The sequence below is a fragment of the Marinomonas piezotolerans genome (assembly GCF_003362755.1).
Lineage (GTDB): Bacteria > Pseudomonadota > Gammaproteobacteria > Pseudomonadales > Marinomonadaceae > Marinomonas > Marinomonas piezotolerans.
Genome location: NZ_QKRA01000002.1, coordinates 461372 through 576035 on the forward strand (window position 1 = coordinate 461372; position 114664 = coordinate 576035).

Annotated in this window: 111 protein-coding genes and 1 riboswitch (2 of these 112 cut by a window edge); of the genes, 66 read left to right on the forward strand and 45 right to left on the reverse strand. The window is 47.4% G+C overall.

What is annotated here, in order from left to right; translation table 11 throughout:
* Positions 1 to 49: the start of a LysE/ArgO family amino acid transporter gene (locus tag DN730_RS06150; RefSeq protein ID WP_115467223.1), read on the reverse strand. 563 nt of this gene lie to the left of the window's left edge; the window shows 49 of its 612 coding nt (coding positions 1-49); the start codon lies at positions 47 to 49; its stop codon lies off the left edge, out of view.
* 109 nt (positions 50 to 158) lie between these two features.
* Here DN730_RS06150 and DN730_RS06155 point away from each other — a divergent pair, with 109 nt between their 5' ends.
* Positions 159 to 1049 carry a LysR family transcriptional regulator ArgP gene (locus tag DN730_RS06155; RefSeq protein ID WP_115467224.1) on the forward strand — a complete coding sequence of 297 codons (891 nt, stop codon included), beginning with the start codon at positions 159 to 161 and terminating at the stop codon, positions 1047 to 1049.
* A 9-nt stretch (positions 1050 to 1058) separates the two neighbouring features.
* Here the strand turns inward: DN730_RS06155 and DN730_RS06160 are convergent, their stop codons facing one another.
* Both DN730_RS06160 and DN730_RS06165 read right to left on the reverse strand, forming a co-directional pair.
* Complete coding sequence (locus DN730_RS06160) at positions 1059 to 1574, reverse strand: DNA-deoxyinosine glycosylase (protein ID WP_115467225.1); 516 nt, start codon at positions 1572 to 1574, stop codon at positions 1059 to 1061.
* A gap of 5 nt (positions 1575 to 1579) precedes the next feature.
* The gene (locus DN730_RS06165; protein WP_115467226.1) at positions 1580 to 2068 is read right to left on the reverse strand and encodes a hypothetical protein; all 489 of its coding nucleotides are present in this window, start codon (positions 2066 to 2068) and stop codon (positions 1580 to 1582) included.
* A 332-nt stretch (positions 2069 to 2400) separates the two neighbouring features.
* Between DN730_RS06165 and DN730_RS06170 the strand changes: the two genes are divergently transcribed.
* From DN730_RS06170 to DN730_RS06220, 11 genes are all read left to right on the forward strand, one after another.
* Entirely contained in the window at positions 2401 to 2820 is a 420-nt protein-coding gene (locus DN730_RS06170; protein ID WP_115467227.1) for a GNAT family acetyltransferase, read from the forward strand.
* Between the two features lie 227 nt (positions 2821 to 3047).
* Positions 3048 to 3470 (forward strand): MarR family winged helix-turn-helix transcriptional regulator, encoded by a 423-nt coding sequence (locus DN730_RS06175; protein ID WP_115467228.1) that lies wholly within the window; start codon positions 3048 to 3050, stop codon positions 3468 to 3470.
* A 37-nt stretch (positions 3471 to 3507) separates the two neighbouring features.
* A complete protein-coding gene (locus DN730_RS06180; RefSeq protein ID WP_115467229.1) occupies positions 3508 to 4572 on the forward strand; it encodes an HlyD family secretion protein in 1065 nt (354 codons plus the stop codon).
* 9 nt (positions 4573 to 4581) lie between these two features.
* The gene (locus DN730_RS06185) at positions 4582 to 6117 is read left to right on the forward strand and encodes a DHA2 family efflux MFS transporter permease subunit (RefSeq protein WP_211313835.1); all 1536 of its coding nucleotides are present in this window, start codon (positions 4582 to 4584) and stop codon (positions 6115 to 6117) included.
* 103 nt (positions 6118 to 6220) lie between these two features.
* Positions 6221 to 6619: a hypothetical protein gene (locus DN730_RS06190; RefSeq protein WP_115467230.1), complete on the forward strand. Its 399-nt coding sequence runs from the start codon at positions 6221 to 6223 to the stop codon at positions 6617 to 6619.
* A 56-nt stretch (positions 6620 to 6675) separates the two neighbouring features.
* Positions 6676 to 7215 carry a copper chaperone PCu(A)C gene (locus tag DN730_RS06195; protein ID WP_115467231.1) on the forward strand — a complete coding sequence of 180 codons (540 nt, stop codon included), beginning with the start codon at positions 6676 to 6678 and terminating at the stop codon, positions 7213 to 7215.
* Positions 7216 to 7293: 78 nt separating this feature from the next.
* On the forward strand, positions 7294 to 7833 hold the full coding sequence (locus DN730_RS06200) for a DUF2867 domain-containing protein (RefSeq protein ID WP_115467232.1): 540 nt from the start codon (positions 7294 to 7296) through the stop codon (positions 7831 to 7833).
* A 112-nt stretch (positions 7834 to 7945) separates the two neighbouring features.
* Complete coding sequence (locus tag DN730_RS06205; protein ID WP_115467233.1) at positions 7946 to 8545, forward strand: gamma-glutamylcyclotransferase family protein; 600 nt, start codon at positions 7946 to 7948, stop codon at positions 8543 to 8545.
* Positions 8535 to 9593: a class I SAM-dependent methyltransferase gene (locus DN730_RS06210; RefSeq protein ID WP_115467234.1), complete on the forward strand. Its 1059-nt coding sequence runs from the start codon at positions 8535 to 8537 to the stop codon at positions 9591 to 9593. The genes DN730_RS06205 and DN730_RS06210 overlap by 11 nt, the downstream gene beginning before the upstream one ends.
* A 164-nt stretch (positions 9594 to 9757) precedes the next feature.
* Positions 9758 to 11272, forward strand: coding sequence for an FMN-binding glutamate synthase family protein (locus DN730_RS06215; RefSeq protein WP_115467235.1), 1515 nt, complete (start codon positions 9758 to 9760; stop codon positions 11270 to 11272).
* 91 nt (positions 11273 to 11363) lie between these two features.
* Positions 11364 to 11509, forward strand: a riboswitch (FMN riboswitch).
* Positions 11510 to 11655: 146 nt separating this feature from the next.
* Complete coding sequence (locus DN730_RS06220; RefSeq protein ID WP_115467236.1) at positions 11656 to 12594, forward strand: DMT family transporter; 939 nt, start codon at positions 11656 to 11658, stop codon at positions 12592 to 12594.
* A 73-nt stretch (positions 12595 to 12667) separates the two neighbouring features.
* On the opposite strand, the gene DN730_RS06225 is transcribed toward DN730_RS06220, so the two are convergent.
* Positions 12668 to 14374, reverse strand: a complete 1707-nt coding sequence (locus DN730_RS06225) for a thiamine pyrophosphate-binding protein (protein WP_115467500.1) — start codon at positions 14372 to 14374, stop codon at positions 12668 to 12670.
* A 212-nt stretch (positions 14375 to 14586) separates the two neighbouring features.
* Here DN730_RS06225 and DN730_RS06230 point away from each other — a divergent pair, with 212 nt between their 5' ends.
* The 4 genes from DN730_RS06230 to DN730_RS06245 all read left to right on the forward strand — a co-directional run bounded on the left by DN730_RS06230 (position 14587) and on the right by DN730_RS06245 (position 18154).
* Positions 14587 to 15084: an Lrp/AsnC family transcriptional regulator gene (locus tag DN730_RS06230; protein WP_115467237.1), complete on the forward strand. Its 498-nt coding sequence runs from the start codon at positions 14587 to 14589 to the stop codon at positions 15082 to 15084.
* A gap of 211 nt (positions 15085 to 15295) precedes the next feature.
* The gene (locus tag DN730_RS06235) at positions 15296 to 16282 is read left to right on the forward strand and encodes a TRAP transporter substrate-binding protein (RefSeq protein WP_115467238.1); all 987 of its coding nucleotides are present in this window, start codon (positions 15296 to 15298) and stop codon (positions 16280 to 16282) included.
* A gap of 58 nt (positions 16283 to 16340) precedes the next feature.
* Entirely contained in the window at positions 16341 to 16862 is a 522-nt protein-coding gene (locus tag DN730_RS06240) for a TRAP transporter small permease (RefSeq protein WP_115467239.1), read from the forward strand.
* Entirely contained in the window at positions 16859 to 18154 is a 1296-nt protein-coding gene (locus tag DN730_RS06245; RefSeq protein WP_115467240.1) for a TRAP transporter large permease, read from the forward strand. Before DN730_RS06240 ends, DN730_RS06245 begins: the two co-directional genes overlap by 4 nt.
* Positions 18155 to 18258: 104 nt before the next feature.
* Here the strand turns inward: DN730_RS06245 and DN730_RS06250 are convergent, their stop codons facing one another.
* Complete coding sequence (locus tag DN730_RS06250) at positions 18259 to 18951, reverse strand: aspartate/glutamate racemase family protein (protein WP_115467241.1); 693 nt, start codon at positions 18949 to 18951, stop codon at positions 18259 to 18261.
* A 40-nt stretch (positions 18952 to 18991) separates the two neighbouring features.
* Between DN730_RS06250 and DN730_RS06255 the strand changes: the two genes are divergently transcribed.
* Both DN730_RS06255 and DN730_RS06260 read left to right on the forward strand, forming a co-directional pair.
* The gene (locus DN730_RS06255; RefSeq protein ID WP_115467242.1) at positions 18992 to 20230 is read left to right on the forward strand and encodes an NAD(P)/FAD-dependent oxidoreductase; all 1239 of its coding nucleotides are present in this window, start codon (positions 18992 to 18994) and stop codon (positions 20228 to 20230) included.
* A gap of 8 nt (positions 20231 to 20238) precedes the next feature.
* A complete protein-coding gene (locus DN730_RS06260; protein WP_115467243.1) occupies positions 20239 to 21561 on the forward strand; it encodes a hypothetical protein in 1323 nt (440 codons plus the stop codon).
* Positions 21562 to 21586: 25 nt separating this feature from the next.
* Here DN730_RS06260 and DN730_RS06265 read toward each other — a convergent pair whose 3' ends face one another.
* Positions 21587 to 23734, reverse strand: a complete 2148-nt coding sequence (locus DN730_RS06265; RefSeq protein WP_115467244.1) for an FAD-dependent oxidoreductase — start codon at positions 23732 to 23734, stop codon at positions 21587 to 21589.
* A gap of 285 nt (positions 23735 to 24019) precedes the next feature.
* On the opposite strand from DN730_RS06265, the gene DN730_RS06270 reads away from it, so the two are divergent.
* Both DN730_RS06270 and DN730_RS06275 read left to right on the forward strand, forming a co-directional pair.
* The gene (locus DN730_RS06270) at positions 24020 to 26356 is read left to right on the forward strand and encodes a glucose/quinate/shikimate family membrane-bound PQQ-dependent dehydrogenase (RefSeq protein ID WP_115467245.1); all 2337 of its coding nucleotides are present in this window, start codon (positions 24020 to 24022) and stop codon (positions 26354 to 26356) included.
* Between the two features lie 234 nt (positions 26357 to 26590).
* Complete coding sequence (locus DN730_RS06275; protein ID WP_115467246.1) at positions 26591 to 27904, forward strand: Na+/H+ antiporter NhaC family protein; 1314 nt, start codon at positions 26591 to 26593, stop codon at positions 27902 to 27904.
* Positions 27905 to 28016: 112 nt separating this feature from the next.
* Here DN730_RS06275 and nhaC read toward each other — a convergent pair whose 3' ends face one another.
* Complete coding sequence (nhaC, locus tag DN730_RS06280) at positions 28017 to 29534, reverse strand: Na+/H+ antiporter NhaC (protein WP_115467247.1); 1518 nt, start codon at positions 29532 to 29534, stop codon at positions 28017 to 28019.
* A 715-nt stretch (positions 29535 to 30249) separates the two neighbouring features.
* Here nhaC and DN730_RS06285 point away from each other — a divergent pair.
* The 4 genes from DN730_RS06285 to rarD all read left to right on the forward strand — a co-directional run bounded on the left by DN730_RS06285 (position 30250) and on the right by rarD (position 35146).
* Positions 30250 to 30990, forward strand: a complete 741-nt coding sequence (locus DN730_RS06285; RefSeq protein WP_115467248.1) for a response regulator — start codon at positions 30250 to 30252, stop codon at positions 30988 to 30990.
* Entirely contained in the window at positions 30983 to 31801 is an 819-nt protein-coding gene (locus tag DN730_RS06290; RefSeq protein ID WP_158541181.1) for a substrate-binding periplasmic protein, read from the forward strand. The genes DN730_RS06285 and DN730_RS06290 overlap by 8 nt, the downstream gene beginning before the upstream one ends.
* Positions 31802 to 31805: 4 nt before the next feature.
* On the forward strand, positions 31806 to 34148 hold the full coding sequence (locus DN730_RS06295) for an ATP-binding protein (RefSeq protein ID WP_115467250.1): 2343 nt from the start codon (positions 31806 to 31808) through the stop codon (positions 34146 to 34148).
* A 98-nt stretch (positions 34149 to 34246) separates the two neighbouring features.
* Positions 34247 to 35146: an EamA family transporter RarD gene (gene rarD / locus DN730_RS06300; protein WP_115467251.1), complete on the forward strand. Its 900-nt coding sequence runs from the start codon at positions 34247 to 34249 to the stop codon at positions 35144 to 35146.
* Positions 35147 to 35171: 25 nt separating this feature from the next.
* On the opposite strand, the gene DN730_RS06305 is transcribed toward rarD, so the two are convergent.
* Positions 35172 to 35897 (reverse strand): sulfite exporter TauE/SafE family protein, encoded by a 726-nt coding sequence (locus tag DN730_RS06305; RefSeq protein WP_115467252.1) that lies wholly within the window; start codon positions 35895 to 35897, stop codon positions 35172 to 35174.
* A gap of 99 nt (positions 35898 to 35996) precedes the next feature.
* On the opposite strand from DN730_RS06305, the gene DN730_RS06310 reads away from it, so the two are divergent.
* Entirely contained in the window at positions 35997 to 36896 is a 900-nt protein-coding gene (locus DN730_RS06310) for a LysR family transcriptional regulator (RefSeq protein ID WP_115467253.1), read from the forward strand.
* Here DN730_RS06310 and DN730_RS06315 read toward each other — a convergent pair.
* A complete protein-coding gene (locus DN730_RS06315; protein WP_115467254.1) occupies positions 36893 to 37738 on the reverse strand; it encodes a LysR family transcriptional regulator in 846 nt (281 codons plus the stop codon). The genes DN730_RS06310 and DN730_RS06315 overlap by 4 nt on opposite strands.
* A 123-nt stretch (positions 37739 to 37861) precedes the next feature.
* Here DN730_RS06315 and DN730_RS06320 point away from each other — a divergent pair, with 123 nt between their 5' ends.
* Entirely contained in the window at positions 37862 to 38533 is a 672-nt protein-coding gene (locus tag DN730_RS06320) for a glutathione S-transferase family protein (protein WP_115467255.1), read from the forward strand.
* 24 nt (positions 38534 to 38557) lie between these two features.
* Here the strand turns inward: DN730_RS06320 and DN730_RS06325 are convergent, their stop codons facing one another.
* Positions 38558 to 39643: a PA0069 family radical SAM protein gene (locus DN730_RS06325; RefSeq protein ID WP_115467256.1), complete on the reverse strand. Its 1086-nt coding sequence runs from the start codon at positions 39641 to 39643 to the stop codon at positions 38558 to 38560.
* Between the two features lie 257 nt (positions 39644 to 39900).
* Here DN730_RS06325 and DN730_RS06330 point away from each other — a divergent pair, with 257 nt between their 5' ends.
* On the forward strand, positions 39901 to 40338 hold the full coding sequence (locus tag DN730_RS06330) for a hypothetical protein (RefSeq protein ID WP_115467257.1): 438 nt from the start codon (positions 39901 to 39903) through the stop codon (positions 40336 to 40338).
* Positions 40339 to 40349: 11 nt separating this feature from the next.
* Here DN730_RS06330 and DN730_RS06335 read toward each other — a convergent pair whose 3' ends face one another.
* A complete protein-coding gene (locus tag DN730_RS06335) occupies positions 40350 to 41648 on the reverse strand; it encodes an NAD(P)/FAD-dependent oxidoreductase (RefSeq protein ID WP_115467258.1) in 1299 nt (432 codons plus the stop codon).
* Between the two features lie 26 nt (positions 41649 to 41674).
* Positions 41675 to 42637: a bifunctional Delta(1)-pyrroline-2-carboxylate/Delta(1)-piperideine-2-carboxylate reductase gene (gene lhpI, locus DN730_RS06340; protein WP_115467259.1), complete on the reverse strand. Its 963-nt coding sequence runs from the start codon at positions 42635 to 42637 to the stop codon at positions 41675 to 41677.
* A gap of 162 nt (positions 42638 to 42799) precedes the next feature.
* On the opposite strand from lhpI, the gene DN730_RS06345 reads away from it, so the two are divergent.
* Positions 42800 to 43606, forward strand: coding sequence for a helix-turn-helix domain-containing protein (locus DN730_RS06345; RefSeq protein WP_115467260.1), 807 nt, complete (start codon positions 42800 to 42802; stop codon positions 43604 to 43606).
* On the opposite strand, the gene DN730_RS06350 is transcribed toward DN730_RS06345, so the two are convergent.
* The 3 genes from DN730_RS06350 to DN730_RS06360 form a co-directional block, all read right to left on the reverse strand.
* Positions 43603 to 44538: a DMT family transporter gene (locus tag DN730_RS06350; protein ID WP_115467261.1), complete on the reverse strand. Its 936-nt coding sequence runs from the start codon at positions 44536 to 44538 to the stop codon at positions 43603 to 43605. The genes DN730_RS06345 and DN730_RS06350 overlap by 4 nt on opposite strands.
* Before the next feature lie 95 nt (positions 44539 to 44633).
* Positions 44634 to 45347: a helix-turn-helix domain-containing protein gene (locus DN730_RS06355; protein WP_115467262.1), complete on the reverse strand. Its 714-nt coding sequence runs from the start codon at positions 45345 to 45347 to the stop codon at positions 44634 to 44636.
* A 29-nt stretch (positions 45348 to 45376) separates the two neighbouring features.
* Complete coding sequence (locus DN730_RS06360) at positions 45377 to 46330, reverse strand: sensor domain-containing diguanylate cyclase (protein WP_115467263.1); 954 nt, start codon at positions 46328 to 46330, stop codon at positions 45377 to 45379.
* Positions 46331 to 46553: 223 nt separating this feature from the next.
* Between DN730_RS06360 and DN730_RS06365 the strand changes: the two genes are divergently transcribed.
* The 3 genes from DN730_RS06365 to DN730_RS06375 all read left to right on the forward strand — a co-directional run bounded on the left by DN730_RS06365 (position 46554) and on the right by DN730_RS06375 (position 50296).
* Positions 46554 to 48545 (forward strand): methyl-accepting chemotaxis protein, encoded by a 1992-nt coding sequence (locus tag DN730_RS06365; protein ID WP_115467264.1) that lies wholly within the window; start codon positions 46554 to 46556, stop codon positions 48543 to 48545.
* Between the two features lie 133 nt (positions 48546 to 48678).
* Positions 48679 to 49302: an SGNH/GDSL hydrolase family protein gene (locus tag DN730_RS06370; protein ID WP_115467265.1), complete on the forward strand. Its 624-nt coding sequence runs from the start codon at positions 48679 to 48681 to the stop codon at positions 49300 to 49302.
* 70 nt (positions 49303 to 49372) lie between these two features.
* Positions 49373 to 50296 carry an NAD(P)-dependent oxidoreductase gene (locus DN730_RS06375; RefSeq protein WP_115467266.1) on the forward strand — a complete coding sequence of 308 codons (924 nt, stop codon included), beginning with the start codon at positions 49373 to 49375 and terminating at the stop codon, positions 50294 to 50296.
* 69 nt (positions 50297 to 50365) lie between these two features.
* Here DN730_RS06375 and DN730_RS06380 read toward each other — a convergent pair whose 3' ends face one another.
* Positions 50366 to 51112: a DUF481 domain-containing protein gene (locus DN730_RS06380; protein WP_115467267.1), complete on the reverse strand. Its 747-nt coding sequence runs from the start codon at positions 51110 to 51112 to the stop codon at positions 50366 to 50368.
* Positions 51113 to 51307: 195 nt separating this feature from the next.
* Between DN730_RS06380 and DN730_RS19050 the strand changes: the two genes are divergently transcribed.
* Complete coding sequence (locus DN730_RS19050; RefSeq protein WP_158541182.1) at positions 51308 to 51478, forward strand: hypothetical protein; 171 nt, start codon at positions 51308 to 51310, stop codon at positions 51476 to 51478.
* 713 nt (positions 51479 to 52191) lie between these two features.
* Here the strand turns inward: DN730_RS19050 and DN730_RS06385 are convergent.
* Positions 52192 to 52839 carry an Abi family protein gene (locus DN730_RS06385; RefSeq protein WP_115467268.1) on the reverse strand — a complete coding sequence of 216 codons (648 nt, stop codon included), beginning with the start codon at positions 52837 to 52839 and terminating at the stop codon, positions 52192 to 52194.
* 339 nt (positions 52840 to 53178) lie between these two features.
* Between DN730_RS06385 and DN730_RS06390 the strand changes: the two genes are divergently transcribed.
* Positions 53179 to 53688, forward strand: a complete 510-nt coding sequence (locus DN730_RS06390; protein WP_115467269.1) for a YgjP-like metallopeptidase domain-containing protein — start codon at positions 53179 to 53181, stop codon at positions 53686 to 53688.
* 47 nt (positions 53689 to 53735) lie between these two features.
* On the opposite strand, the gene yghU is transcribed toward DN730_RS06390, so the two are convergent.
* Entirely contained in the window at positions 53736 to 54581 is an 846-nt protein-coding gene (yghU, locus tag DN730_RS06395; RefSeq protein ID WP_115467270.1) for a glutathione-dependent disulfide-bond oxidoreductase, read from the reverse strand.
* A 200-nt stretch (positions 54582 to 54781) separates the two neighbouring features.
* Positions 54782 to 55447, reverse strand: coding sequence for a 7-cyano-7-deazaguanine/7-aminomethyl-7-deazaguanine transporter (locus DN730_RS06400; protein WP_115467271.1), 666 nt, complete (start codon positions 55445 to 55447; stop codon positions 54782 to 54784).
* Between the two features lie 194 nt (positions 55448 to 55641).
* Between DN730_RS06400 and DN730_RS06405 the strand changes: the two genes are divergently transcribed.
* Positions 55642 to 56241 carry a DUF2057 family protein gene (locus DN730_RS06405; RefSeq protein WP_115467272.1) on the forward strand — a complete coding sequence of 200 codons (600 nt, stop codon included), beginning with the start codon at positions 55642 to 55644 and terminating at the stop codon, positions 56239 to 56241.
* Between the two features lie 87 nt (positions 56242 to 56328).
* On the opposite strand, the gene DN730_RS06410 is transcribed toward DN730_RS06405, so the two are convergent.
* Together DN730_RS06410 and DN730_RS06415 are read right to left on the reverse strand one after the other, a co-directional pair.
* On the reverse strand, positions 56329 to 56979 hold the full coding sequence (locus DN730_RS06410) for a 2OG-Fe dioxygenase family protein (RefSeq protein ID WP_115467273.1): 651 nt from the start codon (positions 56977 to 56979) through the stop codon (positions 56329 to 56331).
* A gap of 167 nt (positions 56980 to 57146) precedes the next feature.
* Positions 57147 to 57587: a DUF7282 domain-containing protein gene (locus tag DN730_RS06415; RefSeq protein WP_115467274.1), complete on the reverse strand. Its 441-nt coding sequence runs from the start codon at positions 57585 to 57587 to the stop codon at positions 57147 to 57149.
* Positions 57588 to 57821: 234 nt separating this feature from the next.
* On the opposite strand from DN730_RS06415, the gene DN730_RS06420 reads away from it, so the two are divergent.
* The 4 genes from DN730_RS06420 to DN730_RS06435 all read left to right on the forward strand — a co-directional run bounded on the left by DN730_RS06420 (position 57822) and on the right by DN730_RS06435 (position 60265).
* Complete coding sequence (locus DN730_RS06420) at positions 57822 to 59054, forward strand: NAD(P)/FAD-dependent oxidoreductase (protein WP_115467275.1); 1233 nt, start codon at positions 57822 to 57824, stop codon at positions 59052 to 59054.
* 162 nt (positions 59055 to 59216) lie between these two features.
* Positions 59217 to 59519, forward strand: a complete 303-nt coding sequence (locus DN730_RS06425) for a DUF883 family protein (RefSeq protein ID WP_115467276.1) — start codon at positions 59217 to 59219, stop codon at positions 59517 to 59519.
* Positions 59520 to 59549: 30 nt separating this feature from the next.
* Complete coding sequence (locus tag DN730_RS06430; protein ID WP_115467277.1) at positions 59550 to 59957, forward strand: hypothetical protein; 408 nt, start codon at positions 59550 to 59552, stop codon at positions 59955 to 59957.
* A 2-nt stretch (positions 59958 to 59959) separates the two neighbouring features.
* A complete protein-coding gene (locus tag DN730_RS06435) occupies positions 59960 to 60265 on the forward strand; it encodes a hypothetical protein (RefSeq protein ID WP_115467278.1) in 306 nt (101 codons plus the stop codon).
* A gap of 45 nt (positions 60266 to 60310) precedes the next feature.
* Here the strand turns inward: DN730_RS06435 and DN730_RS06440 are convergent, their stop codons facing one another.
* The 9 genes from DN730_RS06440 to DN730_RS06480 form a co-directional block, all read right to left on the reverse strand.
* Positions 60311 to 60856: a YaeQ family protein gene (locus DN730_RS06440; protein WP_115467279.1), complete on the reverse strand. Its 546-nt coding sequence runs from the start codon at positions 60854 to 60856 to the stop codon at positions 60311 to 60313.
* A gap of 116 nt (positions 60857 to 60972) precedes the next feature.
* A complete protein-coding gene (locus DN730_RS06445; protein ID WP_115467280.1) occupies positions 60973 to 61851 on the reverse strand; it encodes a carbon-nitrogen hydrolase family protein in 879 nt (292 codons plus the stop codon).
* A complete protein-coding gene (locus DN730_RS06450; RefSeq protein WP_115467281.1) occupies positions 61848 to 62438 on the reverse strand; it encodes a GNAT family N-acetyltransferase in 591 nt (196 codons plus the stop codon). Before DN730_RS06450 ends, DN730_RS06445 begins: the two co-directional genes overlap by 4 nt.
* An 18-nt stretch (positions 62439 to 62456) precedes the next feature.
* Positions 62457 to 62864, reverse strand: a complete 408-nt coding sequence (locus tag DN730_RS06455; RefSeq protein WP_115467282.1) for a ketosteroid isomerase-related protein — start codon at positions 62862 to 62864, stop codon at positions 62457 to 62459.
* 105 nt (positions 62865 to 62969) lie between these two features.
* The gene (locus tag DN730_RS06460; protein ID WP_115467283.1) at positions 62970 to 64064 is read right to left on the reverse strand and encodes an MBL fold metallo-hydrolase; all 1095 of its coding nucleotides are present in this window, start codon (positions 64062 to 64064) and stop codon (positions 62970 to 62972) included.
* Between the two features lie 115 nt (positions 64065 to 64179).
* A complete protein-coding gene (locus DN730_RS06465) occupies positions 64180 to 65187 on the reverse strand; it encodes an LLM class flavin-dependent oxidoreductase (protein WP_115467284.1) in 1008 nt (335 codons plus the stop codon).
* A gap of 110 nt (positions 65188 to 65297) precedes the next feature.
* Positions 65298 to 66194, reverse strand: coding sequence for an aldo/keto reductase (locus tag DN730_RS06470; protein ID WP_115467285.1), 897 nt, complete (start codon positions 66192 to 66194; stop codon positions 65298 to 65300).
* Positions 66195 to 66289: 95 nt separating this feature from the next.
* Positions 66290 to 66625, reverse strand: a complete 336-nt coding sequence (locus tag DN730_RS06475) for a DUF4870 family protein (protein ID WP_115467286.1) — start codon at positions 66623 to 66625, stop codon at positions 66290 to 66292.
* Positions 66626 to 66631: 6 nt separating this feature from the next.
* Complete coding sequence (locus DN730_RS06480; RefSeq protein ID WP_115467287.1) at positions 66632 to 67285, reverse strand: TIGR02466 family protein; 654 nt, start codon at positions 67283 to 67285, stop codon at positions 66632 to 66634.
* A 216-nt stretch (positions 67286 to 67501) separates the two neighbouring features.
* Here DN730_RS06480 and DN730_RS06485 point away from each other — a divergent pair, with 216 nt between their 5' ends.
* A complete protein-coding gene (locus tag DN730_RS06485; RefSeq protein WP_115467288.1) occupies positions 67502 to 69424 on the forward strand; it encodes a RecQ family ATP-dependent DNA helicase in 1923 nt (640 codons plus the stop codon).
* 54 nt (positions 69425 to 69478) lie between these two features.
* Here the strand turns inward: DN730_RS06485 and DN730_RS06490 are convergent, their stop codons facing one another.
* Positions 69479 to 70216, reverse strand: coding sequence for a substrate-binding periplasmic protein (locus DN730_RS06490; RefSeq protein ID WP_115467289.1), 738 nt, complete (start codon positions 70214 to 70216; stop codon positions 69479 to 69481).
* Positions 70217 to 70402: 186 nt separating this feature from the next.
* Here DN730_RS06490 and DN730_RS06495 point away from each other — a divergent pair, with 186 nt between their 5' ends.
* From DN730_RS06495 to DN730_RS06505, 3 genes are all read left to right on the forward strand, one after another.
* Complete coding sequence (locus DN730_RS06495) at positions 70403 to 71647, forward strand: DEAD/DEAH box helicase (protein ID WP_115467290.1); 1245 nt, start codon at positions 70403 to 70405, stop codon at positions 71645 to 71647.
* A gap of 75 nt (positions 71648 to 71722) precedes the next feature.
* A complete protein-coding gene (locus DN730_RS06500; RefSeq protein WP_115467291.1) occupies positions 71723 to 71974 on the forward strand; it encodes a hypothetical protein in 252 nt (83 codons plus the stop codon).
* A 217-nt stretch (positions 71975 to 72191) separates the two neighbouring features.
* Positions 72192 to 72704 carry a P-loop NTPase family protein gene (locus DN730_RS06505; protein WP_115467292.1) on the forward strand — a complete coding sequence of 171 codons (513 nt, stop codon included), beginning with the start codon at positions 72192 to 72194 and terminating at the stop codon, positions 72702 to 72704.
* A gap of 57 nt (positions 72705 to 72761) precedes the next feature.
* Here the strand turns inward: DN730_RS06505 and fucP are convergent, their stop codons facing one another.
* Complete coding sequence (gene fucP, locus DN730_RS06510) at positions 72762 to 74048, reverse strand: L-fucose:H+ symporter permease (RefSeq protein WP_115467293.1); 1287 nt, start codon at positions 74046 to 74048, stop codon at positions 72762 to 72764.
* A 270-nt stretch (positions 74049 to 74318) separates the two neighbouring features.
* On the opposite strand from fucP, the gene DN730_RS06515 reads away from it, so the two are divergent.
* The gene (locus DN730_RS06515) at positions 74319 to 74636 is read left to right on the forward strand and encodes a hypothetical protein (protein ID WP_115467294.1); all 318 of its coding nucleotides are present in this window, start codon (positions 74319 to 74321) and stop codon (positions 74634 to 74636) included.
* A gap of 203 nt (positions 74637 to 74839) precedes the next feature.
* A complete protein-coding gene (locus tag DN730_RS06520) occupies positions 74840 to 76795 on the forward strand; it encodes a methyl-accepting chemotaxis protein (protein WP_115467295.1) in 1956 nt (651 codons plus the stop codon).
* 85 nt (positions 76796 to 76880) lie between these two features.
* Here the strand turns inward: DN730_RS06520 and DN730_RS06525 are convergent, their stop codons facing one another.
* The 3 genes from DN730_RS06525 to DN730_RS06535 all read right to left on the reverse strand — a co-directional run bounded on the left by DN730_RS06525 (position 76881) and on the right by DN730_RS06535 (position 80922).
* Positions 76881 to 77879, reverse strand: a complete 999-nt coding sequence (locus DN730_RS06525) for a branched-chain amino acid aminotransferase (RefSeq protein WP_115467296.1) — start codon at positions 77877 to 77879, stop codon at positions 76881 to 76883.
* Positions 77880 to 78166: 287 nt separating this feature from the next.
* A complete protein-coding gene (locus tag DN730_RS06530) occupies positions 78167 to 79912 on the reverse strand; it encodes a choice-of-anchor I family protein (RefSeq protein ID WP_115467501.1) in 1746 nt (581 codons plus the stop codon).
* Between the two features lie 92 nt (positions 79913 to 80004).
* A complete protein-coding gene (locus DN730_RS06535) occupies positions 80005 to 80922 on the reverse strand; it encodes a LysR family transcriptional regulator (protein ID WP_115467297.1) in 918 nt (305 codons plus the stop codon).
* A 96-nt stretch (positions 80923 to 81018) separates the two neighbouring features.
* On the opposite strand from DN730_RS06535, the gene DN730_RS06540 reads away from it, so the two are divergent.
* Positions 81019 to 81714, forward strand: coding sequence for an NAD(P)H-binding protein (locus DN730_RS06540; protein ID WP_115467298.1), 696 nt, complete (start codon positions 81019 to 81021; stop codon positions 81712 to 81714).
* An 8-nt stretch (positions 81715 to 81722) separates the two neighbouring features.
* On the opposite strand, the gene DN730_RS06545 is transcribed toward DN730_RS06540, so the two are convergent.
* Together DN730_RS06545 and zigA are read right to left on the reverse strand one after the other, a co-directional pair.
* Positions 81723 to 82382 carry a DUF1826 domain-containing protein gene (locus DN730_RS06545; protein WP_115467299.1) on the reverse strand — a complete coding sequence of 220 codons (660 nt, stop codon included), beginning with the start codon at positions 82380 to 82382 and terminating at the stop codon, positions 81723 to 81725.
* On the reverse strand, positions 82379 to 83590 hold the full coding sequence (gene zigA / locus DN730_RS06550; protein WP_115467300.1) for a zinc metallochaperone GTPase ZigA: 1212 nt from the start codon (positions 83588 to 83590) through the stop codon (positions 82379 to 82381). The genes DN730_RS06545 and zigA overlap by 4 nt, the downstream gene beginning before the upstream one ends.
* A gap of 229 nt (positions 83591 to 83819) precedes the next feature.
* On the opposite strand from zigA, the gene DN730_RS06555 reads away from it, so the two are divergent.
* The gene (locus DN730_RS06555) at positions 83820 to 84272 is read left to right on the forward strand and encodes a PA2169 family four-helix-bundle protein (protein WP_115467301.1); all 453 of its coding nucleotides are present in this window, start codon (positions 83820 to 83822) and stop codon (positions 84270 to 84272) included.
* Between the two features lie 75 nt (positions 84273 to 84347).
* Here DN730_RS06555 and DN730_RS06560 read toward each other — a convergent pair whose 3' ends face one another.
* Together DN730_RS06560 and DN730_RS06565 are read right to left on the reverse strand one after the other, a co-directional pair.
* Positions 84348 to 84557 (reverse strand): cold-shock protein, encoded by a 210-nt coding sequence (locus tag DN730_RS06560; RefSeq protein ID WP_067035774.1) that lies wholly within the window; start codon positions 84555 to 84557, stop codon positions 84348 to 84350.
* Positions 84558 to 84754: 197 nt separating this feature from the next.
* Entirely contained in the window at positions 84755 to 85027 is a 273-nt protein-coding gene (locus DN730_RS06565; protein ID WP_211313836.1) for a DUF1294 domain-containing protein, read from the reverse strand.
* Between the two features lie 264 nt (positions 85028 to 85291).
* Between DN730_RS06565 and DN730_RS06570 the strand changes: the two genes are divergently transcribed.
* Both DN730_RS06570 and DN730_RS06575 read left to right on the forward strand, forming a co-directional pair.
* Complete coding sequence (locus DN730_RS06570; protein WP_115467303.1) at positions 85292 to 86086, forward strand: AraC family transcriptional regulator; 795 nt, start codon at positions 85292 to 85294, stop codon at positions 86084 to 86086.
* A gap of 67 nt (positions 86087 to 86153) precedes the next feature.
* A complete protein-coding gene (locus DN730_RS06575; protein ID WP_115467304.1) occupies positions 86154 to 86819 on the forward strand; it encodes a LysE family translocator in 666 nt (221 codons plus the stop codon).
* On the opposite strand, the gene DN730_RS06580 is transcribed toward DN730_RS06575, so the two are convergent.
* From DN730_RS06580 to DN730_RS06590, 3 genes are all read right to left on the reverse strand, one after another.
* A complete protein-coding gene (locus tag DN730_RS06580; RefSeq protein ID WP_115467305.1) occupies positions 86793 to 87584 on the reverse strand; it encodes an IclR family transcriptional regulator in 792 nt (263 codons plus the stop codon). The genes DN730_RS06575 and DN730_RS06580 overlap by 27 nt on opposite strands.
* A gap of 16 nt (positions 87585 to 87600) precedes the next feature.
* Positions 87601 to 88503: an MBL fold metallo-hydrolase gene (locus tag DN730_RS06585; RefSeq protein WP_115467306.1), complete on the reverse strand. Its 903-nt coding sequence runs from the start codon at positions 88501 to 88503 to the stop codon at positions 87601 to 87603.
* A gap of 164 nt (positions 88504 to 88667) precedes the next feature.
* Positions 88668 to 90596, reverse strand: coding sequence for a B12-binding domain-containing radical SAM protein (locus DN730_RS06590; RefSeq protein ID WP_115467307.1), 1929 nt, complete (start codon positions 90594 to 90596; stop codon positions 88668 to 88670).
* 230 nt (positions 90597 to 90826) lie between these two features.
* Between DN730_RS06590 and DN730_RS06595 the strand changes: the two genes are divergently transcribed.
* Positions 90827 to 92440 (forward strand): methyl-accepting chemotaxis protein, encoded by a 1614-nt coding sequence (locus tag DN730_RS06595; RefSeq protein WP_115467308.1) that lies wholly within the window; start codon positions 90827 to 90829, stop codon positions 92438 to 92440.
* A 50-nt stretch (positions 92441 to 92490) separates the two neighbouring features.
* On the opposite strand, the gene DN730_RS06600 is transcribed toward DN730_RS06595, so the two are convergent.
* Entirely contained in the window at positions 92491 to 93546 is a 1056-nt protein-coding gene (locus DN730_RS06600) for an acyltransferase family protein (protein ID WP_115467309.1), read from the reverse strand.
* 121 nt (positions 93547 to 93667) lie between these two features.
* Between DN730_RS06600 and DN730_RS06605 the strand changes: the two genes are divergently transcribed.
* Positions 93668 to 94051: a VOC family protein gene (locus tag DN730_RS06605; RefSeq protein ID WP_115467310.1), complete on the forward strand. Its 384-nt coding sequence runs from the start codon at positions 93668 to 93670 to the stop codon at positions 94049 to 94051.
* Positions 94052 to 94053: 2 nt separating this feature from the next.
* On the opposite strand, the gene mtgA is transcribed toward DN730_RS06605, so the two are convergent.
* Positions 94054 to 94722 (reverse strand): monofunctional biosynthetic peptidoglycan transglycosylase, encoded by a 669-nt coding sequence (mtgA, locus tag DN730_RS06610; protein WP_115467311.1) that lies wholly within the window; start codon positions 94720 to 94722, stop codon positions 94054 to 94056.
* Positions 94723 to 94903: 181 nt separating this feature from the next.
* Between mtgA and DN730_RS06615 the strand changes: the two genes are divergently transcribed.
* From DN730_RS06615 to DN730_RS06630, 4 genes are all read left to right on the forward strand, one after another.
* A complete protein-coding gene (locus tag DN730_RS06615) occupies positions 94904 to 96316 on the forward strand; it encodes an SLC13 family permease (RefSeq protein ID WP_115467312.1) in 1413 nt (470 codons plus the stop codon).
* A gap of 132 nt (positions 96317 to 96448) precedes the next feature.
* Positions 96449 to 97720, forward strand: coding sequence for an O-acetylhomoserine aminocarboxypropyltransferase/cysteine synthase family protein (locus tag DN730_RS06620; RefSeq protein WP_115467502.1), 1272 nt, complete (start codon positions 96449 to 96451; stop codon positions 97718 to 97720).
* Between the two features lie 220 nt (positions 97721 to 97940).
* Positions 97941 to 98249, forward strand: a complete 309-nt coding sequence (locus DN730_RS06625) for a 4a-hydroxytetrahydrobiopterin dehydratase (RefSeq protein WP_115467313.1) — start codon at positions 97941 to 97943, stop codon at positions 98247 to 98249.
* Positions 98250 to 98568: 319 nt separating this feature from the next.
* Positions 98569 to 99672 (forward strand): NAD(P)-dependent alcohol dehydrogenase, encoded by a 1104-nt coding sequence (locus DN730_RS06630; protein ID WP_115467314.1) that lies wholly within the window; start codon positions 98569 to 98571, stop codon positions 99670 to 99672.
* Between the two features lie 39 nt (positions 99673 to 99711).
* On the opposite strand, the gene DN730_RS06635 is transcribed toward DN730_RS06630, so the two are convergent.
* Positions 99712 to 101484, reverse strand: coding sequence for a sigma-54-dependent Fis family transcriptional regulator (locus DN730_RS06635; RefSeq protein WP_115467315.1), 1773 nt, complete (start codon positions 101482 to 101484; stop codon positions 99712 to 99714).
* Between the two features lie 266 nt (positions 101485 to 101750).
* On the opposite strand from DN730_RS06635, the gene DN730_RS06640 reads away from it, so the two are divergent.
* From DN730_RS06640 to DN730_RS06695, 12 genes are all read left to right on the forward strand, one after another.
* The gene (locus tag DN730_RS06640) at positions 101751 to 103214 is read left to right on the forward strand and encodes a benzaldehyde dehydrogenase (RefSeq protein ID WP_115467316.1); all 1464 of its coding nucleotides are present in this window, start codon (positions 101751 to 101753) and stop codon (positions 103212 to 103214) included.
* A 186-nt stretch (positions 103215 to 103400) separates the two neighbouring features.
* Positions 103401 to 104231: an AraC family transcriptional regulator gene (locus DN730_RS06645; RefSeq protein WP_115467317.1), complete on the forward strand. Its 831-nt coding sequence runs from the start codon at positions 103401 to 103403 to the stop codon at positions 104229 to 104231.
* 85 nt (positions 104232 to 104316) lie between these two features.
* Positions 104317 to 104889: a LysE family translocator gene (locus DN730_RS06650; RefSeq protein ID WP_281270503.1), complete on the forward strand. Its 573-nt coding sequence runs from the start codon at positions 104317 to 104319 to the stop codon at positions 104887 to 104889.
* Between the two features lie 118 nt (positions 104890 to 105007).
* Positions 105008 to 106015, forward strand: a complete 1008-nt coding sequence (locus DN730_RS06655; RefSeq protein WP_147290562.1) for a BamA/TamA family outer membrane protein — start codon at positions 105008 to 105010, stop codon at positions 106013 to 106015.
* A gap of 27 nt (positions 106016 to 106042) precedes the next feature.
* The gene (locus tag DN730_RS06660; protein ID WP_115467320.1) at positions 106043 to 107068 is read left to right on the forward strand and encodes a sensor histidine kinase; all 1026 of its coding nucleotides are present in this window, start codon (positions 106043 to 106045) and stop codon (positions 107066 to 107068) included.
* Positions 107065 to 107844, forward strand: coding sequence for a LytR/AlgR family response regulator transcription factor (locus tag DN730_RS06665; RefSeq protein ID WP_115467321.1), 780 nt, complete (start codon positions 107065 to 107067; stop codon positions 107842 to 107844). The genes DN730_RS06660 and DN730_RS06665 overlap by 4 nt, the downstream gene beginning before the upstream one ends.
* A 97-nt stretch (positions 107845 to 107941) precedes the next feature.
* Positions 107942 to 108427 (forward strand): DUF2306 domain-containing protein, encoded by a 486-nt coding sequence (locus DN730_RS06670; RefSeq protein WP_245957906.1) that lies wholly within the window; start codon positions 107942 to 107944, stop codon positions 108425 to 108427.
* 89 nt (positions 108428 to 108516) lie between these two features.
* Positions 108517 to 109443: a CDF family Co(II)/Ni(II) efflux transporter DmeF gene (gene dmeF, locus DN730_RS06675; RefSeq protein ID WP_115467322.1), complete on the forward strand. Its 927-nt coding sequence runs from the start codon at positions 108517 to 108519 to the stop codon at positions 109441 to 109443.
* A gap of 8 nt (positions 109444 to 109451) precedes the next feature.
* Positions 109452 to 109868, forward strand: coding sequence for a MarR family winged helix-turn-helix transcriptional regulator (locus DN730_RS06680; RefSeq protein WP_115467323.1), 417 nt, complete (start codon positions 109452 to 109454; stop codon positions 109866 to 109868).
* Positions 109869 to 110087: 219 nt separating this feature from the next.
* Entirely contained in the window at positions 110088 to 111977 is a 1890-nt protein-coding gene (locus DN730_RS06685; RefSeq protein ID WP_115467324.1) for a methyl-accepting chemotaxis protein, read from the forward strand.
* A 308-nt stretch (positions 111978 to 112285) separates the two neighbouring features.
* Positions 112286 to 114298 carry a methyl-accepting chemotaxis protein gene (locus DN730_RS06690; RefSeq protein ID WP_115467325.1) on the forward strand — a complete coding sequence of 671 codons (2013 nt, stop codon included), beginning with the start codon at positions 112286 to 112288 and terminating at the stop codon, positions 114296 to 114298.
* Positions 114299 to 114523: 225 nt separating this feature from the next.
* Positions 114524 to 114664, forward strand: partial view of a helix-turn-helix transcriptional regulator gene (locus tag DN730_RS06695; RefSeq protein WP_245957907.1) — the start only. Its footprint extends 567 nt past the window's final position; the window shows 141 of its 708 coding nt (coding positions 1-141); it begins with the start codon at positions 114524 to 114526; its stop codon lies off the right edge, out of view.

The window sequence follows — 114664 nt, forward strand, 5'->3', positions numbered from 1 at the left end:
TTAACCCCGCACCTGCCGTAAATCCGGCTATTAAGGCTGTTAGTAACATGAAATAGGTCCTGCAACGTGATTAGAGATGTCAATCTTGATGCGATAAATCGGATTAGTAAAATTAATAATTGTTGATATAGTTAAGAAAAACTAATGAAAAAGAAAATATGAGCTTACTTCACCCCCAGTTAGCCGCCTTCGCGGCAGTGATTGAAGAAACCAGTTTTGATGGTGCCGCTCAGCGTTTAGCGGTGACACCTTCCGCAATTTCTCAACGGATAAAAGCGTTAGAAGATCGCCTTGGGCAAGTGTTGATCGTGCGTCAGCCCCCTTGCCGACCAACGGAGGCGGGGCAGGTTCTATTGCGTAAAGTGCAACCCATGCTGGCGCTAGAAGCCGAAGCGTTTGTTGACTTTCAACTAGATCAACCTGTTGCAGCACAGCGTCTTAAAATTGCTGTGAACGATGACTCCCTTGAAACGTGGGTGTTACCGGCACTCGCGCAGTTGAATCAAGAGTTCGGCTATTTATTTGAAGTGATCGTTGATGATCAAGATCATTCGTTGAGTTTACTGCGAGATGGCTCGGCGGTGGGGGCTGTCACGTCAGAGGCGAAGGCAATACAAGGTTGTGATATTCATCAGCTTGGCACCATGCGCTATCACGCTATTGCGTCGCCAACGTTTCAAGCACGCTATTTCGCTAATGGGTTGAACTCAGAGACCTTTCAGCAGGCACCAATGTTGGTGTTCAACCGCAAAGATACCTTACAAAGTCGCTTTATGGCGCAGTTTAGTGAGCAATCACTCTCACCCCCGACGCACTATTTGCCAACGTCTAAAGGGTTTGTCGAAGCGGCAGCGCTTAGTTTGGGGTGGTGTATGGTCCCAGAATGTATGATTCAAAAGGAGTTGTCTCAGCAGCGTATTATGATGTTGGATGAGACGGTCACGATAGATGTGCCCTTATATTGGCAGCACACCTCAGTACGATCGTCGACGCTGAGCAATTTAACGCGGGCCTTCACAACGCACGCTAAGCGTATGTTCGAAGGTTAGAGATAAGGGTTATCGTATGGTCGACCAGACGTGTTGTTGCCAAACCGAGAATTTATCTTGTTTAGGTATTGAGGCATTAGCAGGGCTGGTGGAAGGTAAAACGGTTAGCGTGTAGCGTTCAAAGAAGCTTGGATTGGGTTTGAGCAAATGGCGTTTGAACGCTTGATAGGCTTTCTGCCCATTGAAGCAGAGCTTAGTAATATTGGAATAGTCAGACAATAAGCCGATGATATCGTTGGCTTGTTCACTGGACGTTACGATCTTTGAATCGAGGCTGCCTTGGCGCTCACAGTATTGCAAAACATCCCATAAACCGACGCCAAACAGCTCCAACATCGTTAAACGTGCCGCATAGTCATCAGGTGCGGTTTGACCGAGCTGTGCTGCAGGGATTTTCCAAAACAGGTTTTGTGGGTGCGCATAATATTGCTGCTCATCCAGTGACGCCTGGCCAGGCATGGATCCGAGTACCAAGGTATGAGTGTCAGCATTGACGACTGGTGCAAAGCTTTGTTTTAGCAGCATGACTTTTAAATCGCTTCGTTTGGATTCTCAATATTAAATAGATATGCCCATTCTTGCTGACGACCCATTGCGTCAACCATTTCGACTTTTAATGTCCACTGCATGCGCTCATCGGTACACAGTGGAACCACTACTTGGTTACGCCATGTATTGTCTTCCGTCTTACGCAGCGGATATTCATAAACGCCCAAGTACATTTCTCGCCCTTCGAGCACTAGGTTTACAGACTGAGCATTTTGGACCGCTTTAGGCAGTGTGAGTACGGTATCGATGCGGCGATTGAGCCGAATTCCATCAGCAAATTGTATTGTCGCCTCGCTAAAGCGCGCTTTGGATTCGACTAGAGTGCAAAGGCCAGTATCAAGATCACAAGGGCCAAGATCGTCTGGTAACGGATCCTCAGAATGAACGGCTTTTACAATCGCTGCAATGCCAAAAATAGAGACAAAAGCGCAGGCGTAAAAGATCAATTCTGCTTTGTTGAAAATTTTCATAGGCGTTAAATCTGTCTAGCTGAATGTCTGGATGCGTATTCTACCGATTAACAGACCGCAAAGGCAGATATGAGTTCGGCAGTTATAGCAAAATCCTTGTTTTTTAAAGATACGAAGTAGGCGAGTTATTGGACTGATTATGGCAAGCATCGTTTACTGGATGACGAAAACCGTACACAGTTTTGGGGGGATCAATGAGAGTTGATGACGCTTAATGGATAATCCTGCTAATCAATTGAGGCTGATAGTAACTATTTTGGGGCATGATGGGCATTGAGGTCGCTTTTTGTATATATTAGGGGTAACAAGGTGTGCTCAAAGGAGACGACAATATGACAATAAGACGAGTACAGCCAATTGACTTAGTGCCACTGGTTGAACTTTGGGAGATGGTGTTCCCTGATGACCCTTCGCACAATGCCCCGCGGGCCATGTTACCGACTAAGCTCGATGTGGATGACTTGATACTTGTAGCGTGGGAAGAAGGCGTGCTCATTGGTGCGTGTATGCTGGGTTACGATGGACATAGAGGTTGGTTGTATGCTGTAGCGGTGCATCCTGATCATCGTCGTAAAGGCGTGGGTACCAACTTAATTAACGCGTCGTTTGAAACGCTTAAATCACTCGGCTGCATCAAAGTGAACTTACAGGTGCGTGAAGTGAATAACCCTGAAGTGGTGGCATTTTACGAGTCTTTGGGGTTCAAAGTTGAGCAGCGCATCAGTATGGGGAAATTGCTTGAAGACGAGTAATCGTCTATTGAACTGATGCTTCAATCCTTTTGAAAAGGCGACCTAATTTAGGTCGCCTTTTTCGTTATGCCGGCCACTAATGTCTTCATAGTTAATTCATTCATCTAGCAAGGAAACAGCACTGTTTGGTCCTGTTTTAGGAATAAACGTGAAGGTCTTTTTGGGTACATTGAATATAGTAAGCTATGTATATAATAATCTTAATATATCAAAAAGGTTGTTTCATCATGAGTGCAATTAGAGAAATAGGGTTCCTGATAACCGACGTGAAGCGCATGATGCGTCGCCAGTACCTGAAACAAGACATGTCTGTGACACCAATGCAGGCGCGAGCGTTGGTGTATGTGTCGCGCAATGAAGGTTTGCGTCAAGTAGCGCTGGCTGAAATATTGGAAATTCAGCCAATCACGACGGCGCGACTGATTGATCAATTGAGCGAAGACGGCCTAGTAGAGCGTCGACCTGATCCAAAAGATCGGCGCGCACACTGTTTGTATTTGGCGGAGGGGGCACGTTCCCGTCTGGATGAGATTGACCTGTTTGTAGAAAACGTCAACCAAAAAGCCGTAGAAGGAATGTCGCTTGAAGAAATAGAGCAATTAACCCGCCTGTTAAAAATCATGCACACGAATTTATTAGATAAAGAATAACGCGCCGTCGATAGGCTGAAGTGAGAGGACGAGAAACATGAGTGAGCAAACATCTGTAGAGGATGAGCCAAAACGCGTTACGCAGCGCGCCAAACGTAACATTTTACTTTTTGGAGTACCCATTGTTGCGGTGTTGATATCAGCGTATGTCTATTTGAGTGGCGGTCGTTATGTATCAACAGACAACGCGTTTATAAAAAACCATAAAACAACGATAACAGCCGAAGTGTCAGGCATGATCGATACATTATCGGTTGCAGAAAACCAAGTGGTGCATAAAGGGGATCTTCTATTTTCCGTTGATCCGGTGCCGTTTCAGGTCGCTGTTGCCAAAGCCGAAGCGCAGCGCGAGCAAGTTCGGATTGATTTGTTGTCTCAAAAAGCCGCCTACGAAGAGAAGCAAGCCGAGATAAAATTGGCAGAAAATACATTGGCTTACAATCAGCGTGATGAGGAACGTCAAGCTGACCTATTAAAACAGCATTATATTTCTGATTCCCAATTTGATGCGTCCAGTCAAACCACACAAACGAGCCAACTAAAAATCAATACGCTGCGCCAAGACCTGCGTCGGCTCCGTGAAGCACTCGGTGGCGATGTGAATCGTCCGATCGAAGATCACCCCAGCTATAAGGCTGCTGAAGCAGCGTTAGAGCAAGCTCGCATTGATCTTAAGCATGTGCACATAACAGCGCCTGCTAATGGTGTTGTGACCCACGTACCCACTGCCGGTGAATACATTACTAAGGGGGGAAGTGCGATGGTGCTAATAGCGAATACAGCGCCTTGGATCGATGCAAACTTTACCGAAAAAGACCTCACACACATGCATCCTGGGCAACATGTGGAGATCGAGGTGGATGCGTATCCAGGTATTACTTGGCAAGGCAAGATTGCGAGCATCAGTCCTGCGACAGGATCTGAGTTTTCAGTCATTCCCGCGCAAAATGCATCAGGTAACTGGGTAAAAGTGGCGCAGCGTGTTCCCGTACGGATACAGATTCAACAGATAGAAAATGGTCCGATGCTGCGCAGCGGGTTAAGTACTGAAATCCGCGTCGATACAGAGTTCCAGCGCAGTATCCTCGGCGTAAAGCTGTAGGGAGTTCGTATGACCTTAACACAAGCACGGTCGGAGAACGGCGCGAACTTTAATCGTATCATGGTCACAGTGTCAGTGATGCTGGCGACCATCATGCAAGCGCTTGATACCACTATCGCTAATGTTGCATTGCCGAATATGCAAGGGGCGATGGGAGCCACCCAAGATCAAATTTCATGGGTGCTTACCTCTTATATTGTGGCCGCCGCGATTTGTATGCCGCTGACCGGATTCATTGCGGGTAAATTTGGCCGAAAGCGCTTGTTTCTCTGGTCGGTGGTTGGTTTTACCGTGGCGTCTGTTTTATGTGGTATGGCGCAATCGCTTAATCAGATTATTCTCTTCCGTTTATTACAAGGCGTGTTTGGTGCCAGCTTGGTGCCTTTGTCTCAGGCCATTTTGCTAGATAGTTACCCCCGTGAAAAACATGGCGCGGCGATGGCGATGTGGGGCGTTGGCGTGATGGTCGGACCTATTTTAGGGCCGTTCTTGGGTGGTTTGCTGACCGAATATTACAGCTGGCGCTGGGTGTTTTATATCAATGTGCCATTTGGTATTTTGGCGTGGCTAGGTATCACAGGGTTTGTTAAAGAGACAACCCTGCAAGCAGAGCGAAAATTCGATTTTTTCGGATTCTTTTTGTTAGCCATCGGCATTGGCGCATTGCAAATGATGCTGGATCGAGGGGAAACACTAGACTGGTTTAATAGCCTTGAAGTGGTTATTGAGTGTGGCTTAGCGGTGCTTGGGTTGTACATGTTTATCGTGCACATCAATACCCATCATTCACCCTTTATCGATACGCGTCTGTTCCGTGATCGTAACTTTGCAGTAGGGCTCGTCTTTATCTTTGTTGTGGGTGTGATTTTGCTTGCCACCATGGCGCTATTGCCACCTTTTATGCAGAATCTAATGGGGTATCCTGTGGTTGATGTGGGTACCGTTTTGGCGCCAAGAGGGTTTGGCACGATGGCGATGATGCTTGTTGTTGGGCGTCTATCTGGCAAAGTGGATCCGCGAATCTTTATCTTCGTTGGTTTATCACTGGTTGCTTTTTCGATGTGGGAAATGACGCACTTTACGCTTGACTCCACATCGGCTGACATCATTCGCACAGGTATGGTTCAAGGCGCAGGGCTTGGTTTGACGTTTGTTCCTCTGTCGACCGTAGCGTTTGCGACGTTGGATCCTTCGTTACGCACGGAAGCCTCATCACTGTTCAGTCTGCTGCGAAATATTGGCAGTAGTATCGGCATATCCATCGTATCGACTTATCTCATCCAGCAGACGCAGGTGAATCACGCGATTTTTTCGGAGTCGATCAATCCTTTTAACTTAGGTTTATCGCTAGCGGAACAAGCCAGTGTCTATTCGACGCAGAGTACCGCGGGCTTAGTGGCACTGAATTCGATGGTGACTGGGCAAGCTGCAACGATGGCTTATCTACAAGATTTTCGCATGATGATGTGGGTCACGATTGCTGCGCTACCACTGGTATTATTACTGGGCGGAACGGCGAAGCCAACGTCAACGAAGATGGCTTAACGCTCATCGAATCATTTGATCCAGCGCGCCATTAGTGCGGTGAATACTAGGTTTTGCTGTTTTTTTCACCTACAATGGCGTCGCTTTTTAATCAGGGGTGATCATGTCGGGGACACTGGCATCACATTTGCGTCGATACGGACACTGGGTGTTATTCGCTTGGGTGCTGTCCCTTATGGGGCCGCTGGTTGTTCCGACGCAACCTGTTGTTAAAGATAACTTTGTTGTACTGCGCGTTTGTACATTGTTGAACGGTGTGCAGTTTGTCAAAGTTCCCCTATCCGACTATTCAGATAACAAAGTTAAAGATCATATCGGTCAATTACACGCCAGTTGTAAATGTGGTGTGAACGTCGATCATGCTCCTTTTGTCATGGCAGACATGGCCCTGCCAGAATCGAATTTTGCGCCAGTCCGCTGGACAATCCCTTATAATGAGCGCGTTATTGCGACTTTCGTGCCTCATTATCTGTCTCGTGCCCCCCCTTATACGGCTTCATGATTTAGCAATATTTTAGTTATTCAAAATTATTTAATGAACCTTGATGAGGGTTTGGTATGTCTGTTCGTCTTTTGACACGTATTGCAATGGCTGCCGCTGCAGTGTCGTCTTCTGTTGTGCTAGCGTCATCTCTTGAATTGGTTAATCCAGCGGTGCGCGCGATGCCACCGACTGCGTCCGCAACAGGGGCTTATGTCATGCTGCATAACAATAGTGAAACGCCACGAGCGCTGGTGGCAGTAGAAAGTGATGCAGCCAAGATGGCTGAGATCCATATTAGTGAGATGAAAGGGAACACCATGAGCATGCATCAGGTGGATGAAATTCCTGTACCTGCAAATGGGCATGCGGTACTAAAGCCTGGTGGCTATCACATTATGTTAATGGGACTTAAGAAGCCGCTAAAAGCAGGCGACGAGGTCGATTTTACCTTGGTGATGAAAAACGGTGAGCGTATTTCGATGACGGCTCCGGTTAAGTCACCTGAAGACATGGCCGCTTATGCTAAGGACAGCGCATCAATGGGCCATATGAATCACGGCGAGATGAAGCATAATGAGATGGAGATGCATGGGGATAAGCATCACGATCATTAATGTGAAGTAGGCTGGACCAGATTGGCAAGGTATACTGATCTGGTCCATACTAAAGAAAATCACGAGAAGGAGTGTGTGATGGACCTACCCGAAGGATCGTATATAGCGCGTTACCTCCCTAATGCTTTTTTCTCTGACCGTTGGACAATTACTGTACCGACTAAGCGAAATGTCACCGCAATGTCCCTGTACATAGAAAGTTTGCGACGTTTGCCTAGTTGGGCGAATGCTTTTATGCGCGTGCGCAATGTGTTGTGTCGGATGGTCGGATTAAAAGACATCGGTGTTTTCCATGAGGTGTTACGTATCAAACATCCTAATGACTATTTAGTCGGTGATCGCGTGGGGATTTTCTCGGTAGTCAGCAACGAACCTAATGAGGTGGTGCTGGAAGACTGTGATCGTCACCTTAATGTCCGTGTCTCGATGCAAATTATTCCATCCAATCAAGACAGCACATCGCAGGTATCGATTACCACGGTGGTGCATGCGCATAACTGGTTTGGTAAGGTGTATATGATTATCGTATACCCAGTTCATAAATTGATTCTGTGGCGCTCGACACGGCAAATAAAGTCTCTATTTCAATCGAATCGTTTTTTGATACTTCCTGATTAAATCTATCGCGCACGGAACGTTTGTATTTATTCTCTGGTCTACCCGTATTGAGCAAGCTATTATTCCAGCCAAATTTCAACGCGTGGCTCACGCAGCGTCAGAGGAGAAGCGTATGGAACGTCACTACATTCTCGGCTATGGCAGCCTCATTAGTTCAGAAAGTCGAGCAAAGACAGGTGAAACAGGCCAAGTATGGCCGGTGAAACTACACGGATTTGAGCGCCACTGGGCGATCATGTCACCCGCTTACGGTATGAGCTCGGTGGCGATCGTTAAAGCTGACGACAAAGCCTGCAATGGTGTGCTGATAGAAGTCCCTGAAGATCAGTTTCCGCTATTCGATGAGCGAGAAAAGGGCTATCAGCGTTCTGAAATTCAGTCCGCGCAATTGACCCCTTACTTAGATGAGTCGCTTCCAGAAGGCACTTTTTGGGTGTATCACACTGATGATGTGGTAGAGCCACATGATGAATGCCCGATCGCGTTGAGTTATGTTGATGTTATCTTGTCTGGGTGCTTAGAGCACGGTGATTCATTTGCAACGGACTTTTTGGCGTTGACCAAAGGCTGGCGAGCACCACTTAAGAACGACCGGACAGAGCCTTTATATCCGCGTGCACAACCTCACTTGTCTACCGAGCGACTCAATCGATTATTGGCGCCGGTAACGACCTTATCTATAAAAGAGTTAGCGATTACTTATGAGCCATAACCCTCCCAGCTTATTGCTGGAGCGCAATCAAGAAGCATTTACTGGCAAAGTACTGTTTGCCAACCCAGAAGACAGCTACCCTCAAACCTTATTATCTCAGGCAGAGGTGTTTGGTTGGTGTCAGTCACGTGCGGTATACGAAGAGTTGTGCCGTGTTGGAATGCCTGACACACAACTGCATTTTGGCGCACAGTGGGATAACTCGGTAGCGTCCGAATTTGACGACATCGTTATTTATCAGCCCAAAGCCAAAGAGCTGTTAGACTACTTGTTGGCAGCTACCCTGCCACACCTTAAAACAGGCGGTCAGGTGTGGCTAGTTGGGGACAATAAAAGTGGCGTTAAGTCGTCCATGAAACGGTTGGAGACCTACCTCGATGAAGTAGGAAAACACGACAGCGCTAAACATTGTTTGCTGTTCAGCGGTCGTAAGCAAGCTGAATGTGCGCCGTTTGACTTTGCCAAGTGGGTCACGACGTGGGAACAAGACATCGCGGGGCAACGCCTGACGCTATGCAGCATTCCAGGAGTGTTTGGTCACGGCAAACTAGATCGAGGAACGGCGATCCTGCTAGAGCAGTTGGCTGAGCACCGTTTCATGGCGGATGTGAAAAATGCACGCTTGCTTGATTTTGGTTGTGGTGATGGAATCATCAGTTTGTGGCTGCATCAACAGACAGGAGCGAACATCAGTGCATTGGATGATTCAGCATTAGCTCTGAAAGCGACAGAACTGACGTTTGCCGCCAATGATGCAAGCGATGCGCTGACATTGATCGCCTCTAATGGACTGAAGGACGTAAAGGGGCGCTTTAACTACGTTGTGACCAATCCGCCATTTCATACCGGAATGAATACCGACTACAGCATCGCCGAACGTTTCTTTATCGGTGTGAAACAGCACCTCACTTTAAATGGTGAACTGTTTGTGGTCGCAAATGACTTTTTGCGCTATGGGCCTTATATGGATGCTGCGTTGAGTAAGCATTCGCAACTGGTTCGTAAAAACGGCTTTGCTGTATATCATGCTCGGCAAAAACGTAGCTAACTGTTTGAGCGCAAGGCGTTGCAATGCGTCTTGCGCTTTTGGTTCGTTTTGGCCTCAGATTGCAAATAACCTGAGTAAATTAATCGAATACTGACACTCTCCATTGCTCAATTTCTATCGCACTGTATCTTAGTATTTATTAGTACTCATTAAAGGTATTGTGCATGGATGTTTTATTGACCATCTCCCAGTTAGTTATTCACTGGAGCGCGTTGATTGTGGTGCTGCTGTTATTGATCGGCATTCTCTATTTGGCGGTGCTCTATTGGATCGATGTTAAGCAGACTAAACATACTATTCGCCGAAACTATCCTGTCGTAGGGCGTATGCGTTATGTGCTGGAACATTTGGGTGAATTTTTCCGACAGTATTTTTTTGCATTAGATCGTGATGAGCGTCCTTTTAACCGAGCTGAGCGCTCTTGGGCATATCGTGCTGCTAAGCATGAAGACACCACGGTCGCATTTGGTTCGACCCGCTCCCTCGAGATCCCTGGCGATATCTTCTTTGTTAACAGTGTTTTCCCCAAACTCTCGGAAGAGGCACAACCACCTAAGGAAGTGTGCGTTGGAGAATTTACGGCGCGTAAGCCATATCGTACTAATTCGCTAGTCAATATTTCTGGGATGAGTTTTGGCGCACTGTCCAAGCCTGCTGTGCAAGCGCTATCGCGAGGCGCGAAAGCATCCGGAATTTGGATGAACACGGGGGAAGGCGGTTTATCTCCCTATCACCTCGAAGGCGGTTGCGACATCGTGTTTCAGATTGGAACCGCAAAATATGGCGTTCAAGACGATAAGGGGCATTTAGATCTTGAGCGACTAAAGAGCGTTACGGGTCATGATCAAGTCAAAATGGTTGAAATCAAACTGAGCCAAGGTGCGAAGCCTGGCAAAGGCGGAATGCTGCCCGGCGCAAAAGTGACGGCGGAGATAGCGGCAGTGCGCGCTATTAAAGAAGGTGAAGACTCGATCAGCCCTAACCGCCATGTGGATATTGAAACCACGGATGATTTACTGGATATGATTCATACGGTGCGTGATGTGAGTGGTAAACCGACAGGGATCAAAATGGTAGTTGGCGATCTCGCATTCTTTGATGAACTGTTTCAACGTGTTCACGAGCGTGGTTTGGATTATGCGCCTGATTTCATTACGCTGGACAGTGCCGATGGCGGAACGGGAGCCGCTCCTCAATCGTTGATGGACTTCGTAGGTATGACAGTACGTGAAAGCTTACCTGCTGTGGTAAATAAAGTGACTTCCTATGGTCTAAGAAAACGTATCAAAATCATAGCGACAGGCAAGCTTATTACGCCGGGTAAAGCCGCTTGGGCCTTTGCAATGGGGGCGGATTTTGTTGTCAGTGCACGTGGATTTTTGTTTTCGTTAGGCTGTATTCAAGCGTTGCGTTGCAACAAAAATACCTGCCCAACAGGTATCACGACCCACAATAAGTCGTTGCAGAAAGGACTCGTGCCGCAAGAAAAATCCGTGCGAGTGGCGAATTATGCGAATGAAATGGCGTACAGCATTAGTTTGATTGCTCATTCCTGCGGCGTCAGCGAAGCGAGACAGTTAGCTCGTAAACACGTGCGTTTAATTGAAGATCAGAGCCGTTCCAGCAATTATGCGGACTTGAATCCGTTGCCAAAGGAAGGGGCGAGCTTAGAAAAGTAATGCACTCATCAAGTGCCGATTAGATTCGTCGCGATAAATGGATATTGCTTCCAATCGGGGCTAGCGGTAAAGTTCAGACTCAAATTTATTAATCGAACTTCGGGGCGGGGTGAAATTCCCCACCGGCGGTGATTTTGCATAGCAAACAGCCCGCGAGCGCCTTCTTTTTTGAGAAGGGTCAGCAGATCAGGTGTGACTCCTGAGCCGACGGTATAGTCCGGATGAAAGAAGATCGACCAAGTCTCTCACGAATGTGACGGAGCGCCATGTGCGTCTTATCACTGTGGTGGGACAGTGGCGCTTTAGCATCTTTTGCTAACGGCGCTTTGTTTCTTGGCAGCTTAATCATCACCCCTGTGACTCTTATTATTGGAGAATGAGAGATGGCAGGTACTTTCTTTATCATGCTTGCGTGTTTTACGTGGGCGCTTGATACCCTTATCCGTTACCCCTTGCTGACCTCAGGTTACAGCACTTTGCAAGTGGTATTGCTTGAGCATTTTGTATTGGTATTGATTACGGCACCGCTGTTATGGCGTTATCGTCATCACTATCGCCAGCTCAGTAAAGCCTCTTGGGCGAGCGTATTTTTCATCGGTGGTGTCGGTTCTGCGTTAGGTACGCTGGCCTTTACCGAAGCCTTTCATTATTTGAACCCGACCGTCGTGATTTTACTGCAAAAGTTACAACCTGTAATTGCGGTCTTGCTCGCGTTTGGTTTGCTTAAAGAGCAGATACGCGGGCACTTTGTACGTTGGTCGGTGGTGATTTTGAGTGGCAGCTTGTTAATGATTGCGCCAGATATTTTGTCCCTCGGGGATGCGCGCTGGCATTATTCGGATGCAGAGATAGACATTCTGAAAGGATATGGTTTCACTTTACTTGCGGTGCTGGCTTGGGGCGCTGCTACCGTTTGCGGAAAGTATTTGTCGTATCAGAGTGTACCTGCCAATGCGATTATGTCAGGGCGTTTTCTGTCAGGGTTATTGGTGTTAGCAGTACTGTCGCTGGGCAACCGCGATAGTCTGACTACTATGGCGTTGGACGATATGAGTGCGCTGGTGGTCATGGCGCTCCTCAGCGGGTTGTTGGGGATGTGGTTGTATTATCAAGGACTGCGTACTGTTAGTGCCCAATTGGCGACGATGGTGGAGCTTACTTTTCCGGTATTTGCAGCGCTCATTAACTGGGTGTTTTTGGATATGTCATTGACCGTCTATCAAGTTGGCGGAGCATTGCTTTTGGTGGCAGGGAACATTGGTCTTCGGTTAAAAGATTTGCGTCACGCATCGCGTCATGAACTTACTGAGGTGCCAGCCTAAGGAAGACTGTCTTCTTAGTAGATAGCCATGATGGGCAACTAAGTTGCCCATCATGGCTATCTGATTAAGTTGATTATCCTAAGAAAGCGGTCACAGGTACTTCACTGTCTTCAAGACGACGTGTGTATACGTCCACTAACGTGGGGCCATCCGTCTCAAATGCTTCTTTTAGTGTTGCGGCTAGCTCGTTTGGATCCTCTACTTTCCATGATTTTAGTCCGTAAGCTTCGGCTACTTTGGCGTGGTCAGTGGTTGAGAATTCTGTAGAGAAATAGCGTTTACCAAAAGAGCGATCTTGCCCAGCACGTATCCAGCCGAAGCTTGAGTTGTTGAGCACAATTAGCGTCACAGGTAAGTTGTAGCGAACAATCGTTTCCAATTCACCGGATGAGAAACCAAAGCTGCCATCACCCATAACCCCCACAACTTTGCGTCCCGTATTAGCAAAATGAGCACCTACAACACCAGGTAAAGCAAAACCTAGACCTCCGTGAAAACGGTGGAATATGAATGAACGACCAGAGGATTGCGTTTCGAAAAATGCGCATAGAAATGGTGTAGGTGTGCCAGGGTCTGATACGACAATCGCGTCGTCAGGTAATGATTTTTGCAATTCCGTTACAAAGCGCTCACCGTAGATTGGTTGTTCATTCGATTGAGAGTAACGATCAAAACGTTCCTTTTTCTGTACTTTTGAGGCTGCAACCGCTTTTGGTCCCCACTCCGTCAATCTGCTCTTAGATTCTGTGGTGGCTAAGAGCGGAAGAAGCTGTGCTAAAGTCGCTTTCGCATCGCCCACTAAAGAAACATCCGTTAGGTAGTTGGCGCCGATCGATTTAGGATCGATATCGATATGCAGTATTTTTTTCTCGCCATTATGGGGATTAGTCCGTTTTTCACTTGTGACTGACCCAACACGACAGCCGACATATACGAGTGTGTCGGCTTCCCGTAAAACATCGCGTGCGCCGGCGGTTGAACCATTGGTGCCAATCGTTCCCATCGCTAGCGGATGGGTTTCGGTGATGGTTCCTTTCGCTGAAATTGTCGTGCCAATTGCTGCGCCTAATGTTTCAGCAACGGCTTGTAGTTCTTCTACCGCATTGGAATGCATGACTCCACCGCCGCAAATGATCGCAATTTTCTCTGACTCTAGTAGTAACTTAGCTGCTGCTTGCAGGTCCTCAGATGCTGGCAGGGTGCGGCGGCAAGGGAAATGACCAAACGACCCATCGCCCCAAACTTCCTCTGGGTCGAGCTCACCTTTTAACACATCGTATGGGAGGCCTAGATGTGCTGCGCCTGGTACGCCAGATGTCATAGCGTTAAAAGCGGCCCGTACCGCAGTCGGAACAACTTCAGGGGTCTCTGTTACGCGTGTGTATTTAGTGAAGGTTTTAAAAAGCGCTTCTTGATCACACTCAGTTAAAACAAAGCGATCTCGGCCTGCAACGGGTATATCAGAGGTAATAGCTAAGACGGGAATGGTAGTGCCATTGGCTTCGGCAATCCCTGGCACCATGTAGGTTGCCCCTGCGCCACTTGGTCCTTCTACGACACCGACACGATTTGTTAAGCGAGCATAGACATCCGCCATGTACGCAGCAGAGCGTTCATCGCGAGTTAGAATATGAGTTATGCCGTGCTCCAGTTTGGTAAGGCTGTCGTAAAATGGCAGGCTGGTATCACCACAGACCCCAAAAATATGTTTGACGCCCATTTTATCCAGCATCATGACTAAAGCATCTGCACCGGTAATTTTTTGCTTAACGTTTGACATAGAATCCTCTGTTTTAATTTGTTCGAGCAACCAAAAACGATTAGCCTGATGAAAGCGCGATGGACCCAAAACATTCGCTTTCCACCTGTTACCTGAGCTTGGTTGGCATAGTAGTTGATTAGTGTGAATTCAGTGTCCTATGCAATGCAGCCGGATATAACTATACAAATTATCGGATTTATGGGTGTTTCCGTCATTTTATTGGAGTGAATATGTCAAAGTGGTTTAAAAATGAATTAGATCGTAAGTTGGTAGCGCTACTTCAAGTCAATGCTAGAGAATCAACCAGCAGCTTGGCGAAGAAACTGGGAGTTGCTCGATCTACCGTTCATGAGCGGATAACAAGACTCGAAAAAACAGGTGTGATTACCGGATATTCGGCTGTTTTGAGTCGTAACCCATCGGAAGGTAATGTCCAAGCGATGGTGATGTTGTCCGTGGAGCAGCGCCGAGGTAAACAGGTGGTTGCGCGATTGAACAGCTTCCCTTCGGTGAAGGTGTGTCTTGCCGTGAATGGCAGCTATGACTACTTTCTCAGTATTGAAGAGCCTACATTGGAAGAGCTTGATGAGTTGCTAGATGAGATTGGAGATATTCCAGGAGTTGAGCGTTCAACGTCTTGGATTGTGCTCAGTCGAAAGTTTGACCGACGTTATAAAGAGGTATTGGAAATGGTCAAAACTCAAATGAGTGAAGTGGAAGAGTATTAGTTGTGAACAGAGAGGCTCGTAGAGGGGATTTACACGAACTTTGAAATGATCATTTTCAGAAATAAAAGTGTCATTTCCGTACCATTGCGCGTTTTAGGCGTCATAATGATGGGTTTTTGAAAAAAGTCGTCATTTTGTATAGTGCAATACTCAAAAGTAGGTGGTTATATAATTAAGCCGTCAAAAAATATCATGAATAAGGAATAACGAAATGCATAAAAAAACAATTTTAAACAGCACTAAAGCCGTCTTAGGTGGCATCACCTTAGCGTTATCTAGTGTGTCATTCGCAGCTGATACATGGGATATGCCTTTGGCGTACTCAGCATCAAACTATCATTCTGTGATAGCAAAAGAGTTTGCTGAGCAAGTTACCGGCGCTCAAGATGAAATTGAAGTTATCACACACCCTTCAGGTTCATTATTCAAAGGTGGTGAGATTTACAGCTCTGTGCGTCGAGGGTTAGCGCCTATTGGTGAGCGTTTGATCTCTGCGCTAAGTAATGAAGATCCAATTTATTCTATCGATGCCGTTCCGTTCCTTGCTACGGACTTTGATTCCTCTTGGAGGCTTTATCAAGCGTCTAAGCCTGCGATGGAAGAAGTTCTTAAAAAGCATCGCTTGAAATTGCTTTATTCAATTCCTTGGCCTCCACAAGGTTTATATGCCAGCAAGGAAATTAATTCTGTGGCGGATATGAAAGGCTTAACGTTCCGTGCGTACAACCCAGCGACGTCTAAGATTGCCGAAATGATGGGAGCTATCCCAACGAAAGTTGAAGCTGCGGAAGTATCGCAAGCCTTTGCTACAGGTGTCGCGGAAAGCATGTTGTCGTCTGGTTCTACAGGTTACGATCAGAAACTGTGGGAACATGTAGATTACTGGTACGACGTGAAAGCGTGGTTACCTAAAAACATGGTTTTTGTGAACGTTCGTGCATGGAACCAGCTATCTCCAGAGACACAAGACGTTATTCTTAAAGCATCTGCCGATGCAGAGAAAAAAGGTTGGGCAAAAGCTCGCGAATTGGCTGATTGGTACAAAAAAGAATTGGCTGCAAATGGTATGACAGTGCAGGAAGCGTCTCCGAAACTGAAGTCTGATTTGCAAGCTATCGGTGTCACTATGACAAACGACTGGCTTAAAGAGGCTGGTGAAAAAGGTCAGTCTGTAATAGAAGCTTATAAGGCCATGTAACTTCTAAGAGGGGGCGGTTCCGCCCTCTCTTCTGTCTCGATATCTGCAGGATTTTTATATGAATTTATGTCTGTGCGGTAAAGCTCTGGATTGGCTATATAGGGTATCTGGTGCTTTGGCTGCGTTATGTTTAATAGGAATGACGCTGTGCGTTATATCAAGCATCGTTAGTCGGTTGCTTGGGTTGTATGTGCCAGGAACGACAGAAATTGCTGGATATCTTATGGCTGCGGCAAACTGTCTCGCCCTTGCGTATACATTTAGGGGTAAGGCCCACATTCAAGTAACACTTTTTATTGAGAAAATGGCAGTTAAAAATCAGCGCTTCTTTGCTTTTTTTTCATTGTTTATCACTGCAATTGTGACGATCTACTTAGCTTACTACATGTCTAGGCTCGCATATTTTTCTTGGGATTTTCATGAGGTTAGCGATGGATCGATAGCGTTTCCTCTTTGGATTCCTCAAAGTATTGTGGCACTAGGAACCATTTTTTTTGCAATCAGTGTCGTCCACTCCTTGTTTGATTTAAACCAGTTTAGTAAAGAAGCCGATGCGTCAGCGTCAGGAGACGTGCTATGAATGAGATCTTGTTAGCACTGTCTTTATTAGTTGTGCTGTTTTTTCTATTGGGGTCTGGCGTATGGGTTGGTGCTAGCCTTATTGGGTGCGCTATTGTCGGAATGGAGTTGTTTACTAACCGCCCGACGGGTGACGCGATGGCGATTACGATTTGGGGGTCAATATCAACCTGGACCTTGACGTCGCTTCCTTTGTTTATTTGGATGGGAGAAATTCTATTCAGAACGAAATTATCTGAAACGCTATTTCGAGGTCTAACGCCTTGGATGTATCGTCTTCCAGGTGGGTTATTGCATGTGAACATCACGGGTTCCGCCGTATTTGCCGCCATATCTGGGTCGTCTGCTGCGACCGTTGCTACCGTCGGTAAAATGTCGATCCCTGAGCTTAAAAAACGTCAATATTCTGACCGAATGATAGTCGGAACGCTGGCTGGAGCTGGGACATTAGGCCTATTGATACCGCCTTCAGTCTCTCTGATTATTTATGCGGTAACGGTTAATGAGTCGATCGCTAAACTGTTCATGGCAGGCGTTTTGCCAGGGCTTATGTTGGCGGGTTTGTTTATGGGCTATGTGATGGTGATATCATTTATTCGCAAGTCTGGAGACACGGATGACCTGTCATTTACATTCGCCGATAAACTTAAAGCTCTAATGAGTTTAAGCCCCATTATCGCTCTGATTATTGGTGTTATTGGGTCGATTTATACCGGTGTTGCGACCGCAACAGAAGCGGCTGTGCTTGGGGTTGTCGGGTCATTGCTCATCGCTATTTATCATAAAAGCCTAACTTGGATCAGTTTTAGGGATTCTTTAATGGGAGCCGTGAAGACTTCCAGTATGATCGCATTCATTTTGATGGGGGCACACTTCCTATCGCTTGCAATGGGGTTTACTGGTTTGCCTCGTCATTTAGCTGAATTTATTGGTGGACTAGATTTATCACCGCTTATGTTGATCGTATGCTTAACCATCTTCTACATCATATTAGGGTGTTTTTTAGATGGGTTGTCTTCTATTGTGTTGACCATGGCCGTGATAGAGCCTTTGGTTCGCCAAGCTGGCTTCGACATGATTTGGTTTGGTATCTACCTAATGATTGTTGTAGAGATGGCGCAGATTACTCCACCAGTTGGATTTAATTTGTTTGTATTGCAATCAATGACGGGTCATAACATGGCATTTATTGCTCGAGCAGCATTTCCTATGTTTTTGTTAATGATCTTAGCCGTCTTTATATTGGTTTGGTTTCCTGAAATCGCGACATATTTACCACAAGCCATGAGATAGAAAAAAACCAGTAATCAACAGGGTTATAGAGGTTATATCTATAACCCTGCCTATTAATTTAATAGGCTCGATTTTATAATAAGAGATTTAATTTTAAATTAATATTATTGATGTGAGTTTTTGAACCAGTTTATAGCTTGAATAACATCAAATACTGGTAGGTTTGTAGCCTTTTTAATAGCATCAATGTAGGGTGAAAGATTTGTACACTCTAATACTATAATTTTTATGTCTTTATTGTTTTTTATTAGATTCAAAGAAGATTCTACAACTTCATTTTTTGCAGTATCAACGTCGAAATCAAGGTGATCATTTTTTATGGCTTTATAAAGCACACTGTCTTTTGAGATGTCGCTTATTATAATGTCATCTGAATAATGGCCGCCAAAATGTCTGTTGTTTAATTGTTTTGCGTCAAAAGTGAGAACCCCAATTTTGTCCTCTTTTTTATTAAGAAATGTACGAGCAAAAGGGATGGTAAGTAGTGAGCTGGTTAAAATAGGTACGTGCGTTAGGGATTTAAGTTCATCTTGCATTTCACCAAGAAATCCACAGCTGGTGGTTATCAAGTCAACTTTTTGATTTTCAAGGTTTTTGATTGATTTCAAAATGTCGTTCTTAACACTTTCTGAGACGCCATCTCGGGTGATGATTGCACTGACTGCTGCGGACTCTACTCGCTCATAATGAACAGGAAAGGGAAATGTTTTTGCGTTACCGATATCACCCAAAATTCTAGGGAAATTTGTATTAAGCATAATAACGCCAACGGAAAATTCTTTTTCTTCGGTGGACATGTTTTATCCTTTTTTAGTGAAAATTTTTGTGAGGTTTTAAGTGCAAGAGGTTTATGTTTTAGGCTCCGGTATTGTTGGAGTTAGCTGTGGCTTAAGCTTAATAGAAAAAGGTTTTGATGTCACCTTGGTTGATAAGTCAGACAAGGTAAAAGAAACGTCTTATGGTAATGCGGGTGTTATTGCTAGAAGCTCGGCATATGTAATTAATAACAAAAATTTAATTCCTAATTTAAAGGGGTATATATTTAATAAGAGCCCAAGTGTCAGGATTGGATATCATTACCTCGCTAAAAATATTGGTTGGGCAACACAATTTTTATGGCAATCCTTTGAAAAGCGCTCAGAGATTAATATGACGCACCTAGATGGTCTAATATCAGTAGCGTTAAATGAACATAAAAAGTGGCTCATGAAGGCAGGTGAAATGTCTCGGCTAAGGGAAACTGGTTGGCTGAAATTGTTTCGCAGTCAAAACGCCGATATTGCAACTCAATATGAGCAATCAATTTATCGTCGCTTTGGCATCGATTATGAGTGCCTTGATCGAGACGCCATTATGGCGCTGGAGCCAGGTTTGAAGCCAATTTATAACAGCGGTCTTTATATTAAAGATACAGCATCGGTTGACCACCCTGGGGAGGTCACGCAAGCTTACATTGACCTTTTCATATCTCTTGGAGGCAAGGTTATTAGGGATTCGATTTCACGGTTGTCCCATAGTCCAGATGGTGGTTATATCTTGCATGGACAAACCGATTACTCTGCGCCACAACTCGTGCTAGCAGCGGGCCCTTGGTCCAATGATTTACTCGGAACAATAGCAAAGCCTTTGCCTATGTGCTTTGAACGTGGATACCATGAGCGTTACGAAATCCCCGAGGGAAAGCAAGTTACTCGTCCTATTTATGATGTGGAGCGGGGTTTTGTCGTAACTCCCACAACAAAAGGCTATCGTTTAAGCTCGGGTTCTGAGTTAAAAGATAAGAATGCTCCTTGGTCACCTGATCAATTGCGAAGCATCTCCAAGCCCGCTCATGAAGCGGTTAACTTTGGGCCGGTTATCAAGGATTCTTTATGGGCAGGTTGCCGCCCAACATTGCCGGACTCACTCCCAGCTATCGGTGCTTACCCTGGAAAATTAGGGTTATGGTTGGCTTTTGGTCATCAACATGTTGGCTTCAGTACCGGACCAGCAACAGGGCGTTTGATTGCAGAGATGATCGCCAGCGAAACGACTTTCATTGACGCTCAGCCTTTCCAACCATCTCGTTTTTTTTGAGGTAAGCAATGCAACGTGCACTGGGTTTAACATGGGATTACTTTAAATCGAATACCGGCTATGGAGTGGCGTTAGGTTGTGTGCTTTATCTGTTGGCGTTGGTCCCGTATATGAGTGGCTTGCTGGTGCTCGCCAGTGTTGTGTACTGGGCGGTTTTCATTTCTTCATGGAGGCGGTTAAATCGTCGTAACAAGCGCCAGATTATCGGTCTCTTAGCGATAGGCATGGCTGCGCTGATGCTTGCGATGCTAAATTCTGTTGCGATTCCTGTGTTGTCGCTATTGCAAGGCAATCTTCCGATCGTAGCGATGTTAACAGGCGTGTCTTTGCTCGGCTTGCTGCCAGATACAACAAAACCTAAGTCACCTATCCTTGGGGTGAAAGGGGTTATTAGCACTTGGTACAGTATTCAATTGTTGAGCTCAGTGATCAATATGTCGGCGCTGTTTGTCGTCGGCGATAAGCTACAACGTCAATCGAGTGAGCTCAGTCTACCGCAATATTCTGTTATGATCCGTGCGCTGTCGAGTACGGCGCTGCTGTCCCCATTTTTTGCTTCCATGGCGGTCGCACTGTCTGTTGCGCCAGAAGCTGAATTCCACCAATTGGCGACGATTGGCTTGCCTGTTGCTCTGCTAGCCTGTGGCGTGTCAATCTGGGAGTTTAAACGAAAACAGATACTGACAAGTTTTTCCGGCTTTCCATTAGCGCTTAGCTCGTTAATATTTCCCGTTTTTTTGGCGCTACTGGTATTGGTTTTTCACTATATTCTAATGCCTGATTTAGCGATTTTGGCGATTGTTACCTTACTCAGCCCATTAGCCGTGGTGGTCGTGCTCTTTATCACGGGTGGACCTCGTCATACGAAGCAGCGTTTACGCGACCATGCTCAGATACGACTGTCTAACATGGGAAATGAGGTGTCACTGTTCTTGGCAGCAGGGTTCTTAACGACGACAGTGAGTTTGGCACTTAAAGGTGTGTTAGGTGAGGGCTGGTCGTTGTTTGATCAGTTTGGGTTTGTGGAGGCGTATGTTTGCTACTTGGCAATATGCGCGACAGCCATAGTCGGGTTACACCCCATCATTGGTATTTCCATGATGAGCTCAATGGTCCCCGCTCACGCTGCAGACAATACTTTACTGGCATTTGTCTGCTTGTGTGCTTGGGCAGTGGGGACCGCAGTGGGACCATTGTCGGGCATCAATCTTTCCGTCTCGGGGAAATACGGTGTAGACAATATCTTAATTGCCCGATTCAATTGGTTTTATGGTGCCATCATGTCTCTCTTCGTTGGCGTCGCGATGTTTGTTTTTTCTTGGATGCTGTAGCACTGGGCAGCCGCCTAGAGGCGCGCTAGGAGCGACGCCATGTGTGATATTTTTCCAATATGCGCAGTGCGAACTCTGGAGCATGTGCCTTTTTCCACTCACCCGCCGCGTATTTGTTGGCTTCGGCCCAAGTTGGGTAGGCGTGAATGGTGCCAAGCACCTTATTCAGACCTAAGTTGTGCTTCATTGCCAACACGAATTCAGGCAGCATTTCGCCCGCATTTTCTGACACGATGGTCACACCTAATATGCGATCTTTCTTCGGTGTCGTCAGAATCTTGACGACACCATCGGCACTGCTTTCTGCAATGGCTCGATCGAGGTCAGATATGTCGTATTCGACCACTTCATATTCTATATTTTGCGCTGTCGCTTCTCGCTCATTTAGACCGACACGTGCGACCTGTGGTTCTACAAATGTGACCGCAGGAATGACGCGATAGTCGGCTTTAAAGCGTTTGAGGTGCCCAAAGAGTGCGTTAACGCTCGCGTACCAAGCCTGATGCGCTGCAACGTGAGTCAGTTGGTAAGGCCCAGCCACATCGCCTGCGGCGAAGATGTTCGGTAACAGCGTTTCTAAGTAGTCGTTTGTTTCTATGGTCCGGTTGGTTTCGATACCAAGCTCTTCTAAGCCAAAGCCTTTTAGCCTAGCCGCACGACCCAGAGCAACGATGACATAGTCAAACTCCAGCGAATGCGTCTCGTCGTGCTGTGTAACGCGAGCCGTTGGTTGGTTGCCATCGTTGGCGAAGGCAACGACTTCGCTGTGTAACCTTACATCAATGCCTTCGCTGGTAAGCCGTTTCGTGACGCGATCACCGATATCTCGATCCTCACGACCGAGTAGCTGCTCACCACGTTCTACTAATGTGACCTGACTACCGAGACGGTTAAACGCCTGAGCCAGCTCACAGCCGATCGGGCCGCCGCCCATCACCAAAAGGTTTTTCGGTGGCGTGTCTAACTCCGCAAAGGTATGCCAGAGGGTGTCGCTGGTGACATGAGGTACGTCTTGGATACCCTCAATCTCAGGCACAAATGGGCTGGCCCCGGTCGCAATGATGATGCTGCGTGTTGTGAGGCGCTCCGTGTCGCCATTGTCTTGCGTCAACTCTACCGTCCAAGGGTCAATCATTTTGGCATGTCCTTGACGTACATCGACACCGAAGCCGCTATAACGCTCGACACTGTCATGCGGTTCAATGTCCGCAATCACCTTTTGAATTCGAGCCATGACTTTCTTGAACGAGAAAGTGGCTGTTTGTGCATCAAGTCCGTACTTTTCGGCATCCTTCATTTGCGCGGCAACGTGGGCGCTTTTTATCAAGGCTTTACTTGGAACACAGCCGTAGTTAAGGCAATCGCCCCCCATTTTATGTTGCTCGATGAGCGTTACTTTTGCTTTAACGGTTGCCGCTATGTAAGCGCTTACTAATCCTGCTGCCCCTGCTCCAATAACAATCAGATTGCGATCATAGTGCTTAGGTCGAGTGTATTGCTGATATACACGGCGAGCTTTGATGACGTTAAGAATAGTTTTAGCAACCCAAGGGAAAATCCCTAATAATACGAACGACAGTAACAAGCTCGGTGACAGGATTCCTTGAAGGCTGTCCAATTGTGCTAGTTGTGTCCCTGCGTTAACGTACACCGCCGTACCAATGAACATGCCCACTTGGCTAACCCAGTAGAACGTCCATGTTTTGATGGGCGTTAGTCCCATCAATAAGTTGATTAAGAAAAACGGAAAAACTGGCACCAATCTAAGCGTAAAGAGATAGAAGCCGCCATCGCGTTTCACACCTTCGTTAATGGTTTCGAGGCGCTGACTGAACCGTGTTTGAACCCAATCTTGAAATAGAAAGCGAGAGAATAAAAAGGCGAGTGTTGCGCCCAGCGTGCTGGCAAATGAAATAAGCACGAGCCCCCAAGCCAAGCCAAACAGTGCGCCGCCAGCAAGCGTAAGAACCGCCGCGCCCGGTAAAGAGAGGGCGGTCACTAGGACATAGATGGTAAAGAACGCCAAGGACACTAATAACGGTGATGCATCACGCCATTGTTGGAATTGGTCTAAGTTCGCTTTGATCGATTCTAACGTTAGCAGATGATGAAATTGGGTCAGCGCGACGGCTCCGAGTGCAATTATGATCAGTGCTACAAGAGCCTTTTTCATTGTGTATCCTCTGTGGCAGATTGAAGGTTTAAATGGAAATACGTTATCGAGTTAGCATTAGACGTCTAATAAAGGATGTTCTTACACTATATCTGTTGTAGCGATTTAAATCGTTATAGATCGACGATCCCTACCAATCAGCGAACGATAGGGACCATTCTATGCACGTTTCGTTCTAATTATAAACAATAAGGAAGTTGCGACGTTTTTCTTTACCGTCGTATTAAATACTTTCTACTCTAAACATATTGATTACGTATCGTCTTTACAGGGAATCCCTTCACTATGTTTATTCTTTCGATTCTGTTTTTTCTTATCGGTATCGTGCTAACCGCAGGTGGTATTTGGCTGCTAGCGTTGGACGGCAGTCCTTACTATGTCATCTCGGGGGTATTGCTCCTAGCGGTTAGCTTCACACTGCGACGTCATAGAGTGATCGCCAATGCTTTGTATGCGGTGTTACTGCTTGGAACCATGATTTGGTCGTTGTGGGAATCAGGCTTCGATTGGTGGCCACTGGCTAGCCGCATGGGCACCCTGCTGGTGCTCGCATTGCCATTACTTATTTTTGTTGGCCGTAAAGGGCGTGTGTCCCAGCGTCTTTTGTTACCTGTTTGGGGGATATGTGCGGTTGCAACACTTAGCCCTTTAGCCATGGACGATCCAACCGCGATTAAAGGGACAATGGCAGACAGAGTGGTGAACCCTTCGGCTGCGACAGGGCTGATGGGCGATTCAGAATGGCACGCCTATGGACGTAGCAATTTAGGACAACGTTATTCACCTGTAAATCAAATCACGCCAGACAATGTCAGTGATCTCGAGTTGGCTTGGCAATATCAAACAGGGGATGTAAAAGGGCCGAAAGATGTTGGCGAGACGACATACGAAGCCACCCCATTGAAAATAGGCAATGCCTTATATCTTTGTACACCCCATAACTGGCTGGTGGCGTTGAACGCGGATACGGGCGAAGAAATGTGGGTATACGATGCAAAAGTTCCCCCTGAAAGTCAGCGTCAACATCAGACTTGTCGCGGCGTTTCTTACCTCCCAACAGAAGATGAAAGCAAACAGAATATTGCTAAAAAACAAACTCAACCCGCGCAACAATTAGCAAGTATGCAGTGTGATGCTCAGCTTTTTTTGCCGACGTCTGATGCGCGCTTGTTGGCGGTAGACCCTGAAACGGGTGCGCGTTGCGCTAATTTCGCCGATGATGGCGTGCTTGATCTCATGCACAATATGCCTTTCAAACAGTCTGGGTACTACTACTCCACATCGCCACCGTTGGTAGCTGGCGGAAAAGTGATTGTCGCCGGGGCGGTGAATGATAACTACGACATTAATTCTCCTTCGGGCGTCATTCGAGCTTACGATGCTAAAACCGGTCAATTGCAATGGAATTGGGATGCAGGGCATCCCGAGGATACATCTCCGATTGGTCCTGATGAAACGTATGCGGTGAGTTCACCAAACAGCTGGTCAGTCGCGAGTGCGGATGAAGAGCTGGGCTTAGCGTATTTTCCGATGGGGAACCGTACTCCAGATCAACTGGGTATGTACCGCTCTCCGGCGGATGAAAAATATTCCTCCTCTGTTGTAGCGTTAAGTTTAGAAACGGGACAACCCGAATGGGTTCAGCAATTTGTGCACCATGATTTGTGGGATATGGACACGCCAGCGCAACCCGTTTTATTGGATCTAAATACCGACAAAGGCGTTGAGCCTGCGTTGGTCGTGCCAACGAAACAAGGGGATGTGTACGTACTCCACCGAGGGACTGGGGAAGCCATTTTCCCGATTACCGAAGAGCCAGCGCCACAAGGAGCGGTGCCTGGAGACTTTACTGCAAAAACGCAGCCGACGTCTGCCATCTCGTTCAAGCCTGATCCCTTGACTGAAGCCGATATGTGGGGAGCGACGCCAATCGACCAAATGTTGTGTCGTATCGAATTCAATAGTTTGGATTATAAAGGGCGCTACACACCGCCTTCCGAGAATGGGGCCATTGTTTTCCCTGGTAATTTCGGTGTCTTTAATTGGGGCAGTGTCGCAGTCGATCCTAAGCGGCAAGTGATGTTCGGCATGCCGCTTTATTTAGCCTTTACCTCAACGTTGGTGCCTAAAGATCAAGAATTAGGTGAAACTAACCAAGGAGAGCAGGGTTTAAACGAAAACGCAGGGGCTCAGTATGCGGTAGAAATGGCCCCTTTTCTGTCTCCACTTGGCGTTCCTTGCCAACAACCCCCTTGGGGATATGTAGCGGGTGTGGACTTGCGCACGGGGAAAACCGCCTGGAAACATAAAAACGGTACGGTCGAAGACCTAACGCCATTAGCATTACCCATCAAAATGGGCGTACCGGGTATTGGTGGACCCATCATTACCGATGGTGGTGTGGTCTTTATGGCTGCGTCGGTAGATGACTATATACGCGCCTATGACTTGAATACTGGTGCACAAATTTGGCAACACCGTTTGCCTGCAGGAGGCCAAGCGACGCCGATGACGTATCTCAACAGCCAAGGCGAGCAGATGGTGGTACAAGTCGCCGGAGGGCATGGCTCAATTGGCACCACTATTGGGGATTATGTTGTTGCGTACAAGTTAGCCAAATAGTTTGCATTGCTAGTCATTCGCAGTATGCGTCATAAAAGCTCGATTTCGGTCGGGCTTTTTTATTCCTAATTGTTTTTAAATATATAGAAATCCTATTTTTTAGTTATAACAAAACCATACGTAGAAAGACTAATTTAATATTGGAGAGAGCACGTTGGTTCTCTTATCATGCCCCGCTATCATCGCGGCCATAAGCCGCCTATTAAGTAAACATAAGCTGGAAACATCAGTAACATGACAAAACCTACTCCATTGGCCTTGTTGCCTTTACTTCTTTTTTTGACGCTCTTTGTTGGCAGTGGCTTGTGGTATCAAAGCCAAGATGTTGATTTTGCGTTTTACCAAATCCAAGCCCCCGTCGCGATTCTGCCAGCCTTGGTATTAGCGATTTTGCTAAGCCGTGGAGCCTTAAATGAGCGTATCGATACCTTCATGAAAGGCGTTGGCGATCAGACCATTATTACAATGGTGTTGATTTACTTGCTAGCCGGCGCGTTCGCCAGTGTTGCCAAAGCTGTTGGTGGCGTGGATGCGACGGTGAACTTTGGCTTAAGTGTGATCCCGCCGAGCTTTATTCTCCCTGGCATTTTTATCATCACGGCCTTTGTCGCGACTTCGATGGGGACCTCGATGGGCACGATTGCAGCCATAGCGCCGATTGCTATTGGCGTTGCAGAGGTAACAGATTTACCGCTCCTTACAACGGTCGGTGCCGTAGTTGGCGGTGCTATGTTTGGTGATAACCTGTCGATCATTTCAGACACGACTATTGCCGCGACACGTACCCAAGGGTGTGAAATGCGCGATAAATTTCGTATGAACTTTAAGATCGCATTGCCCGCTGCATTGTTGGTGTTGATATGGCTGTTTTTGCAAGGCTCTGAAGCACGCCTCGATCAAGTTCAAGACTACAATATTTGGTTAGTCTTACCTTATTTGGCGGTACTTGTGCTCGCTGTATTAGGCGTAAACGTATTGTTGGTGTTGTTTACAGGTATTGTGCTGGCAGGGGTATTGGGCTTAGTCACGATGCCTGAGTACGCCGTGTCAGATTGGTCCAAAGATATTTACGCGGGCTACACTGGCATGCAAGAGATTATGATTTTGTCATTGCTGATCGGTGGTTTAGGGGCGCTAATGAAATCCCAAGGCGGCTTAGATTGGGTTGTTCGTAGTATTGAAAACGTCAGTCGTACCTTGGGTGCAAAAGAAGGATCGCGCAGAGTAGGAGAGTTGAGCATCAGTGCGTCCGTCGCGTTGACGAATCTGTGTACGGCGAATAATACCGTTTCGATTTTAATTAACGGTTCGGTAGCGAAAGATGTGGCTCAGCGGTACAACGTTGACCCTCGACGCAGTGCAAGCTTGCTGGATATCTTTTCATGTGTGGTCCAAGGGTTAATCCCCTATGGCGCTCAAATACTGTTGGCGTCTTCCTTGGCAAAGGTATCGCCATTAGATGTGGTGACACATGTTCAGTACAGCTGGATACTCGCGCTGGTCGCTTTTGTAACCATTATAATGTGCTGGCCTAAAGTAAAGTCCTAGGCCCCTGCTTTGGAAGCATAAAAAACCGCTTGCAGGATGCCTGCAAGCGGTTTTTTACGTCGTTAAGATGACACCCAAATTAGGGAGAAGGACGTCACCTTAATACGGACAATTATCTTGAATAAGCACCAGATGCTTTGTTTTCAGATAAAGAACCTTCTGCGTAGTCAGCAATAGCTTCGCCTTGTTTTTCCCAAAGCGCTTGCTCTTCAGCCGTTGCTTTTGGCGAGAACACACCGATTTGAGCGTAGATCAGACCCAGTACTGGAGAGATCCAACACGCAAAGGCTAGAGGGATGTAAAGTAGGTTTTCGAAGTTACCATCTCCAATACCCAACCCTAATGCACCAATCACAAACGCGCCGCCTGCGTTCCAAGGAACAAGAGGCGAAACCAGCGTACCACCTTCTTCGATTGCACGAGATAGGTTCAAAGTAGAGTATTTCATGCCGCGGTAAACAGGCGCGTACATACGACCAGGAAGGGCGATAGATAGGTACGGGTCGCCAGCGACAAGGTTGGTCGCAACGGATGTCAGTGTAGCGGAGGTTTGGATGCCGCGGAACGAGTCCACTTTTGACATGATGGCTGCGATAATGGCTTCAAGACAGCGAGTTTTTTCCAGGGCGCCACCGAAACCGAGTGCAATCAGAATCAATGAGATGGTCCACATCATTGATTGGATACCACCGCGGTTAAGCAGGCTGTTGATGGCATCGGAAGAGGTTTGGATTGAGTAGCCGCTGTTAGCGTAAGTAAGTACGTCATGTACGCCAGCACCTTGAGTAATCATGGCTACAACAGCACCCGTTAGTACACCTGCAAATAGAGAAGGGATCGGAGGCATACGTTTCACAGCTAACACGATAACGACTAAAGCAGGCGCAAGTAACCAAGCAGAGATTTCAAAGTTATTTTGCAACGACGTAGTGATCGATGTGATGCGCTCAAAAGACGCGTTGTCATTGTCAATCAGGGTAAAGCCCGCTACCAAGTAGATCACGAGTGCGATCAACATGGATGGAACCGTAGTAGGCATCATGTTTTTAATGTGAGAAAACACGTCTGTGCCCGTAACGGCTGGCGCTAAGTTTGTCGTATCAGACAAAGGTGACACTTTATCACCGAAGAATGCGCCGGATACCACTGCACCTGCGGTCCAGTACATTGGGATTTCAAACCCGGCACCAATCCCCATAAGCGCTAAACCAACCGTACCCACGGTTCCCCAAGACGTACCTAGGGACAAAGACACCACAGAACAAAGAATCATAGCGGCCGCTAGGAAAATCTGAGGTGATAACAATGTCAGACCATAGTAGATCAACGTGGGAACGGTACCTGATGCGATCCACACACCGACGATCATGCCGACTAAGATCAGCACGGATACGGAAGGCATGGAGACGTGGATAACGTGAAAGATACCTTCTTCAATATCTTTCCAACGTAACCCCTGCTTAATCCCCACCAACGCGGTAATCGCCAAACCAATGGCCAGTGGAATATGAGGAGTGAAGTCACCAAAGTAGAAGATTTGAACGCCGAGCAATGCCAGCGTCAGGATTACGGGGACAAGTGCTAGCTTTAAGCTAGGCATTTGAGCCGTATTTTTTTCCGAATAAGCCATAATCTGTTCCTGTTTTCTTTTGTTGTCGTGCGGTGTGAACAAGGCATCAAAAATGCTGTACACGTTCCGATACCTAACGTTTTAGCAGGATGCATGAATAAATTCGCAAACAAGTCGTAATACTTTGTATGAACAATGTGAAACAGCTTATTGTTCAAAAAGGCGATTTTTAAGCACATTTACCTCTATTTGAGGGTGTTTGTCTGACTTTTTAGCGCAAGATCATGCAAAAAAATTGTGAATGAATAACCAAATTGAAAACGATCTTCCTATTTCGCGGGTGCGCAGAGCACCGGATAGAGACGCTTTTCTAAAATCCCTAAACGCCTGACTATTACTATAGCAGCACTGACAGTATTTGCCTTGGTTGGCATCAGCTAACGTGTGAAAGCCGCCTGATTCAACGCGGCAGTATGGCGATTACGGTGCCATGGCAGTAAAAAAATGTGTTTGAGGTCAAGTTTTTGATGGCTTCGTGCAGCGGTTTTGAATAGTTATAGCAAACTGTCTACAGCGAGAGTGACAATGTAAATCAAGGTTTATGTTTTCTGTTTTTGTTTATATTCTGTTTATATTTATGGCATTCAATGACTACTTATTTTTTTTAGAGTGAGTTGCTATAGTGACACCAACTAGGTGACAAAAACGTTACGCTCTTTTCTGTGTAATGATAATACTAACCTCAATCCTACATATCATTTGCAGTACATACCCTATGTTAATGTCAGACATAAAAATTCTTGTGGTGGATGATTCACAAGTAACCCGTGAAACGTTGGAGAGTTACTTTGCCGAGGAAGGCTATCATGTCACAGGCGCTGAAACAGCCGAGGACGCTGAGCGCATTTTGAGCCAACAAGAGTTTGACTTGATCTTGTTGGATATTCGTTTGCCAGGGAAGGATGGTTTAACGTTAACAAGGGAATTACGAACACAGTCAGAAGTGGGCATTATCTTGGTCACAGGCAAGCAAGATGAGATCGATCGAATCATCGGCCTAGAATGTGGCGCAGATGAATACGTCAGTAAGCCCTTCCACCCGAGAGAAATTTTGGCGCGTGCTAAAAATCTGATTCGGCGAGTGCGCAAGTTACAGCAAGCCTCATTGAAACCGGCTGAGGAGCCTGTATTGCGCCCCGTCGGTACTTGGCGCTTAGACACTTCTCGTCGTGTGCTCATTGCGTCAGATAATTCCGTGGGGCATTTGACTGAAGGTGAATTTCAATTACTGACTGCATTGCTGGAAAACGAAGGTGTGCCGCTCAGCCGTGATCAACTCATGGACCGTATCAAGAACCGCACTTGGAATGCGACCGATCGTACCATTGATGTGTTGATCGGCCGTATACGTCGTAAACTCGCCGAAGACCCAAACTGTCCGCAAGTGATTATTACCGTGCATGGTGTGGGTTATCTCCTCAGTTCACCGGCGCAAGCAGACTTACCGCATGACTAGGATGTACGGTATCCGAGGCCTAGTAGGCTTCGTCTGCTGTTGTAGTCTTTCGGTGACGACTTACGCCAACGACTTATCTGATTTAAAAGGAATGAGCGTCAGGTTATGTGGCACACCGGCTTATCCTCCTGTCTCATGGGTGACGCCAGATGGTCACGTAGAAGGCGTGAACGCCGATATTATTCGAGCCTTATTTGAACCGCTGGGTGTTATTGTTGATGATCTGCAAAACAGTAATTGGCATCGCTGTTTAAAAGAGGTCGAGCTCGGCAATGTGGATGTGGTGTCTGGGTTTCGTAACGAAGCCAGAAAGCAGTTTGTCACCTATCTAGATACGCCGCTGATTAGTGAATCGATTCATATGTATTATCCGATTGATTCTCCTATAACGTTTGAAAGTTGGTCTGACATGGCGGACTGGCGCATCGGCGTATTGATGGGGGATAGCTTTGGAGATGGACCGGATGAGGCGCTTAAAGGCTTTTCCCATTTGGAATGGGTTTCCACTCAAGATCAAAATCTTTTAAAACTTGCCGATGGCCGCTTAGATGCCGTGCCGATGGGTAAACTGTCTGGGCAACTGCAAATCGCCACATTGGGGTTAGAAGGGTTGCTAGGGGACACGCCCACCAATGTAAACGATTTTTGGTATATTGCTGTATCTAAAAAATCACCCTTAATGCCTTGGTTCGATGAGATCAACGCTCGCCTGAAGCAGTTGGTGGAGCAGCCTGATTTCATTGCTGGCCTGTTAGACCAGCAGCAAGCTTTGTACTTGCAAACCATGCAGCAAAAGCAAGGAGAGCACTAGCATTATGGCGTGGTTTCCAGGTCGTTCTCTGCGATACAAACAAAATCATCCGCTGGCGTATCGAATTTTTATTAAGCTCCTGTCGTTGAGCTTACTGCTTGCACTTATTTCAACCAGTATCCAAGTTTACAATGAATACCGTCGTGAGCGAGCATCCATGCAGCAGCAAACGGATTTTATTACCTCATCGCACATTGAGGGTATCCGTAAAGGTCTTTGGGACCTTGATAGTGAGCAATTAGTGCTGCAGCTCAAAGGCATCATGAACTTTTCCAACGTGAACGCGGTAACGCTGAAATCAGAAGACTGGCAAGAGGGTAATATTGTTGTCGGTACACCGCCTGCACATATCTCACCTGGCTATGGTACGACGTTCGATATTTATTACATTGACCGCAATGGCCGACAGACTGACCGCCTTTTAGGGGAGCTCACCGTTTACCATGATATTGCGGCAGTGCAATCTCGCTTGTTCCGCTCTGCGATTGAAATTGCCTTATTTCAAAGCGTGTTGGTGCTGATCAATGGCTTGTTATTGCTACTGATCGTGCATTTCATGGTGACGCGTCATCTTGAATATATGGCCAACTACACTCGCGCGATTGGCGCAGGCAATCTGAACCGTAAGTTGATACTGCCGTACAAGCGACGCTTAGAGCAGGATGATGAAATCGATGCGGTGACCGATGCGATGAATGATATGCGAGAGGCGATTCTGGCAGACATCAAGCAAAAAGATCAGATTGAAGAAGAATTGCGCTTCCATCGCGATCAGCTACAAGAGCAAGTGCGCCGTCGTACACAAAGATTGCAAGGGGCAAAAGAGGCTGCGGAAGAAGCGAATTTGGCGAAAAGTCAGTTTTTAGCGACGATGAGCCATGAAATTAAGACGCCACTGAACGGTATTCTAGGAATGGTTGAGCTATTGCAGCGTGGGCCACAGCCTGAAGACAGCCGAGAGAAGCTTGCTGCGATCTACCAGTCGGGTGAAGCCTTGCTTGAAATCCTCAACGGTTTACTGGATTACGCCCGACTTGAAGAGGGTGTTTACAGCCCTGAAATCATATCGTTTTCCATTCATGAATTGGTTAATTCCACGAGCTTACTGTTTTCGGCGCAAGCACAAGAGCGGCGCACTCAAATTAATGTTCATATCAGCCCTGATTTAAAAGAGAACTACCAAGGTGCTGCGGGGGCATTGCGTCAGATTTTGTCGAATCTAGTTTCTAATGCAATCAAATTTACCGAAGACGGCCTCGTCACGATCACGGTCATGCCAGCAACTGATGACTTGGAAGACGACAGCGCCATCGATGGTGTGGTGTTTGAGGTTGAAGATACGGGCATCGGTATCTCGGAAAGTTATCAGGCGCAGATTTTCGAGCGCTTCAGCCAGGCAGATGAGAGCATAACGCGTCGCTTTGGCGGCACAGGTTTAGGGCTTGCGATTACGGCCCAGCTCGTCAAGCTTCTGGGGGGCGAAATCGGCGTAGAAAGTGAAGATGGTCAAGGTAGTATATTTTGGTTCTATGTGCCTCTGAAAGCCATTGAAGCGCATTCGGTACAAACTCCCGACGTGACATCGGTATCTGAAAGTAGATTAGACCCGATGACGATCCTGTTGGTCGAAGATACGCCCATCAATCAGGCGGTCACTATGGAGTTACTGCAAAATGACCAACACCGTGTCACGCTGGCGAAAGACGGGCCAGAAGCACTAGAGCGTGCTAATCAAGCGCCCTTCGAGTTGATTCTGATGGACATTCATTTACCTGGAATGAGTGGGCTAGAAGTGGCGGAGCAGATACGCTCTGGGACATCGATCAATGCCAACACCCCGATCGTAGCGTTAACGGCCAATGTGCAACCGAGTAACGTTAAAAAGTGTCATGATGCGGGCATTTGGGCCGTCATCCCGAAACCGTTTAGTCGGGAGTTGCTGCATCGTGTGATGCGCGCACAGACCAATAATGATGAGCTGGTTTATCAAGCTAGTCTTAGCCAAGGTGTGTTGGATATGACACTTATTCGTTCTCATCTTACTGCGTTGGGTAAGCAGCGACTTGTGAAATTAGTGGATGTGTTTGCAACCGCCATGCAACGCGGTATTGATGACTTAACTGATATGAGCGCGCAAAAAGATGATTATGAGCTGGCTGACATTGCCCATAGATTAGCGGGTGACGCGGATGCGGTTGGCGCACGCGAGATAGCGGAACGGTTACGTGCGATAGAGCAACGCTCTAGTGAAGGCAGTAATTACGATTATGACGCCGATATTGAAATGCTCAAGCAAGTTTATAGTGAGACCTTGGCTGCCTTTGATGCTGTACTAAAAGCGGATTAGCCTCTCGAGTGTGTACTATTTCTAACCAATAGGGCAAGATTAGCGTCCTGCCCTATTCGGCACGATCACCTTAATTAAAAAAGTAAAGTATAAGAATCATGGATCAGACGACCAAGACCGGCCTTATGTATGGCATTACCGCCTATGTATGGTGGGCGATTGCCCCCATTTATTTTAAAGCGATATCAGACATCGGTGCGCTCGACATCCTTGCTCACCGCGTGATTTGGTCTTTTGTTATAGTGGTGTTACTGATTGCTGCGATGGGCAAAGTATCCGTGTTGGTGGGCGTACTCCGCTCGCCTAAGTCTTTGCTGGCATTGACTGCATCGACGATACTGATCGGAGCAAACTGGGGAACTTTTATTTGGGCGATAAACAGCAACCAAATGCTCAGTGCCAGTCTTGGTTACTACATTAATCCATTAGTTAGCATCATTCTCGGTATGGTCTTTTTTCAAGACCGATTGGATCGTCCACGTAAAATAGCGGCTGCATTGTGTGTCGCGGCCGTCGTATTTGAAGTTATTCAATTTGGGCGTTTGCCCTGGATCGCATTGGTTTTAGCGTTTAGTTTTGGTCTTTATGGTTTAGTACGCAAAAAGCTTGCTGTAGACAGCTTCACAGGCATGGCGCTAGAGACAGGACTAATGCTGCCTTTGGCGGTTGTTCAGCTCAGTTGGTTTAGCCAGCCGCAAAGCAATATGTTCACCAATGATGTTTGGTCAAACCTGATGCTTATAGCCGCAGGTCCAATGACCATGATTCCTTTGATGTTATTCGCTGCGGCGGCCAATAGAGTGAGCTTAGTTACGTTAGGCTTTTTTCAGTATATCGGTCCGAGCGGTATTTTCTTATTGGCCGTATTTGTTTATGGCGAGACGTTTACACCCGCTAAATTCGTTACGTTCGGTTTGATCTGGGCTGCCTTGGCGGTATTGTTGGTCAGCTCGATACGCCAAATGCGTAAACCGACTCAGTTAACGGACCAACAATAAAATCCTTATAGCTACCCTGATCGGTTTACGAAAACAGAATCAATTTAATGGCTGCCAGAGTCGACATGATACGAATGAGCCATTTAAAGTGCTTTTGTTTGACGCGCTTTAAAAAGTGATAGCCGAAGAAAGAGCCAACCAATAGTCCTGGAAGGGCGTATGAGCTCATTGTTAAGCTTTGCTGGCTGAGTAATCCAAGGCTGATATATAACGGAAACTTGATGATATTTATGATAAAAAAGCCCCATGCTCGAGTACTGATGTAGCTTTCTTTGTTGAGTTTTTGCTCCAGTAGGAAAAGGCTATAAAGTGGTCCTGCAGCATTTGAGATCATGCTGATTAATCCGCTTAAAAAACCCATCGAATAGGCTGCCCAAGGCTTTTGCATAAAGCTAACTGGGCGAGTATCTAGATAAAACCCTAATGCAATCATTGCAACAATGATGATGCCCAATAGCGTAACAAATTGCTCTTCATCGATGCTAGAAAGCAATTGCGCGCCAACAATCACGCCCAAAAAGCCGAGTGGTATAAAGCGTGCCAAGACTGCCCAAGAGATGTTTTTCCGGTAACTGTACGCGGCCATGATATCGGTGATGGCGTAGAGTGGTAGCAAAACCCCCAAGGCTTCTGGACCAGGAAACGCGATCATCACGATCGGCAGAACGAGTAAGCCCATTCCGCCGACGGAAAACTTTGAAAACCCCGTAATCAAACCAGCGATAAACATCACCACCAGAGTTGTGGTCAAAGGTGCCTCCTTAAATTAGTCACTTGAATGATCATAGAATAGCGCTAATAATGAATTAAAAATAATTTCATTTTCTAATCATAATGAAAGGTTTATGTTATGAAGTTGGATCAACTCAGGGCATTTGTTGCCGTGGTAGAAACAGGCAGCTTTCGTGCTGCCGCTGAGGCCATTCATAAAACTCAGCCGAGTGTCAGCGCAGCGGTTAAAGCGTTGGAGGCGCAATACGATTTTGCGTTGTTTGATCGTGATAGCTACCGACCAACCCTAACGGCAGACGGAAGGGCTTTTTTCAAACAAAGTAAGAAGCTACTTTATCAAGCAAATCAGTTGGAAAATTTCGGTCATAACCTCGCTAAAAGTGCTGAGCAGCCATTACGCCTGTGTGTTTCACAAATGGCGTTGACCGACCAAGTAGTGGGCTTGTTGAAGCAGTTTCAGCAACAGCATGAGCAAGTGTCACTAGAGCTTACAACTGACCATCTTCATGGTGTACAGGATCATCTGATAAAAGAAAAATCTGATATTGCGATAGGGCCGAGTTACGGTCTCGATGATCGTCATGTGTTTATTGAAATTGGGGCGCTGGATCTGGTGTGCGTTGTACACCCGAAACTGTTACCGACCTTGCAACAAGGCCATCAAAAGGTGAAGCCTCAGGCGTTGTATTCTTTGCCGCATATCTTGGTGAGCCAGGATGCGGACAACCAAGGGCATCGTTTTTTGTTGCCGGCGGGAAAGAGATGGTACGTCAATGATTTTCAGGTTAAAAAGACGCTTATCCAAGCTGGCCTAGGGTGGGCGAGAATGCCCTATTACATGGTTCGGGATGCGCTCGAGGAAGGACGTCTGGTGCGTATGGATGTGGAAAATTTCATATCCCACAATCAAACGCCACTTTATATGATTCGCCTACGACAGCAAGCTCTAAATCATGAGGCAAACCTGTTCTGGCGCTTTATGAAACAGGCCCTTAAACGGCCGATCATTGAGCCTTAAGCTTGCTGTTGAAATCGGTGGCTGATCTTAGCCGCCAAATGCACACCAAAAGCAGGGTGGGGAACTGGGGCAACCGACAGAACAATATCGACCGCAGGCAAGGCAGGCCAATGTGGCTCTTGCACAATGTTAAATCCTTCTGGCACGCTCGATACGGCCATGGCGCTGACTCCGATACCGCGACGCAGTAAACTTTTGATCGCGGTGGCGCTCGATGAACTGGCAACGAGTGTATAAGGCCGCTCTAATTTTTCTAAGCCATCAATGGCCGAACTATGAAACTTACAATCTGGTTCGTAGAGTATCAGCGGCAAAGGGATTTGATGAATCACATCAATCGCTTCGCCGCAAACCCATACGCCTCGATCATGTTTCAGCAGATAGCCCTCTTCCGCATCGGGCGCACGGGTTAAAATAGCCAGATCAATTTTGCCTTGATCGAGCATGAGCCGCAGTTGTGTACTGCAATCACAGACGATTTTGAAGGCCTGATTAGGCAGCTGCTCTCGGATCAGAGTGGTGACCTCTGGCAGTATGGATTCCGCGTAATCATCTGGGCAACCCAAAACCAAAGGTCGATGATGAGCTGTGTGCTTAAAGTGGCTGAGCGCTTCATCGTGAAGCGATAAAATGCGCCGAGCGTAGCTGACCAATTCTTGTCCGCGCTCGGTTAACGCAACATTGCGCCCCTCCTTAGTAAACAGGGGTTGCCCAGTGTCGTCTTCTAGCTTCTTCATCTGCATGCTGATCGCGCTTTGCGAACGAAATGTTTGCTTTGCCGCTCGCGTGAAGCTGCCAGTGTCAACATACGCAATAAAGCTGCGTAGCGCATCGATATCCATGTACGGCTCCAGTGATTGATCCATTCGTAAATCGAAAGTGATGTATCAAAACTATTCGTTAGTCAAATGAATAGCAAGAGGGCAAACTGATTCTATTGTTTATTCACTCACAAGGAATGGCTCATGAAACTTATTATCGGCAACAAAAACTACTCGTCTTGGTCATTGCGCGGCTGGCTTGCATTGGAAGCCTTTGGCGTACCGTTTGAAGAAGTGAAGTTAACGCTGTTTACGGATGATTTTTACGAACAGTTAGCTAAGTACACACCGGTAAAAAAGGTGCCCGTACTGGTCGATGGTGATATTAATGTTTGGGATTCTTTATCGATTGCGGAATACATTAATGAGACCTATCTAGATGGTAAAGCGTGGCCTGAAGATCCAGCGCTAAAAGCGCTAGCACGCTCAACGGTTGCAGAAATGCACAGTGGGTACAGCGCCTTGCGTAATGAAATGCCAATGAACTGTCGTGCACAGCGCCAAGTTGATCTCAGTGAGGCGGCACGCAAAGACATCGCCAATATTGATACCATCTGGGGTGAGCAACGCTTGCACTATGCCGATCAAGGGGACTATCTATTTGGCGAATTCAGCTTGGCTGATGTGTTCTTCGCACCCGTAGTGTTTCGGTTTATGACGTATGGCATTGAGCTATCTGAGGCTGCGAAAGCCTACCAACAAACCATGTTGGATCACCCTGCGATGAAACGTTGGTTAGCCGATGCTTTGACGGAAACCGATATCGTTGAAGAAGACGAAGCGGGCGTACCTATTAAATTTCATCCGCAACCTTAAACGTTCAATCATCGCTTGCGGTGATTAGAACAAGCCCAATTGGTCGCCAGTTTTCGGAGGGACTCGAAACTGGCTGCAGTCTAACGGGGTTAAGCGTTCGTTGCACAGCCCAGCCTTTTTCAGGGCGACGTGAAAGCGCTGGCGAATTAAATCAGCAAAAATCCCTTGTCCTGTCATACGGCGGCCAAACTGTGCATCATTGAGTGCGCCGCCACGCATATCTCTAATTCTATTCAAAACATGGTCAGCGCGATCGGGTACGTGGGTGCGCAGCCAGCCTTCAAACAGTTCGGTGAGCTCATGGGGAAGGCGTAACAGCATGTAGTGAGCAGACTGAGCGCCTGCATCCGCGGCGGCGTGGATTATTTGTTCTAATTCCGAATCGTTCACAAACGGGATCATTGGGGAAGCCAACACCGTGACGGGCACGCCAGCATCCGTCATTGCTTTAACTACGTTAAGCCGTGTTTGCCCAGAGGCTGTGCGCGGCTCTAACCTCCGTTTTAGATCGTTATCCAAAGTCGTAACACTGACGGCAGCGTGAAAGAGTCGCTGAGCGGCCAGTTCGCGAATGATATCGAGGTCTCTCAAGATTAAGTTGCTTTTGGTGATGATCGATACCGGTTGCTTATAAAGTAGTGCTATTTCAAGCAATTGGCGGGTAATGCGCAAGTCCTTCTCTATCGGTTGGTAGGCATCGGTATTGATGCCAATCGCGATGGGCTGACATTGGTAACTTGCTTTTGATAGCTGTTGTTCAAATAGCGCTGGCGCATTCACTTTGGCACTGAGCTTGGTTTCAAAGTCGAGTCCTGGCGATAGATCCAAATACGCATGGCTGGGTCGAGCAAAGCAGTAGATGCAACCGTGTTCACATCCTCGATAAGGGTTGACGGATAAGTTGAATGGCACATCCGGTGATTGATTGCGGGTGATGATGCTTTTCGCGTATTCGTAGCGCACTTCTGTCTGTGGTGCGACCACAGGTTCATCCGATTCATCCAGCTCAACCGCCGTGATGGCAAAGCGACCTTGGGTGTTGTTGGCGGTGCCTCTTCCTTTGATAGCCGGTGCTGTTCGCTTTACTGGGTGAAAATCATCGCTACTCATGGACGTCACTTTTAAGCTGTATGTATATACAGCTTAATTTAACTTAGATTTACGTATAGATAAAGCTTAGGTTGCGTGGGAAGTGTGTAGCCCATTGTTCTTCGTTTGCGCAGTCGTCATTGCTTTGTAAAGAAAGCCAAATCAGATTTATTTGTAAGGAAGGATTCAGGTAATCAAAGGTGAGCGCTAGGGGAAACGAGAAGAGTTTCGGTATGGTGAAGGACATCAAGGATTTAACCATAACGGAGAGAACCCCTATGAGTGGTCGTATTCAAAAGTTGTTTGCAAAAGCGCTGTCTTGCTTATTTTTCTTATTGGCGGCGATGGTTGGGATAACCAGTATCACATCGGCAGTTTCCAGTTATATGGACGGCGAGGCGCTGACACAGGTACTGATTCAAGTTATCAACTCCAACATTATAGCGATTGCCGTGTTTGAACTGGCAATGGTGATTAATAAGGAATATGGCAATGAAGATGAGCATGATGTCATTGTCATGTTGCGTCGTACACTACCTCGATTCATCAGCACCGTGTGTGTCGCCTTGTCTCTTGAAGGCTTGATTATGGTCATCAAATACAGCCAGATGGATATGGCGGGTAACTTGTATTATCCCGTTGCAATTGTCATCAGTGCCGCGTTGTTATTGTGTGCATTAGGCGTATTTTTGCGCTTTGTACCACGTGAAACTTAACGCAATACAACTTAAAAGCGGTCAACACGCAAAGGATTAAGAGACACCGTGGTAGGTTCGCCCTGTAGTTTTTGTAGCAACAATTCTGCCGTTAAGGCGGCATGAGTAATGCCCAAATGTTGATGGCCAAATGCAAAACTGAGTCGAGCAAACTTAGGGTGCTGATCTATGACAGGAAGCGAATCTGGCAGAGTTGGCCGATGTCCCATCCACTCCGTAGGAGCTTCTTTGCCAGGGCTATAAGCCTTCGGTAACAGCGCTTTGGTGTGCTTATTAAGCACGGCGTAGCGTTTTTTGATCGGAGGTAATGACGTGCCACCAATCTCACTCATGCCCACGACCCGCAACCCTGAATCAAGTGGAGACATTACAAAACGGCGGTCCGCTGACAGAACCATGTGGCGTAGATGTTGTTGCTGCTTTTCTGGAAAAGTAAGGTGGTAACCGCGCTCCGCTTCCAATGGCACGTTAAGCCCTACTTGCTTTAATAATTCTTTACTCCATGCGCCAGCACAAATGGTTGCTTGATCGAAGGGATGCGCCTTTTGTGCTTCTAAATAGATTTGAATACTGTCTTTGCTGGCTTCGATGCCCATTACTTTTTGCTGGATATATTGGCCGCCTCGCAGAGTAAACTCGTTGAAAAGGCGTTGGCACACTGCAAAGGGGTCGGTCAAACGATACGCCTCGGGAAAGTATACGGCGTGACTAAGCTGTTGAGACAATTCCGGCTCAAGTTCTGCGAGGCGTTGTCCTTCTACAAATTCGCAGGACAGCCCATGTCGTGCCATTTTTTCAATCAGTGCGTGAGCATCGTTCTTCTTTTTAGGGTCTTCCCACACAACCATGTTGCCAACGTTGACCAACAATTGCTGGGCGTTCAGGTCTTCTAATAGGCGTCGCCAAGCCGAGACAGAGTGACGGTTTAATGCGCTGATTACGCGCGTGCCGTGTTCAGAGCGGGCGTCACTCGCTGTGGCGAGAAACTTGCTGTACCACGGAACGGCTTTAGGCAAATGCTTCCATGGAATGCAAACGGGGCCATTTGGATTCAGCCATAGCTTCGGAGCATCGCGCATAGTGGAGGGGGTCGCGAGGGGTTCCACGAGCTCAGTAGCAAGATAGCCAGCGTTGCCAAAGGACGCAGCGGTCCCCGGTTCATTACTGTCCATTAAGGTCACCGCATAGCCTTTTCGTTGGGCTTCCAGTGCGACACAGAGCCCGATAACCCCAGCACCCACGACCGCAAAGCTGGGTAGATCGGAAGCGTTTGAATTGATAGAAGGGAAGTCGGAAAGCATCTGTGTCATGAGAGAAACTCCTGTATTTAGGTCTGCTAATTTGGTTGCGTCGATGCGGTGTACGCTAGTATCGCCGCTGCTAGGTCTTCACGAGAATCGCCGACTGACTTGAATAAGGTGATCGCACTGTCTGGGTCGGCTAATTGCTGGCGCCCTTGGTGGCTGCCACCGCAAAGCTCGGTTAGCTCCGCAATAATGTCTTGCTCATTGAACGCTCCCTCTTGGATTGGCTGGATTAAATCACCTGTTTCAGCCAACGCGCCTGCACGAGTATCAACAAATACATGGGATCGCTGCATGGCAAGATTGTCGGCTTCACGCATTGTTGGGGTGAAGCTACCAACAAGGTCGACATGCGTTCCGGGGCGTAACCAATCTCCCGAAATGACGGGCTCATTTGCCATCGTGGCGCAACTGATCAGATCGACAGTGGCAGCAATGTCTGGCAGCTCATCACGTTGACACGCTCGGGCCACGAGCCCTTGCGTTTGCAACGTTTGAGCAAAACGTTCGGCCTGCGCTTCATCGCGATCCCAAATAAATACCGTGTCGATCGGGCGAACACTCATATGGGCTGGCACTAGGTAGTGTCCCATTCGTCCTGCTCCTACCATTAGCATAGTCCGACTTTTTGCGCGAGATAAAAACGATGAGGCCAGTGCTGAAGCAGCAGCCGTGCGGCGGGCAGTTAGAATGTTGCCGTCCATTTGCGCAAGGGTTTCTCCAGTCAAACCACTGCTTAAGGTGTATAAACTGGTCAATCCTGGAAGGCCTTTGGCATTATTGCCAGGAAACACGCTGACTTGTTTGACACCGAGGTATTGCCCTTCGACCCATGCTGGCATGAGCAATAATGTTGCTTGAGGGGCGTTAGGGACATCCATAAAATGATGGTGGCGCACGGGGGCGTGAACGGTTGTCGTAAATATCTTCTGGAGTGCTTCAATTAGAGCTGGCCACGTAAGGTGATGTTCTAGGGCGTCGGCATTTAGCAGCATGGTGAATCCTTGTTTTATTTCAGGTATAAGCGGAATACTCTTTATCCTAAGTGGTCTGCATCCAGAAAGTTGACCAAAACTCTGGTGTTGTTGTGCAAAGCTATGCAGCGTGCGCGGGAGTTGTTATAAACGCTGAGTACAGCATGAATCGGGTTGGGCCTTATGGAAGTGCACAAACAAAGCGCCATGCGTCGTAATAGAATTGCGACGCAACAAGGTGAGCATCTACATGATTATTCTCAGATCCTCATTGGATGGCAGGGTAGGATGTCGTGTGAGTTGTCTTCTGCATCAGGTGAGTTGCAGCGTGGCCGGTTTGTGTTAGCGCCGGAAGCGATGCCACATCAATTCCAAGGGCAGTCGCCAGATTGTGAGCTTCTGGTCATGGATTTATTACCTAATGATCCAGTGATGCGTTACATCGAAGAGAGTGCAGGCGTCACCGTGGCGGATGTCTTTCAACACGGAACGCATTTTTGCTCCTTGCCATCGGCGTCGCTTCCGCTTGTTGAGTTCGCCGCGAAGAGCTTGCTAGGAGCTTCTCGTGTTGTGCAACAACGTATCAGCGCGCAGATGTTGCCAATGCTGCTGCTTCAGATCGCGGATGCAGTCACCGAACAGTCCTTGTTGTGGCGCAATGTTCGACACTCTCGTTTAGATATCGCTGCGCTGCAACATCTGATCGACCAATATCCCGAGCGTCATTTTAGTAATGCTTGGCTCGCGCAGTATTTTAATATGAGTGAAAGCCATTTCTATACCGTGTGCCAAGCACTACTCGGGATGAGTCCACAAAAGTATGTGCTACAACGCAAACTCAATGAAGCGCAGCGAATGCTGCAAACGACACGTGTACCGATTGCACTGTTAGCTGATCGTTTTGGTTTTTCAAGCCCGTCAGCGTTCTCACGTGCTTACCGTAAAACAAAGGGCTGTGCACCCGCTCACGAGCGTTCCCGCCGTCATTAGTTTGGTGTTGGTTGTAACGCCGATTGGGACGACTGGCGGGTTTGCAGGACTAAGCACAAGCCAATGAGCGCCATCCCTAACCACCCCCAAGCGCTGATGTGCTCCCCAACGATCAGGACGGCAAATATCGCGGCAACAACAGGCTCAAACAGTGTCAGTATGGTCGCAGTACTGGCATGAGTGGTCTTTAACCCAAAGCTGAATAACACATAGCCACAAAACATCGGAATGATCGCCATATACAGTACGACGGTGGCATTGTTCGCCGTGTCGAAAAGATGATCGCCTGTGAGGTAAAGCGAGGGTAAGAGCAATAAGGCACTCACGCCAAACATGCTGCTAATGGACGCTTTCGAGTGGACGCCAGATTCGATCATGTGTTTACCGATCCATGCATAGACGGCGTATGAGGCACCCGCCACCAAGCCAAGGAGCACTCCCCATAAGGTCGCGTCATTGGCTTGATGAGTAGGTGGTGTTGTATCGCTAAAAGTAAGCAAGCCAATTCCCGTTAACCCCAGCCCTAAGCTAATCAGCCAAATACGATTGAATGGGCTTTTTTTGCTAATCAGCCACTCCAATATGGCTGTCGCAAAGGGGGCGCTACCAATCGTGACGACAGTGCCAATCGCGACTCCCGCGAGATCCATCGAGGTATAGAATGCTAGAGGGTAGGTGGCAATTCCAAGTGCACCCAATAATACATAGCGCCGAAGCTGCCAGAGCTTGTGTCCATCACCCATAAGCTGATGAAAGGCAATGAGTGCCTGCAATAACCCGCCTACACCCATCGCAAAAGCGCCAATGGCTAACGGGCTGACATCCGGTGCAAAGCTTGCGACAGTTCCTGTCGTCCCCCATAAAAAAGAGGCCAATAAAATGGCGCTAGCACCTGCATGGTGATGTGAAGCATAGCTTTGCGTCGTAGACATAGTTAAAACCTAATCAGTCGTAGGCCTATAGAATACGTGTTTGAAGGTATACATAGTATGCTAAAAGGACGCATTAATGGGCCAAACAGTTGGTTTTAACGATGGGTAGTAAACTCACGTGGGGATAAACCAACATACTGTCGAAAGCGCCGACTGAATGCCGAGCAGTCGGTATAGCCGACTTGCTCAGCGACCAGCCCGATTGGACTGTCTGAGTGCGTGAGCAAGGCTTTGGCTTTTTCCATACGCTGTATCATGACAAAGTCGAGAGGGCTTTTATGTGTCTGCTCTTTGAAGAGTTTTTTAAACTGAGTGGGGCTAAGGTGTGCTTTTTCGGCGAGATTTGAAATGGTGAGTGGCGCGTCTAAATGTTCAAATATGTAGCTTTGTACCCGACGAATTCGTGGGTCTATGTGCGTATTCAGTGATTGCTGGGTGAGTAACTGTTCGAATAAGTGAAACAGAGACTGCTCAACGGCGGCGTTGACTTGATAGGTGAGCTGTAAGTCGACAAACAACAAATAACTTTGCAGCGGAGCGTTGGTTGCAAAGACGGCTTCAGAGCATTCGTTAATATTGCTAGGTAGGGTCGTCATATCCGCGACCACGAAGCGTGCCGCCTCATCTGCTTTGAAACAATGCTGTTCTCCTGAGCGTATCACTACGCATTCCCCGACAGAGACAGACCCCGCATAAGTAGGAATTTCTATGGAGATCGAGCCTTGTATTGGCAGTACGAGCTGATGATAAGTGTGTCGGTGTGTCTTGGTTTGTTTGGTGTAGGAGCGGATGCTAAGAGAGTTGTTCATAGAGGTGTCAAACGCGTGCGTAAGCGTTGTTAAGCGCCAAGGATCGTTTTGATGCAATTACGGCCGCTGCGCTTGGCACTGTACATCGCATCATCCGCGCGCTTAAACATACTGTTGAGATCGTCATTTGGACACCAAGTGGTCACGCCAATGCTCACAGTGACATAGATAATGTCGCATACCAATTGTTGCGCAATGCCAGCTCGTAGTTGCTCAGCAAAAGCCGTTGCGGCAGAGGTGTCCGTCGCAGGCATCAATATTGTGAATTCTTCGCCCCCCCAACGAGATAACAAACTTGTGCCTGGGACGAGTTGATCCATTTTATTGGAGAGATCAATTAATACCTGATCACCAAATAAGTGACCATGTTGGTCGTTGATACCTTTGAAGTTGTCGACATCGAGCAGCAATAGAGAAAAAGGCGGTTTACCCTGTCTGACACTGTGCAGTGAGTCGTTTAAGCGGTACGTAAACTCTCGACGATTGGCTAAATTGGTGAGGGCATCGGTCGAGATCAGTTTTTGCATCGTTTCGTCATGCAGTTTTTTCTTTGTTGCATCACGGCAAATGCACAACAGCATGCGTTCATCTTGGAAGAATGTCGCATTGCTGGCGATTTCCACGTGCACGGTGGTGTTGTCTTTGAGTCGATGACGCGACTCAAAGACAACACCCGCTTGGTCAACGCTAGGCAACAACTTCAGTAATTCATCCTCGGGAAGATCGGCTTCCCAGTCCCACAAATGTAAGTCGTACAGCTCTTCGCGAGAGTATTTAAGGTGGCGGGCAAACGCATCATTGGCATCAACAACCTCTCCCTTCATGTTCAGCAGAACAATGGCGTCATGGGAGTTTTCAAAGAGGAAGTGCCAAATTGAAGTCTCTTCTCTAATTTGCTGTTTGATGCAATCAGACGAGGCAGGGATCATCGATACCGAACGCCCTTGTGAGGAGTGGCGTTGTTGATTTGGCGGTTTCGACATAAGCACTCCTCTTCTTTGATGTGATTTAACGAATTCTAAACAGTTATTTTTTAGACTAACAGTATGTGTGTCAATTGATTGTTTACATTTGGGTGATTAATTGGGCATTACGACACCTAATTGCCAATATTCGATACCGAGTTTGGGTGGTATGTGCTAATACTTTAGGTATTGCTGAACACATTTTTTGCTCATTAAGAGTTACTTGGGAGTATTTCGTAAGATGAAGCCTGCATTAATGATACGACATAAGATTGGTCTTGGCCTGGCGGCGATGTTCGTGCTGGCTTTGGCTGTGATTTACGTGGTGGTGGAAGGCAAGGTGAAACCTGACCTGACACAGGAACGACAAACCCAAATACAAGCGAGCCAAGATGCGCTGCTTTCCTTGATGGAAGCGAAGCTTGACCAAGTGCAGCTACTGACGAGCTCATTGGCGTTGGCTGCTTCCACATTACCCAAGGATGTTGACCTGTATAAGCAGGTGTTTCCTTCGATTATTGATAATCATGGTGATCCTGCGATAGCCGGTGGTGGTATTTGGCCTGAGCCGAATGCATTTACAGCAGGGGTCGATCGTCGTAGCTTTTTCTGGGCGCGCTCAGGTAATGGAATAGAATTACTCGAAGATTACAACGACCCGCAAGGGTCTGGGTATCACCAAGAGTCTTGGTACACAGTGGGACGTAATGCGCCCATTGATCGTTGTAGCTGGTCTCCTGCCTATACGGATCCCGTCACTAAGATTCCAATGGTCACGTGTACCATACCGTATAAGTTGAATGGAAAGTTCGCAGGGGTTGCAACGGTCGATATGATGCTTGGTGGTATCAGTAATATTTTGACCACCTATGGTGAAGAGCAAGAGGGTTATGTGTTTGCATTGGATGCCCAAGGGCAGATGCTTAGCTTCCCACAAAAGACAGCCGCTATCGTTAACCCTGACGACTCAATGGTGACGACGGATGCGTTAGCTAAAAAACTACCTTGGATGTCTGCGGTCCTTAGCCAAGCGAGATCTGTTTCTGGCCCTATGATGATGGAGCTAGAAAACGATGGCATCGTCGGCGGTGACGCCTTTGTGGATTTTGTCAAAGAGCCGAAAACGGGGTGGGTTATTGGTTTAGTGGTACCAAAAAGCGTAATCACTCAAACGGCGCAAAGTATGGGGATTTTTATCATGCTGGCGGTGGGGGCTCTGCTTATTATTGTCAGTATTGCAGCGTTTTTGTTTTTCCGCAGTTTATTGGCAAAACTGGAGCAAACGACAGCCCAGATCAATGTACTTGTATCGGGTGATACGGCCCAAGAACTGGACGTAGGTGTATTAAATGAAATTGGCGATTTACGCCAAGCCGTCAATGCTTACGGCGATAAGCTTAAATCCCTGTTGTTAAGCATTAATGCTGAGTCTGGGCGTTTGGTTAGCGATGCTGGCAAATTAAAAGCCTTTAGTAATGAGTTCTTAAATAAAGCCAACAGTTTGAGTGATGAAAACCATACCCTAGCGGCCGCGACCGAAGAGTTCGGTTCAACCTCAGCCGATGTAGCAAATTACTCAAATCAAACGAAAGAAACGGTTGAACGTATCCACCAAGATGTACGCACGAGCGGCAAGGAAATGGAAGGCGTCATTCAGATAATGCGCGCGCTGTCGGGCACAATGAACAAAGCACAGCAGAATATCCTGCAATTGGATGAGGACAGTCGTAAAGCACACGGGATGCTGGGAGTCATTCGTGATATCGCTGAGCAAACAAACCTATTGGCGTTGAACGCAGCGATCGAAGCCGCTCGTGCGGGTGAAACAGGCCGAGGCTTTGCGGTTGTTGCAGACGAGGTGCGCAATCTAGCGGCGAAAAGTGAAAGTTCTGCGGTTGAAATAGAACAGGTACTCAACCGTTTGCAAGTCGCATCAAAAGAGTCAGTTGACTCTATGACTACAGGCCAATCAGAAACAGAATCTGCTGTTAGTAATGCGGAGTCAACGGCTGCTCATTTGCAAGATGTCGTGAATGCCTTTAGTCAAATTACGGATCAGGCAACACAAATTTCGGTCGCGGCAGAAGAGCAACAGAAAGTGTCTAATGACTTGAGCCAATTTGTCGCACGCCTACAGGATTTAACGTCAAGCAATGCGGATGATTCGAATTTGCTAAGTCGTATGAGTGAAGAAATTGATGCGATTGCCCAACGGTTGAATTCATTGAAATAAATTTTGGGTTGATTGCCTTCAAAAAGCCTATGTTTTGAACGAACATGGGCTTTTTAATGTCGTTGTAATTGACTCATAGGCGTTTTTTTTTTCTACACTTATAGATAACAATGAATGTTCCGTGGAGGACGATATGGCAACAGTATTGTGTTATGGAGATTCGTTAACGTGGGGAAGTGTGCCCAATGGCGGTCGCTTTCCACCGCATCTGCGTTGGCCACAAATGCTGCAATCCTTGTTGGATGACAAACATCAAGTGATCAACTACGGGCTTCCTGGGCGCACCACGATCTGGGATGATCCCTTTCGCGAAGGTCGAAATGGACTCACTTACATCCAAGCGGCGTTAGAAACGTTCGGCCCTGTGAAAGTTCTGATTATCATGCTGGGTACAAACGACCTGAAACGTTACTTTAATGTTGGAGCGTACGAAGCGGCAAAAGGTGTAGAAAAAATAATTCAACGATCTCGATTGCCCCTAGAAGCAGGCTTTCCCTATCCAGAAATCATTGTGGTTGCACCGCCCAATATCAGCGCACCTAAAGGGGAAATGCGCGACAGCTTTACTGGAGCGGAGGAAAAGTCTCAGTACTTCCACCAGTTTTATCAGAATGTCGCCGTTGCTAATAAATGTGAATTTTTAAATGCAGCGGGGATCGTCGAAGCATCCACCGTCGATGGTGTGCACCTTGACTCTGAAGCCAACCAAGCACTAGCCGAAGCGCTGAGCGAGAAGGTGTCTGTATTGCTCAAGTAGCCATACAGAAGGGAAAATGCTTACTTAAAAGCCATCTGTATCATACAGATGGCTTTTTGTTGTCTATCGTATGTGGCTGTTAATTTCGTTAACCTATAAAAAAACAGACAGGAGTATGGCAATGAAAGTGAGCTTTTTGGGATTGGGCACCATGGGTTATCCAATGGCGGGCCATCTGAGCCGCGCTGGGCACGAAGTAGTTGTTTATAACCGAACAACTCGTAAAGCCGAACAATGGCGTGCAGAACATCAAGGCAGCATTGCAATGACACCTGCAGAAGCGGCTGCGCAATCTGAGGTTGTGCTTACCTGTGTGGGAAACGATGATGATCTCAGAGCATTGTATCTAGGGAATGCTGGAGCTTTAACGCAAGCGAAGCCAGGCACCTTGTTTATCGACCATACCACAGCCTCTGCTGAGGTCGCGCAAGAACTGTCTGCTGCCGCTAAGGAAGCACAGTGTTCGTTTCTTGATGCGCCCGTGTCTGGTGGTCAAGCGGGTGCAGAAAATGGTGTGTTAACAGTGATGATTGGCGGCGACCAAGCATTAATAGATGACGCTCAACCGATATTCGAATGTTACGCAAAAGCTGCCACGCGCATGGGAGATGTGGGCGCTGGGCAGATGGCTAAAATGGTAAACCAGATTTTAATCGGTGGTGTACTGACTGGATTGTCTGAGGGAATTCGCTTTGCCCAAAAAGCTGGGCTGGACATCTCGACATTAGTGGAGACGCTAAAACACGGTGCCGCGGGATCTTGGCAGTTGGAGAACCGTGGCGAAACGATGGCGAAAGATGAGTTTGAGTTTGGTTTTGCCATCGAGTGGATGCACAAGGACTTAGGTATTGCCTTGGCACAAGCACAGTCTATGGGGTTGACGATTCCGCATACTCAAAGGGTGAATGATGCCTATCAAGCCCTCATGTCTGAGGGGCGCAGTCGGCAAGACACGTCGGTATTAATTAAGTCGCTCGATCAACAACAGGAATAACGGTGTAGTAACGCTCAGACAGCACGCTGTCTGAGCGGCGAGAGGCGTTCTTAGAGCATCGAAAGTGATTTAGAAAGAATAGAGCACCGAGGCGGTGGTTTCAGTGTCGGTGTTTTCGGTATTTTCCGGCACATCGGATGTGTATTTCACTCGATAAGCCAGTTTCATGGCTAGGTTTTGCAAGACGTTGGCTTGTATTGCACTGACCGACTCGTTGACGGTGCTGCCGCCACTTGTACTGATTTCACTGGTTAAGTCTTGTCGGAACAGAGAGTTTGTGGTTAAGGCATTTTCATAGGTCGCGGCGACGCGAACAAAGCTGCCGCGATCAGATGTTCCTTGTGGATTAATGTCTCTGTCGACGCCGTAGTCTCGGTAGCCTACTCCGACGGAAGCTTCTAAGTAAGTACCATCATTATGCTGCCAAAAGCGATTACCATAGCCTGTAGAAGTCGAGCCCTGATGGCGATAGCCAGAGAATCGATCTCGTTCGTAGGCGCCACGCACAAACCAAAATTCTTCTGTGTTAAATTTGTAGTCGCTCTGTATGATGCCTGCGTATTTCTCTGCGGTGGTGTCGCTGTCGGCGCTGCTGTAAAGGGAGCTAAAGCTATAGTTGGTTCGCCATTGCGAGGATTCTTGAGTCACTCCCACGCGCCCGTTTAAGTTATTGGTGTCCGAGTTGCCCGAGGTCGCGATGTAGCCCAGTTCTGCTGAACCTGATATCGGCTTAGGGGAGTTAGACGCCTCATCTGCAGCATAGAGTGCTGGCGCTGCCAAGCAGGATAGTATCGATAGGGATAGTATTCGCTTCATAGATTTACTCGCCTTTGTTTGTTAAAGGGTGATCAAAAACATAACGTTATCATAGGCTTATGGCAGAAATGATAGATGAGGCGGGACATTGCATATTGCGGACAGTTTTTCCAAAGTTCACTGAAAACGTTAAAAAACCTTGGCGAATCTGCATCGTAGCTTCTCTTTTTTTACGACTCTAAAGATTGAACAAACATGACACAGGTTAAGCAATATTTAGGCGCATACAGCGTAGAGATTCAGCAGCAAGTTACCGAGCTGTTAGAGACTGAGCGGACAGGGAACTCAACGACCGAGGCTGGCGGCAGGTCTCCACCGAAGACGAACACATCGTCTAAACCTGCACACAGTGTGTGGAGCAACTAGAGAAGGCATTTAAGGAGTAAAAGAAAGGGGGCGAAAGCCCCCTTGGTGTTACATATGGATGTTGAAAACAACATCTACCGAGTTAATCAATGCTAGCCCAGGAGGCAGCAAAGTTAGCAGGGCAACAAACGCGATTTGCCTATATTTCTTCAAAATACTTATCTCCAAAAGTGAAAATAGTTTCAGATTTTGGTTGAAGAAGGTTGGCCGAATCACTAAAGTACAGTTGTTGAATCTGAGTAAGTGATCTGGAAATTTTCCAACCTTTCTCGACCAGAAGCCCTTGTCTCGCAAAAGACAGGGGCTTTTTTATTAGCCAAATCAATTGGCTAAGTCGAACAATATTGCGCAATCAAATTAAAATCAACCCTATGACAGCACATATATTTTTTCAGGGCCTATGCTTGAAGTGATCACTAACATGGTTTCGTGCGGACGCATTTAAACGATAAAAAGCAACCCTCAGTCATCTTTTTTTATTTCGTTTTTTAGTTTCTTTAAGAATCTCAAATACTTGTATGAGAAGGAATATAGACCTATCTCTTTTCATGTAAAGGTATGTCTAGGGTAAGGCAGTCGGATAAGTACGAGGTATAACCAAGAATCGTTCCATCTTGCTCAGTATCCAATTATCGGGACACAGCTTATGAAGAAGATAAAGTGAAGAATGCCGGATAGCCAGACAGAAGGAGATGTTTTTTGCAGAATATAGGTTAATTTCCTATTGGTTTTTTTCGGTAGATTTCTAAAACTTGCTGATTAGCCATCATCCAATTTGATGTGTCAGTGCATCTTAGCTGAATGACCTGTTCCATGTTGGCTAGTAATAGAGGTATATCAAATTTTAGTATCTGCTCATGATGCGCGACTCTGTTTCTTACTTCGCGCACGGACTCTATTCTTTTACGAAGATGCTCTCTTAGGTCATATTTGGATAAACCTAGCATAGAGTGGTTGGGGAATACCCTGTAAATATGATTATCCCAAATTTGTTTTTGATATCTGGCTGTGAGCATCTTCTCCCAGAAAACGAATTTAAATTCAGGGATCGCTTTACTAAGTTGGTAGTGTTTGCGAGCAACCTTAGCAAGATCATCCTTTGGACAATATCCGTGCTTTGATTTTTTTAATGATCGCTCAAAACTAACTGCCTTATGCCAGTTGGTTGTATGCGTTGAGCCGATTGCATCGCTAACAGCATTTCTCACCGATACCTCAAAAATATGAAATGGATAGATCAGTGCAGATGCCAGCTGAGCATTCCAGTTGTATAGATCTAAAGGGTCGGCAGTTGAGCCAGATACAGCCTTATCAAAGGTGCTCATTCGGTGAAGTGATAGAGTTTGGCGTATACTGTCCATGTTTTTGCCTTAGGCGATTTGTGAGGAGCTAATTATACTTGATTTAGGGCTTATCTGAATACGAAGGTATTCGCCTAGTTGAGGTCGAATTATCTTGCCAAATTAATCGTATTAACATAATATTTGTTGTGCGAGCCGCGGGACTTGTTTAGCGAAAGCTTTCCCCTGCGGACATACGATAAGAAGCCCGTATCCTAGGATACGGGCTTTTTTTATGTCTGTCCGATCAGGTTTGTTACGCTGAAATCGACCAGAACTTGGCTAAGATGTCGGCCAGCGAGCTTGACGAGGTAGCAAAGTAGCTTCGCTTTTTCTACGACTCTAAAGATTGAACAAAACATGACACAGGTTAAGCAATATTTAGGTGCATACGGCGTCGAGATTCAGCAGCAAGTTACCGAGCTGTTAGAGACTGAGCGAACAGGGAATTGGTTGCTTAAGAAATACCCAACCGCTCATCAACTTGGTAATGCGGGCCGATTATATGACTACGCGCAGGCGATCAAGAGTGAGTATATGAGGAGTTCTGCGCCCATCAGTAAGGTGATTTATGATGACAAAATTCATGTCATTCATAATGCGTTGGGGCTGCATACATTCGTGTCGAGAGTTCAGGGCAATAAGCTCAAAGCAAAGCATGAAATTCGAGTGGCATCGATGTTTCGAAATGTACCGGAAGCGTTTCTAAGGATGATACTGGTTCATGAGTTGGCGCATTTGAAAGAGAAGGCGCACAACAAAGCGTTTTATAAGCTCTGTTGCCATATGGAGCCAGATTATCACCAACTAGAGTTTGAGTTGCGTGTGTACTTGTGTCACAAAGAACGATTTGGAGATCTTTGGAAGTAGTCATTCAGCCACCCTATCTTAGGTGGCTGAAAACATATTAAAGTGGCTTATTTATCGAAATCTGCCGCGCTGTGGCGTTCTCGCATTTGCTCACTTTCTTCCCCCCATGCACGGTTTACCATGCGCCCACGTTGCACAGCAGGGCGTTCATCGATCATTTCAGCCCAGCGTTTGACGTAGGTGTAGTCATCCACTTGTAGGAATTCCGCAGCGTCGTATAGACGGCCGAGGACCAACGCACCGTACCAAGGCCAGATAGCAATATCGGCGATCGAGTATTCGTCACCTGCCATGTAGGTGTTGTTCGCTAAGTGTTTGTTTAGTACGTCCAATTGACGTTTCGCTTCCATCGCAAATCGGTCGATCGGGTATTGCATCTTAGTTGGGGCGTAAGCGTAGAAGTGACCGAACCCTCCTCCTAAATAAGGAGCCGATCCCATTTGCCAGAAAAGCCAGTTGCGGCATTCTGTTTTCGCCGCGAAATCTTTTGGAATAAGTTGATCAAACTTCTCTGCTAAGTACTGCAATATCGAGCCGGACTCGAACACACGTTGTTCGGGAGTGACGCTGGTATCCAAGAGCGCGGGGATTTTTGAGTTAGGGTTAAGGTCGACAAACCCAGATGAAAATTGCTGGCCTTCCATGATATCGATGGAATAAGCATCGTATTCCGCTTCTTTAATGCCCAGTTCTAGAAGCTCTTCGAGCATGATGGTAGCTTTCTGACCGTTGGGCGTAGCAAGTGAATGCAGCTGTAGTGGATGCTTGCCTCTTGGTAGCTCCTTCTCATGGGTAGCGCCCGCATACGGACGGTTTGTCTTAGACCAGTTGCCAGAGCCTTCCGTGTCCCATTTCCATATTTTCGGTGGTACATATTCGTTTTCAGAACTCATGAGATTGTCCTCTACCATGTGAGTGTTGTATTCACTATAGGGGTTGAGGTGAGACTCTCAAGGGAAAACGGCCTTTAGACTGAGTATTGAATGAGGAATCTTGCTGCACGTTTATGAGTTAAGCCGTGATTTAAGCAACCTGTATGGGGAGATTTTGAGCCAAAAAAAGAGCGCCTAAGCGCTCTTTTTACTGTGTAATGTTAGGCATTGGATAATGAAAAGTTGGGCCTCGTTGCCGTAATTTTTCGAACTAAGAATGCGAGCAATACCCCATACATTGGGATGAATAATCCGAGGCTGATCAATAGTTTAAATCCATAATCTGCCCAAGCGATCTGCTGCCAATGGGTCGCCATGAATGGATCAGGGCTTTGGTAAAAAGCAATGCCGAAGAATGCAAGTGTATCCAAGCCATTACCAATGACGGTTGAGGCTGCTGGCGCAATCCACCAACTGCGCAAGCGGCGTAGACGGTTGAATATATGCACATCTAAGATCTGTCCGAGTAGATATGCCATTAAACTTGCGATGGCGATACGAGCAACGAATAGATTGAATTCGCTGAGAGCTCCAAAACCTTGGAATTGACCTTCGTAAAAAAGCACCGATAGCACGTAAGATGCAGCAAGCGACGGCAACATAACGAAAAAGATGATTTTGCGTGCTAATGCGGCACCAAAAATACGTACCGTCAAATCCGTGGCTAAGAAGATAAACGGAAAGGTAAATGCGCCCCACGTGGTATGGAATCCAAATAGGGTAAATGGAAGCTGCACGAGGTAGTTACTGGATGCGATAATTAGCAGATGGAAGGCGACGAGGTAACGCAGCGCCTTGCTTTGCTGCTCAGGGGTAAATTGATTCACTGTTAGACCTTTTTGGTTTTAGTTTGGGGTTAGGGAACCCAAATTTGATTGGTTGATTTCGCTGTTTGACCATGTGGTCGAACAGCGGGCGCTGATTATACATTAACCAGATGGCCTGTCTAGCGCCGTTGAAACAGCAGCGTGAATTTTGTGTATAGTGGCAACTGAAGTTCATGGGATAAGGAAGTGATCAAATGATACGACGTCGAAAGTGCTGGATCGTAATATTGGGCATGTGGTTTACATCGTTAGTTCATGCAGGATCGATCAGCGTAGAGCAAGACATTGAATTGCTAACGCTAGATGGTGTTGTCGTACAGGAAAACTATTGGGCTCCTAGAGCGGTAAAATCGGGTGAGCACCAGTTAGTCTTTCGCTTTAACAAACGCGTTCGAGATGGAGGCCGCGACGTTACCTTCATGACGCCCCCTCTCATGCTTACGGTGAACATGTTAGCGAATGATGACATTCTATTATTGGCTCCTAAGATCAACACCAAAAGCCAAGCGGAGCTGTATTTTTCCAACCGTGATTTTTGGCGCATCAAATATCAAAGTGGCGCAGTGAAAACCGCCCAATACGAAGCGCTTACACAAGAAACGAATTTACCCAAAGAAGCGGTTTATACCTTGGTGACCGAATACAATAAAGCACAAGGCAATGCGTTTGCGCCCACTCAAATGGAGCCAACGCCTGAGCAAACGAATGATTTGTTGCGCTCGGTGCAACTGCTTTACATTCAAGCGAATGATACCCAGCGAGCTGAAATCAAAGCATGGATTGAAAATCAGTAGCAAAACATACAAACATTCAATGGACTAAGGTAATTGGCTACGGCGCGCATTCACTTCCCAGAGCCCATTGAGTGTGCTCAGAATTGTCTAATGCACAAGATTTGCAGTAAGCACAAAAGCATCCATGTACCCGTGGCGACCGTCAGACGGCTCGATCGGTGATGCATAATGATAAAATTTGCGATCATTAATCACCACAAATTCGCCGTGATCTAAGGGGGCTTTTACGATGGCGTCAGCGGCTTCATCTGGGTGAACGCTGACTTCTCCCCCTTCGATGTTGTGGCGCTGAATAATATAGATACCGATACGATCAAAGCCATCTTGATGAACCCCTTCAGGGGCGACCTCTACGGCGTGGTGATCGGCAAAGATGCGCATTTGATGGACTTCAATGGTGCTTCCATCGGCAATGTCGGCCATTTTTTGAAAGTGCTCAAACAACGCCAAAAAGCCACTATCTTGCACAGTACTGTCTTGGATTTCCGGATACGTTCGTTCAACATCGCCTTGAAAATGGTTAATGCTCGCGTCTTGTACAAAAGGCTTGGTTGCCAATCGAGTTAGACAATCGTTTTTAAACATAAAGCGTGAATAGCGACGTAAACGATAGGATCCATCGGCGTAGGGGTTGGGGGGAAGTGCTTCAAATGATGGCGCTAAATGATTGACCGTATGTTCATCGAGTTGGCCTAACTCGACACGAAAGGCAGCCTGTGCTGATTTTGTCGTCAACATATTGTTATCCTCCATTGTCGTTGGCAGATCATGCGCAACGCAAACAGGTTAAAAATAGTGAGTCGATAAACTCTTATACAGTGTAGACCGATTTTGGGATAAACAGGTAAAAGTGCGTGCCAAAAAAAGGCGCACATCTGTGCGCCTTCTCATTGGGGAAAAGTAGTTTACTTCGCCGTAATGACATCCATAACAAGTTTACCGTCCTTGCGCACTGGGCCATCTTCTTTTGCGCCAAGCGTGTATTCAAATACGCCAGTCTTCATACCGCCGTCCTCTCCGTGAAGCATCAGCATTAACATCTCACCTGACTTGACAGGCTCTTGTAAAATGGCAGTGACGTCTTTGTTGTTCCCTTTTTTAAGCGGTGCGTAAGCGACCACTGGACCTGGTTTCATTGCTTTGTCAGTACGGTGCACGACCAGCCAGCCGTTTTCAGCAGCTTTGATCATATGCGCAGAAACTGTACCACCTGAGACATCTTGATCCATACCTTTAACAGATAGCTCGTGATCCCCATGATGTGCCGCCATTGCGAGAGATGCTGATGTTGCTAACGCCAAAGTGAATGTCGCATTGGTTAGGGTTTTGCGAGAGAAAATATTCATCGTTACCTTCCTGTATTGATTCGTTGTTAAGGGCAGATAGCACCTAGATTTAGATGCTTCGTACTTACAACCACGTAGCGAATTCAGAAAAGTTTCAAATATTTTAATTTTATTTTGATTGGCGGTTTCTAACTGATTATTAATGTCGTGTGAAGCCGCTAATTTTTGGCGAAAAGCGTCACTTTGAGCAACACTTAACAGATCTAAATCTTCATGTTGTGTAAGGAAGAGTTTATGGCGGAGTTTGTGATCTTAGGTGCAGGAATGGTTGGGGTGTCGTCTGCGTTGGCGTTACAGGCTCAAGGGCACGATGTCGTGATAGTTGATCGCGTTCAGTCAGGGGTTGAAACCAGTTACGGTAATGCAGGCATTATTCAAACAGAGGCAGTGGAACCTTACGCGTTGCCCCGAGATGTGGCAACGCTGTTGCGTTATGCGTTAGGGAGTAGCAATGATGTTGTTTGGAAGTTTGGTGCAACTTGGCGAATGGCATCCGCGTTATGGCGCTATTTTCGTCTTTCTGCGCCAGAGCCTTATCGCGCCATATCCAAAATCTATTCGCAGCTAGCATTACGTTCAACCTCAGATCACCAACCACTGATCGAGGCGTCAGCCTCGGAGCATCTGATTCGTCGCGAAGGCCTCGCTATGTTGTATCGTGATCAGGGTATGTTTGATGAGGCATGTACTCGGGCGCAGCGGTTGCAACGAGAATACGGTCTATCGTCGACTATTTTTTCTGGTGCTGACTATCTGGCTCAAGAACCCGCATTATTGAAGCCGCCCAAAGGCGTGATCAATTGGTCGCAAAGTTGGAGTTGCAGTGACCCCGGAGCATTGACTCAAGCATACGCGTCTTTGTTTGAAGAGCGTGGCGGCAGTATCGTGCTTGGTGATGCAAGCAGTGTGCAACAGACGTCCAACGGGTGGTCTGTTGTGACCCAAGACGGTGATATCTCGGGTGAACATATTGTGGTGGCTTTAGGTCCTTGGGCGCCAGAAGTATTGCGGCGTTTCGGCTACTTTATTCCGATGGTTTATAAGCGTGGCTACCACGGTCACTACGGTTCGAATCATAGCCTCAATCGACCATTTTTAGATGTAAGTAATGGCGTACTGGCGGCACCGATGACGAAAGGTATACGTGTTACTACTGGGGCAGCGTTAGTGAATATGGAGGCTCCGGCTGAGCCAGTCCAGTTAGAACGAGGCGTCAAAGCTCTATCAGACTTACTTCCATTGGGCCAAAAAGTGCAAGAGCCGCAGTGGTTTGGCACGCGCCCATGTTTACCAGATATGCTGCCGATGGTCGGCAAAGCGCCTCGTCATGACCGTATGTGGTTCCATTTTGGGCACGGTCATCAAGGGTTCACGCAAGGGCCAACGACCGCAGAATATCTAGTGCGGGCGATTCAAGGTGAATCCGATGACATCCTCCAAGCATTGAATCCAGCAGGTCGTTTTTAGCTACCGTGTAAGAAGTACCATTAAGATGTGCAAACAATCTTTTATTTACTGAATGCTTTTTGCCAACTTGCAAACAAAGAGAAGATTAGAGGTCTAAGGTTTCCATCCGCAGTGTTTGGGTCTAGTTTAGATAGTGAATTCAATAAACGGAGGTAACACGACATGGCTACATCTAAAAGTACTACCCAAGCAAAAGCTCATGAAGCGGTAGATAAAGCGGCAGACACAGCACACAAAGGTGTGGACGGTGCAGCGAATACTGCAGAACAAAGCCAAGAGCGTGTTGAGGCGATGGCTCGCCAAGTAAGTGAGCAGGCACATAAAATTGCTGAGTCTGCAAAAGAGCAGTCTGACAAAGTGTCGTCGGCAGTAGGTGAGTATGCAAAAGAGAACCCGATTAAAACCGTGGGCTTTGCATTCTTGGCAGGCGCAGTTGCTGCCAGCCTATTGTGTAAACGTAAGTAGTCGATGACCTGATTGGAGAGTGTAGCGCCTATGAGTGATTCAGCTGAGCCGCAGACAGCATCGCGAGCGTCGACTACTGATGACGCGAGTGTTAATTCGGCACAGCTATCGAACACTCACAAACGTTGGCTCAAAAGTGTCATAGGTTTAAGCGCATTAGAAGCCAAAATTTGGGTGGCATCCAGTGCTCAATTATTGGCTCTAATGTGTGGCGTTGTTTTTCTGCTGGTCACCAGTTGGTTACTGATCATCGCCACAGGTGCGGTAGTCGCCTGGCATTTTGGCTTTTCCCTGATTGGCATATTGATTAGTGCTGTGGTGCTAACTCTGGTTAGTGCAATGATATTGCTCTGGTTAGTGAAGCGTACACTCAGTCATATCAACTTTACTCGAACCCTAGATGCCATTATCCCTACGGATGAGGACGACAAGGACTGATTATGTTTGGTTTAAATCGAATGCGTAAAGAGCGAGAAAAGCTATATCAGAAAACGCGCAGTTTAGAAGAACAAGCTCGTCGCGAGCGCTCCATCGTCAAACACCAAGTGTTAGACACTATATCGAGTACGAAAGGTCTGCTGGTCAGCTTTGGACTCGGTTTAACGACACAGTGTGAGGCAGCGACACAGACTCGTAATAGTCTCTTAAAGGGGGCTCGAACTGAATTGTTGAGTGTAGTGAGTCAATACATTGCCACTCAGTTTCAACCGCAAAAATCTTCCGATGACCACCCCCCCAAAGACTAAATAGATGCTAATGTCTGCAAGTTACCCTTTGGGAAGACGTGTCACTCAGCGCCATTGAGGATGAAGGGCACACTCACCTTTATCACTAGAGAACCACATTTCACCGTCTTGAATGGTAATGTTCAACTGCATGGAGCGAGTGCAAAGTTGCTCCAGTGCTTGAATCTCTGCTTCGGCAAAGCGTAGCACTCTCAAATTACTAAACCGACTTAGTTTGTGCTTACTTTGATCCCACCAGATATCAGATTTGTCATTGTAATTGACGATGACCACGTCTTGAGCGCGGCCACAAGCTTTGCGTAGGCGCTTTTCATCGGGTTGACCAAGTTCAACCCACATTAAAATCTCATCTGAGTAGTTTTTTTGCCATAGATCTGGCTCGTCTTCGGTGCTGATTCCTTTGGAGAAGGCAAGTTGCTCATCCCCTTCTTTTTCATCGGCTAACAGGGCAAAGCTGGCGACACGTGCCATCATACGTTCTTCGGTTTCAGAAGGGTGTAAGGCTAGGGTGAGTTCATAACCTTGGTAATGATTGCGATCCATGTCGGACACTTGTAACGCTGCTTTGTAAATCGTTGCTTTGATAGCCATTTTTATCTACCGCGAATAAAAGATGGCGCATATTGTACTCCTAATTATGACGTCATGGCGTACAAGTTTTCTGATTTTGATGAAATAGGGAGCAGGCTGAATAACAAACGGAGGTGTTATGTCAGGGGACCACTAAAAGCGAATTGCTTTGGCCAGTCGCGATAGTTGAACACTTGCCCTTGATCGCGAATACGGGCGATCTCTGTTAGGTCGACCGTCGCGTAAACCCAACCAACATCGTTGTCATCCCCTTCGGCTAATATGCCATCGTCAGGGAAACCATAATCGACAGGCGTATAAACGCTGGCTCGCCCCGTGTTGATGTCTACGGCTTCGGACCATGGTGCGTGGCCAACGGTAGGAGATTGCACCACATAGCATTGGTTCTCTAACGCGCGTGCCTGACAGCCGATGCGAACGCGGTGAAAGCCCGCTTGCGTATCAGTGCAACTTGGTACTAATAGTAGGTCTGCGCCCGCTGCGACCTGTTGGTGGGCGATCATAGGAAACTCGGAGTCGTAGCAGATATGTATGCCAATACGTCCCAATGGCGTTTCAATGACTTTGATGTCGCTACCCGCACGGATGTGCCATTGCTCGTTTTCAAAGCGTGTCATGATTAATTTATCTTGGAAACCAAGCCGCCCTTCAGGCCCGAATAGATTGGCGCGATTGACAAAGGTGCCGTCGCTTTGTTCGGTTGGGAATGAGCTGGCTAGGATCAGGACATTGTATTGCTTGGCGAGCGTTTCATGTAGGTCGTACCATTTGGGTAACACGGTTTGCATTGCATGAAGCTGTTTTTGCAAATCACTGTAGATGTCTTCACCAAACAATGAAGCCAGTTCCATACTGCCGTATTCTGGAAACACCAGTAGCGCCGCTCCTTGCTCGCTGGCATTTGCAACCCAATGACTAAGTTTGTCAACGAAGTCCTGCCATTCATTAAAAAAGCTAATGTCGTATTGGGCACAGGCCAGTTTAAATGCGCTCATGCTAGAGGCTTCATCCAAAAGGTCATAGGTTTTAGGGATTCTTCAGCTTCTCCCACTTCTTTCCAACTAAAGTGAGTGGCGAGCTCTGGTCGCTTTTCATAACCACGGTTGCGCCAAAACTGATCCAGTGGAACATAGTCAGCGGGTCGAGCAGGGTGATCAGCAGGGCGTTGGACGCCACAAAAGCACGAATATTTTATACCTTGGAGATGTTTCGCATGCTCTTCGCGGTGATCGAAGAAGGCTACTCCAGCCCCTTGACCACGATAGTCAGGAAGCAGAACTGACTCGCCACAATAGAAGATGTCGTCGAGGTGATAGCCAGCGTCTAAAAAGGGTTGTTTTACTTCGGCCATTTCATGACGTAATGGCAGACCTGTTGAGGCACCTACCACTTTTTTCCCGTCAAAGGCTAAGACAATCACGCTATCTGGTGCTTCGATATACGTTTTCAAATAACGTGCTTCGTAGTCAGAGTCGCCATCGTAAAGGTACGGGAAATCGCGAAAGACATGCATGCGCAGTTGCGCTAGCTCATCAATGTATTGGTTCAGTTCGGGGCCGGATAAACGTTGAAATGTCAGCATGGCGTATTTAATGACGGCTTAGGCAGAAACCTGAGCGATCCAATCTTCTAGATTATAGTAGTTGGTAATGCGTGCAACTTTCCCTGCTTGAATCTCAAAGAAAGCTCCCGCTGGGAGTTTGTAGGTTTGTCCGTTCGCTTCAGGCAAGCCTTCGTCGGTTGCAATGTATTGCCCTAGCACCGTGAATTCAACGGCAGCACGATCACCTGCTTCATTGGTGGTGATGGACAGATCGACGATTTCTTCTTTGTAATTGCGATTCATGCGTTCCATAAATTCGACAAAGGCCTGTTTACCCACTTCGCGATCACCTTGGTTGATATCGTGGATGACGTCTTCGGTAAGCAAGCCTAAAAAGGTGTCCATGTCTTGAGCATTGAATGCTGCGTAATAATTTTCAAGTAGCTGATGCGTTGAGGTATTCATACTGACCACCTTATTTTGAATGGATTTTCTGCGCATAGTAATGGGTTTTACTCTGCTGTAAAGCTGCGGCAGTCTGAGAAGGCAAAAAACAAAGCTAGAATGTCGCTATAAGGCTTCCCACCAGCGCTTAGTCTGCACGTCGGTGGCTTGAAATAGCTCTCCAAAAATCGGCGTACTCAGTGCAACGTTATGTTTTTTAGCGGCGTCAGACACTCGGTTAAGCGGGTCTTGCCACGAGTGAAAAGCCAAATCAAAGGTGCTGTTATGAATCGGCACCATGATACGTCCTTGCAGGTCCAAATGCGCTTGAACGCTTTGTTCAGGCGTCATATGTACGTTGGCCCAGTCCGCATCGTAGGCCCCTGTCTCGATGAAAGTCATATCGAATGGACCGTAACGTTCACCAATGGCTTTGAAACCATCAAAGTAGCCAGAGTCACCACTGAAATATACCGTTTGATCCGGGGACTTAATGACCCAAGAGCCCCACAGTGTCTGATTACCATCACCCAAACCGCGGCCAGAAAAATGCTGGGTTGGAGTAAAAATGATTTGGTACTTGCCTTGGGAAAGATCGGCTTCTTGCCACCAATCAAACACTGAAATCTGATCTTCACTGACGCCCCATTTTTTGAGGTCGCCGTCCACCCCATTAGGAACATAAAAATGGCGCGCCTTGGTTTTGAGTTGGTCAATGCTGGGCTTGTCCAAATGATCATAATGGTTATGAGAAATCAGTACCCGATCAATGGGGGGAAGCTCATCGAGAGTGATAGGTGGTTGGTGAAAGCGTTTCGGTCCGATGAAGGAGAAAGGGGAGGCTCGTTCGCCAAAAACAGGATCGAGTAGCCAGTATTCCCCGTGGTTTTTGAGCAATACTGATGAGTGACCAAGTTTTACGATGTGTAGTGTGTTGTCCGAGAGCGCATCCAGTTGTGCACGAGAAAGTGCCGCCACGGGTATCGATTTTTCCGGCACAGTGTTGACTTTTTTCTCAGTGAAAAAGCGTACAAATAGACCCAATGTTTCACCCGTAGAGCGTTCACTGATGGGCGGAACATTATGATACTTGCCATCTTCAAAGTGACTTGATTGCGGATCAGTGTGTTCACCTTGTGACGCCTTAATTGTCTCGTTGATCATACATCCTCCGATAGCCAAACCAATGATTGCGAGGGCAACACCCAGAATAATGTTCATAGTTGGATTCCATTGTCGTAGTGGGTGTTATGAACCATGGTGCAGCGATGATTCCTTGCCATATCGAAGGCGCAACAAAGATCATGCTCGCGCCTCCAATCTGGTTAACAAAGTATTAGTACGTTTGTTTTTGCATAATGGACTCTATGCCAGCGGTTAGTTCTATCGCATTTATGCGTGCCGCCTGATCATGAATAGGGAACGAGAAAATCATCTCATCCACGCCTGTTAGCTCGATAAATTGCTGCAAGCGCTGTTCGACATTTTCGGGCGTTCCGACCATTGCATAACGCAAGGTTTGATTGATCATTGGCATATCAGAGGCTGGGACTACTGACTGAAGGTCGTCTACAGGCTTTGGGAAGGGCACGTTAGCGTTGCGTCGTAAATGCGAAAACTTAATTTGTGCCGACGTAAAATGGTATTCAGCCGTTTGCTGATCTTCTGCAACCGAGGCCATGACGCCCGCCGAGACATAAGGCTTATCGAGTTGTCTCGATGGCCGGAAATTGGAGCGGTAAATATTGATTGCATCCAATAACATGTCGGGGGCAAAGTGCGAAGCGAATGAAAAGGGTAGCCCCATATGAGCCGCTAATTGCGCCGAATACAAACTCGATCCTAACAACCATAGTGGTACGTTTGTCCCTTGCCCAGGTATGGCAATCACAGGCTCTGCTTTATTCGCGTCTGAAAAATACCCTTGTAGCTCTTGAACATCATCAGGGTACGTATCAACGTGGCCTGAAAGCGTACGGCGCAGGGCACGTGCGGTTGCCATATCGGTACCGGGGGCACGACCTAATCCTAGCTCAACACGACCAGGGAACATCGCTGCCAGAGTGCCAAACTGTTCGGCGATGACTAACGGAGCGTGGTTAGGGAGCATTACGCCGCCAGAACCAATCCGAATTTTGGTGGTTGCCTGACCGATCGCCGCCAAAAGCACAGCGGTTGCGGCACTGGCAACACCGCGCATACCATGGTGTTCTGCCAGCCAGACGCGTTGATAGCCGTGGCGTTCAGCGCTCTGCGCCACTGCTTTGCAGTTTTCAATGGCATCGGAGACGGTCTGCCCATCTCCGATGGGCGCTAAGTCCAGTATAGAAAATGGGATAGACATGATCCCCTCCTGTTAAATCATAATACCCTCAAGATGAGGGCATCATGGTGTAAGAACAAGGTCGAAGGGGGGAGTATCCTTGTTATTTGGAAGATTCAAGTGCGCGCAGGCTAAGGAACAGGGTGACCCTGTGATGCCACCCAAATGGTGAACCATTCATCGTCGCTAAGGTTTAGCTCCAGTGCTTTTTGTGCTGACTGCACGCGTTCTATTTTGCCTGATCCGAGCACTGGCGCGATGCCAGACGGGTGATGTAACAGCCAAGCGAGTGCGATCTGATCGATGCTCGCATCATGCGCCTCAGCGATAGTCGTTAGCGCCTGATGTAAAGTTGGACTAATACCGCTCAATTTGAACAAGTCTCCACCTGCAAAGGGTGACCAAGCCATTGGGGTGACGGCGTGTTGTTGCGCGTGTTCAAGGGTGCCATCATTAAAATGCTTGAGCTCCAGCGGCGATAGCTCGACTTGGTTGACGATCAGAGGCATCTCCAGGCGAGATTGCAATAAATCGAATTGCTGTGGAGTAAAGTTGGACACACCAAAATGGCGGACCTTGCCGACGGTGTACAGGTGCTCAAAGGCTTCTGCCACATGATCCGCGTCCATCAATGGGCTTGGGCGATGAAGCAATAGCAGCTCAATATGTTCGACATTTAGATTCTGGAGTGACTGGTCGACACTTTGCAGGATGTGTTGGGTGCTATGATCGTAACGATGCGTGGCAATGTCTGGGCGATTGTTCGAGGGTAACTTGATTCCGCATTTGGTAATGATCTGAAGCTCATCGCGCAGCGACGGTTTCAGTTTGAGTGCTCGGCCAAATAGGCTTTCGCATTCATAATCACCGTAAATATCGGCGTGGTCGACTGTGGTGATGCCAGCGGCGATACATTGCTCGATAAAGCCTAATAGCTCTTGGTCACTCATTCCCCATTCGGACAAGCGCCAATAACCTTGTGCGATACGAGATCCTTCAAAACCGAGTGGGTGGTACTGATGAGCCATAAAACTGCTCTCCTAATCACTGTTGTCTTAAAAAACTATACTCTAGCAACTCCCATTGGCACTGCCTACCGGCAATCTAAATGGTGGTGCAGTTCTTAGAACGAGCGATAGGGCTGATTGGATGTCACTTTCGCAAGTCCTTTAAACAGCTTTACAATCGACCAGATCCAAACTCCGAGCAGTAAAAAGTAGCCAATCACAAAGGCTGCGAGCACCACACCAATGATGCTGAGACCAATCCCCCACCAAAAAATAGAAATCATGTTGTTGTAGTGGTCTTCGAATAGCGTGTCTTTAGCGTCTCTTGCTTTGGCCATCGCCCATACGGCGCCGATTAACCAAAAAATGCCAGTGAACAGCCCAAATACCATCATCAGGTACGCAATCAAGGCATGAGTTTTCGCTTGCTCGTCTCGCTCCGTCATCATCATAGGGTGTTACTCCAAATCAATCACACAGTTAAAGGCTATGACCACACGGTCTTTTTGTCCAAAGTAAGGCAAAGCCGAGTGTTTCAAATACGATGGAAAAATCACTACCTGACCTTCGGTCGGGGCAAAATCCCAGAATCCCTGACTACCGAGATACGCTGTCCCCGGATCGGCGTAGTGTTCCGCATTAACTCTAGGGTCGTAAAAACGATTAACGCCATTACGATTGTCGAGGGTCGCTTCGCCCGGCTCCAAGTAATAAATGCCGCACCAAGAACAGTTAGGGTGTGAGTGCGCATCGTGGTAGCCACCATTTTGGGTGACGTGATACCACGACTCGATGACATGAGCATAGGCCATGCTGTCTTCAGGCCAATGGCTGTGATTCACCTCTCCCGCGATGTCTATGACAAGCTCCTCGACCATTCGTCGTAGCTCCATGACTTCGGGTAAGTCACCGTCTAAAAAGTCTAATGTACTTTCCGATAGATTATGTTTCGCAAGTACCGCCACATCGCTGTCGACGGCTTGTTGTTGCTCCGCTTGGCACTGATAAATATGCGCCAGCAAGGCGTCTTTTAAAAACTCATGATCCGCCAACTGCGCGACAAATAATGGGGTTGTCCAAGCATCAATGGCTTCAATGGATGGGGTAGTCATGAACGTCAAACGCCTCTTTGATAGCTACTACATATCGCGGCATTGTATCAGAGAAGGTGTGCTTGAGCGTGGCAGAAATTGGATGATTTCATGCCCGAGGGCTAGTGGCGAGTAAGCGGCCGTCTACCTGCTGCAAACGGCCGCAGTGCTTTTATCTGCGCTAGGGATGGGCGACAATGGCGAGCGCTACTCCAATCATTTCTGAAAGGTCCCATCATGCAGCCATTAGCAGGATTGCTAAAACAATACTTCGGTTTCGATCAATTTCGCGAAGGACAGCAGCAAACGATCGAGCAACTGCTGGCAGGGCAATCGTCTTTGTCCGTGTTCCCAACTGGGTCGGGTAAGTCGCTGTGTTATCAGTTTACGGCGACACAGCTACCGAACCTGACACTTGTCATTTCGCCGCTGATTGCGTTGATGCATGACCAGTTAGCCTTTTTGCAGAGCAAGGGCATTCCAAGTGCGTGTTTGGACTCCACTCAAAGTAAAGAAGACAGTCAGCAAGTGATGCAGGATGTCCGCAGTGGTCGGATTAAGATTCTGATGATTTCAGTAGAGCGCTTTAAGAATGAGCGCTTTCGGCGGTTTATCCAAGGGGTGCCCGTTTCCATGTTAGTTGTGGATGAGGCGCACTGTATTTCGGAGTGGGGGCATAACTTCCGCCCTGATTACTTGAAACTCCCGCAATATCAGCAAGAGTTGAACATTCCGTTAGTGTTGTTGCTAACCGCCACGGCAACCCGCCGCGTCCAAAAAGACATGGCGCTGAAGTTTAATATTGCGCCAGAGCACATCGTGCAGACGGGCTTTTATCGTCCCAATCTCGACATCGATTTAATTCCCGCACAAGGTCAAGATAAGCAAGCCTTGCTGCGCCAAGTTTTGGATAACACCCAAGGAACAGGCATTGTCTACGTGACCCAGCAAAAAACCGCAGACGACCTTGCTAACCAATTGCAGCAAGCAGGTTACTCCGCGGTGTCGTATCACGCCGGCCTCGGTAGTGAAGTGCGCGCGGCAATTCAAAATGACTTTATGGCTGGGCAGACGCGCATTATCGTCGCGACTATTGCGTTTGGTATGGGCATCGATAAATCCGATATTCGTTTTGTCGTGCATTACGATTTGCCAAAATCCATTGAAAACTACAGCCAAGAAATTGGTCGCGCAGGGCGTGATGGGCAGCCTAGTCGCTGTGTCATGTTGGCCAGCTTAGATGGCTTACATGTGTTGGAAAACTTCGTATATGGCGATACGCCAGAGCCAAACGCGATCCACGTGCTGTTGCAAGAAGTGATGAGCAATACGGTGCATGGTGAATGGGAAACCCAAGCGTATGGTCTGGCGCAAACCACCAATATTCGGGCACTACCGCTCAAAACATTGCTCGTACAAATGGAGCTGGCGGGCGCAATCGTGCCGCGCTACAGCTACTACAGCGACGTAAAACTTAAGTGGAATCAGAGTCTTGAAGAGATTCAGGCTTCCCTGCCGCCCGAGCAACAAGAGACGTTTCATCACGTCGCGCAGCAGACAGTGTTCAAGAAAATCTGGGGCGTGCCCGACTTCGAGCGTTTGCATCAGCAAGGGGTAGATCGCGGTACGGCATTGAGTGTGCTGGAACAACTCGCCGACCAAGATCGAGTCACACTGGAAACCAAAGGACTGACAGAAGTCTATGGTGTTCGCAGTGAGCAACTTACCTCTGCCTTGGCGCAGCAACTGCAAGACTATGTGGCGCAGAAAGAAACTTCTGAAATCGAACGCATTGCCACCATGATTCGCTTCTTTGAGCTGGATCGCTGCTTAAATCATAACTTAGCGCGATATTTCGGTGATCAGCATGCGCCTGAGTCATGCGGCCATTGCTCTGTATGTCGCGGCAACGTGTTGTCATTGCCTAGTACAGACGTGCCCCCTGCGCTAGAAAACTTTGATTCAGACATGGCATCCGCCAAACGTTGGCTAATGCAAAAACTGCCATCGCAGCAAGTCACCCCCGTATTACTAGCGCGCTTTATGGCAGGGCTGACACAACCCGTATTTACGAAAATAAGGGCGCGTCAGCAGCCCGAGTTTGGTCGATATGAGGAAACAGCATTCAAAGATCTGTTTGCAAAGGCGCAGGCGTTTTAAACGTTCTCCTGCAATGCTGGTGATTAGCAAACCGCATTGCAGGAGAAGAAGGCATTATTGGAAACTTGACAAGATTGCTTCGTACTGGCCGTTGGCCTGTAAGTTTATTAGCGCTTTATTAAACGCGTCACGTTGTTCGAGGCCATTTTCGGTGGCCTTGGAAAACATGACAAAGATGTCTTGTTCATTGATAGGGGGATTTACAATCGAAAGTTCTTCACTGTTTTTACCAAGCTTTTTGGCGAGATCCTTCGCAACATCTAAATTACCTGCGTAGAAATCAACGTCACCATCGTACAGTGCTTGCACGGCTTCTTTTTCAGTTTCAAACGTTTTCATATTTGGGAACGGGTGCTTATCAAACTCGGCTCCCACCACTGAATCTGCAAGTTTACTGATGCGGTAAGAATTCAACTCGCTGAACGACTGAATAAAATTAATATCAATTCCGTTACCTTCACGTTTAACAAGCCCTGTGAAAACACTGTAAATCGGTAAAGAATAGTGATAGTTCTTGGTGCGTTCTTCTGAGTAGTAAGCGCCGACCACGGCATCTTTATTGCCAGCAATTACGTCTTCCAGTGCTTTGCTCCAACTCGTAAACTCTAATGTGAAGTCTGTGCCTGATGAGTTCATGGTCTGTTTCACAATCTCCGCTAAAACACCATGTCTGTCTTCGTTTTCACCGATGTAAGGAGGCCAGTTTAGAGTGGTGTAGCGTACTTCCTGAGCAAGCATTGGAGTTGCCATCGAGAGCCCTGCTAACACGAGTAATGTCTTTGCTGCTTTCATATTTTATCCTTATTTTTATTAGTTGAAATTAGAATAGTTCAGAGCATCAAATATTTCTAATAATTGTTTATACAAACGTTGCTGAGCATTGATATTCTCTAGGTCTACCTACAAAAGGCGCTTCATCCGTCGAAGTGGCGAATGCTAAACTAGCCTTTTTACCTACACGCTAACGGTGCCTTGTTTATGAGTTTTTCTACCTTAGGTCTTCATGCGGATGTGTTATCCGTACTCGATAAACTTGGCTATCACACGCCAACGCCCATTCAGTTGGCTGCAATCCCTGACGTCCTAGCGGGGCATGATGTCATGGCGGGCGCGCAAACCGGAACGGGCAAAACCGCCGCCTTTGCGTTGCCTCTCATTCAACGTCATCTGGAACGACAAGACACGGAAAAGGTTATTCGTGTGTTAGTGCTCACTCCGACGCGAGAGCTTGCACAGCAAGTCCATAAAAGCTTTGTAACATACAGCCAAGGCGCTGGTCTCAATGCAGTCGTGGCCTATGGCGGAGCCAGCATTAACCCGCAGATTGAAGCGCTGAACGCAGGATGCGACGTATTGGTGGCAACACCCGGTCGCTTGCTTGAGCTGGCAATGAAGCAGCTGATCGACCTGAGCACCGTACAGACCTTAGTGCTGGATGAAGCAGACCGTATGCTTGATATGGGCTTCATCATCGACATTGAGCGCATCTTGAAACGCTTACCTGATACTCGCCAAACACTGTTTTTCTCTGCCACCTTTAACGATGAGGTGTTCGCCCTCAGTAAAACGATCCTCACCCAACCTAAGCTCATTGAAGTGTCGGGGCGTAATGCGACAGCAACGCAAGTAGAGCAACGTATTTACGAAGTCGATAACAAGCGCAAAGCAGCGTTGATCGCCTATTTGATCGGCTCGAAAAACTGGCAACAAGTGCTGATCTTTACCCGCACGAAACAAGCCGTCGACGAACTGGCCAAAGAATTGGGTAAAGACGGCATCAAAGCTGCCGCCGTGCATGGCGATAAATCCCAAGGTGCGCGTGATCGTGGGCTTGAAGAGTTCAAAACAGGTCAAGTTCGTGCGCTGGTCGCCACAGACGTCGCGGCGCGTGGCTTAGACATTGAGCAGCTGCAATATGTCATCAACTACGAGCTACCTTACAACGCAGAAGACTACATTCACCGTATCGGTCGGACAGGGCGCGCGGGGCAAACAGGCCTAGCCATTTCATTGGTATCGGCAAAAGAAAAGTACCTACTGGCGGACATCGAAAAGCTCGCGGGGGAGCACTTTGTGCCGCAATGGTTAGAAGGCTTTGAACCGAACCTAATGGCGCAAGAAGACACCAGCCCAAAACGCAAACCCTCGAAAAAATCCCTGCGCGCGAAAGCACTCGGACAAGGTGGGGGCAAAGCAAAAAGTGCTAAGCCGCGTCGCCGCTAGGGTTTTTGTTGTTCAACACGCCAAGGCCGCCTAGTATGGGGCTGAATACATCGAATTCAGACAAAGAGACACACCATGCAACTTGATATCCAAAGCAAAGCCTTCGCAGGCGTAGAGCTACAAGTCACCACAGTAGAAGGCATTGGCTACTTCAACCAAGCACAACTGCTCGACCTTAGCGACCGTATCATGACGGAAAAAGCAAAAACCACCTTTGTCGACATCGCCGAAGCGCAAAAATACCTAGACGATCATCCAGCAGTCTTTGCCGCCATGCGAAAATGGAGCCCAGAACCCGGCATCGCTGCTACGGTGAAGTTGGGCTAAAAGAATTAGCCGCTGGCCTATCGCTAAACGGTTTTCAATTGAGATTGGTCAAGTTATGATTAGCACTATGAACATGCAAACCCTGTCGACTCACACGCGAATTATTACCATCATTCCATAGGAATGGTGGGCTTGTGTGTGTCTGACAATAAACCCGCCTAAGAGGCGGGTTTATTGTTTGTGTCTCTTAGGCTTTTTAGTCCACAAAGGAGATACGATGAAAAAGGTCGCTGTATTCGGTAATGCTGGGGCAGGGAAATCAACGCTTGCTAAGCAACTTGCCAGCGCAACGGGATTGCCGTTGTGTTCTCTTGATAAACTTCAATTTCGTGTAGGTGGCGCACCGGTGCCACAAGAAGAATTTTTGGCGCAGCATCAAGCTGTTCTACAACAGGATCAATGGGTGATCGATGGGTTTGGCGGTGTCGAAGCGGCGTGGCAGCGTTTTGCGGCGGCGGATACCTTGGTGTACCTCGATTTACCGCTTTGGCGTCACGCTTGGTGGGTCACGAAACGCCTTGTTAAAGGTTTGTTTGTTACGCCGGAAGGCTGGCCTGAGAAAAGCCCGATATTGAAAAGCACGTGGAACAGCTACAAGGTGTTGTGGCTTTGTCATCGTAACCTCACGCCCGCATACCGCAAGCTCGTTCAAGAACAGCGAGCTACCAAGACAGTGTATCACCTGACATCGCCTGCAGAGATCCGTCAATTTTTGCGACAGCTGAGATGATCGCCGATTGTGGCAGTCAATGCGTTGCTGACTCAGCAACGCATTGACGATCATGGCCTAGTCTTGAACGTGACGAACTGCGAACACACCATAGCCTGCGACAATCAGGAAGCATGCTGCGGGGACAAGGTACGATATACTTGCGTTGAACGTATCGATCACGGCGCCTTGTACCATCGGCATGATGGCACCGCCTAAGATGGCCATAACGAGACCCGCAGAACCGAACTTGGTGTCCTGACCTAGGCCGTTTAAGGCAATGCCGTAAATGGTTGGGAACATTAACGACAAGCAGGCAGAGATGCCCACAATCGCCCACACACCCGTAATATCAGAGGCTTGCGCCGCGTATGCGCACAATAGTGTGCCGATGAAACCGAGGCCAGCAAGCAGCAATGCGGGGCGGAAGATGCCGATCAACCATGTCATGATGAAGCGCGAGATCAAAAACAAGATCAGGCTGTATTGCAAATAATCTGAGGCACTGGCTTCACTGCCACCGATGGCTTCTTGCACGTACTGGATAGTAAAGGTCCAGACACACGTTTGCGCTGCGACATTAAAAAACTGCGCCACGACACCCCAACGATACTGCGGCAGTTTAAGTAGTCGTTTGAGCGTTGGAATAAAACCATCATGTAGCTCTTGTTCACGACTGACGCCCGCGTTTTCAGCACGAGGAACCTTGACCAACGCAATCAATAGCCAGATGACCAATAGCACCAGAGCCATGCCCACATAGGGAGTCATGACCGCTTGCAGCTCTGCGGCACGTACGGCGTTTAACGCATCGTGGCTCATCGCAGCCCGTTGCTCGGCGGTTGCTGTGTTCAGGTTGGGCAAAATCAAAACCGCGGCCAAGAATACCCCGATATTGGTGCCTACAGGATTAAAGGCTTGGGCTAAGTTCAAGCGTCGGGTAGCGTTGTGGCGTGGCCCCATGGCCATCACAAATGGATTGGCTGAGGTTTCTTGGATCGATAAGCCTGCCGCCATGATAAAGAGCGCGGCCAAAAAGAAACCGTATGTCATGGAGAGGCTAGCAGGATAAAACGCGAGTGCCCCCAAACAAGCTAAGCCAAGGCCGGTGAGCACGCCGGTTTTATAGGAAAAACGCACATTGATGAACGCCGCGGGCAGTGCCAAGCAGAAATAAGCACCGTAATAAGCAAACTGCACAAACGCCGATTGTAGGTTGCTCATGGTGAAGATCTTGCTAAAGACCTTAACTAAGGGATCGGTCATGTTGGCAGCGACGCCCCACGCCGCAAAACAGGTGATCAGAAGAATAAACGCCAGACGCATGTTGGCATAAACGAAAGGCTCGCGCTCATTGGTTTGCATAGATAGTTGCCTGTTTCTTTTTTTATTAATGGGATCAATCCGATACAGATTTGTCAGACTGACGCATAAAGGCTGCACCATAGTCGACTTTTACTGATGAACGATTAACAGAAGGGGGGTAAAATGCAAAAAATGTGTAACGAAGTCGGTGGCTGTTAGTGCCACTCTGAATATTGCTCCATTGATTTAAGGTCGATAAACCTTGCGCAAAAAGTCAGCAAATACATAAGCAACCGTCTATGCTGAAGAAAACAACAATAGGAGAGCTGTATGAAATTCGGATTAGTCGATCGTCAAGGGTATGTTCCGGACATGAAATACGGTGAGGCAGGACAAGAACTTTCGTGCTTTGTGCCATCAGGGTATACGTTTAAACAGGTTTCTTACGTCAATGGAGAAGGTGAAGTATTGGTTGATGGCCATACGTGGCGCTTCTTTTTTACCCAAGAAGGGATCGGTGCTGAGTTGATGACAGGCATCGTTACCTTAAAAGAAGCTGAGACGTTTTTGTCGGCGGTGAAATCTCACATTTGGGGAGATAGCCATCAACAAGTACAAATATTCATTTCAGGCGTTGCGCCAGATTAAGTTGAGGGTAAGTGTTACAGGTTAATGACTTATTTATAGCGATTAGTTGAAAAACGCTGGTATCGGTATGTTACGTATGCTGTGATTGCGCATCACAGAGATCCTGATACATAACGTTTTCCTCTTTAGGGATGATGAGGCTGTCATCAAAAGTGGATCTCTGTGTTTCAGGTCTGTGTTTCGTATTTTTAGAGGTTGTGTACATGACTGTTCGTGCCAAAATTATTGCCCTTGTCGCGGCGGGGGTGATTATCCCCGTCCTTGTTATTTCTTTAGTGATTATTAATTCCGTACGCACCAATGCGGTTGAAAGTTTCGATCAACAAAGTGATTCCGAAATTAGCCACATTGATGCGTTGTTTTCCATGTATCTGGATGGACTCGCTGAAGATGCCGCCTTTTTTGCTCGAACGGATGCAGTGAAGCAATTAAGTCCAGGTAGCGTAGAAAGCTACGCAAATCAAAAAGCCAAGCAAATGACACCTCAGAGCAATTCTGAGCAAGAGCAGCGAGCGTTTTCACTGTTCAATGACTTTGGCGAGACACATCCTGATTTAGCCTATATCTGGCTCGGCACTAACGATGAAGGGTATCTCCAGTATCCGTTGGGTAAGAGCGCCGATAACTACACGCCTTCTGAAAAAGGTTGGTACACCCAAGCTATTGGTGCAAAAGAGCCTATCCGTATCCCTGCCTATCGTGACACCTTTACGGGCGCACCATTGGTGGATTACGTACTGCGCTTTGAGGGGCGAGATGGCTTAGCGGGGGTCGTAGGAGTTGATGTTACGTTGAAGAAATTGACGGAACTGCTGGCAGAGGTGAAGTTCGGTAGTACTGGGTACGTCGTCATGGTTGAGGACACCGATACAGTGTTGGCTGACCCAGCCGACCCAGATAATAACTTTAAAGATTTAGCGGATGCGTCCCGTCCCTATAGTTCGCTTAGTGATGATAAGGGTGTGCAAACACTTACTATCGATGGCGAGCCATGGTTTGCGACCGTTTACACCTCGCCTAAGCTTGGTTGGAAATTCATCGGTCTGGTTCCTTCGAGTGAAGTGTATGCGCAAGCTAATAGCTTAGTGTTGAGCATCGTGATTATCGCGGCGATTATGATAGCGCTATTTGTCATGATTGGTTCTGTGCTAGCTGGTGTCGTGTTACGACCAGTGAAAGAAATGGCTGACCGATTGACGGATATTAGCCAAGGTGAAGGGGACTTAACTCAGCGTCTGGAAGTGAACAGTAATGATGAAGCAGGGCAGATGGCCCAAGCGTTCAACCAGTTTGTTGCGTCGATTGATGAGATCGTTGGGCATTCGAAGTCGTCTTGTGGTCAGATTAGTCATGTCGCTCATCAATCAGAAGAGTTGTCGAGTGACTTAAGTGGTATCGTTTCTAAGCAGGCGAACTCAGTTGATCATTTGTCGACAGCCTTTAATGAGATGGTGGCGACCGCAAATGAAGTTGCGTCAAACTGTAGCTCCGCAGCCAATGCCGCAGAAACCAGCGAAGGGCAAGTACAAGAAGGTAATCAGCTGATTCGCAAAACAATGGATTCTTTGGGTCAGCTAGAGAATGAATTAATTAGCTCAAATGAGTCGATGACGACCTTGTCGCAAGAGTCTAAAAACATTGTCGGCATTTTGGATACGATTAAAGCCATCGCGGAACAAACGAATTTGCTTGCGCTCAATGCGGCGATAGAAGCTGCCCGAGCAGGGGAACAAGGTCGAGGCTTTGCTGTGGTTGCTGATGAGGTGCGTACATTGGCGGGTCGTACAGCGGACTCTACCGATGAGATAGATAAGTTACTAACGCGCCTGCAACAGCAAACCGATATTGTGGCAGGCAAAGTGGAAAACAGTGTCTCTGTGGCGCATGGCTCGGTTGATTTGGCATCGCAGACGTATCAAGTGTTTGAGCAGATACTGGGCTCTGTCTTAACGATAAAAGACATGATGATTCAGATCAGTGCCGCGGCGGAAGAACAGCACCTAGTGGCCGAAGAGATCAATAATAATGTCTTGGTGATTCATGATGGCTCGAACGAGGCCAATGACTTGTCGTCTCAAGTGTCGCAAACGGCGGCTGCATTAAATGAGTTATCTAGCGAGTTGCAAGCTATGGTCGGACGCTTTAAATCATCCGATTAGCCTTTCGTTAACACGGCAATGTCCATAAAAAAGGCCCTTACTAGAAAGGGCCTTTTTGCGTATTGGTATCTTGGTAAAGAGCGCGTTAAGCGATTTTTGTTAGCCAACCGTGGGTGTCTGGCGCTTTACCCCATTGAATATCATTCAATGCCTGACGTAACTTCTGAGCCATAGGACCGGTATCTCCCGAGCCAACGGTGTAGTCTTTACCATTGTGGATAAGGGTGCCGACAGAGGTTAGAACCGCAGCGGTGCCAGATAGCATGGCTTCGACACCCGGCTTCGCAGCACGCTCAAGCAACTCTTCAACAGAGATTTCTCGCTCAGAGATGGTCATACCTAAGTCGCTGGCGATTTGCAGGATGCTAGAACGAGTCACCCCGTGTAGGAAGCTAGAATCCAATGCTTTGGTGATGATCTCGTTACCATCAACAATCAAGAAGTTCGCTGCGCCCGTTTCAGTAATGTAGCCGTTTGGACAGAACAATACTTGATCTGCACGGTAGTCCGCCTTGGCTTTTAGTGTGGGCTGGAGCGCACTGGCGTAGTTGCCGCCACTTTTGATCATGCCCATGTGGGGCGCACAGCGCTGGCCTTCTTCATCCAGCAAGAGACGCAGTGCTTTCGCTCCGCCAGCAAAGTAATCCCCTACCGGCGACAGCAGTACATACATCATGGACGATTCTGACGGCGCGGCTGCTTTACCAACCGCTGCTTCGGTGCCGATATGAGTTGGGCGAATGTACATTGAGCCCGGTGGTTGCGGGACATCGCTCGCGTACTCGGCAACGATATCAACAATCATTTGCGAAATTTGCGCATCATCGACTTTCGGAAGTGATAGCAAATCACTGCTTTGGGAAAAGCGTTTGACGTTTTGGTCCATTCGAAAGACGTGCACGCTGCCGTCTTCGTGACGGAATGCTTTCAAGCCTTCAAAGCAAGTGCTTGAATAATGTAAGACGTGCGCACCTGGGTGAAGAGAGATGCTGTCTGAAGCAACGATCTGAGACTCAGACCATTGATCGTTTTCGAATGTTGCTAATGCCATTTTCGGCATGAACACGCTACCAAAAGCCGCCATTATAGTTTCCTACTGAATTGAATAAAAAAATACCTGAAGGTAATTCGTATTATAAGTTTGGGCAGGCGTAAATGGATGACCAAAACTTAAGGTAACGATACTAAAACAGATTGATCTTCTAAGGAAGATGGATGTCGCGGGAGAGTGACCACTTACGACTAATTATCCAGATTAAGAGGGGATTTGACCGATTTTATGGTGTAGGTTCGCGAATGCCGTGCAAAAAGTAGAGAGGTACTAGAAATCGAGAATAAAGCGTTACTCTCGATTTCTAGTTGAGGGTGCTGTTACTGCAATTTTGTTACATTGATCTGGTACACCGATGTTGTACCACTGACTTCGTTGCCGACGATCAAAATAGGCTTGCCATTAGGGCTGTCACTTGCGGAGACAAACTTGAAGCCTTCAGGTCCTAAATCGCCTGCGGCGGCACCGACTTTGTCAGGATCTTGAGTGAGGTCTCGGTCATTGACATATTGCACATACTCAGGAGCGTGAGGATTGGAAATATCGTAAACGAATATGCCACCCATACGTTCTAGTCCAATAAAGGCGTACGTACGTCCATTAATTGCGCCAACCGTTACGGCTTCTGGCTCAGGACCTTTGGCATCGCTGCGTCCGTCTGGGTCATTTTCTGAATGGTCGTTATTGAAGTTGATGCCGTACTTCACTGCGGTGCGACGCTCAAATTCGTTACCCGAATCAAATACCAACTCGCCTGTAGAGGCATTCCAGATGGCAAATGAGCGTGCGCCATAGGTGTACAACTCTTCGAAGGAACCATCACTATCGGTGTCACCTAACTGAGAAGTGACTTTTAGGCGACCAAGCTGCTCGTTGCTTTGTAGCGTCGCAGCATTAGGGAATGCGGTCGTATCCAATGTCAGATCTTTAACACGGAATTCTTCCATGTTGACATTGAGAGGGTCTCCCGCAAAATCCTTGGTGCCGTCCGTTTGTGCGATGCCCCAATCGGCTCTTGAGTCGCCTTCATTGGCCGTCACAACATAGTCAATGCCGTTGACAGTATAGGTCGCGATGGAATCAGGTTGATACATTCCAAAAACGGGCCAATTTTTGATGTTTACCTTGTCATCTTTGTCGCTGACGTCTAGCTCATTGCCGAGCAAGTTGTGATCTTTAAAGCCTAACGCAAAGATTTTGCTAACGTTTGCATTGGCGATGTCTACGACAGCAATCGCGTTGGCTTCTTGCAAGCTCACGTATGCAGTTTTTGAGTCGGCTGATACGGCGATGTATTCAGGCTCTAAGTCTTCTGCGACAGTCGACTTGCGTACTGGTTTGCCGCTAGCATCGACGATCTGACCGAATACGCGGACTTTAGAAGGCAACTCGGAGGCACGTGATCCGCCGACATTGAAGTCCGTAAACCCTGCCGTTTTAAGTGAGAAGTCGCTGACATCAATGATGTCGACACGGCCTTCAGGATCGACGGTGTAATCGATAGGCTCGCCTTCTACCGCTACTAAAACTTTGCTTCCGTCAGGCGTGAACGTCACCATGTCTGGTAATGACCCAGAATCAACAACAGCTTGGACAGAAAGGTCAGAGAGCTTGATGAATACCACCCAGCCGTGATCGGTTTTTGTGCCCGCTTCAACAGCAATGGCAGCTAGGTTGCCGTGTATCGCAATGCTGTTCGCAGCACCCACTTCAGACGTTGCTGAAACGTCGCTTTTGTTGTTCACGATCATAGTGCCTAAGTCCAGCGTTTCAGAGAGCGCTAGGCTGGTTAGATCGGTGGCGTTGAAAACATCGATTTTGCCGCTGTTCGCATTAACGGTAAAAATGCGTTTGTTTTGTTTATCGAATGCGACGATTTCCGCAGCGCTCTTATCAAATCCTTGTGAATCCGTGCGGCCAATACGGGTCAAACTTGTGATTTGACCTACGCCATCCTTGCCATTAATTCCGTCTTTTCCATCTTCGATTGATTGGCAGCCTGCCAACAGAGCAACAGAGATTGCAAGCGCTGTCGGGGCAAGCGCTTTGTTGAGAAGTGATTTCATTTTATTCATCAGCCATAACGATTATTAAGTAGGAGTGCAATCATCCTAAGTCGCTATGTTGACAGTTACGTGAATGCAATATTACGTAACGCTTACAGTGCCTCCTCGGTGTTTACGTTTTGTTGTTCGAACCAAGCCACGATGAGATCAAATATCAGTCGTATTTTGGGACTGGTGTGTAGCTCCCGATGCGTCACCAGCCAAAGTGGGACGATAACAGGGGGGCCGAACTGTTCGAATGCTCGCGCTAAGCTGGTTTCTTGATCGCCAATGGCTTGGGGGAAGAATCCCAGCCCCAAGCCTTTTTTAACCAATTGCCATTGCAGCCCTTGGAATGACGTCACGATTGCAAAGTGGCTTTGATCCAAATGCCATCCAAGTGGCTTGAGGCGGTTGATGAGTTCGTCATTGCGCTCAAACCCTATGATTTGTAGGTTAGTTGCTTCACTTGGCGTCGCGACATCTTTGAATCTTGCCGCCAGTTCGTGAGTACCATAAAACCAAATTGGCTCATCGATTAGCCGCTTGGCGATCAAATCCGGTTCGCTCGGTCGAAAACTCCGCAATGCAATGTCTGTGTCGCGTCGCTTAATATCACTGACCTGATTGTCTACATGGATGGTTAAGTGGATGGTTGGGGCGTGCATGCGCAGATAGCGAACCAGATCAGGTACGCGAAACAGAGCATCAATCTCGCTAACCGATAAACTGACTTCGCCCTCAAGTGATTCGGCTAACCCGGATACCGTCAAGCTGACCTGTTGTGCCGCCCCTGTCATTGGCCCAGCAGAGGCCAGTAATTGTTGGCCCGCTGTCGTGAGCTGCAAGCCAGTACTCAGGCGCTCGAACAGGGTCACGTTGAGCGATTGTTCCAAGGAATAGATCTGGCGACTCAGAGTGGGTTGGGTAACACCGATGCGCTTGGCCGCTTTTGAAAAGGACCCAGACTGAGCGGCAGTCACGAAGGCTTTAAGAGCATTCCAGTCTAGCTGTTCATAAGAAATCGTCATGCAATTATGTATACCCGATCTAGAAAAACACGCAATTATGGGAGCTTGCGAGTCAGATTATACTCTATCTATGCAAAATTAAAGAGGTAGATTGTTATGTTGTTCGATTCAAACCAGTACAAACCACATGTCGCTATTGTCGGCGGATCAGGTAAATTAGGCCGCTATATGATTGATGAAGCACTCGCTAATGGCTATCGAGTGACCGTGGTCTGCCGCCCTCAAAGCGTCCATAAATTAAAGATATGGGAAGGCAGTATTGATGTTGTGCCTGCTTACACCGATGACCAGATAGCGCTAAAAGAAGCGCTGAAGGACGTCGACGCGGTATTGACGGTGATGGTTTGTTGGGGGGTAAAAGGCTACGCCACGCATACCGTAGAAGCGGTTCTCGCGGCAGCCCCAAAGGACGCTCGACTGATTTTTTCTTCCGGTTGGCACATCAGCAAAGAGGGAAAAGATCGGTATCCACTGTCATTGCGTGTGCTGGTTGCAGTGTTTGGTAAGGTTGCACGATGGTTAAGGTTTGCGGATTTGCGAGATCAAGAGCGCGCGGCGCGTAGGATATTTTCCTCAGGAAGGCGCTGGACGTTAGTTCGGGGGAGTGATTTAGAGGAGGGTGAAAGCGAGGGGATGCCTGTATGGGCGGAGCTTGTAGGTGATCAGAAAATTGCGCATAACCGCTTACGTCGCATTGATTTCTCTAAGTTTATGGTGGCTGCGATCAATGACTCGGGGCTCATTGGTAAAGCCCCAGCCATTGCAAGTGCTGTGGTGAACCCGCATTCGTAGTACGAGCACTACAACGGATCCAGCGTCAGTACTAAGCGCCGTGCAGGTGCTGCGATAGATGGGGATCGATGCACAAGGCCGCCGCCTTCGTTCAGTGGCCATTTTTCACCTTTGAGTAGAACAACATCTCCAGTGTTGAGGGATTGAACGCGCCCGTTCGCTAGTATTAGTCCCGATTGGTCATCTGGCAGGCCGTTATTGCCGCGGCCTAGCTTAGAGCGGTCTACATACTGGTGCTCTAACCATTGGGTCGCTGGGCCATGGTAAGTCGTGACTAAACGACATAAGACATGATCGACATGAAAGCGTGGGCAAGAAGCGCGGTCTACGACTTCAATGCGTAGTCCGACTTCCTCACACTCGAATAAGCAGCAATAGGCGTCTGTTAATTGCTCGATATCGTCGATTAATGCCTGCCGATCACAGATTTCGGGTATGCCACGTGCTAAGGCTTGAGCCACATTGTTAGGTCTGACGGATTCTCTAAAGGCCCATAACGAGGGGTGCTGAACGAGCAATGCAGCACAATCAGAAACCTCAGTAGGCAGCGTACGCTGCCAGTTGACTAAATTGATGGTAGGGTCATAAATATCAGCGAAGCCCTCTAAATCCCGAACATGTTGCCCGTTGAGTTCGATGGCAGCGGTGAGCGATTCGGCTAGGCTCATGCGACCTCCTCCCAAGCTGGGAAGGGGTCATTCAAGGTGTTCCATAGATCCGGCCCTTCCAAGACATCGGCTTCACTTAGTAAGCACGCCTCAAGAGCGCATGTCATCGCGTCTTTATCCAGATTTTGACCGATGAACACCAGCTCTTGGCGCATATCACCAAAGGGTTCATGCCAGCTTTCTTCGATCATTTTTAGGGACTCTTCATCCGTTGGCCAGCGGTCTTTGGGGACGGCCCGCCAAAACATGCCAGCGAATCCATAGTGAGCAATTCCGCCTGCTTGACTCCATTGCCCTGCGAACTGAGGGCGAGTGGCTAGCCAGAAGTAACCTTTGGAGCGCAGCAGTTTGCCGTATTGTTCGGTACTGTGAAGGAATTGATGGAAGCGCTCAGGGTGGAACGGACGGCGTGCGACAAAGCTAAAACTGGATATACCGTATTCTTCGGTTTCGGGCGTATGCTCACCGCGCATCTCTTGCAACCAACCCGCTGCATTTTGCGCCTTTTCAAAGCTGAATCTCCCTGTGCCTAGGACTTTGTCTACCGGAACGTTTCCATTTTGTATCGGGATGATTTCTGCGGTGGCATTCAGGGAACGAAGAATAGCGGATAGCTTATCAAGCTCTGCTTGATCGATAAGGTCTGTTTTGCTGATTAATAGCATATCTGCAAATTCGACTTGATCGACTAACAGGTCGGCGACGCTGCGCTCATCTTCTTCCCCAAGACTTTCACCTGTGTCTTGGAGCAACTTGGCGGCTTCATAATCCTTCATAAAGTTTACCGCGTCGACGACGGTCACCATGGTGTCGAGCTTGGCAACGTCAGATAAGCTAACGCCGTCTTCATCGGTGAAGGTAAAGGTTTCAGCAACGGGCAGCGGCTCAGAAATCCCGGTCGATTCAATCACAAGATAGTCAAACTTTCCCTCTTGAGCTAAGCGGCTGACTTCAATGAGTAAGTCTTCGCGCAAAGTACAGCAGATGCAGCCATTACTCATTTCCACCAGCTTTTCTTCGCCGCGATTTAACGATACATCTTGCTGTATCTGTGCGGCATCTATGTTGATTTCGCTCATGTCGTTGACGATCACGGCTACACGCAATCCATCTCGGTTATTAAGAATATGGCTGAGTAAGGTTGTTTTCCCAGCACCTAAAAAGCCGGATAAGACGGTAACAGGGAGTTTGTTGGATGATGATGTCATAGTGCCTCCTAAAATTATTAAAATGTTATAACATAACAATTTAATAATGAGAACCTAGGCCAGACACACTCCGTGCTGATTGCCTTAAAAGCTGCAAAAAACGCGTAGCCTATGTGCAGTTCAGTGATGACGGTTGAATTTAGAGGCATCATCTTCAATTCTTTAAGTGTGACACGCAACACAGAGATTTATTGAATCCACATCGCACACAATTGATAAGGAGAAAGTCATGCTTCAACAATCAGCAGAAGCCAATCACATCACAGACATTATTAAAGTGATGAACAGTGGTATTCAGTTCTATCAAAAAGCGAAAGAGAAAGTGGATAGCCAGCCGTATCAAAGCTTCTTTAATCGTATGATTGATGCGAAAGCAGAAGCTGTTTTTGAGTTGCAGCAGTTTGCGGTCGAAGAGAAAGGTGATTTAGAAAACGGTACAGACGTTATTGTCAAAGCGCGTGAAGCGTATACGGAAGTGGTCGATAAGATGACATCAAACAGCACCGAGTTTACGTATGTAGATCAGCTCGAAGAAGTCGAAGATCGTTTACTTGAAGAGGTTGATCAGGCACTGAGTAAAGAGCAATCGTTAGAGTGCGAAGCGGCACTGGTTCGAGTTCAAAAGCGTATGAAAGAGTGCCACGACGAAATGCGCGCGTTACAGAATGGCATCGTTCACTGATGCAGATAAATATCAATAAAAAGGGGCGATACCTTGCGGTATCGCCCCTTTTTAATGTGCTACTTTAATTAAGAATTAAAGTGCAACGATGTTCTCAGCTTGTGGGCCTTTTTGGCCTTGAGTCACAACGAACTCTACACGTTGGCCTTCAGCCAATGTTTTGAAGCCAGAGCTAGAGATAGCGCTGAAATGAGCGAAAACGTCTGGGCCAGATTCTTGTTCGATGAAACCAAAACCTTTAGTTTCGTTAAACCATTTTACTGTGCCAGTAGTTGTATTAGACATAATATGTATCCTGTAGATCAAAAATAAATAAGCCTTCGGGAGGCGAGAATAGCGTGAAAAAGAGGCAAAATTTTTAAATACTACAGGACGAAGAACTACGAATAACGCGACGTGATGGAGAATGTAAAAAGAAGCTAAGTTTCTAGCTGCGTTCAATGTATAGACAACGGTTAACTAAGTCAAAGCTTATTTCAGTTTTAGCTAAAATAATTCGAAATAATGACCTTTACTAGGTATCCAAGTAGTAACACACCCAGCCAAGCGCTCCACTTGAACGCAGGCTTTTGCGTTTTATGACGAAAACAGGCTTGTCCGAGCAAAGCGCCAACGCCTCCCCCGAACAGAGCGAAACTGTGTAGCACACGTTCAGGAACACGCAATCGGTTGCGTTGTTTTGACTGGCGTTTGTCGTACCAATATACGCTTGGCATAAGGAGTAAATTCTGGCTAATGACAAAACTGATTAACATCCAGAGTTCTAAGGGAACGCTTTCAGGTGGTAGAGACGTAGTTTCAAATAGCCATAATATCAAAAACCACGTCGCACCAATGAATAGGAGGCTTAGCAATAAAAGAATTAAGAACCATTTGAGATGAATGGAAAGCATAAAAAGTCGCTTTGTTCGTGGTGACGTTTCGGGCAAAAAGCCTATCATAACAGTAGTCTTGCGAGCGTCAGTTATTTACAAGGCAAAGTGGTGACAGATTGATTATGCTGGGCACTTGGAGGGCATATGGATACCGTACAGCATTTTAGTTCACCGGACCGTGCGATCAGTTTAATTGCGGGGCACTATCAATCGTTTGAGTTTGAGCGACATTATCACCTCGACTACCACTTTGGCCTGATTACCAAAGGCCAGCAGCAGTTCATGTGTGCCGGAGAGAGGCACCGTGTTGGCCCAGGCGACATTGTTGTGATGCCACCCGATACATTACATGACGGCAGTCCAGCGATGCAGTCTGGTTATCATTCTCATATATTTGTGGTGGAGCCTGACTGGTTGAGCGGTTTTTTGGCCGCGCCTCACTTCGCCTCCGAATTGAGCTTTGGCAACATCGTATTAAAAGACCCTACGATCTTTGCCCATTTGCGAAGTGCGCATCAATCATTGCGCATGGGAAACCTCAGCCAGTTGGCGCAGGATTGTTTACCCTACGAGAGCTTTGCTCCCCTTGTTTCTCGCTACGGCCAAGCAAAACAGCCTCAAGAAAAGTGCCTTGGGCGCATGACACTGAGAAAACTGCGTGATTTTCTAATGGCCAACATAGCGGAACCAGTACGACTGACCCAATTGGCTGAATTGTGTGATCTGAGTCCAACGCAGTTTCAGCGGCGTTTTAAATCTACCGTGGGGATGACTCCCTATGCTTGGTTTACCCGCTTACGCTTAGAGCAAGCTCTGAAGCTTCTTAAAGACCAGCGATCCGTCACCGATGTGACGTTTCAAGTGGGGTTTTATGATCAGGCGCATTTCAGTAAAGCCTTCAAACAGACCTTTGGATTATCTCCTTCCGAAGTCCGCTAACTGCTCGCATTTTACAAGCGCTTAATAATCTGTGAGTGGTACAGTCCTCTTTCAATGGAGGAAGTATATGAACGAAGCGTCTATTTTAATTACCCTTGCCACCGTGCATTTTGTTGCTCTAATGAGTCCAGGGCCGGACTTCGCATTGGTTGTCCAAAACGCCACCCGATACGGACGTCAAACGGGGACTTACATTGCGTTAGGTTTATCACTGGGAATTTTGATCCATGCAACGCTGAGTATTACCGGAGTGAGCTACATTGTTCATCAACAGCCTGTGCTGTTTGCACTGCTGCAAGCGGCTGGAGGTAGTTATTTGCTGTACTTGGGAAGTGGTGCGCTCGTTGCCACTTGGCGTCTGTGGGGCACGCCTCCGGCGCCAATCGCCAATGACAATTCGATGATGTTAGAGAATAAACGATTGGCGTTCTCGCGTGGCTTGATCACGAACTTATTGAACCCCAAAGCCTTAGTATTCTTTGTCAGCCTTATGTCCAGCTTGGTCCCTGTTGGTATGTCTTTTTCAGGAAAGGGCGCGGCTCTAGCGATACTCTGGGGATTGTCGTTTGCATGGTTCGCGCTACTGGCATGGTTGCTGACTCGCACTGCAATGCAGCAGAGATTACGCAAAATAAGCCGCTATATCGATCTGTTATGTGGCGCTGTGTTCACATTGTTAGGAGCGGCCATTTTGTATCAAGTCGTGTTAAACGTTATGGACCACGCTTTGTAACTCCGCACTGATCTTTGCGGCGGTTTGTTGCAGGAGTGGAGCATGTTTTTTAGCAAAGTCGACCTCATTAGCAAACATTTTCGGCCAAATTAAGTTAATACAGGCTCTGACTTTTCCAGCTGTAATGATAGGAACGGCGATGGCTCGCAGACCGTCATTAACCCCTGGTGCACCGAAATAAGAGGGCGCGCGAACCGCAAACCCTTGTTGGCGAATCTGCTCGCGCATCGCTGGCCAAATGTCGTAAAAACGTTGCTGATCGTCTTGGCTGTGCATGCCAGACTGCCAAGCGACGTGAAGGTAATTCTCACAAATGTCGGGTTCGCTGAAGGCTAGCAGAACGCGGCCCGCCGCAGAGCGAAGCATATCTACCTTGGTTTGCACATTGACTCGAGTAATATGAATACGAGTCAATGCACGCGTACTCTCAACCAAGAATAATTGCTGATCAATCGGAATGAAAATATCGGAGGGCCAAATAACTTGATGCGTTAGTGGCTCCAAATGTTGGCAAATGATCTCAACGACAGGTTGGTCTGGAGGTGGGATATGGATTTCTTTTTGCCTTGGTAAAAGCACTTTTGTGCGGTAGCGTTGGTCGAGTAGGTTTTGGCGAACCAGACCTTGCTCACACAGGCGTTTCAACAGTCGATGAGCAGTGCTTTTGGGGATACCTGTTTGGCGCACGATATCGGAGAGCGTTAGCCCTTGAGCATTACCAAGCTCGGTTAAGATTTGGATTCCGCGATCAAGAGCTAGCGTCATAAAAGTCTCTCGTTAACTATTCAAAGACATCCAAGTCATTAGCTAAAACCACCTCGCCATCATAGTGTGCACGAACTTGTTCAGCGGTGGTTTCAATCGGTTCAGCATAGTACAGCAAGTGTGTCAGAACCAGTAAGCCAGGTTGCACCGCATTGGCTACTTTAGCAAGCTCTGCGGCGGGGGTATGCGCTTTGGAATGATAATTTTGCCACTCAGATGAGAGTTTCTTCAGGGCTTCGTCGTTGATCACCTCGTGTACTAAGATGTCCGCACCTTTCGCCATTTCTATTAGCTTTTCGCTGTAGCCCGTGTCACCTGAAATAACGACTGTTTTGTCTGGTGTCGTAATCTTGTAGCCGAATGCGGGCTCAATATCACCATGTGCCACATCAAACGCTTCAATGGTGACATCGCCATCTTTGACAACCCAACCGCCATGCTCGTATTCGTTGACTTTTGTTTTATGCATCTCTGGATTCTGGACAGGCTGTAAACCATTAATACGCAGATCCAAATCCACTTCTAGCATGTCGTAATAGGCATCTGTTATGGCTTGCATCCCCGTTGGACCATAGACGGACAGTTGGTTCGTGCGCCACCACCAAAGCGACGATGCGAGCTCTGGATAATCCAGTATATGGTCGCTGTGTAAGTGGGTAATAAAAAGATGTTCGATCTCAGTCGGGTAAAGTTGTGGGAAACCGTTAGCTGACGCTTCAATGGCTCGATGGACGGCACCAGGCCCTATATCAAATAGGTATGCCTTGTCGTTGTACACGACTGCCGTGGACGAACCAACGCGTTCAGGATTTGGCACGGGAGTACCTGTTCCTAGCGTAACGACTTGAGTTTTAGCAAGCGCAGGCAAGGCCGCTAAACTCAGGGCTAATAGGGTGCAACGGGAAAGTGTCTTAATCATAATCTGAGATCGCTCTGTTATTGTTATTTGAATAATATCTGTGTCTGGGCAGATACAGGGCAGTGGCTGGGCTGCCTTTTTATCATTGCGAGTGAGTCAGAAAAGGTAAATGAGAAAGTGCAAAGTGTTCCACTGAGTGGAACACTTGTTATGAGCCATTAGATTTAATCGATAGCAATTAAGTTGCTAAACGCCTTGCTAATAAAGTCGTGTTTTACACTGGTGTGAGCGACGGGCTGGGCAAACCAAAAACTAAGCGGCTGGTCAAAGCCCACACCATGCATGTAGTTGTAAAGGGCTTTACGTAGGCCATCGCCCAGCATGTCGTGATCGACATCAGTCGGGTCAAAGAAGTCGACATCGTTCTCCGCAAACAGTGTCTCAGGGCGCTCAGCCAACGTGATGCCATATTCGTCGGGGTTGATGCCGATCGGGCTGTGGATCGTCGCAGCGAAACGATGCCAGTACGCGGACTGAAAGCAGCCGAGGGACATCATCTGGCGCACCATTTCTAGTGCATCGATACTCTCTTGTTCTGTTTGTGTAGGAAAGCCATACATTAAGTAGGCGTGAACCAAGATGCCTGCATCACTGAAGCCTTTGGTGACTCGGGCGACTTGCTCGACACTGACGCCTTTTTTCATCAGCTTTAATAAGCGATCAGAGGCCACTTCTAATCCACCACTAACTGCGATGCAGCCTGAGTCCGCCAAGAGTTGGCATTTTTCAGGAGAGAAGGTCTTCTCAAACCGGATATTCCCCCACCAACTGATCACGACACCGCGTTCAATCAAGCGTTTGGCTAATGCAAACAGTGCTTTCGGTGGCGCGGCTTCATCGACAAAGTGAAAGCCTGTTTGTCCCGTTTCTTCAATCAGCTGTTCGATTCGATCAATCAGTATATCGGCCCCCGCGGCATCGTAACGGTCGATGTAATCCAGTGTGACATCACAAAAGCTGCACTTGCGCCAATAACAGCCATGGGCGATGGTGAGTTTATTCCAGCGCCCATCGCTCCAGATGCGGTGCATGGGATTGAGCATTTCGCATAAGGCTAGATAGTCGTCCAGGGGTAACCCGTCATAAACGGGCGCGCCAACCTCTGTTTGGGGGATGTCGTGCAGCGCTTTGTTGTCATTGAAGTAAACAAACGGTTCGCCATCTTGATCCTCTGCGAGGAAGTACGTTCTTACGAGCTCTTCTACCTCACGTTTGCCATCAAAATATTCCAGCAAGGTCATAAACGGGCGTTCGCCATCGTCGACACAAATAAAGTCGACGAATTCAAACACTCGCGGGTCTTTTAGCGCACGCAATTCAGTATTAACAAATCCGCCACCCATGACGATTGGAATATCTGGTGCGATGTCTTTGCAGGTTTGCGCAATGCGCAGTGCACCAAGCATGTTTCCGGGAAAGGGAACGGTCAGAGCTACCACACTGGGCTGAGTTTCTTCCAAGTATACTTCAACTAGCTGCTCTAAAATTTCTGAGCTGAACGTCGACTCAGACATCAGCGTGTTATACAGATCATCAAAGCTTGGGTTCGCCGCCGCAAGACGCTCACCATAACGACTGACTTCAAAATAAGGGTCAACGCCTTGAGTGATGACGGCCGATAAATCATTGATAAACAATGTCGCCAGATACTTGGCTTTATCTTGTACCCCTAGATCGCCAAACGCGCTTTTCAACACATCACCTGATACCGCTTCCATTTGTTCAATGGCATCGAATGCAGGCCCCTCGGGTAAGAAACGACGAGAGTTGATGCGCATGGCAAGGCTCGGGTCTTTGCCTTGTAAAAAACGAATCACAGGCTCAACACATAACCGATAGCGATCAAACTCTGCCAAAAAAGCAAAGACCGCGTCGGGTAGCTCGTCGTCTTCAAACGCTTCAAAATTGTCTTCCACATGTTGGCGCATGATGTCTAAGCCTTGCTGAGTCATCATCTCCAGAAAGAGCTCGATGGCTGGGTCTCGCTGCACGGCCTCATAGCCTTGAGAGCGTAAAAAACCTGTTAGATACGCTGTCGCTGGGTACGGCGTATTCAACTGAGTCATCGGTGGGGTCATTAAAAGAACGGTCATGGTAGGCCTGTGTGTAAAGCTCGTAGGAATAGAAATAAGTTTATCATCAAATGTAGCGACAATGGTGTGCACTTTTTTTGTGCTTTTTGTTGGCAGGGAGTTCTATAACGAGAGTTAATGTGACAGACTGCAACTGATTAATGAATAGCTATTCACTAATCAAACGCTCCAATAATGCAAAAATATAAACACATTACTTTTTCAGACAGCTTGTTAAAGGAAAAAAAGCTATGAATAGGTTTTCAATGAGAGCTAAATTTTCGATATTGACCGTTTCAATTATCGTCGTTTTTTTAGTTGCTTTAGTGGTTATCAAATCCAAAAGTACAGCGTTAGTAGACAGCTTTGATCGTTTTTACAATGAAAATTATACGGTTTCCGTGAATTTGGAGCGTATCAAAGAAACGCAGGTCGACATTGTACTAAATGTCAGGGGCTTACAAATCGGATACTTGTTGTCACTTGACCAGCAAATTCCTCCTTACTTGAAAACCATCAAAGAGGCTTATGCTAAAACCCCCGCGCTATTTCAGAACTTGAAGACTGGCTATGCGGGTAACCCAGAAGCATTGAATAAGCTTGAGAAGCTAGTGATGGACTTTCAAGGGAAAACCAAGGCATTTGTTTCTGCGATGCAAAATGCACCAGACAATAAAGCGCCATTCCCTATTTTTTCGGCGTTCATAGGATCTTATTCGGCGCTAATGGAAGAGTTTAATGCGTTCTCTGAGGTCAACAATAAGGCGGTATTGGCGGCCAAACAGCGTTCAGACAGCCTCTCTTCAGAGATCGAAATCAGTTTTTGGGGGTCAGCGATTGTCGCCTTACTTGTGTCACTGGCACTTAGCTACCTGATATCCCGTAGCATTGTTGGACGTATTCAGGCGGTGCGAACCGCGGCGCAGGAAATGGCGAAAGGTCATCTGAATAACCCCGTGACAGTACTTGGAGACGACGAAATCGCCGATTTAGGTCATGCTATTAATGCCTCAACAGAGCACCTTCGTTCAGTCATCACCAACATCTTGCACGCGGTGGATGATGTTAATCAAAATAGCTTGGGTGTACTTAAAGCGAATCAAGAAGCCGCGAAGCGCTCTGTTAACATCATGGATCATACCGAATTAGTCGTGGTCGCGCTGGAGCAGATGTCTGCCAGCAACCGCAGCATATCTGACCATACGCAGGAATCTTCTGAGGCTGCAAACGGTATCAGAAGCGTTGCACAAAGCAGCTTGACCACGGCGCATAACACCTTAGCCGAAACCGAGAACTTAGTCGCAACGTTAAACCAAACTAATATGGCGGTCACGGCATTACGCAGCGAAACCAACAATATTGAAACCATTTTGGGCGTTATTCGCGGTATCTCAGAGCAAACGAATTTGCTTGCGTTGAACGCTGCGATTGAAGCCGCTCGCGCGGGAGAAACTGGGCGCGGATTTGCGGTGGTAGCAGATGAGGTTCGTGCGTTGGCTCAGCGCTCTCAAGACAGCGTCAACGAAATAGAAGCCTTGCTGTCGAAGCTCAATCAAGCCAGCCATCAGGCTGTCAGCCAAATGGACAGCAGCTTAGAGTTAGTGGAAAGCTCCCGCAAGCATGTGTCTGAAACCAATGATTTAACGCGCGACATACTGGAGCGAATTGAGCGTATCTCAGAGCAAGCGAGCCAAATTGCATCCTCTGCTGCAGAGCAGATCACGGTTACGGATGATATCAACAATAAGATGCACTCTGTTCGCGACCTCACCCAGCGCAATGCTGAAGAAGCGAAAAGCTCTGGTCAAAGCGTGAAAGACAGCAGTGAAGATGTGAAGAAACAGCTGGAGTTCTTTAAGCTTTAATAAAACACGGCGGGGAGCTATTCGCTGACTCCCCGTCGCATTCCCCAGCCTCATAGACGCTTTAAACAAGGTTGCTCAATCCAATGCCAAGATAAGGCCGCCGCGCCGAATGTGGCGATGGTCGAGACTATGACGAATAAGCTAAAGCCTATGTTCGGCCAAAGCTGGAGAGTCATCTGTTGGACGACAAAGCCGTAAATATAGAGACCATATGAATAGTCTCCAAACTGGTTAAATTGTCGGATAAAGCCACCAGGGCGGTAAGCCAGCACCAACACCGAATACGTTATACAAATACAGACGTAGGCGCTTAAAATCGGAGTATCTAACAGCGCTACAACACCCATCCAAAGTAACCCTGCGTATCGGTAACGCAACACTAAATAATCTCGCGCCAAGTAACAAAGTGCTGCGATGGCAAAAAGACAGATAAACAGAAGAATGGTTTTTGAGTCATCCTGTCGATCACTTAATAGGGTATTTATGACACTGTTACTGCCCAGTAACACCGCGAAAAGCCCCCATAACACAGTACTTTGTCGAGCTTTTTCGAAAAGCGGTGGGCAAGCATCTTGCAACAGTAGGGCGATGCAAAAAAGCGTTGCTACCATGCTGTATAGCCAGACCTCGATTGGTAGCGTCCAGAGCGATGCGTTTATTTTTTGGGGGTACGGGTTGTCGCTGAACACATCGGCTAGGTCAAATTGTGTATCAATGGAAAATAGATTTAGGTTAAGAAAGTATCGCCAAGTGCTGGGATCGGTAAAGTAGATGCTGAGTGGGTAATCGGTAGCGAGCGGGCCGATGATAAAGACGGTAATCAACAACAGCACAGCGAGAGCGGGCAACAAGCGAATCGCGCGCGATAAAAAGTATTGTCTAAGGTCTTGTGAGCGCACCAAGCTTCGACAAATTAAGAAGCCACTGATGACAAAGAATACCGCGACAAACATATGGTCAAGGCGTACCCCTAACATGTACCAAGGGAGTGATGAGCCCGTGAAGACTAAATGACTGTGCGCGAGCAATACACCAACAGCGCAGATTAGGCGTATTAGGTTAAAGTTGTTATTTCGCGATTGGCTGAGAAATGAGAGACGATGCATCGTTCAATGGTACCACTAGTCGTTACTAAAAAATGAACTTAAGCGGCACAGCGAAAAAGGGATAGACAAGTACAACGCGCTGTAGCAGTTTAGATAGGTTTTTAACAAATTAGGAGCGGTTATGTTCAGTCATGTGATGGTGGGTGCGAACGATATAGAAAAATCGAAAGCATTTTACGACGCAGCGTTAATGGTACTGGGATACAAAGAAGGGGTGTACGACCAAAAAGGCCGAGTCGTCTACATTGGAGAGGATACGGTGTTCATGCTGACCAAGCCGATCAATGGGGAGCCCGCTTCGCACGGTAATGGCATGACTATTGGGTTTAAAGCCAACTCACCTGAGCTAGCCGATGCGTGGTTTGAGGCTGGTAAAGCGCAGGGCGGAGAGCCGATTGAGAATCCTCCAGGCGTTCGTCAAGTTGGCAAGCGTCAGCTTTACTTGGCGTATTTACGCGATCCTTCTGGTAACAAAGTGTGCGTCACTCATGTGATGCCATCTTAGGTTTAGAACGATAAATGCCCTGCGCCCAGTTGCGCCATTTGACGTTCGATCCATATCACCCGCTGCGCTAGGTAGGGGGTTAAATAGTTTGGGTCGCGTTTTCGTGGGCTGGGCAACAAAACCGCTAGTCGAGCTGCTTGATTCGCGTTCAAGTGGCGAGCAGACTTGCCAAAATAGTGCTGGCTAGCGGCTTCTACACCATAGATACCTTTGCCAAACTCAGCCACATTTAAATACACTTCTAGGATCCGTTTTTTACCCCACAGGGCTTCCAGCCCGAGTGCTAACCCTGCTTCCAGCCCTTTTCTAATCAAACTTCGACCAGGCCAGAGGAATAGGTTTTTTGCCGTTTGTTGGGTAATGGTGCTGGCACCTCGTAGACCTTCACCATCATCGTATTGCTCCAAAGCTTTGCTGATAGCGTGGATGTCGACCCCGAAATGCGTTGGGAAGCGTTGATCTTCCGAAGCGACAACGGCTAACGCAACATGGGGTGGCAGTTGATCAAGATCGATCCATGTGTGCGCTACCGGATAAGGGCTTTGCAACATGAAAGCAGTTGTCGGCGGCGCGATAAACCTCATAAGCAATAGGATCAGCCCTAGCACAAGGATGAGCTTCCATAAGAAGGACCAAAATCTTCCCAGAACTCTGCGTTGACGCTTTGCCATGTCTTGCCTTTTTGCAGTGAATAAACGTAAAAATCCCTATAGTACCAAGTTATAGGATAAGGAATGGGAACGAATATTGGAGCTATATCGCTTTAAATGAATAGTCTCAGCGAATAATGGAATTCGCTTAATGGCTATAGCTTGTTATGTTGTATAGATAAATAAAAAGAAGGAAGGGTGCATGTCGGTCACATCTAAAGGCTCCGCCGCGTCAACGATTTTGCCGGTGTTGGGAATCTTGTTACTGTCTATCGGTGGCGCGGGTGTCGGGCTTTTGTTTTTGCCACCTGTGCAAGCGGCTACGTTGGGGATCCTTATTGTCTGCGCGGCGCTTTGGGCCACATCGTATGTCCCTGAATACTGGCCGGCTATTGGGTTGTTTGCGCTGATTACTATGACCCAAATTGCCCCGGGTGAAGTGGTATTGTCAGGCTTCACATCATCTACTTTTTGGCTGCTGTTCAGTGGCATGGTGTTTGGCGCGGCCATACAATTTACTGGGTTGAATCATAAATTAGCGGGCGTACTGATCCAATTACTGGGTAAGCGTTATCGAAGTGTCATTGCCCGCACGACACTGTTTGGTTTGCTGTTGGCATTTTTAATCCCTTCAGGTATTGGTCGCGTGGTATTACTGATACCAATTGCCGTGGCCGTGGCCGTGGCTGATCAATTGGGCTATGTGGAAAACTCCAAAGGGCGTTACGGTATCTTGCTGGCCGCCGCATTCGGGACATTCTTACCGACCTTTTCAATATTACCTGCGAATGCTCCTAACATGCTGCTGTCGGGTATGAACGAAGCTTTGTATGGCGCTTCGATCTCATACTGGGATTATTTAGTCTTGCATTTCCCTGTACTAGGTTTGGCCAAAGCAGGCGTGATTATTTTGGTGATTTTGTGGTTATTCCCCGCGCCTGATCCTGATCATTCTGTGGCGCAGGAAAGGACGGAAAGGCCAGACGCTAAGCTAAACGCAAAAGAAAAACAGTTGTTGTTTGTTCTTGTCGCCTGTTTTATCGGCTGGTTCACGGATAGCCTGCACCACGTTGCTCCGGGCTGGGTTGGCCTATTGGCCTGTGCGGTATTGTTATGGCCCAATGGCGGCTTTACCCATAAACAATGTTTGAATCAGGATCTTAACTACGGCCCGCTGTTTTTCGCGGCGGGGGTGATTGGCTTAGGAGCAACGATTGCCTATACGGGACTAGGGGAATCCATGGTGCACGCTTTGACTCAAGTAGCACCGTTTTCCGAAGGCGCTCAATTGATGAACTTGGCGTTAGTGACAGGCATTTCATTGTTTGTAGGGATCATTGCGAATGTCGCGAGCATTCCTGCGATTGTCTCGCCGTTGGCGGCGGATCTTGCCCAGATCACGGGGTTGTCAAACTCCGCTATTATCATGTCAGAAGTAATGGGGTTTTCCACGGTGTTACTTCCTTATCAAGCGCCTCCTTTGGTGACCGCTATCGCGCTCGGTAAGTTGCCTTTGGGGCTGGTCAGTAAAGTATGTCTGATCACCTTTGCGATCACCTTAGTGATTTTATTGCCATTGAATTTTATGTGGTGGCACATCTTAGGCATGTACTAAATGTAAATACTTCTCTTTTAGTTCATGCCAAAAAAGTTCATTATAAGCCCTATCTGTTCGTTGGGTGTTTGTATGCATAGCAAGCGAAAACCAGCGTCGTTTTTTATCATCAACAACAATAAAGGGCTCGGTATGAAATTCGAATCATTAGCGCTGCACCATGGCTATACTTCAGAAGCAACGACAAAGGCGGCCGCTGTGCCGATTTATCAAACCACTTCTTATACCTTTGACGATACGCAACATGGCGCAGATCTATTTGACCTTAAAGTCGCAGGTAACATCTACACTCGCATCATGAACCCAACGAACGCAGTGTTAGAAGAGCGTGTTGCGGCGTTAGAAGGCGGTATTGGTTCACTTGCAGTTGCGTCTGGTATGGCAGCGATTACGTATTCCATTCAGTGTATTGCAGAAGCTGGGGACAACATCCTTAGTACGAGTCAGCTATACGGCGGTACATACAATTTATTCGCGCACACCTTCCCGAAACAAGGCATCGAAGTGCGCATGGTATCTCATGATGATTACGCGGGCTTTGAAGCCGCAATTGATGACAAAACCAAAGCGATTTTCTGTGAATCGATTGGTAACCCAGCAGGCAATGTTGTCGACATTGAGCGCTTAGCAGAAATCGCGCATAAACACGGTATTCCTGTCATCGTTGATAACACGGTGGCAACGCCTTACCTATGTCGTCCTTTTGAGTTGGGGGCAGACATCGTGGTGCATTCTTTAACAAAATACATGGGTGGCCACGGTAACAGCGTAGGAGGAGTGATTGTTGATTCGGGTAAGTTCGATTGGAAAGCAAACTCCAAACGTTTCCCAGCGTTGAATGAACCTGACCCGTCTTACCATGGTGTGGTGTACACCGAAGCACTGGGTGAAGCAGCTTACATTGGTCGTTGTCGTGTCGTGCCATTGCGTAATACTGGAGCGGCACTGTCTCCGCAAAACACATTCTTGATCCTACAAGGCATCGAAACGCTTGGCCTACGTATGGAGCGCCATTGTGAAAATGCTGAAAAAGTCGCTGCATTCTTACAACAGCATGAGAAAGTGAGCTGGGTAAATTACGCTGCTTTACCAGATAGCCCTTACTACGAGACGTGTCAAAAGATCACTCATGGTAAAGCGTCCGGTATTATCAGCTTCGGTATTAAAGGTGGTCGTGAAGCCGGTGGTCGTTTTATCGATGCATTACAAATGATCTTACGTTTGGTCAATATTGGTGATGCGAAGTCGCTAGCATGTCATCCTGCTTCGACAACACACCGTCAATTGAACCCAGAAGAGCTGAAAACAGCTGGCGCAAGCGAAGACATGGTCCGTCTATCCATTGGTATCGAGCATGTTGATGACATCATCGCCGACATTACACAAGCGCTTGATGCCGCATAAGGCAATACGTTAGCAAGCAAGGCCAGCTTCTTACGCGGTTAAGAAGCTGGCTTTTTTTATCGCTAATGGGGCGCAAAGGCTTAGCGGTTCACGATGTTCTTTTTCAATGACTAAAATGAACGGAATAAGGAGTTCGAGAGATAAAGTTTCGGATTTATTATCAAGGCACTACACTCGAATGGCGATGACAAAACGTCCACTTACCGAATAAGGAGTTAACATGGCCGTGCAAAAACTCGCCCCAAATGAGATTGACTCTGCCCTTTCAGAGCTCAATTCTGATACCTCCCAAAACTGGGTGATCGATAACGATAAACTTACCAAAACCTTTAAATTCAAAGACTTCCAACACGCTTTCGGCTTTATGACCATGTGTGCGATCTATGCGGAAAAGCAAGATCACCATCCAGAATGGTTCAATGTCTACAACAAGGTGTCCATCCAGCTCACCACACATGATGTATCAGGATTGTCTGTCAAAGATTTTGATCTTGCTAAGCAAATGGACATTTTTGCGCACCAGGCTTAAAAACTCTTTTGGCGACGATTTTCTGCGTAGACCTTCGGATAGACGGCGGACTGTATGAAATCATCAAATGCTCTCCTAATAATGTGAGCATTTGATAAATACACGCGTCATTATGTGTCGTCGATTTTTTTATAAAGCGTACGCCTGAGAAATTTTCTTTTTATAAATCAAATCACTACGAATTATTTTACTGTCCCTTTCTTATATCGGCGCAAAGCTTGCTCTTGTTTATTGAGCATGGAGCCAATCTCCAACAGCTATACAACTGTTTATGTTCAGTCGAACGGATAATAAAGACAATTCAAAGTGAGGCGATATTATGCAAATTAAAGCAGCAGTAGCTCGCGAAGCGAAACAAGCGCTCAGTATTGAAACGCTGGAGCTAGAGCAACCTGATACTCATGAGATCCTTGTGAAAGTCTTAGCAACTGGAGTGTGTCATACTGACCTTGTCGTACGAGATGGCATGTTACCGACCCCTTTACCTGCTGTATTGGGCCATGAAGGCGCCGGTATTGTAGAGCATGTGGGTGCGGGCGTGACCAAGGTAAAACCTGGGGATCGAGTGGTGATGACGTTTAATTCCTGCGGTACCTGTCCCAGCTGTCATCATCATGACAGTGTTTATTGTCATGAGTTTTTCCCATTGAATTTCAATGGCGCTCGTTTAGATGGTAGCAGTCCGATTTCAAAAGATGGCGAGGCGATATCGGGAAATTTCTTTGGTCAGTCTTCGTTTGCTAACTTTGCTTTATGCAATGAACGTAATGTCGTTCAAGTACCCGATGGCATTGAACTTGAGCTACTCGGGCCGTTGGCCTGTGGTATCCAAACAGGGGCTGGGGCAATCATTAATGCGCTTAAGGTAACGCCTGGTTCTACTGTGGCGGTGTTTGGTGTCGGTTCGGTTGGTTTGTCCGCTATCATGGCTGCAAAAGTGTGTTCAGCGACGACTATCATCGCGGTTGATCAAAATGCAGAGCGATTAGCTTTAGCAAAAGAGCTTGGCGCAACACATACAGTTAATGTAAATGATTGCAACAGTACCGAAGAGATCATGAATATTACGGGTTACGGCTTGAACTTTGCTCTGGATACGACTGGATTACCGCCAGTGATTCGTAATGCTGTTGAAGCGCTCGCACCCAAAGGTACCTGTGGTATCCTCGGCGCGTCGGGCCCTGATGCAGAAATTTGTCTGAACGAAACGCATTTTATGAGTGCTGGTCGACGTCTGATGGGCATCGTCGAAGGTGAATCTCACCCAGAGACATTCATCCCTGAGTTGATTCGGTTACACCAAGCTGGCTTCTTTCCATTTGATAAGCTGGTTCGGTTTTACGAATTTGAAGAGATTAATCAAGCCATCGCCGACTCAGAGTCAGGTGTGACGATTAAACCTATTGTGCGTATGCCCCACTAGTTGAACACTCCACGACAAAGTATGGCCATGGTTTAGAGGTCATGCTTTGTCTGGTATTTTGCTTAATCGATACGCTAATTGAGGCCTTGTAAGACCCACTAACTTAGCTGCTTGTGAGAGGTTACCATCGGCCTTCGCCACTGCCTCCTGAAGTATCTTTGATTCGATACTGTTTAAATTAAGGCTTCCGTCTGAGCTGCAAAAGTCGTTTAGCTGCTGGAAAATAGAGCTATCTTCTTCACTTTTGCGATGAGCGCTGGTTGCCTTTAATCCGCCTTGACCGTCAATAGAAAATGTTAATTCATCTGGCATTTTCTCAGTTCTGAATAGATGAGACAGCTCGACAGGACGCCCCTCTTCAGAGCTAATCACTCCTCGTTCGATCAAGTTCTGAAGTTCACGAATGTTACCCGGATACGAATACTGCATTAACGCTTGTGTCGCTTTATACGACAAGCCGCTCGGAAAACGTTGGTGTAGCTTACACAGCTCATGAAAAAAATGATTAATGAGCAGAGGAATGTCGCCGCGCCGTTCTCGTAACGGTGGTAATAGAATGGGATAAACATTAAGCCTATAAAACAGATCCTCACGAAACTCGCCTCGGGCAACGGCTTCACGCAGGTCGATGTTGGTGGCGGCAACTACTCTGACATTGACTTTGATGGACTTGATCCCTCCGACGCGTTCTATTTCGCGTTCCTGCAAAGCACGTAGCAGTTTGCCTTGACCAGCAAGGCTAAGATGACCAATTTCATCAAGAAACAGGGTGCCGTCTTGTGCACGTTCGAAACGACCGGGACGGCTCACATTGGCGCCCGTATAGGCACCCTTTTCAACACCAAATAGCTCGGCTTCCAAAAGATTATCTGGGATGGCCGCACAGTTAAAACCAATAAAGGGGCCGTCCTTGTTAGGGCTCAACTCATGCAACCGACGTGCAAAAACCTCCTTTCCGACACCAGATTCGCCACTGAAAAGTACCGTTGCACGTGTGCTTGCCACCTTTTCCAATGCATGATGGGCAGCTGTGTAGGCGGCTGATGCGCCGACTAATGGGTTACCGTTATCGATGATGGGGCTAGTATTGGTCGGTTCTACAGCTGGGGGCGGAGAAGTCGACTCTGAAGACGACGCATTGATATAGCGTAAATCGTTTTCGATATTGTCCCAAAGCTTGGCGGATTTGCCGACAACGCGGCAGGAGGAATGCCCCATGGCACGACATTCTGTCTCTCGAAACACCACCAATGATCCGGTTAGGCCACTGACATAACCCATCGCGTAGCCAAGCTCTAGCCAGCAACTTGGGTGTGTATCGATTCCGTAACAGGCAATATGCTCATCGGCTTCACTGCTGAAATGCCAAACAAATTCGCCTTCGTACTCGCCTGCGTCTGCATCGTACTCAAAGGCTACTAGCTCGACTTTCACTGCGCCTTCCAAGGCATGCAATTTTGTCCCCGCTAGAAAGACTGCGGCGGGATCGGCTTCACGCCATTGGTGCCGTACAAAGTGGGCATCGCGCATGCCAGAGCAGTATCCTGTGCGTGTGAGCACACCGCGTGTGCGCTCTAGACCGATTGACTCGATTAATTCACGCCGTAGTTGTCCGATAGAGTGGCTGTGAATGAGCAGCATACGCTGATCATTGAGCCAGATGCGACCATCATTAGGCGAGAAAAAAAGGTGCTTGCTAAGCTCATCAAGTGTCGGTGATTCACCTTCATTCATGGCCTCTGCCGTGCCTTTAAAGCTTTGATGTTGAAGACTTTGAATGTCGGATAAAGAGACCTTGTTGTGTGAGGACATACCGATACCTTTGTTATTTTTGTAGTTAATCTAATCATCAAAGGAGAGGTGGTGTTTGATGATTTGATTAATAACAATATAGCATCGAATAAAATTGTTTATCTACTAAACATTTGTGTTTATATTTTTTTATTATATATATATATATCAATGAATTAGATGAAAGTGCAGTATGTGAGTTGTGTTTTGGTAACTTTCGGCATTGTGTTTGCTCTAGATAAAGAGAAAAAGCGTCTCGCACAATAACAACAATGGAGAAAACCTCGATGTCTAATTCAATACTTGTTCAGCAGCCTTGGAAAGATTGTTACTTTAATGGAGCGTGGCAAACCGCTTCAGGTGGCGTGCTTAAAGTCGATGAGCCTGCAACGGGAAGCACCCTTACCAGCGTTGGCTTATGCAATGCAGATGATATGTATCAAGCGTGCCGAACAGCGCAAGCTGTACAAAAATCTTGGGCGCAATGTAATCCTAGAGATCGTGCCGAAATATTTCGTAAGGCGGCGCAATTTTTCCAAGACAATTTCGATGAGTGTGCTTCTTTTATTGCTCAGGAAACGGGCGGGATCATCCCTAAAGGTCAGCATGAGGTTAAAGAGGCTATTTTTATTCTACAGCTGGCGGCCAACATGGCAGTCGAACCAAATGGGTTGATTTTGCCATCTACACCCGGTCGCCAATCCTATGCTAAGCGTATTCCCCATGGTGTGGTTGGGGTAATTTCGCCATTTAATTTTCCGCTGATATTGTCCATACGATCGATTGCTCCAGCGCTGGCTACGGGTAACACTGTGGTGAGCAAACCCGACCCGCAAACGCCGGTAACAGGTGGTTTCTTACTGGCGCTTGCATTAGAGCATGCTGGATTGCCAAAAGGTGTGTTCCAAGTATTACCAGGGGAAGCGGAAGCGGGCGCGGCCCTGTGTGATGCGCCGGAAGTTGGTATGGTGGCCTTCACTGGTTCAACGGCAGCAGGTCGAAAAGTAGGCGAAGCCTGTGGGCGCAATCTTAAAAAAGTAGCACTGGAATTAGGCGGTAAAAACTCGCTAATTATCCTAGAAGACGCGGATCTCGATGTAGCGGCCAGCAACATTGCTTGGGGGGCTTACTTCCACCAAGGGCAAATTTGTATGGCATCGGGTCGCGTGCTTGTTCACCACAGCATTGCCCAAGCATTGACGGAGAAAATTGTTGAAAAGGCAACTCACTTGCCGGTGGGTAACCCAATGACGGATCAAGTGGCGATTGGTCCGATGATCAACCAACGTCAATTGGAGCGTGCCCATGGTATCGTAACGGAAACCATCGCAGCGGGGGCGACGCTGGAAGCGGGCGGCACTTACGAAGACTTGTTCTATAAACCTACCGTTCTCACGGGCGTTAAGCCAGGTATGCGCTCGTTTGATGAAGAGATCTTCGCACCTGTCGTGAGTATTACGACTTTTGAAACGGACGAAGAAGCGGTCACTTATGCCAATGATACGGAGTATGGGTTATCTGGGGCGATAATCACCAATGATCTTGGTCGTGCTCAGGCAATTGGAGATCAACTTCATGTTGGCTTACTTCATATCAACGACCAAACAGTGAACGATGAATGTACTAACCCATTTGGTGGGTGTGGTAATTCCGGTAATGGTAACTCTGTGTGTGGCCCTTCTGATTGGGACACGTACACGCATTGGCAATGGCAAACCACTAAGACGCAAGCCACCCCTTACCCATTTTAATTAAGACGGTGTAGACGATAGTTGAAGCGGCCCTCTTAGCGATAAGAAGGCCGCTTTTTGACGACTGATGTCGACTTTGGCATGTGTTGGATCGTTTAGGTCTCCGAATGCGCAATATTGTCCAATACCTTTTGAATAGAGAAGCGCTACACTGTTAGTTATTGATCCATTGTTCAGAGGCGCTTCATGTCACATGCCAATCAATTTAACTTTTTGCACAGCGAGAGCTTGGCTAACGTTACCTTGTTACGAGCGTCGATGACGGATTTCGCGTATGGCACACATGCGCATGAGGAGTTCTCATTAGGTGTTACGTTAACAGGGCGCCAAGACTTTTTTACTCAAGGTCAATTTCAGCATAGCCACCCTGGGCAGGTGATGGTATTTAATCCGGGCGATGCGCATGATGGCACATCGGGTGCGGACGCTGCCTTGCACTATAAAATGCTGTACGTGCATCCGAAGCAATTTGAGCCTTTTTTACAGACCTTTCATGTGTCGCAACCAGAGCATTTTCGTATTAAAGACGCAGTGTTCACCGATAAGGCGATACAGGGCAATATTTTGCGTTTGGCCCGCCTAATCGAGCTACAAGAAAGCACTGCCTCTGAGTACGACACGGTGCTGTTTGAATTGATCGAGCAGCTAGTGCGTTATCAGCAGAATGCACCGGTAGAGCGTCATAATTCGCGCCGCAACCGATTACTCGATCGTGCGAAAGAATGCCTGGAAGATAATTATGATCAAGATGTTTCGCTTGATCAGTTAAGCCAAGTGGCCTGCATGTCAAAGTATCATTTTCTCAGAAGTTTCAAAGACTATACCGGTATGACGCCGCACCAATACTGGCTTAACGGACGTATTAATCGTGCACGCCAAGCGCTGCGTCAGGATACGCCTGTTGCACAGATTGCCACCCAATTAGGGTTTAACGATCTGAGTCATTTTAACCGACGCTTTAAACCTGTCTTTGGTTTGACGCCCCGACAATACCAGCGACTCATTCTGACTCGCTAACCGCTTAATCTGCGTAATTTGATCCGACTTATAGCCTATTGGAGGCATTGCTGTGCTCGAAATCTTTCTTTTTTCTTTTGTTCTGATGTATACCCCTGGGCCAGTTAACATGCTCTCGCTGTTCGCGGGCGTTAGTGGTCAGGCGCGACAAACCATTGGCTTTTGTGTCGGCGTTGGAGTGGCTATGGGGATTTTGTTTGCAGGGCTGGGTTATGTGGGAAGTGCGTTCATTCCTGCAATGGTACAGAGCATGGCATCGTTGTTGGGTGGGCTCTACATCGGGTGGTTGGGCGTCAAAATGATGCGTTCAAGCTTTACTGCACATTCGGTGTCAGAGCGCCCCACAGCCATGCATTTCTCGACAGGGTTTATCATGCAATTGACCAATCCAAAGGCCATGGTGGTGGTTGTTCCTGTCGTGACGGTTCAATTTCCTAATGCGAATATCGAAGGCGTTTCTATTGCTCTGATGGCCTTTGCACTGGGGGCTCTGGCTGCTTGGGCTCCAGGTACTTATCTACTATTAGGTAGTCAATTTAAACGAGCTGTTTTAAATCCCAATGTCATGTGTTGGACCAAGCGCATTATGTCTTGCATGTTATGGGGGGTAGCCGTGCAGTTCATTTGGCAAAGTCATGCGATGTACGGGCTATCTTAGTTCGTTAGATTCGCACATCGCCGCTTGCGCTCGCATGTGGCCATTTATCGCATAGATCAGACAACACCGTGTTTTCACGCTTTACTGAATCGCAATTGATTAGGTAGAGACTAGGAACATGATGGTATTTAGAACAGTATTTGTGGCCGCGGTAGTGATGGGTGTCACTGAGAGTGCGGTCGCAAAAGACTCCAATCAGCTCACGTTTTCCCCCATATTTGCTTACGATCCTGTGTATCAGTCCATTCTAGGCATCGCGTTGTTTTCGTATCCCGATCAGGATGAGACCAAACTAGGGGGCAACGTGTTCCGTCAAGGCAGCGTAATGGGCACATGGGATGGTTATGTGAGACTGTCCGCGATGGAAAATCGAACCTATTTAGATCGACGACAACGCGAGCTGTCCGTGAGTCTAAACAATTTTTTTGATTACGAATTTCCGGAGGGTAGTAGTCAATACAACCGATACGACCGTTGGCAGACTCGCATTAACAGCGAATGGTCACTACCGATATCCGATAGCACCGCTTGGTCATGGCTTTATGGCGTGAGTCTAGAAGCAGAACGTCACGATCGGGATGGTAATACAACCAAGGGGTACCCTAGCGTCGGCGTGGAACGCGATCGTCGTGACCGCTCCATGAATACCCGAATCGGAGATGTATTGTCGAGTCGCATCAGCGTATTGCCCGATGCACTGCACTCGCAGAGCATTGATGAAGCAGGTTGGCGTTGGCAGGCGGATTATCGTCATTATCAACCAATATTGGCTCACTCGGTGCTGGCATCGAGGCTAGAAGTCGAAGCGTCTGATGGGGATGTCTTCGTTTCTTCTTTGGGCGGCTCAAACCAGCTGCGCGGCTTTGTCGAGGAGCGTTACGAAGGAAAGATGAAAGTGGCGGGGCAGTTAGAGCTACGTTTTCCAATCTGGAAATGGATAGCGGGAGCGACCTTCATTGAAACTGGCCAGATTAAAACGCATTCAGAATGGCGTACTCTCAGCAATGGTGGCGTCGGGCTTCGCTTTGGGCTGCCGCCAGACGGTGCTGTGTTATTGCGTTTTGATTATGGCATCGCCGACAATGGCGATAATGAAGTATTTGTGAATTTCAATCAGGCGTTTTAATTCATTGGCAAAGTGAGGGATAGGTTTATGTCTGGGTTCGTCAAGGAGCTGTTGATTACTACGCTGATATGCCTCTTTATTGCAGTGTTTACCAATGCTTTAACAGAAGGTGGGTATTGGCTCAATTTACGCATCGCTTGCGCCTTTGGTTGGTCGATTATCTTGATTGTAAACCTAGTTTGCTGGTTACCTTGGTCGATTCCCACTTGGGCGAGCAATGCGATTGGATTAGTCGGTGGTTTCACGATCGGTATGGTGCATCTTATGACCATCATGTTTGATGAATTCAGTTGGGATAATTTATCCGGCTATTGGAGCCTGATCGCGTTTAACTTTTTCTTCTCGTTCGTGATTTGTGGGGTCGTGTTTTATTTGTTTGTTTCCACCTATCGGCTGCAAAAACTCCGCCGCGAAGTCGCTGAACAGGCCGCGCTCACGGCGCAAAAAGATCATCAACTGGCAGTGAGTGAACTTAAACTATTGCAAAGCCAAATCGAGCCTCACTTTCTGTTTAATACACTGGCGACGCTGCAAGGATTGGTGGACACTGAACCACAACAAGCGAAGCAAATGATCAAATCATTAGCCTCTATGTTGCGTGTCAGCTTGCAGCGCAGTCGAAGTCAGCAAGGCACATTGGCGCAGGAGTTCAGCTTAATTGGCGATTACTTGGATATCCAAAAAATTCGATTAGGTGGCCGGCTTACTTACTCGATTCAGCTTCCCGATGCACTTGCTCAAAGTCATTGCCCGCCACTTTTATTGCAACCATTGGTCGAAAATGCGGTGGTGCATGGTATTGAACCGAATGCTGCGGGGGGCGAGGTAACGGTCTCTGCGCAATATGTATCTGATAGCTTGCAGTTAGAGATTCGTAATACGGGAGTAGGATTTGGTGAGAGCAAGCATCAAGGGCATGGAGTGGGGATCCAAAATGTGCGGGAGCGACTGCACGCCCTGTTTAAGCAACGAGCAGATTTGCAAATACAACCATTACACGAAGCAAACGGCACACGGGTGCAGATTCGCTTGCCAAGGAGCCTGTCATTATGACTCAGCCTAAGACTGCGATCATTGCGGATGATGAGCCTATTTTGCGCCTGACATTGAAAAAGTTACTGGCAGAGGTTTGGTCCGACTTGGACATCGTAGCCATGGCATCTACCGGCACGGAAGCGCTGGAGTTAATTGCCGCGGCGCAACCTGATATCGCTTTTTTGGACATTCGAATGCCTGAGTCCAGCGGGCTTGATGTGGCGCGCCAGTTACAGCAACAGCCTGAGTTATCACCACACACGAAGATCGTATTTTTGACCGCATTTGACGAATATGCATTGCAGGCATTTGATCTCGCTGCGGTGGATTATCTCCTAAAACCAATTGATGAACGTCGGTTGGAACAGACGCGAGATCGCTTTCTGCAAGGGGCTGTCTCTGCTCTGGATCAGCAAGCAACGTTGACCAAGCTTGAGCGGTTACTTTCGGAGCAGGTTCGCCCCCAAACCTACAGTCGCTGGTTAAACGCAAGTAAAGGTGATGATATTTTCGTCGTCGACGTCAACAGCGTGCTTTACTTTCAGGCGGGGGATAAATACATCACGGTCATCACCACTGAGGGCGAATACTTGATTCGAAAAAGTCTACGGCAGTTGGAAGAATGGTTGGACCCTGACCAGTTTTGGCGCGTGCATCGTAGCATCTTAGTTCAGGTTAATCAGATTGCGCGGGTTGAGAAAACCTTCACAGGTCAACTGCGCATACATCTAAAATACAGCGACGCTATCATTCCGGTGAGTCGACGTTTTTCAGGTCGCTTTAAGCCTGCCTAAGACCACTTATTAGCGGTATTTACCGTTTATCGCACTCGGCTTTTTTGCTTGGCCCAACGCGCTAATCTGATGCCTCACATGTAACTGAGGTAATACCATGACCAAGCAAAACGTTATCTATCCAATGTTCGCGGTACTTGTATTGGCGGCGACCTATATCACTGCCATGCAGGCAGTTGGCGCACTGGAATACTATTACACGCTCGTTTATTGGCATTTGGCGACGATTCTCCCTGCTTTTGCTGTGGGAACATATCTAATGCTAAGCCGCAAAGGCACCCCTTTGCACCGTTCTCTCGGTCGCTTTTATATGGTGAGTATGCTGTTGACGGCGATCATCACGTTAATGATGCCCGCTCAAGTAGGCCCCACATTGTTTAATCATTTTGGCCTGATTCATTTGTTTAGCTTATTGGCAATTGAGAGTGTGTTTGAGGCGTGGTTTGCGATTCGACGTGGTGATGTGAAGCGGCATGCTAAATCGATGATCGGCCTATACATTGGAGGCTTGATCATAGCAGGTGGTTTTACCTTTATGCCGGGGCGTATGTTGCATGGTTGGCTATTCGGCATCATTGGTTAGATTGAGAGCGAATTGATCAAAAATCTATTTTACTTTGATTATCAAATAATCTACCTTGTATTTATATTTGATAATCAAAGTAAATTTTTATGACCATACCAAATTGCAACAAAGTCGATCAGTTCTCTTATTTCGACGCTAAAAATGAGCGACGCACGCGTTATGTTCTGGCACTCACTTTTGTGACGATGGTGTTGGAAATCGGTGCCGGTACAATATTTGGATCCATGGCATTGCTGGCGGATGGCTGGCATATGGGGACGCATGCCGCGGCATTTTGCATCACTCTGTTTGTATATCGATATGCACGTAAACACTCACACAGTGGCAAGTTTTCGTATGGCACAGGTAAAGTGGGCGTGTTGGGTGGCTACACCAGTGCCATGTTGCTTGGCATGGTGGCGTTAGGAATGCTGTTTGAGTCAGTGCATCGCTTGGTCAGCCCTGTTAAGATCGAGTTCAACGCGGCCATCTTAGTCGCTGTAATCGGTCTGGTGGTCAATCTGCTCAGCATGTTGTTGCTAGGGCATCATGATCATTCTCATACACATGACCATTCTCATACTCATGGGCACGATCACCACCAGCCGCACTCACACCAAGACCATAACCTTAAAGCGGCTTACATTCATGTGCTAACGGATGCGTTGACATCCGTATTGGCGATTGCTGCCTTATTGGTGGGTAAGTTTGTCGGTTGGACGTGGCTTGATCCTATTATGGGCGTGGTCGGAAGTGTCATCATTGCAAAGTGGGCATGGGGGCTGATGCAGCAAACCTCGCCGATCTTGCTCGATAAAGCCATTGATGAGAGCTATAAACAGCGTATTGCAGCCACCCTTGAACAAGCCGATGTGTCATTACAAGATCTGCATATTTGGAAAGTCAGTGCTGATCATTTCTGTGCCACACTGACATTAAAAGATCAGAAAATGCGTGAGCCAGCGTTTTTTAAACAACTGTTAGGGGACTTTGATAAAATCAATCACCTAGTCATTGAAGTCAACCCAGCTTAGGACGACCTATGTCGACAATCGTTTCATTAAACAAAGTACTGACTGAATTTTACGACAAGATGGCGTCGTGGGAGTCTTCTGTTGTACGTGAATCTGAGTACTCATTGGCACAGTTGCACACTCTTGAAGTGCTTGGCAACCACGGTGCAATGAACATGAAATCCCTCGCCCATCATTTGGGCATCACGACTGGTACTTTGACGGTTCAAGTGGATAAGTTGGTCAAGCTCGGCCTGTTGCAGCGTCGATACAGTGAACAGGATCGACGTTCTATCACTGTGGCATTAACGGATGCAGGGCAAGCCATACACGAGCATCATAATGCGCTGCACCTGTCTTTGACGGAAGAGCTCACCAAAGACCTAAGCCAAGTCGATCGAGATGCCCTGATCGCACTGTTGAGTAAAGTGAACCAAGAATTTTAAGCCCTAAAAGCGCCCCTTTACGTCTTTAAAAACCGCATACTTATGCTTTTCGTCCACTGATATTCTGTTCCTGCCAGTGCAATACATCTAAATGTTTCAATTATGTTTCATTTTAATTGCGTTTTAATTACATGTTTATTACATTCAGTTACATCGTTATATAAGATTTGAGTCACATTAGTTTCTTCAGGATGTGTTAGAGCAGGGGATGCAAAGCGTATGTTTAGCCACGTATTAGGTTCCATTAAGCACAAACTATATTTCGCAGCGTTTGTTGTGGGCCTCACTCTCATAAGTATTGCGATGTTCGCCTACTATGAAGCAGGTAAAGTTCAGGACTTGTTTCAGCTAAATCAATTGTCCGAACACAGTGAAAAGCAAATGTTGCTGCTGCGTAAGGATGAGAAAGATTTTCTAACGCGTAACGAAGAAAAATATGTAGCGTCCTTCGATCAAAACTATCAGGCACTGCTCGACGATCTCAATCAACTGATGACCTCTCCACTCAACGGCAGTGATTCGGACCATGTTCAAAACAATATCCAAAACCTAAAGCAACATTTGGCGGGATACCAAGAAAGTTTCTTAACAATTGCGGCGTTAAAGAAAGAAATCGGGTTATCTGAGTCTCAAGGCCTACGAAACGCTTTGCGAAATACTGTACACGATGTGGAAGAAACCATTTTATCCTTTAGCAATTATCAGCTTGAAGCCGCGGTATTGACCTTGCGCCGTAATGAAAAAGATTTTTTGCTGCGACAAGATGAAAAATACCTCACCCGTCACGACGACAACATTAACCGTTTTGTCACGTTATTGAAGCAGTCTGAGCTATCGTCTTCAGAACAGGCTGAGGTCGAACGACAAATACTTGCCTACCAACAAGATTTTCAAGCCCTAGTAGAAAAAATGAAAACAGTGGGTCTAACGCCCGAAGCTGGTTTACTAGGGGATATGCGTGATCAGGTGCATCAAACCGAAGAGAACTTTGAGGCGGTCCAAAAGGAGTTGTATGCACTTCAGCAAGCGTTCGCCAAAGAGTTGATCATTACCTTAGGGATTATGCTCGTGGTGGCCATTGTGTTTGGTGTCGGTATGATCACTTTCGTAGCGGTGACGGTTTCCAAACGCATTAACGTGGTTGCTGTCCAGATGCATAACATTGCTGAAGGTTCGGCTAACCTGAGTCAACGATTAGACATTACCGGGCGTGATGAGATCGCAGACTTGAGCCGTAGTTTTAACCGCTTTATTTCGAAGCTACAGGATGAATTCAAAGGCATTCAAACGGTCAGTGATGACTTATACAGCACCACAAAAGTCAATGCTGAACTCACCGCCAAAGCGCGTCATAATGCTAGCCAGCAGCAAGCGGAATCCTCGCAAGCCGCTGTCGCAGCGCAGCAAATGGCGGCCACCGCCCAAGAAATGGCAGTGAATTTGGAAGACACCGCGCGCCAAACCGAAGTCATGCAAAATGCCGTGTCCGAAGGGCACAGCGTGGTGCGCGATACACAGCAGGCCATCGACAGTCTTAATCGAGTCATCCTTGAATCGAGCGAGTCAGTTGTCCACGTCAGTGAACAAAGTGGCCGAATTAACTCGGTCGTTGATGTGATCCGAGACATCGCCGAGCAAACCAATTTACTTGCTCTTAATGCCGCCATTGAAGCCGCACGAGCAGGTGAAAGTGGTCGTGGTTTTGCCGTCGTAGCCGACGAAGTGCGCGGTCTTGCTCAGCGTACCCGCGGTTCTACCGAAGAAATCCAAAATCTAGTCGAAGGCTTACGCAACCGCGTACAGCATGCGGTCGGGCTAATGGAGCAAAGCAATGAATATGCTCAAGTCGGTGTGAGCAGCACCTCCGCAGCGGAAAACGCGTTAGAGCGAATTCACCATGCGGTCGATGGCATCGTCTCAATGAGTGCGCAACTTGCTGCAGGCTCAACCGAACAAGCCCAAACCGCCGACGTACTCGGCCACAATATATCAGCCATTTCCGACCTCGCTGACTCCACCCTTGACGCCATCAACCAAGTGGATCAAGAAGGGGAACGCCTCGCTGAAGAATCAGCGCAACTTTCTGAGATTGTTCATCGCTATATCTAACTAATGTCGTGGTGAAGTGAAAGCTGTCAGTCTTTCAAAGCTTTGATCTCTATGGGCTTAGTATTCTCTTTGGCCTCAGCTCTATTATTTCTTCAAGATGTATTTCTATCATTCAGTCTCTCAGTCGATTCTGGTCATTCAGAATCGACTGTTTTTATTGCTGGTTAGATAGCTCTCTGAGACGCCATTACGCAAACCGTTACAATTAATTGAAAGAAGTAACTTGTTAAATGTGTGCCGTTGGAGCAAATTTAATTCTATGCTTATCTTTTCGAATCGATTCAAAATTATAATAAAGAGGTTTTGCTATGGCGGAAGCACATTCGAAGCGTAACGTGTTGTTTGTGAAAATTGCGGTATGGATCGCCATATGTCTCGTAGCGGTCATGGCATTAATCATTTATTTGGTGGTCATGCTATCGTCTGCCAATTTAGAAAAAACGGCTCAACAGCAGCTACAAGTGGTCGGGGCAGAGAAGGTCAGAGCCATCGACTTAGCATTAAACCAAGTCATAGATTTCAACCGTTCTGTCGCGGCATCACCCACCATTAGGTCGTTAGCAGACACCATCATCGATTCTGGCGACGCCAAAGAAGCCGCCAATCAAGCCACCCAATATTTAAGCTCTATTTATCCAGCAGGCGATACTGACTATGAAAATGTATTTATAGATGTTCAGGACATCATCGTCGCCGACAGTCTCCAAGGTGTTTCGGTGGGTTACGATATGGGCCCAGCGAATGAGAGCGGTGATTATTCAGGTCGTCGTGTTTTGAAAACTGGGGAAACCTATGTCGGGCACGCGCAAATATCGCCGATTACTGATTTGCAGATTCTGATGATTTCGAGCCCTATATACTCCGCGAAAAAGCCTAACGAAACGGTTGCGGTGGTCAATAGTGCGGTGTTGTTAAACCGTGTTGCGGATAACTTGCTACGCGTTGAGAAGTCGAGTGCCTCTGAGACCGAAGCATTAGGGTTCTATTTGCTGGATGAATCCGGCTTGGTGTTGTCTTCGAACGATCAGGAGGCGATTCTTAATCTCGATTTCAGCACTTATCCAACGGTACAAGCTGCGTTGCAAAATACGGCAACGGATGCGTCGTCTAAGTTTGAGTTTGAATTTAAGGATCAGGCCCATGAAGCGGTGTTGAGTGATTCGATTATGGGACGCTTCCGATTACTCGTGACGCTGCCGGAATCAAGCTATTTGGCCAGTGTGAATAGCCAAGCAAAAACACTGATGTGGATGTTGTCGATAGCTGGCATAGTGTCGGTATTACTGCTGACATTTGGTGTGTATTTGATTACCAAACCGCTGTTAGGGCGTTTGTCACAAGCGATGAAAACGGCGGAGATCATTGCCAGCAGTGATTTGAGTCGTCCGATCGTCATTACGGGAAATGATGAAGGCAGCCGACTAATGAGCGCCTTGCAAGATATGCAAGAGCGATTAAAGCAGACGGTCGTCTTTATCATTGATAAGTCTTCGCAGCTATCCAATATGTCCTCGATGCTGCATCAACAGGCGCAGTCATCCAACAGCCAGCTTGAAAATCAGACCGGTGCGTTGCAAAACGCTGCCAGTGCGATTACTGAGCTGACGACCGTATTTGAAAGCGTCTCACAAAACGCAGACTTAGCACGAACCCTCGCCAACACGGGGGTCGAGCATACACAGAAAGGTGAAACAAGCGTCAACCAAGCGATTACTTCGATTGAGAACCTAGCAAGTGATTTGGAAAATACAACGAATGATGTATCACTGCTAGAGAAAGACATCGGTGAGATCACCTCGGTTCTGGAAGTGATTCAAGCCATCGCGGAACAAACGAACTTATTGGCGCTCAATGCGGCGATTGAAGCGGCGCGAGCGGGTGAGATGGGGCGTGGTTTTGCTGTGGTGGCTGATGAAGTGCGTAACCTTGCGCACCGCACCAGTGAGTCGATTACTCAGATTGAAAGCATCATCACACAAGTTCAAGCTCGCAGTAAGACCAGCGCACAAGCGATACGCGCGAGCAATGAAAAAGCAAAAGATACGGTGGCTCAAGCCAAGCTGGCGGGGGAAGCACTCATTTCTATTGGTCAATCTATCCAAGAAATCAGTGCGAAAAACATTGATATTGCTGGGGCGACTCAGCAGCAAAGTGCAGCCGTTCAAGAAATTGACCGTACGCTGAATCAGGTGCAGGATTCCGCGAACCTTACACTGGATAAAGTGAAAGAAACCAACCACTCTAGTGATTCGGTCTCAGGCATTGCCAGAGAGTTGGAGGACTTGGTACATCGGTTCAATATTGGCGATGGTAAAAAGTAGTTTTCTAGCGGTTTAATCCAGTTAGACAAAAGCCAGCTGAGCATTGCTCGTCTGGCTTTTTTCGTTTTAGCACTAAGGTGTACCAGCTTTATTGAAAGCGACACGTGGACGATGAATGATCGGTCTAAAATAGCTAACCATGTTGAACATGGCCTATCGTTATTGTGTTGGGGGTGTCCGTGGCGTTTAATGGCGATCTATGTAACGTTTTCGATTAGATAAGGTATGAGTAACTCGGGTATGACTCGCTCAGAACGTTTGTTAGCACTGTTGGATTTGTTGCGTCAAAGTCGTCGTCCCATTACGGCTGAAGCGATCAGTGAGCGTTTGCAAATCAGTGTTCGCACGGTGTATCGCGATATTAGA

Coding starts and splice junctions, on each gene's coding strand:
- DN730_RS06155 (WP_115467224.1), top strand. CDS start 159: ATGAGCTTACTTCACCCCCAGTTAGCCGCCTTCGCGGCAGTGATTGAA.
- DN730_RS06160 (WP_115467225.1), bottom strand. CDS start 1,574: ATGCTGCTAAAACAAAGCTTTGCACCAGTCGTCAATGCTGACACTCAT.
- DN730_RS06165 (WP_115467226.1), bottom strand. CDS start 2,068: ATGAAAATTTTCAACAAAGCAGAATTGATCTTTTACGCCTGCGCTTTT.
- DN730_RS06170 (WP_115467227.1), top strand. CDS start 2,401: ATGACAATAAGACGAGTACAGCCAATTGACTTAGTGCCACTGGTTGAA.
- DN730_RS06175 (WP_115467228.1), top strand. CDS start 3,048: ATGAGTGCAATTAGAGAAATAGGGTTCCTGATAACCGACGTGAAGCGC.
- DN730_RS06180 (WP_115467229.1), top strand. CDS start 3,508: ATGAGTGAGCAAACATCTGTAGAGGATGAGCCAAAACGCGTTACGCAG.
- DN730_RS06185 (WP_211313835.1), top strand. CDS start 4,582: ATGACCTTAACACAAGCACGGTCGGAGAACGGCGCGAACTTTAATCGT.
- DN730_RS06190 (WP_115467230.1), top strand. CDS start 6,221: ATGTCGGGGACACTGGCATCACATTTGCGTCGATACGGACACTGGGTG.
- DN730_RS06195 (WP_115467231.1), top strand. CDS start 6,676: ATGTCTGTTCGTCTTTTGACACGTATTGCAATGGCTGCCGCTGCAGTG.
- DN730_RS06200 (WP_115467232.1), top strand. CDS start 7,294: ATGGACCTACCCGAAGGATCGTATATAGCGCGTTACCTCCCTAATGCT.
- DN730_RS06205 (WP_115467233.1), top strand. CDS start 7,946: ATGGAACGTCACTACATTCTCGGCTATGGCAGCCTCATTAGTTCAGAA.
- DN730_RS06210 (WP_115467234.1), top strand. CDS start 8,535: ATGAGCCATAACCCTCCCAGCTTATTGCTGGAGCGCAATCAAGAAGCA.
- DN730_RS06215 (WP_115467235.1), top strand. CDS start 9,758: ATGGATGTTTTATTGACCATCTCCCAGTTAGTTATTCACTGGAGCGCG.
- DN730_RS06220 (WP_115467236.1), top strand. CDS start 11,656: ATGGCAGGTACTTTCTTTATCATGCTTGCGTGTTTTACGTGGGCGCTT.
- DN730_RS06225 (WP_115467500.1), bottom strand. CDS start 14,374: ATGTCAAACGTTAAGCAAAAAATTACCGGTGCAGATGCTTTAGTCATG.
- DN730_RS06230 (WP_115467237.1), top strand. CDS start 14,587: ATGTCAAAGTGGTTTAAAAATGAATTAGATCGTAAGTTGGTAGCGCTA.
- DN730_RS06235 (WP_115467238.1), top strand. CDS start 15,296: ATGCATAAAAAAACAATTTTAAACAGCACTAAAGCCGTCTTAGGTGGC.
- DN730_RS06240 (WP_115467239.1), top strand. CDS start 16,341: ATGAATTTATGTCTGTGCGGTAAAGCTCTGGATTGGCTATATAGGGTA.
- DN730_RS06245 (WP_115467240.1), top strand. CDS start 16,859: ATGAATGAGATCTTGTTAGCACTGTCTTTATTAGTTGTGCTGTTTTTT.
- DN730_RS06250 (WP_115467241.1), bottom strand. CDS start 18,951: ATGTCCACCGAAGAAAAAGAATTTTCCGTTGGCGTTATTATGCTTAAT.
- DN730_RS06260 (WP_115467243.1), top strand. CDS start 20,239: ATGCAACGTGCACTGGGTTTAACATGGGATTACTTTAAATCGAATACC.
- DN730_RS06265 (WP_115467244.1), bottom strand. CDS start 23,734: ATGAAAAAGGCTCTTGTAGCACTGATCATAATTGCACTCGGAGCCGTC.
- DN730_RS06270 (WP_115467245.1), top strand. CDS start 24,020: ATGTTTATTCTTTCGATTCTGTTTTTTCTTATCGGTATCGTGCTAACC.
- DN730_RS06275 (WP_115467246.1), top strand. CDS start 26,591: ATGACAAAACCTACTCCATTGGCCTTGTTGCCTTTACTTCTTTTTTTG.
- nhaC (WP_115467247.1), bottom strand. CDS start 29,534: ATGGCTTATTCGGAAAAAAATACGGCTCAAATGCCTAGCTTAAAGCTA.
- DN730_RS06285 (WP_115467248.1), top strand. CDS start 30,250: ATGTTAATGTCAGACATAAAAATTCTTGTGGTGGATGATTCACAAGTA.
- DN730_RS06290 (WP_158541181.1), top strand. CDS start 30,983: ATGACTAGGATGTACGGTATCCGAGGCCTAGTAGGCTTCGTCTGCTGT.
- DN730_RS06295 (WP_115467250.1), top strand. CDS start 31,806: ATGGCGTGGTTTCCAGGTCGTTCTCTGCGATACAAACAAAATCATCCG.
- rarD (WP_115467251.1), top strand. CDS start 34,247: ATGGATCAGACGACCAAGACCGGCCTTATGTATGGCATTACCGCCTAT.
- DN730_RS06310 (WP_115467253.1), top strand. CDS start 35,997: ATGAAGTTGGATCAACTCAGGGCATTTGTTGCCGTGGTAGAAACAGGC.
- DN730_RS06315 (WP_115467254.1), bottom strand. CDS start 37,738: ATGGATATCGATGCGCTACGCAGCTTTATTGCGTATGTTGACACTGGC.
- DN730_RS06320 (WP_115467255.1), top strand. CDS start 37,862: ATGAAACTTATTATCGGCAACAAAAACTACTCGTCTTGGTCATTGCGC.
- DN730_RS06325 (WP_115467256.1), bottom strand. CDS start 39,643: ATGAGTAGCGATGATTTTCACCCAGTAAAGCGAACAGCACCGGCTATC.
- DN730_RS06330 (WP_115467257.1), top strand. CDS start 39,901: ATGAGTGGTCGTATTCAAAAGTTGTTTGCAAAAGCGCTGTCTTGCTTA.
- DN730_RS06335 (WP_115467258.1), bottom strand. CDS start 41,648: ATGACACAGATGCTTTCCGACTTCCCTTCTATCAATTCAAACGCTTCC.
- lhpI (WP_115467259.1), bottom strand. CDS start 42,637: ATGCTGCTAAATGCCGACGCCCTAGAACATCACCTTACGTGGCCAGCT.
- DN730_RS06345 (WP_115467260.1), top strand. CDS start 42,800: ATGGAAGTGCACAAACAAAGCGCCATGCGTCGTAATAGAATTGCGACG.
- DN730_RS06350 (WP_115467261.1), bottom strand. CDS start 44,538: ATGTCTACGACGCAAAGCTATGCTTCACATCACCATGCAGGTGCTAGC.
- DN730_RS06355 (WP_115467262.1), bottom strand. CDS start 45,347: ATGAACAACTCTCTTAGCATCCGCTCCTACACCAAACAAACCAAGACA.
- DN730_RS06360 (WP_115467263.1), bottom strand. CDS start 46,330: ATGTCGAAACCGCCAAATCAACAACGCCACTCCTCACAAGGGCGTTCG.
- DN730_RS06365 (WP_115467264.1), top strand. CDS start 46,554: ATGAAGCCTGCATTAATGATACGACATAAGATTGGTCTTGGCCTGGCG.
- DN730_RS06370 (WP_115467265.1), top strand. CDS start 48,679: ATGGCAACAGTATTGTGTTATGGAGATTCGTTAACGTGGGGAAGTGTG.
- DN730_RS06375 (WP_115467266.1), top strand. CDS start 49,373: ATGTGGCTGTTAATTTCGTTAACCTATAAAAAAACAGACAGGAGTATG.
- DN730_RS06380 (WP_115467267.1), bottom strand. CDS start 51,112: ATGAAGCGAATACTATCCCTATCGATACTATCCTGCTTGGCAGCGCCA.
- DN730_RS19050 (WP_158541182.1), top strand. CDS start 51,308: ATGACACAGGTTAAGCAATATTTAGGCGCATACAGCGTAGAGATTCAG.
- DN730_RS06385 (WP_115467268.1), bottom strand. CDS start 52,839: ATGGACAGTATACGCCAAACTCTATCACTTCACCGAATGAGCACCTTT.
- DN730_RS06390 (WP_115467269.1), top strand. CDS start 53,179: ATGACACAGGTTAAGCAATATTTAGGTGCATACGGCGTCGAGATTCAG.
- yghU (WP_115467270.1), bottom strand. CDS start 54,581: ATGAGTTCTGAAAACGAATATGTACCACCGAAAATATGGAAATGGGAC.
- DN730_RS06405 (WP_115467272.1), top strand. CDS start 55,642: ATGATACGACGTCGAAAGTGCTGGATCGTAATATTGGGCATGTGGTTT.
- DN730_RS06410 (WP_115467273.1), bottom strand. CDS start 56,979: ATGTTGACGACAAAATCAGCACAGGCTGCCTTTCGTGTCGAGTTAGGC.
- DN730_RS06415 (WP_115467274.1), bottom strand. CDS start 57,587: ATGAATATTTTCTCTCGCAAAACCCTAACCAATGCGACATTCACTTTG.
- DN730_RS06420 (WP_115467275.1), top strand. CDS start 57,822: ATGGCGGAGTTTGTGATCTTAGGTGCAGGAATGGTTGGGGTGTCGTCT.
- DN730_RS06425 (WP_115467276.1), top strand. CDS start 59,217: ATGGCTACATCTAAAAGTACTACCCAAGCAAAAGCTCATGAAGCGGTA.
- DN730_RS06430 (WP_115467277.1), top strand. CDS start 59,550: ATGAGTGATTCAGCTGAGCCGCAGACAGCATCGCGAGCGTCGACTACT.
- DN730_RS06435 (WP_115467278.1), top strand. CDS start 59,960: ATGTTTGGTTTAAATCGAATGCGTAAAGAGCGAGAAAAGCTATATCAG.
- DN730_RS06440 (WP_115467279.1), bottom strand. CDS start 60,856: ATGGCTATCAAAGCAACGATTTACAAAGCAGCGTTACAAGTGTCCGAC.
- DN730_RS06445 (WP_115467280.1), bottom strand. CDS start 61,851: ATGAGCGCATTTAAACTGGCCTGTGCCCAATACGACATTAGCTTTTTT.
- DN730_RS06450 (WP_115467281.1), bottom strand. CDS start 62,438: ATGCTGACATTTCAACGTTTATCCGGCCCCGAACTGAACCAATACATT.
- DN730_RS06455 (WP_115467282.1), bottom strand. CDS start 62,864: ATGAATACCTCAACGCATCAGCTACTTGAAAATTATTACGCAGCATTC.
- DN730_RS06460 (WP_115467283.1), bottom strand. CDS start 64,064: ATGAACATTATTCTGGGTGTTGCCCTCGCAATCATTGGTTTGGCTATC.
- DN730_RS06465 (WP_115467284.1), bottom strand. CDS start 65,187: ATGTCTATCCCATTTTCTATACTGGACTTAGCGCCCATCGGAGATGGG.
- DN730_RS06470 (WP_115467285.1), bottom strand. CDS start 66,194: ATGGCTCATCAGTACCACCCACTCGGTTTTGAAGGATCTCGTATCGCA.
- DN730_RS06475 (WP_115467286.1), bottom strand. CDS start 66,625: ATGATGATGACGGAGCGAGACGAGCAAGCGAAAACTCATGCCTTGATT.
- DN730_RS06480 (WP_115467287.1), bottom strand. CDS start 67,285: ATGACTACCCCATCCATTGAAGCCATTGATGCTTGGACAACCCCATTA.
- DN730_RS06485 (WP_115467288.1), top strand. CDS start 67,502: ATGCAGCCATTAGCAGGATTGCTAAAACAATACTTCGGTTTCGATCAA.
- DN730_RS06490 (WP_115467289.1), bottom strand. CDS start 70,216: ATGAAAGCAGCAAAGACATTACTCGTGTTAGCAGGGCTCTCGATGGCA.
- DN730_RS06495 (WP_115467290.1), top strand. CDS start 70,403: ATGAGTTTTTCTACCTTAGGTCTTCATGCGGATGTGTTATCCGTACTC.
- DN730_RS06500 (WP_115467291.1), top strand. CDS start 71,723: ATGCAACTTGATATCCAAAGCAAAGCCTTCGCAGGCGTAGAGCTACAA.
- DN730_RS06505 (WP_115467292.1), top strand. CDS start 72,192: ATGAAAAAGGTCGCTGTATTCGGTAATGCTGGGGCAGGGAAATCAACG.
- fucP (WP_115467293.1), bottom strand. CDS start 74,048: ATGCAAACCAATGAGCGCGAGCCTTTCGTTTATGCCAACATGCGTCTG.
- DN730_RS06515 (WP_115467294.1), top strand. CDS start 74,319: ATGAAATTCGGATTAGTCGATCGTCAAGGGTATGTTCCGGACATGAAA.
- DN730_RS06520 (WP_115467295.1), top strand. CDS start 74,840: ATGACTGTTCGTGCCAAAATTATTGCCCTTGTCGCGGCGGGGGTGATT.
- DN730_RS06525 (WP_115467296.1), bottom strand. CDS start 77,879: ATGGCGGCTTTTGGTAGCGTGTTCATGCCGAAAATGGCATTAGCAACA.
- DN730_RS06530 (WP_115467501.1), bottom strand. CDS start 79,912: ATGAAATCACTTCTCAACAAAGCGCTTGCCCCGACAGCGCTTGCAATC.
- DN730_RS06535 (WP_115467297.1), bottom strand. CDS start 80,922: ATGACGATTTCTTATGAACAGCTAGACTGGAATGCTCTTAAAGCCTTC.
- DN730_RS06540 (WP_115467298.1), top strand. CDS start 81,019: ATGTTGTTCGATTCAAACCAGTACAAACCACATGTCGCTATTGTCGGC.
- DN730_RS06545 (WP_115467299.1), bottom strand. CDS start 82,382: ATGAGCCTAGCCGAATCGCTCACCGCTGCCATCGAACTCAACGGGCAA.
- zigA (WP_115467300.1), bottom strand. CDS start 83,590: ATGACATCATCATCCAACAAACTCCCTGTTACCGTCTTATCCGGCTTT.
- DN730_RS06555 (WP_115467301.1), top strand. CDS start 83,820: ATGCTTCAACAATCAGCAGAAGCCAATCACATCACAGACATTATTAAA.
- DN730_RS06560 (WP_067035774.1), bottom strand. CDS start 84,557: ATGTCTAATACAACTACTGGCACAGTAAAATGGTTTAACGAAACTAAA.
- DN730_RS06565 (WP_211313836.1), bottom strand. CDS start 85,027: ATGTTAATCAGTTTTGTCATTAGCCAGAATTTACTCCTTATGCCAAGC.
- DN730_RS06570 (WP_115467303.1), top strand. CDS start 85,292: ATGGATACCGTACAGCATTTTAGTTCACCGGACCGTGCGATCAGTTTA.
- DN730_RS06575 (WP_115467304.1), top strand. CDS start 86,154: ATGAACGAAGCGTCTATTTTAATTACCCTTGCCACCGTGCATTTTGTT.
- DN730_RS06580 (WP_115467305.1), bottom strand. CDS start 87,584: ATGACGCTAGCTCTTGATCGCGGAATCCAAATCTTAACCGAGCTTGGT.
- DN730_RS06585 (WP_115467306.1), bottom strand. CDS start 88,503: ATGATTAAGACACTTTCCCGTTGCACCCTATTAGCCCTGAGTTTAGCG.
- DN730_RS06590 (WP_115467307.1), bottom strand. CDS start 90,596: ATGACCGTTCTTTTAATGACCCCACCGATGACTCAGTTGAATACGCCG.
- DN730_RS06595 (WP_115467308.1), top strand. CDS start 90,827: ATGAATAGGTTTTCAATGAGAGCTAAATTTTCGATATTGACCGTTTCA.
- DN730_RS06600 (WP_115467309.1), bottom strand. CDS start 93,546: ATGCATCGTCTCTCATTTCTCAGCCAATCGCGAAATAACAACTTTAAC.
- DN730_RS06605 (WP_115467310.1), top strand. CDS start 93,668: ATGTTCAGTCATGTGATGGTGGGTGCGAACGATATAGAAAAATCGAAA.
- mtgA (WP_115467311.1), bottom strand. CDS start 94,722: ATGGCAAAGCGTCAACGCAGAGTTCTGGGAAGATTTTGGTCCTTCTTA.
- DN730_RS06615 (WP_115467312.1), top strand. CDS start 94,904: ATGTCGGTCACATCTAAAGGCTCCGCCGCGTCAACGATTTTGCCGGTG.
- DN730_RS06620 (WP_115467502.1), top strand. CDS start 96,449: ATGAAATTCGAATCATTAGCGCTGCACCATGGCTATACTTCAGAAGCA.
- DN730_RS06625 (WP_115467313.1), top strand. CDS start 97,941: ATGGCCGTGCAAAAACTCGCCCCAAATGAGATTGACTCTGCCCTTTCA.
- DN730_RS06630 (WP_115467314.1), top strand. CDS start 98,569: ATGCAAATTAAAGCAGCAGTAGCTCGCGAAGCGAAACAAGCGCTCAGT.
- DN730_RS06635 (WP_115467315.1), bottom strand. CDS start 101,484: ATGTCCTCACACAACAAGGTCTCTTTATCCGACATTCAAAGTCTTCAA.
- DN730_RS06640 (WP_115467316.1), top strand. CDS start 101,751: ATGTCTAATTCAATACTTGTTCAGCAGCCTTGGAAAGATTGTTACTTT.
- DN730_RS06645 (WP_115467317.1), top strand. CDS start 103,401: ATGTCACATGCCAATCAATTTAACTTTTTGCACAGCGAGAGCTTGGCT.
- DN730_RS06650 (WP_281270503.1), top strand. CDS start 104,317: ATGTATACCCCTGGGCCAGTTAACATGCTCTCGCTGTTCGCGGGCGTT.
- DN730_RS06655 (WP_147290562.1), top strand. CDS start 105,008: ATGATGGTATTTAGAACAGTATTTGTGGCCGCGGTAGTGATGGGTGTC.
- DN730_RS06660 (WP_115467320.1), top strand. CDS start 106,043: ATGTCTGGGTTCGTCAAGGAGCTGTTGATTACTACGCTGATATGCCTC.
- DN730_RS06665 (WP_115467321.1), top strand. CDS start 107,065: ATGACTCAGCCTAAGACTGCGATCATTGCGGATGATGAGCCTATTTTG.
- DN730_RS06670 (WP_245957906.1), top strand. CDS start 107,942: ATGACCAAGCAAAACGTTATCTATCCAATGTTCGCGGTACTTGTATTG.
- dmeF (WP_115467322.1), top strand. CDS start 108,517: ATGACCATACCAAATTGCAACAAAGTCGATCAGTTCTCTTATTTCGAC.
- DN730_RS06680 (WP_115467323.1), top strand. CDS start 109,452: ATGTCGACAATCGTTTCATTAAACAAAGTACTGACTGAATTTTACGAC.
- DN730_RS06685 (WP_115467324.1), top strand. CDS start 110,088: ATGTTTAGCCACGTATTAGGTTCCATTAAGCACAAACTATATTTCGCA.
- DN730_RS06690 (WP_115467325.1), top strand. CDS start 112,286: ATGGCGGAAGCACATTCGAAGCGTAACGTGTTGTTTGTGAAAATTGCG.